Origin of the sequence: Amedibacillus dolichus DSM 3991 (assembly GCF_000154285.1) — a bacterium.
Lineage (GTDB): Bacteria > Bacillota_I > Bacilli_A > Erysipelotrichales > Erysipelotrichaceae > Amedibacillus > Amedibacillus dolichus.
Map to the genome: position 1 here is coordinate 1 of NZ_DS483478.1, position 115,343 is coordinate 115,343.

The 115,343-nt window shown below is 38.0% G+C and carries 120 protein-coding genes, 1 pseudogene, 2 riboswitches and 1 other annotated feature (1 of these 124 running past the window's edge); of the genes and pseudogenes, 63 read left to right on the top strand and 58 right to left on the bottom strand.

Annotated elements, in window-relative coordinates; all coding sequences use genetic code 11:
• Window positions 1-107 precede the first annotated feature (107 nt).
• Window positions 108-371 (top strand): annotated as a pseudogene (locus EUBDOL_RS09405) (transposase); the annotation flags it as partial.
• On the top strand, window positions 368-1,258 hold the full coding sequence (locus EUBDOL_RS09410) for an IS3 family transposase (protein ID WP_303395100.1): 891 nt from the start codon (window positions 368-370) through the stop codon (window positions 1,256-1,258). The pseudogene EUBDOL_RS09405 and the gene EUBDOL_RS09410, both read left to right, overlap by 4 nt.
• Here EUBDOL_RS09410 and EUBDOL_RS09415 read toward each other — a convergent pair.
• From EUBDOL_RS09415 to EUBDOL_RS09420, 3 genes are all read right to left on the bottom strand, one after another.
• A complete protein-coding gene (locus tag EUBDOL_RS09415) occupies window positions 1,250-1,771 on the bottom strand; it encodes a hypothetical protein (RefSeq protein WP_235713713.1) in 522 nt (173 codons plus the stop codon). The two genes, EUBDOL_RS09410 and EUBDOL_RS09415, sit on opposite strands and share 9 nt — an antisense overlap.
• On the bottom strand, window positions 1,713-1,901 hold the full coding sequence (locus EUBDOL_RS11495) for a hypothetical protein (protein ID WP_004800715.1): 189 nt from the start codon (window positions 1,899-1,901) through the stop codon (window positions 1,713-1,715). Before EUBDOL_RS11495 ends, EUBDOL_RS09415 begins: the two co-directional genes overlap by 59 nt.
• A gap of 441 nt (window positions 1,902-2,342) precedes the next feature.
• Complete coding sequence (locus EUBDOL_RS09420; protein ID WP_022420186.1) at window positions 2,343-2,873, bottom strand: hypothetical protein; 531 nt, start codon at window positions 2,871-2,873, stop codon at window positions 2,343-2,345.
• A gap of 162 nt (window positions 2,874-3,035) precedes the next feature.
• Here EUBDOL_RS09420 and EUBDOL_RS09425 point away from each other — a divergent pair, with 162 nt between their 5' ends.
• Window positions 3,036-3,605, top strand: coding sequence for a helix-turn-helix domain-containing protein (locus EUBDOL_RS09425; RefSeq protein ID WP_004799116.1), 570 nt, complete (start codon window positions 3,036-3,038; stop codon window positions 3,603-3,605).
• Entirely contained in the window at window positions 3,572-4,417 is an 846-nt protein-coding gene (locus EUBDOL_RS09430) for an IS3 family transposase (protein WP_235713720.1), read from the top strand. Before EUBDOL_RS09425 ends, EUBDOL_RS09430 begins: the two co-directional genes overlap by 34 nt.
• Window positions 4,418-4,483: 66 nt before the next feature.
• Here EUBDOL_RS09430 and EUBDOL_RS09435 read toward each other — a convergent pair whose 3' ends face one another.
• The 5 genes from EUBDOL_RS09435 to prfA all read right to left on the bottom strand — a co-directional run bounded on the left by EUBDOL_RS09435 (window position 4,484) and on the right by prfA (window position 10,004).
• Complete coding sequence (locus EUBDOL_RS09435) at window positions 4,484-5,242, bottom strand: SDR family NAD(P)-dependent oxidoreductase (protein ID WP_022419848.1); 759 nt, start codon at window positions 5,240-5,242, stop codon at window positions 4,484-4,486.
• An 83-nt stretch (window positions 5,243-5,325) separates the two neighbouring features.
• Entirely contained in the window at window positions 5,326-5,955 is a 630-nt protein-coding gene (locus EUBDOL_RS09440; RefSeq protein ID WP_040463795.1) for a cytidylate kinase-like family protein, read from the bottom strand.
• A 162-nt stretch (window positions 5,956-6,117) separates the two neighbouring features.
• Window positions 6,118-7,977 carry a tRNA uridine-5-carboxymethylaminomethyl(34) synthesis enzyme MnmG gene (gene mnmG / locus EUBDOL_RS09445; RefSeq protein ID WP_004800721.1) on the bottom strand — a complete coding sequence of 620 codons (1,860 nt, stop codon included), beginning with the start codon at window positions 7,975-7,977 and terminating at the stop codon, window positions 6,118-6,120.
• A 99-nt stretch (window positions 7,978-8,076) separates the two neighbouring features.
• Complete coding sequence (gene prmC, locus EUBDOL_RS09450; RefSeq protein ID WP_004800722.1) at window positions 8,077-8,931, bottom strand: peptide chain release factor N(5)-glutamine methyltransferase; 855 nt, start codon at window positions 8,929-8,931, stop codon at window positions 8,077-8,079.
• Window positions 8,931-10,004 carry a peptide chain release factor 1 gene (prfA, locus tag EUBDOL_RS09455; protein WP_004800723.1) on the bottom strand — a complete coding sequence of 358 codons (1,074 nt, stop codon included), beginning with the start codon at window positions 10,002-10,004 and terminating at the stop codon, window positions 8,931-8,933. Before prfA ends, prmC begins: the two co-directional genes overlap by 1 nt.
• A gap of 740 nt (window positions 10,005-10,744) precedes the next feature.
• Between prfA and fic the strand changes: the two genes are divergently transcribed.
• A complete protein-coding gene (fic, locus tag EUBDOL_RS09460) occupies window positions 10,745-11,350 on the top strand; it encodes a protein adenylyltransferase Fic (RefSeq protein WP_004800725.1) in 606 nt (201 codons plus the stop codon).
• A gap of 107 nt (window positions 11,351-11,457) precedes the next feature.
• Here the strand turns inward: fic and EUBDOL_RS09465 are convergent, their stop codons facing one another.
• The 6 genes from EUBDOL_RS09465 to EUBDOL_RS09490 form a co-directional block, all read right to left on the bottom strand.
• On the bottom strand, window positions 11,458-11,940 hold the full coding sequence (locus EUBDOL_RS09465; RefSeq protein WP_022419841.1) for a nucleoside-diphosphate kinase: 483 nt from the start codon (window positions 11,938-11,940) through the stop codon (window positions 11,458-11,460).
• A gap of 60 nt (window positions 11,941-12,000) precedes the next feature.
• On the bottom strand, window positions 12,001-12,576 hold the full coding sequence (locus EUBDOL_RS09470) for a thymidine kinase (protein ID WP_004800727.1): 576 nt from the start codon (window positions 12,574-12,576) through the stop codon (window positions 12,001-12,003).
• Window positions 12,577-12,644: 68 nt separating this feature from the next.
• A complete protein-coding gene (rpmE, locus tag EUBDOL_RS09475) occupies window positions 12,645-12,848 on the bottom strand; it encodes a 50S ribosomal protein L31 (RefSeq protein ID WP_004800728.1) in 204 nt (67 codons plus the stop codon).
• Window positions 12,849-13,049: 201 nt separating this feature from the next.
• Complete coding sequence (locus EUBDOL_RS09480) at window positions 13,050-14,564, bottom strand: ABC transporter permease (RefSeq protein ID WP_004800729.1); 1,515 nt, start codon at window positions 14,562-14,564, stop codon at window positions 13,050-13,052.
• Window positions 14,557-15,450 (bottom strand): ABC transporter ATP-binding protein, encoded by an 894-nt coding sequence (locus EUBDOL_RS09485; protein ID WP_004800730.1) that lies wholly within the window; start codon window positions 15,448-15,450, stop codon window positions 14,557-14,559. Before EUBDOL_RS09485 ends, EUBDOL_RS09480 begins: the two co-directional genes overlap by 8 nt.
• Window positions 15,443-15,817 (bottom strand): GntR family transcriptional regulator, encoded by a 375-nt coding sequence (locus EUBDOL_RS09490; RefSeq protein ID WP_004800731.1) that lies wholly within the window; start codon window positions 15,815-15,817, stop codon window positions 15,443-15,445. The genes EUBDOL_RS09485 and EUBDOL_RS09490 overlap by 8 nt, the downstream gene beginning before the upstream one ends.
• Window positions 15,818-16,047: 230 nt before the next feature.
• On the opposite strand from EUBDOL_RS09490, the gene EUBDOL_RS09495 reads away from it, so the two are divergent.
• Together EUBDOL_RS09495 and EUBDOL_RS09500 are read left to right on the top strand one after the other, a co-directional pair.
• Entirely contained in the window at window positions 16,048-16,338 is a 291-nt protein-coding gene (locus tag EUBDOL_RS09495) for a transposase (protein ID WP_004798671.1), read from the top strand.
• On the top strand, window positions 16,335-17,225 hold the full coding sequence (locus EUBDOL_RS09500; protein ID WP_303395100.1) for an IS3 family transposase: 891 nt from the start codon (window positions 16,335-16,337) through the stop codon (window positions 17,223-17,225). Before EUBDOL_RS09495 ends, EUBDOL_RS09500 begins: the two co-directional genes overlap by 4 nt.
• Before the next feature lie 176 nt (window positions 17,226-17,401).
• On the opposite strand, the gene EUBDOL_RS11635 is transcribed toward EUBDOL_RS09500, so the two are convergent.
• The 4 genes from EUBDOL_RS11635 to EUBDOL_RS09520 form a co-directional block, all read right to left on the bottom strand.
• Entirely contained in the window at window positions 17,402-18,493 is a 1,092-nt protein-coding gene (locus EUBDOL_RS11635; protein WP_004800732.1) for a hypothetical protein, read from the bottom strand.
• A 146-nt stretch (window positions 18,494-18,639) separates the two neighbouring features.
• Window positions 18,640-21,471 carry a glycoside hydrolase family 3 N-terminal domain-containing protein gene (locus EUBDOL_RS09510; protein ID WP_004800733.1) on the bottom strand — a complete coding sequence of 944 codons (2,832 nt, stop codon included), beginning with the start codon at window positions 21,469-21,471 and terminating at the stop codon, window positions 18,640-18,642.
• Between the two features lie 190 nt (window positions 21,472-21,661).
• Complete coding sequence (gene metG, locus EUBDOL_RS09515) at window positions 21,662-23,617, bottom strand: methionine--tRNA ligase (protein WP_004800734.1); 1,956 nt, start codon at window positions 23,615-23,617, stop codon at window positions 21,662-21,664.
• A gap of 36 nt (window positions 23,618-23,653) precedes the next feature.
• Window positions 23,654-23,856, bottom strand: a binding site (T-box leader).
• Between the two features lie 93 nt (window positions 23,857-23,949).
• Window positions 23,950-25,407: an RDD family protein gene (locus EUBDOL_RS09520; protein WP_004800735.1), complete on the bottom strand. Its 1,458-nt coding sequence runs from the start codon at window positions 25,405-25,407 to the stop codon at window positions 23,950-23,952.
• A gap of 302 nt (window positions 25,408-25,709) precedes the next feature.
• Between EUBDOL_RS09520 and EUBDOL_RS09525 the strand changes: the two genes are divergently transcribed.
• From EUBDOL_RS09525 to EUBDOL_RS09535, 3 genes are all read left to right on the top strand, one after another.
• Window positions 25,710-26,633, top strand: a complete 924-nt coding sequence (locus tag EUBDOL_RS09525; RefSeq protein WP_040463845.1) for a calcium/sodium antiporter — start codon at window positions 25,710-25,712, stop codon at window positions 26,631-26,633.
• 237 nt (window positions 26,634-26,870) lie between these two features.
• Window positions 26,871-27,869: a nucleoside hydrolase gene (locus EUBDOL_RS09530; protein WP_022419831.1), complete on the top strand. Its 999-nt coding sequence runs from the start codon at window positions 26,871-26,873 to the stop codon at window positions 27,867-27,869.
• The gene (locus EUBDOL_RS09535) at window positions 27,866-28,417 is read left to right on the top strand and encodes a hypothetical protein (protein WP_004800738.1); all 552 of its coding nucleotides are present in this window, start codon (window positions 27,866-27,868) and stop codon (window positions 28,415-28,417) included. Before EUBDOL_RS09530 ends, EUBDOL_RS09535 begins: the two co-directional genes overlap by 4 nt.
• Window positions 28,418-28,515: 98 nt before the next feature.
• Here EUBDOL_RS09535 and EUBDOL_RS09540 read toward each other — a convergent pair whose 3' ends face one another.
• Entirely contained in the window at window positions 28,516-29,172 is a 657-nt protein-coding gene (locus tag EUBDOL_RS09540) for an alpha/beta fold hydrolase (RefSeq protein ID WP_004800739.1), read from the bottom strand.
• Window positions 29,173-29,418: 246 nt separating this feature from the next.
• Between EUBDOL_RS09540 and EUBDOL_RS09545 the strand changes: the two genes are divergently transcribed.
• The 7 genes from EUBDOL_RS09545 to EUBDOL_RS11590 all read left to right on the top strand — a co-directional run bounded on the left by EUBDOL_RS09545 (window position 29,419) and on the right by EUBDOL_RS11590 (window position 34,621).
• On the top strand, window positions 29,419-30,231 hold the full coding sequence (locus tag EUBDOL_RS09545) for a MerR family transcriptional regulator (protein WP_004800740.1): 813 nt from the start codon (window positions 29,419-29,421) through the stop codon (window positions 30,229-30,231).
• Entirely contained in the window at window positions 30,216-31,031 is an 816-nt protein-coding gene (locus tag EUBDOL_RS09550) for an ABC transporter ATP-binding protein (RefSeq protein WP_004800741.1), read from the top strand. The genes EUBDOL_RS09545 and EUBDOL_RS09550 overlap by 16 nt, the downstream gene beginning before the upstream one ends.
• Window positions 31,028-31,744: an ABC transporter permease gene (locus tag EUBDOL_RS09555; protein ID WP_004800742.1), complete on the top strand. Its 717-nt coding sequence runs from the start codon at window positions 31,028-31,030 to the stop codon at window positions 31,742-31,744. Before EUBDOL_RS09550 ends, EUBDOL_RS09555 begins: the two co-directional genes overlap by 4 nt.
• Window positions 31,745-31,933: 189 nt before the next feature.
• Window positions 31,934-32,605, top strand: a complete 672-nt coding sequence (locus EUBDOL_RS09560; protein WP_040463797.1) for a VanZ family protein — start codon at window positions 31,934-31,936, stop codon at window positions 32,603-32,605.
• Window positions 32,606-32,967: 362 nt separating this feature from the next.
• Window positions 32,968-33,381 carry a helix-turn-helix domain-containing protein gene (locus EUBDOL_RS09565; RefSeq protein ID WP_040463798.1) on the top strand — a complete coding sequence of 138 codons (414 nt, stop codon included), beginning with the start codon at window positions 32,968-32,970 and terminating at the stop codon, window positions 33,379-33,381.
• A 309-nt stretch (window positions 33,382-33,690) separates the two neighbouring features.
• Window positions 33,691-34,275, top strand: a complete 585-nt coding sequence (locus tag EUBDOL_RS09570) for a helix-turn-helix domain-containing protein (RefSeq protein WP_004800745.1) — start codon at window positions 33,691-33,693, stop codon at window positions 34,273-34,275.
• 178 nt (window positions 34,276-34,453) lie between these two features.
• Window positions 34,454-34,621, top strand: a complete 168-nt coding sequence (locus tag EUBDOL_RS11590) for a hypothetical protein (RefSeq protein ID WP_004800746.1) — start codon at window positions 34,454-34,456, stop codon at window positions 34,619-34,621.
• Window positions 34,622-34,923: 302 nt separating this feature from the next.
• On the opposite strand, the gene tpiA is transcribed toward EUBDOL_RS11590, so the two are convergent.
• The 3 genes from tpiA to EUBDOL_RS09585 all read right to left on the bottom strand — a co-directional run bounded on the left by tpiA (window position 34,924) and on the right by EUBDOL_RS09585 (window position 38,516).
• Window positions 34,924-35,667, bottom strand: a complete 744-nt coding sequence (gene tpiA, locus EUBDOL_RS09575; protein ID WP_004800747.1) for a triose-phosphate isomerase — start codon at window positions 35,665-35,667, stop codon at window positions 34,924-34,926.
• Window positions 35,668-35,687: 20 nt separating this feature from the next.
• Window positions 35,688-36,866, bottom strand: coding sequence for a phosphoglycerate kinase (locus EUBDOL_RS09580; RefSeq protein WP_004800748.1), 1,179 nt, complete (start codon window positions 36,864-36,866; stop codon window positions 35,688-35,690).
• Window positions 36,867-37,004: 138 nt separating this feature from the next.
• Window positions 37,005-38,516, bottom strand: a complete 1,512-nt coding sequence (locus EUBDOL_RS09585; protein WP_004800749.1) for an IMP dehydrogenase — start codon at window positions 38,514-38,516, stop codon at window positions 37,005-37,007.
• Window positions 38,517-38,798: 282 nt separating this feature from the next.
• On the opposite strand from EUBDOL_RS09585, the gene EUBDOL_RS09590 reads away from it, so the two are divergent.
• Window positions 38,799-39,245, top strand: a complete 447-nt coding sequence (locus tag EUBDOL_RS09590; protein WP_022419808.1) for a LytTR family DNA-binding domain-containing protein — start codon at window positions 38,799-38,801, stop codon at window positions 39,243-39,245.
• Window positions 39,246-39,251: 6 nt separating this feature from the next.
• Window positions 39,252-39,953, top strand: coding sequence for a LiaF transmembrane domain-containing protein (locus EUBDOL_RS09595; RefSeq protein WP_004800751.1), 702 nt, complete (start codon window positions 39,252-39,254; stop codon window positions 39,951-39,953).
• A gap of 48 nt (window positions 39,954-40,001) precedes the next feature.
• Here the strand turns inward: EUBDOL_RS09595 and EUBDOL_RS09600 are convergent, their stop codons facing one another.
• From EUBDOL_RS09600 to rpsF, 17 genes are all read right to left on the bottom strand, one after another.
• Window positions 40,002-40,244: a hypothetical protein gene (locus EUBDOL_RS09600; RefSeq protein ID WP_004800752.1), complete on the bottom strand. Its 243-nt coding sequence runs from the start codon at window positions 40,242-40,244 to the stop codon at window positions 40,002-40,004.
• Between the two features lie 89 nt (window positions 40,245-40,333).
• Complete coding sequence (gene glgA / locus EUBDOL_RS09605) at window positions 40,334-41,773, bottom strand: glycogen synthase GlgA (RefSeq protein ID WP_004800753.1); 1,440 nt, start codon at window positions 41,771-41,773, stop codon at window positions 40,334-40,336.
• Entirely contained in the window at window positions 41,773-42,888 is a 1,116-nt protein-coding gene (gene glgD, locus EUBDOL_RS09610; protein ID WP_004800754.1) for a glucose-1-phosphate adenylyltransferase subunit GlgD, read from the bottom strand. Before glgD ends, glgA begins: the two co-directional genes overlap by 1 nt.
• Window positions 42,889-42,890: 2 nt before the next feature.
• Window positions 42,891-44,027: a glucose-1-phosphate adenylyltransferase gene (locus EUBDOL_RS09615; RefSeq protein ID WP_004800755.1), complete on the bottom strand. Its 1,137-nt coding sequence runs from the start codon at window positions 44,025-44,027 to the stop codon at window positions 42,891-42,893.
• Window positions 44,028-44,284: 257 nt separating this feature from the next.
• Entirely contained in the window at window positions 44,285-45,040 is a 756-nt protein-coding gene (locus EUBDOL_RS09620; RefSeq protein WP_004800756.1) for an ABC transporter ATP-binding protein, read from the bottom strand.
• Window positions 45,033-45,905 (bottom strand): ABC transporter permease, encoded by an 873-nt coding sequence (locus EUBDOL_RS09625; RefSeq protein ID WP_004800757.1) that lies wholly within the window; start codon window positions 45,903-45,905, stop codon window positions 45,033-45,035. The genes EUBDOL_RS09620 and EUBDOL_RS09625 overlap by 8 nt, the downstream gene beginning before the upstream one ends.
• A 12-nt stretch (window positions 45,906-45,917) precedes the next feature.
• Complete coding sequence (locus EUBDOL_RS09630) at window positions 45,918-46,892, bottom strand: ABC transporter substrate-binding protein (RefSeq protein WP_040463799.1); 975 nt, start codon at window positions 46,890-46,892, stop codon at window positions 45,918-45,920.
• Window positions 46,893-47,417: 525 nt separating this feature from the next.
• Window positions 47,418-48,461: an enhanced serine sensitivity protein SseB C-terminal domain-containing protein gene (locus EUBDOL_RS09635; RefSeq protein ID WP_004800759.1), complete on the bottom strand. Its 1,044-nt coding sequence runs from the start codon at window positions 48,459-48,461 to the stop codon at window positions 47,418-47,420.
• A 14-nt stretch (window positions 48,462-48,475) separates the two neighbouring features.
• Window positions 48,476-48,952 (bottom strand): 23S rRNA (pseudouridine(1915)-N(3))-methyltransferase RlmH, encoded by a 477-nt coding sequence (rlmH, locus tag EUBDOL_RS09640; protein ID WP_004800760.1) that lies wholly within the window; start codon window positions 48,950-48,952, stop codon window positions 48,476-48,478.
• Between the two features lie 282 nt (window positions 48,953-49,234).
• Window positions 49,235-49,984, bottom strand: a complete 750-nt coding sequence (locus tag EUBDOL_RS09645) for an MBL fold metallo-hydrolase (protein WP_004800762.1) — start codon at window positions 49,982-49,984, stop codon at window positions 49,235-49,237.
• Window positions 49,985-49,995: 11 nt separating this feature from the next.
• Window positions 49,996-51,345, bottom strand: a complete 1,350-nt coding sequence (dnaB, locus tag EUBDOL_RS09650; protein WP_004800763.1) for a replicative DNA helicase — start codon at window positions 51,343-51,345, stop codon at window positions 49,996-49,998.
• An 8-nt stretch (window positions 51,346-51,353) separates the two neighbouring features.
• Complete coding sequence (rplI, locus tag EUBDOL_RS09655) at window positions 51,354-51,800, bottom strand: 50S ribosomal protein L9 (protein ID WP_004800764.1); 447 nt, start codon at window positions 51,798-51,800, stop codon at window positions 51,354-51,356.
• A complete protein-coding gene (locus EUBDOL_RS09660; RefSeq protein ID WP_004800765.1) occupies window positions 51,778-53,766 on the bottom strand; it encodes a GGDEF domain-containing protein in 1,989 nt (662 codons plus the stop codon). The genes rplI and EUBDOL_RS09660 overlap by 23 nt, the downstream gene beginning before the upstream one ends.
• A gap of 17 nt (window positions 53,767-53,783) precedes the next feature.
• Window positions 53,784-54,665 (bottom strand): DUF2232 domain-containing protein, encoded by an 882-nt coding sequence (locus tag EUBDOL_RS09665; protein ID WP_004800766.1) that lies wholly within the window; start codon window positions 54,663-54,665, stop codon window positions 53,784-53,786.
• A gap of 134 nt (window positions 54,666-54,799) precedes the next feature.
• Window positions 54,800-55,030 (bottom strand): 30S ribosomal protein S18, encoded by a 231-nt coding sequence (gene rpsR / locus EUBDOL_RS09670; RefSeq protein WP_004800767.1) that lies wholly within the window; start codon window positions 55,028-55,030, stop codon window positions 54,800-54,802.
• A gap of 22 nt (window positions 55,031-55,052) precedes the next feature.
• Window positions 55,053-55,523, bottom strand: a complete 471-nt coding sequence (gene ssb / locus EUBDOL_RS09675; RefSeq protein ID WP_004800768.1) for a single-stranded DNA-binding protein — start codon at window positions 55,521-55,523, stop codon at window positions 55,053-55,055.
• Between the two features lie 18 nt (window positions 55,524-55,541).
• A complete protein-coding gene (gene rpsF / locus EUBDOL_RS09680) occupies window positions 55,542-55,835 on the bottom strand; it encodes a 30S ribosomal protein S6 (protein ID WP_004800769.1) in 294 nt (97 codons plus the stop codon).
• 328 nt (window positions 55,836-56,163) lie between these two features.
• On the opposite strand from rpsF, the gene EUBDOL_RS09685 reads away from it, so the two are divergent.
• The 3 genes from EUBDOL_RS09685 to mscL all read left to right on the top strand — a co-directional run bounded on the left by EUBDOL_RS09685 (window position 56,164) and on the right by mscL (window position 58,756).
• A complete protein-coding gene (locus EUBDOL_RS09685; RefSeq protein ID WP_004800770.1) occupies window positions 56,164-57,483 on the top strand; it encodes an MATE family efflux transporter in 1,320 nt (439 codons plus the stop codon).
• Between the two features lie 68 nt (window positions 57,484-57,551).
• Entirely contained in the window at window positions 57,552-58,214 is a 663-nt protein-coding gene (gene ispD, locus EUBDOL_RS09690; protein ID WP_004800771.1) for a 2-C-methyl-D-erythritol 4-phosphate cytidylyltransferase, read from the top strand.
• A 71-nt stretch (window positions 58,215-58,285) separates the two neighbouring features.
• Window positions 58,286-58,756, top strand: a complete 471-nt coding sequence (gene mscL, locus EUBDOL_RS09695) for a large conductance mechanosensitive channel protein MscL (protein WP_022419950.1) — start codon at window positions 58,286-58,288, stop codon at window positions 58,754-58,756.
• Between the two features lie 10 nt (window positions 58,757-58,766).
• Here the strand turns inward: mscL and EUBDOL_RS09700 are convergent, their stop codons facing one another.
• From EUBDOL_RS09700 to EUBDOL_RS09715, 4 genes are all read right to left on the bottom strand, one after another.
• A complete protein-coding gene (locus tag EUBDOL_RS09700) occupies window positions 58,767-60,728 on the bottom strand; it encodes an AAA family ATPase (protein ID WP_177254225.1) in 1,962 nt (653 codons plus the stop codon).
• 108 nt (window positions 60,729-60,836) lie between these two features.
• Entirely contained in the window at window positions 60,837-62,114 is a 1,278-nt protein-coding gene (locus EUBDOL_RS09705) for an L-cysteine desulfidase family protein (RefSeq protein ID WP_040463800.1), read from the bottom strand.
• A 73-nt stretch (window positions 62,115-62,187) separates the two neighbouring features.
• On the bottom strand, window positions 62,188-62,430 hold the full coding sequence (locus tag EUBDOL_RS09710; protein ID WP_004800775.1) for a hypothetical protein: 243 nt from the start codon (window positions 62,428-62,430) through the stop codon (window positions 62,188-62,190).
• A gap of 11 nt (window positions 62,431-62,441) precedes the next feature.
• On the bottom strand, window positions 62,442-63,683 hold the full coding sequence (locus EUBDOL_RS09715; protein ID WP_004800776.1) for a DNA polymerase Y family protein: 1,242 nt from the start codon (window positions 63,681-63,683) through the stop codon (window positions 62,442-62,444).
• A gap of 157 nt (window positions 63,684-63,840) precedes the next feature.
• On the opposite strand from EUBDOL_RS09715, the gene EUBDOL_RS09720 reads away from it, so the two are divergent.
• The 6 genes from EUBDOL_RS09720 (at window position 63,841) to EUBDOL_RS09745 (ending at window position 69,478) form a co-directional block, all read left to right on the top strand.
• Entirely contained in the window at window positions 63,841-64,425 is a 585-nt protein-coding gene (locus tag EUBDOL_RS09720; protein WP_004800777.1) for a LexA family protein, read from the top strand.
• 37 nt (window positions 64,426-64,462) lie between these two features.
• A complete protein-coding gene (locus tag EUBDOL_RS09725) occupies window positions 64,463-65,137 on the top strand; it encodes a response regulator transcription factor (protein ID WP_022419953.1) in 675 nt (224 codons plus the stop codon).
• Window positions 65,127-66,140 (top strand): sensor histidine kinase, encoded by a 1,014-nt coding sequence (locus EUBDOL_RS09730; RefSeq protein WP_004800779.1) that lies wholly within the window; start codon window positions 65,127-65,129, stop codon window positions 66,138-66,140. Before EUBDOL_RS09725 ends, EUBDOL_RS09730 begins: the two co-directional genes overlap by 11 nt.
• 290 nt (window positions 66,141-66,430) lie before the next feature.
• Window positions 66,431-66,640: a hypothetical protein gene (locus EUBDOL_RS09735; protein WP_040463802.1), complete on the top strand. Its 210-nt coding sequence runs from the start codon at window positions 66,431-66,433 to the stop codon at window positions 66,638-66,640.
• Window positions 66,637-67,404, top strand: coding sequence for an ABC transporter ATP-binding protein (locus EUBDOL_RS09740; RefSeq protein WP_004800782.1), 768 nt, complete (start codon window positions 66,637-66,639; stop codon window positions 67,402-67,404). Before EUBDOL_RS09735 ends, EUBDOL_RS09740 begins: the two co-directional genes overlap by 4 nt.
• A gap of 124 nt (window positions 67,405-67,528) precedes the next feature.
• On the top strand, window positions 67,529-69,478 hold the full coding sequence (locus EUBDOL_RS09745) for an ABC transporter permease (protein ID WP_235713714.1): 1,950 nt from the start codon (window positions 67,529-67,531) through the stop codon (window positions 69,476-69,478).
• 27 nt (window positions 69,479-69,505) lie between these two features.
• Here EUBDOL_RS09745 and EUBDOL_RS09750 read toward each other — a convergent pair whose 3' ends face one another.
• The 3 genes from EUBDOL_RS09750 to pta all read right to left on the bottom strand — a co-directional run bounded on the left by EUBDOL_RS09750 (window position 69,506) and on the right by pta (window position 72,655).
• Window positions 69,506-70,585 (bottom strand): tetratricopeptide repeat-containing glycosyltransferase family 2 protein, encoded by a 1,080-nt coding sequence (locus EUBDOL_RS09750; protein WP_040463804.1) that lies wholly within the window; start codon window positions 70,583-70,585, stop codon window positions 69,506-69,508.
• Window positions 70,586-70,599: 14 nt separating this feature from the next.
• Window positions 70,600-71,379 carry a collagen-like protein gene (locus tag EUBDOL_RS11830; RefSeq protein WP_004800785.1) on the bottom strand — a complete coding sequence of 260 codons (780 nt, stop codon included), beginning with the start codon at window positions 71,377-71,379 and terminating at the stop codon, window positions 70,600-70,602.
• 304 nt (window positions 71,380-71,683) lie between these two features.
• A complete protein-coding gene (gene pta / locus EUBDOL_RS09760) occupies window positions 71,684-72,655 on the bottom strand; it encodes a phosphate acetyltransferase (protein WP_022419960.1) in 972 nt (323 codons plus the stop codon).
• A gap of 143 nt (window positions 72,656-72,798) precedes the next feature.
• A riboswitch (THF riboswitch) is annotated at window positions 72,799-72,896 on the top strand.
• Between the two features lie 58 nt (window positions 72,897-72,954).
• On the opposite strand from pta, the gene EUBDOL_RS09765 reads away from it, so the two are divergent.
• Complete coding sequence (locus EUBDOL_RS09765; RefSeq protein ID WP_022419961.1) at window positions 72,955-73,506, top strand: folate family ECF transporter S component; 552 nt, start codon at window positions 72,955-72,957, stop codon at window positions 73,504-73,506.
• A gap of 26 nt (window positions 73,507-73,532) precedes the next feature.
• Here the strand turns inward: EUBDOL_RS09765 and EUBDOL_RS09770 are convergent, their stop codons facing one another.
• Entirely contained in the window at window positions 73,533-74,750 is a 1,218-nt protein-coding gene (locus tag EUBDOL_RS09770) for a bifunctional folylpolyglutamate synthase/dihydrofolate synthase (RefSeq protein ID WP_004800788.1), read from the bottom strand.
• Window positions 74,740-75,414, bottom strand: coding sequence for a uracil-DNA glycosylase (locus EUBDOL_RS09775; protein ID WP_004800789.1), 675 nt, complete (start codon window positions 75,412-75,414; stop codon window positions 74,740-74,742). Before EUBDOL_RS09775 ends, EUBDOL_RS09770 begins: the two co-directional genes overlap by 11 nt.
• A 281-nt stretch (window positions 75,415-75,695) precedes the next feature.
• Here EUBDOL_RS09775 and EUBDOL_RS09780 point away from each other — a divergent pair, with 281 nt between their 5' ends.
• From EUBDOL_RS09780 to EUBDOL_RS09800, 6 genes are all read left to right on the top strand, one after another.
• Window positions 75,696-76,079: a hypothetical protein gene (locus EUBDOL_RS09780; RefSeq protein ID WP_004800790.1), complete on the top strand. Its 384-nt coding sequence runs from the start codon at window positions 75,696-75,698 to the stop codon at window positions 76,077-76,079.
• A gap of 99 nt (window positions 76,080-76,178) precedes the next feature.
• Window positions 76,179-76,319: a hypothetical protein gene (locus EUBDOL_RS11500; RefSeq protein WP_022419965.1), complete on the top strand. Its 141-nt coding sequence runs from the start codon at window positions 76,179-76,181 to the stop codon at window positions 76,317-76,319.
• A 105-nt stretch (window positions 76,320-76,424) separates the two neighbouring features.
• Window positions 76,425-76,589, top strand: a riboswitch (Lysine riboswitch).
• A 63-nt stretch (window positions 76,590-76,652) separates the two neighbouring features.
• Window positions 76,653-77,939, top strand: a complete 1,287-nt coding sequence (lysA, locus tag EUBDOL_RS09785; protein WP_004800792.1) for a diaminopimelate decarboxylase — start codon at window positions 76,653-76,655, stop codon at window positions 77,937-77,939.
• A gap of 15 nt (window positions 77,940-77,954) precedes the next feature.
• On the top strand, window positions 77,955-78,833 hold the full coding sequence (gene dapA, locus EUBDOL_RS09790; RefSeq protein WP_004800793.1) for a 4-hydroxy-tetrahydrodipicolinate synthase: 879 nt from the start codon (window positions 77,955-77,957) through the stop codon (window positions 78,831-78,833).
• A complete protein-coding gene (dapB, locus tag EUBDOL_RS09795; RefSeq protein WP_004800794.1) occupies window positions 78,830-79,561 on the top strand; it encodes a 4-hydroxy-tetrahydrodipicolinate reductase in 732 nt (243 codons plus the stop codon). Before dapA ends, dapB begins: the two co-directional genes overlap by 4 nt.
• 36 nt (window positions 79,562-79,597) lie before the next feature.
• Complete coding sequence (locus EUBDOL_RS09800) at window positions 79,598-80,206, top strand: YigZ family protein (RefSeq protein WP_004800795.1); 609 nt, start codon at window positions 79,598-79,600, stop codon at window positions 80,204-80,206.
• Between the two features lie 18 nt (window positions 80,207-80,224).
• On the opposite strand, the gene EUBDOL_RS09805 is transcribed toward EUBDOL_RS09800, so the two are convergent.
• The 3 genes from EUBDOL_RS09805 to EUBDOL_RS09815 all read right to left on the bottom strand — a co-directional run bounded on the left by EUBDOL_RS09805 (window position 80,225) and on the right by EUBDOL_RS09815 (window position 83,785).
• Window positions 80,225-80,740 (bottom strand): NAD(+) diphosphatase, encoded by a 516-nt coding sequence (locus tag EUBDOL_RS09805; RefSeq protein ID WP_022419970.1) that lies wholly within the window; start codon window positions 80,738-80,740, stop codon window positions 80,225-80,227.
• Window positions 80,741-80,841: 101 nt separating this feature from the next.
• Window positions 80,842-82,749 (bottom strand): AAA family ATPase, encoded by a 1,908-nt coding sequence (locus EUBDOL_RS09810; protein ID WP_004800797.1) that lies wholly within the window; start codon window positions 82,747-82,749, stop codon window positions 80,842-80,844.
• A gap of 202 nt (window positions 82,750-82,951) precedes the next feature.
• Window positions 82,952-83,785, bottom strand: a complete 834-nt coding sequence (locus EUBDOL_RS09815; RefSeq protein WP_004800798.1) for a hypothetical protein — start codon at window positions 83,783-83,785, stop codon at window positions 82,952-82,954.
• A 273-nt stretch (window positions 83,786-84,058) separates the two neighbouring features.
• Between EUBDOL_RS09815 and EUBDOL_RS09820 the strand changes: the two genes are divergently transcribed.
• The 3 genes from EUBDOL_RS09820 to EUBDOL_RS09830 are packed head-to-tail and all read left to right on the top strand — an operon-like array spanning window position 84,059 to window position 86,166.
• Window positions 84,059-84,547, top strand: coding sequence for an Lrp/AsnC family transcriptional regulator (locus tag EUBDOL_RS09820; RefSeq protein ID WP_004800799.1), 489 nt, complete (start codon window positions 84,059-84,061; stop codon window positions 84,545-84,547).
• Window positions 84,547-85,713: an aminotransferase class I/II-fold pyridoxal phosphate-dependent enzyme gene (locus EUBDOL_RS09825; RefSeq protein ID WP_004800800.1), complete on the top strand. Its 1,167-nt coding sequence runs from the start codon at window positions 84,547-84,549 to the stop codon at window positions 85,711-85,713. Before EUBDOL_RS09820 ends, EUBDOL_RS09825 begins: the two co-directional genes overlap by 1 nt.
• A gap of 33 nt (window positions 85,714-85,746) precedes the next feature.
• Window positions 85,747-86,166: a PH domain-containing protein gene (locus EUBDOL_RS09830; RefSeq protein ID WP_004800801.1), complete on the top strand. Its 420-nt coding sequence runs from the start codon at window positions 85,747-85,749 to the stop codon at window positions 86,164-86,166.
• A 225-nt stretch (window positions 86,167-86,391) separates the two neighbouring features.
• Here the strand turns inward: EUBDOL_RS09830 and EUBDOL_RS09835 are convergent, their stop codons facing one another.
• Together EUBDOL_RS09835 and EUBDOL_RS09840 are read right to left on the bottom strand one after the other, a co-directional pair.
• Window positions 86,392-87,306, bottom strand: a complete 915-nt coding sequence (locus EUBDOL_RS09835; protein ID WP_106381530.1) for an IS3 family transposase — start codon at window positions 87,304-87,306, stop codon at window positions 86,392-86,394.
• Window positions 87,204-87,773 carry a helix-turn-helix domain-containing protein gene (locus EUBDOL_RS09840; RefSeq protein WP_004799116.1) on the bottom strand — a complete coding sequence of 190 codons (570 nt, stop codon included), beginning with the start codon at window positions 87,771-87,773 and terminating at the stop codon, window positions 87,204-87,206. Before EUBDOL_RS09840 ends, EUBDOL_RS09835 begins: the two co-directional genes overlap by 103 nt.
• A gap of 162 nt (window positions 87,774-87,935) precedes the next feature.
• Here EUBDOL_RS09840 and EUBDOL_RS09845 point away from each other — a divergent pair, with 162 nt between their 5' ends.
• From EUBDOL_RS09845 to EUBDOL_RS11775, 4 genes are all read left to right on the top strand, one after another.
• Window positions 87,936-88,466, top strand: a complete 531-nt coding sequence (locus EUBDOL_RS09845; RefSeq protein ID WP_022420186.1) for a hypothetical protein — start codon at window positions 87,936-87,938, stop codon at window positions 88,464-88,466.
• Window positions 88,467-88,705: 239 nt separating this feature from the next.
• Window positions 88,706-89,101 (top strand): hypothetical protein, encoded by a 396-nt coding sequence (locus EUBDOL_RS09850; protein ID WP_004798991.1) that lies wholly within the window; start codon window positions 88,706-88,708, stop codon window positions 89,099-89,101.
• Window positions 89,102-89,132: 31 nt separating this feature from the next.
• A complete protein-coding gene (locus EUBDOL_RS11770; protein ID WP_004800802.1) occupies window positions 89,133-89,303 on the top strand; it encodes a hypothetical protein in 171 nt (56 codons plus the stop codon).
• A gap of 50 nt (window positions 89,304-89,353) precedes the next feature.
• Entirely contained in the window at window positions 89,354-89,563 is a 210-nt protein-coding gene (locus tag EUBDOL_RS11775; RefSeq protein ID WP_235713715.1) for a hypothetical protein, read from the top strand.
• Here EUBDOL_RS11775 and EUBDOL_RS09860 read toward each other — a convergent pair.
• The gene (locus tag EUBDOL_RS09860) at window positions 89,555-90,445 is read right to left on the bottom strand and encodes an IS3 family transposase (RefSeq protein ID WP_303395100.1); all 891 of its coding nucleotides are present in this window, start codon (window positions 90,443-90,445) and stop codon (window positions 89,555-89,557) included. The genes EUBDOL_RS11775 and EUBDOL_RS09860 overlap by 9 nt on opposite strands.
• Window positions 90,442-90,732 (bottom strand): transposase, encoded by a 291-nt coding sequence (locus tag EUBDOL_RS09865; protein WP_004798671.1) that lies wholly within the window; start codon window positions 90,730-90,732, stop codon window positions 90,442-90,444. The genes EUBDOL_RS09860 and EUBDOL_RS09865 overlap by 4 nt, the downstream gene beginning before the upstream one ends.
• 253 nt (window positions 90,733-90,985) lie before the next feature.
• On the opposite strand from EUBDOL_RS09865, the gene EUBDOL_RS09870 reads away from it, so the two are divergent.
• The 4 genes from EUBDOL_RS09870 to EUBDOL_RS09885 all read left to right on the top strand — a co-directional run bounded on the left by EUBDOL_RS09870 (window position 90,986) and on the right by EUBDOL_RS09885 (window position 95,203).
• Window positions 90,986-92,008, top strand: a complete 1,023-nt coding sequence (locus tag EUBDOL_RS09870; protein WP_004800805.1) for a hypothetical protein — start codon at window positions 90,986-90,988, stop codon at window positions 92,006-92,008.
• A gap of 72 nt (window positions 92,009-92,080) precedes the next feature.
• Window positions 92,081-93,286, top strand: a complete 1,206-nt coding sequence (locus tag EUBDOL_RS09875) for an O-antigen ligase family protein (RefSeq protein ID WP_004800806.1) — start codon at window positions 92,081-92,083, stop codon at window positions 93,284-93,286.
• Window positions 93,283-93,711 carry an NUDIX hydrolase gene (locus EUBDOL_RS09880; RefSeq protein WP_004800807.1) on the top strand — a complete coding sequence of 143 codons (429 nt, stop codon included), beginning with the start codon at window positions 93,283-93,285 and terminating at the stop codon, window positions 93,709-93,711. The genes EUBDOL_RS09875 and EUBDOL_RS09880 overlap by 4 nt, the downstream gene beginning before the upstream one ends.
• Before the next feature lie 166 nt (window positions 93,712-93,877).
• Window positions 93,878-95,203, top strand: coding sequence for a YdcF family protein (locus EUBDOL_RS09885; RefSeq protein ID WP_004800808.1), 1,326 nt, complete (start codon window positions 93,878-93,880; stop codon window positions 95,201-95,203).
• Between the two features lie 79 nt (window positions 95,204-95,282).
• Here EUBDOL_RS09885 and EUBDOL_RS09890 read toward each other — a convergent pair whose 3' ends face one another.
• Window positions 95,283-95,645 carry a metal-dependent transcriptional regulator gene (locus EUBDOL_RS09890; RefSeq protein ID WP_022421036.1) on the bottom strand — a complete coding sequence of 121 codons (363 nt, stop codon included), beginning with the start codon at window positions 95,643-95,645 and terminating at the stop codon, window positions 95,283-95,285.
• A 44-nt stretch (window positions 95,646-95,689) separates the two neighbouring features.
• Entirely contained in the window at window positions 95,690-96,046 is a 357-nt protein-coding gene (locus EUBDOL_RS09895; RefSeq protein ID WP_218915111.1) for an arsenate reductase family protein, read from the bottom strand.
• Between the two features lie 96 nt (window positions 96,047-96,142).
• Here EUBDOL_RS09895 and EUBDOL_RS09900 point away from each other — a divergent pair, with 96 nt between their 5' ends.
• The 8 genes from EUBDOL_RS09900 (at window position 96,143) to EUBDOL_RS09935 (ending at window position 104,106) form a co-directional block, all read left to right on the top strand.
• Window positions 96,143-96,751 carry an L-threonylcarbamoyladenylate synthase gene (locus EUBDOL_RS09900; RefSeq protein WP_004800811.1) on the top strand — a complete coding sequence of 203 codons (609 nt, stop codon included), beginning with the start codon at window positions 96,143-96,145 and terminating at the stop codon, window positions 96,749-96,751.
• Between the two features lie 21 nt (window positions 96,752-96,772).
• Window positions 96,773-96,970 (top strand): DUF1146 domain-containing protein, encoded by a 198-nt coding sequence (locus EUBDOL_RS09905; RefSeq protein WP_004800812.1) that lies wholly within the window; start codon window positions 96,773-96,775, stop codon window positions 96,968-96,970.
• Between the two features lie 12 nt (window positions 96,971-96,982).
• On the top strand, window positions 96,983-98,638 hold the full coding sequence (locus EUBDOL_RS09910; RefSeq protein WP_004800813.1) for a cache domain-containing sensor histidine kinase: 1,656 nt from the start codon (window positions 96,983-96,985) through the stop codon (window positions 98,636-98,638).
• A gap of 5 nt (window positions 98,639-98,643) precedes the next feature.
• A complete protein-coding gene (locus EUBDOL_RS09915) occupies window positions 98,644-100,206 on the top strand; it encodes a response regulator transcription factor (RefSeq protein ID WP_004800814.1) in 1,563 nt (520 codons plus the stop codon).
• Between the two features lie 57 nt (window positions 100,207-100,263).
• Window positions 100,264-101,175 carry a stage II sporulation protein D gene (spoIID, locus tag EUBDOL_RS09920; protein ID WP_004800815.1) on the top strand — a complete coding sequence of 304 codons (912 nt, stop codon included), beginning with the start codon at window positions 100,264-100,266 and terminating at the stop codon, window positions 101,173-101,175.
• Window positions 101,176-101,236: 61 nt separating this feature from the next.
• Entirely contained in the window at window positions 101,237-101,848 is a 612-nt protein-coding gene (locus EUBDOL_RS09925) for a M23 family metallopeptidase (RefSeq protein ID WP_040463805.1), read from the top strand.
• Between the two features lie 151 nt (window positions 101,849-101,999).
• Entirely contained in the window at window positions 102,000-102,986 is a 987-nt protein-coding gene (gene mreB / locus EUBDOL_RS09930; protein ID WP_004800817.1) for a rod shape-determining protein, read from the top strand.
• 28 nt (window positions 102,987-103,014) lie between these two features.
• Entirely contained in the window at window positions 103,015-104,106 is a 1,092-nt protein-coding gene (locus EUBDOL_RS09935; protein ID WP_004800818.1) for an MraY family glycosyltransferase, read from the top strand.
• Between the two features lie 165 nt (window positions 104,107-104,271).
• On the opposite strand, the gene EUBDOL_RS11640 is transcribed toward EUBDOL_RS09935, so the two are convergent.
• Entirely contained in the window at window positions 104,272-104,775 is a 504-nt protein-coding gene (locus tag EUBDOL_RS11640; RefSeq protein WP_218915112.1) for a DUF4143 domain-containing protein, read from the bottom strand.
• A 453-nt stretch (window positions 104,776-105,228) separates the two neighbouring features.
• On the opposite strand from EUBDOL_RS11640, the gene EUBDOL_RS09945 reads away from it, so the two are divergent.
• From EUBDOL_RS09945 to dusB, 9 genes are all read left to right on the top strand, one after another.
• On the top strand, window positions 105,229-105,798 hold the full coding sequence (locus EUBDOL_RS09945) for a hypothetical protein (RefSeq protein ID WP_004800822.1): 570 nt from the start codon (window positions 105,229-105,231) through the stop codon (window positions 105,796-105,798).
• A gap of 73 nt (window positions 105,799-105,871) precedes the next feature.
• Entirely contained in the window at window positions 105,872-107,719 is a 1,848-nt protein-coding gene (locus EUBDOL_RS09950; RefSeq protein WP_004800823.1) for a SpoIIE family protein phosphatase, read from the top strand.
• Between the two features lie 54 nt (window positions 107,720-107,773).
• The gene (gene tilS, locus EUBDOL_RS09955) at window positions 107,774-108,994 is read left to right on the top strand and encodes a tRNA lysidine(34) synthetase TilS (protein ID WP_235713716.1); all 1,221 of its coding nucleotides are present in this window, start codon (window positions 107,774-107,776) and stop codon (window positions 108,992-108,994) included.
• A gap of 29 nt (window positions 108,995-109,023) precedes the next feature.
• Window positions 109,024-109,563, top strand: coding sequence for a hypoxanthine phosphoribosyltransferase (gene hpt / locus EUBDOL_RS09960; protein WP_004800825.1), 540 nt, complete (start codon window positions 109,024-109,026; stop codon window positions 109,561-109,563).
• A gap of 22 nt (window positions 109,564-109,585) precedes the next feature.
• A complete protein-coding gene (gene ftsH / locus EUBDOL_RS09965) occupies window positions 109,586-111,577 on the top strand; it encodes an ATP-dependent zinc metalloprotease FtsH (RefSeq protein WP_004800826.1) in 1,992 nt (663 codons plus the stop codon).
• A gap of 133 nt (window positions 111,578-111,710) precedes the next feature.
• On the top strand, window positions 111,711-112,964 hold the full coding sequence (locus tag EUBDOL_RS09970) for an MFS transporter (protein WP_177254227.1): 1,254 nt from the start codon (window positions 111,711-111,713) through the stop codon (window positions 112,962-112,964).
• A 35-nt stretch (window positions 112,965-112,999) separates the two neighbouring features.
• Entirely contained in the window at window positions 113,000-114,076 is a 1,077-nt protein-coding gene (locus EUBDOL_RS09975; RefSeq protein WP_004800828.1) for an ArsR/SmtB family transcription factor, read from the top strand.
• Between the two features lie 312 nt (window positions 114,077-114,388).
• Window positions 114,389-115,282 carry an Hsp33 family molecular chaperone HslO gene (gene hslO / locus EUBDOL_RS09980; protein WP_004800830.1) on the top strand — a complete coding sequence of 298 codons (894 nt, stop codon included), beginning with the start codon at window positions 114,389-114,391 and terminating at the stop codon, window positions 115,280-115,282.
• Window positions 115,269-115,343, top strand: partial view of a tRNA dihydrouridine synthase DusB gene (gene dusB / locus EUBDOL_RS09985; RefSeq protein WP_004800831.1) — the 5' end (the start) only. The gene runs 933 nt beyond the window's last position; only the first 75 of its 1,008 coding nucleotides appear in the window; it begins with the start codon at window positions 115,269-115,271; its stop codon lies beyond the right edge, outside the window. Before hslO ends, dusB begins: the two co-directional genes overlap by 14 nt.

Sequence of the window (115,343 nt, forward strand, 5' to 3'; positions counted from 1 at the left end):
TCCAAAATCGCATGTGGTGGATCGGAGTAAGCTCTTATGGATACTGTCTAATTATTAACACAGAAAGAAGAGGATTTAATTATGGCTAAACCTACTTTACAGATGAATTTAAACAAGGAGTTGTTCAGTATGTACTTGATCATCCTGATGAATCTAAACTTTCTATTGCTAAACGTTTTGACATTGCTGACAGTACTGTTCATAAATGGGTGAAAGATGCTGATAAAAATAATGGTACTATTGTTTCCAGAGGTTCTGGTAATTTCTCTAGTGATGAAGCTAAAGAAATTGCTCGTTTGCGTAAGGAGCTTAAAGATACACAGGATGCGCTTGATGTCTTAAAAAAGGCTATTGGCATACTGGGAAAATAACGAAACAGGAACTTTATTATCAAATCAAAATAAAAAAGCAGAATGATAATAATGCTTCGATTTCCGGTATGCTCGATAAACTTAATGTCAGTAAATCAGGATATTATGATTATGTTAACAGAAAACCTTCTAAACAAAAAGTTAGAAAACAAGAACTCAGTAAAAAAATAAAAGCAATTCATGAAGAATCACATGAAATTTATGGAGCACCGAAAATAACTGTAAAACTGAATCAGTCAGGAATAAAAGTCAGCGAAAAATATGTGGGCAATATTATGCGTGAGATGGGTATTAAAGCCCATTATATCAGACCATGCACAATAACCACTAAGGACAGTGATTTTTCATCAAAACTGAAGAATATTCTAAAACGTAATTTCAATCCTGAAAAGCCGAATTCAGCCTGGTGTACAGATATAACCTATATTTGGACACAGGAAGAAGGATTTGTGTATCTGACAAGTATAATGGATTTATACTCAAGAAAAATAATAGCCTGGAAACTAACAAAAACAATGGAAGTAGAGGAAGTATTAAAATGTCTGGAAGAAGCAAAAAGGAGGAGAAAAACAGATAATCCGGTAGTAATACACAGTGACAGAGGTGTTCAATTCACATCAAAAAAATACTATAATCTAACGGTAGGAATGATCGGCAGTTACTCTAAAAAAGGGAATCCATGGGATAATGCATGCATAGAATCATTTCATGCATTGATAAAAAGAGAATGGCTAAACAGAAAAAAGATAAATGACTATTCAGAAGCTTATCAGATGGTATTTGAATACATAGAAGGATTTTACAATACAGTAAGAATACATTCTCATTGTGATTACCAATCTCCAAACAAATATGAAAAAAACTACTACCAGAATAATTTAAACTAAAAATTGAAAATTCTTATATTTTAGTTGTCCGAAATCTTGACATAGTACCACACTTTTCTTTCCACGTCGTTCTCCGATAAGCATTCCTTCTGCCAATCCTGCTTTCTTACCTTCCTGCTCATAATACATACATATATGGCTCATTTCTTCTACCTCCTCTTCCATCGTTTCCGTTACCTTTATTCCAAATTGCTTCCTCAATATCTCCAACTTCTCCTCTGCACTATGCTCATTCTTAAACAATACATTCATCAAATTTTGAAAGCTTGTATCCTTTGCGTCATACTTCCCTTTCGGATACAACATGAAGATATGCATCATACCATAATTCTCTACCTTCTCCTCCCATCTATTTCCCAAGCATTCTTCTTTCATGCTGTAATGATTCGCTACTCCTTCTTTCCTATTTGCATATTCCTGCATCAGCCATATCGAATGTACCCTTTGTATCTTCTTATATTCTTTCTGGCGTACGATCAATCGACTGCAATAGTATTCCGCTCGCTTTAGCAACGGGTATCCGGGGTCGATCATTCATCTGTATTTCGATATTGATCATCTGTTGCTTATCACTCTTGGGAATATCCGCTACAAACAATATATCATAGCGTACCAAAGAGCCTAATACGCTTTCGTCCTCCAAGTTGAGATACTGATATACTCTTCTTTTTCATTCCCTAAGCATTTCATGATTTCTTTTAACGAAAGTGTTTTATACTCTGCAATATATTCCTTTAATAATCTTGCTAGGATTTGTTTATTGCTGAATATTCTTTTACAATAACGATCGTATGCTTTTTGTTTATCCTGAAGAAGAATCCCTGATGCTAAACTTCTTTACTTTTCATCACACACCTCCTCTTTTTTATGTATTTTTATATCTTACTTTATGTAAAGCTTAGCATACCCTTCTAGCATTCTCAATTCGATATATCATATATTTTTTCCTCCTTTCGTTTTAGAGCTACGCTTTGGTATCTCATAAGGTAATACGATTACAAGCACTAGAAAAACAAAAAAATTTACTAATTTTTCGAAAAACATAAAAAAAGCCAATGACACACTGACTTTTTCTTTGAACTGCTTAACTGTTATATGCAATACTAAGATATCCCTGTAAAACCTCTACGATTGTATACGCCATATTTTCCAAAACTTTCAATTTCATACCCCGTAATAGAACATCAAGCAGATAGCCGCCTTTTTTTACACCATAATCATTATCCATCATCAAGATAAAAACAGCAATCATCGAATGCTCCATGATATAAAACACATCTTCACTTTCATCTAGCTGCATGATAAGCCGACGTACATGGACACTTTCAAATTCTTCATAAAACTCCATTGGCAATATAAGCTTACCATGTGGATAATACAATATCCCTTCTTTTTGATAAAGGTGATACTTTCCTACAAAATCTTTGATTCGCTCACTTAATGGACAGCGCCAATCTTCAAATACATCTAATTCACCATTACCGTTTATATCCTTAAATGCATAGCCATCAATTTCTAAAATTCGGATTCCTTGATTCGCATCATAGCTTAATGTTTTTCCACCGTTGTTCTCAATACATTCCCCTTTCCCTTTATGCTTCAATATCCAGTGCATTGCATCAAGCCTCCTTCTATGCTTACAGTATAGCATGTCGCTTGTTTAGAATATGTCAAGCAATGGTGTGAAATTACGGAAATTGAAGCGGGTATTAAAAAACGCACTCATATTGATATGTACCCTCTTTACTGGACAAGCCAGTAAGGAGGGTATTTTTATATGCGTTATAGTTATGAGTTTAAATTGGAATGTGTACAATTCTATAAAGAAACAGGCACATATCCACCAACACCCGAGAAAGTCAAACAACATTCTTTTAGATATAAAATTAGAGAATGGACAAGAATGTATGATAAACACGGACCTAATATCTTGAAACATTCAAACGAAAATTATAAGTGGACACCTGATGCTAAGTTAGTTTTAATAAATCAATATTTAACAGGTAAATCCATGACGTCTGTTGCGATTGACGCGGGAATTGATAAAGGTTTATTGTACTCTTGGATTCGCAAATACGAAGAATTAGGATATAATGGTCTTGTAGAATCTAAGAAAGGTCGCAAATGCAAGAATCCTGATATGAACAAGAAAACAATAGTACAAAGAGATTTAAATGAAACTGAATTAGAAGAATTAATTAGATTAAGAGCTGAAAATGAATATATCAAAGCAGAAATTGAAGTATTAAAAAAATCGATCGCCTTGAGAAAGGAAAAGGAAGCTGCGCATCTCAAGGCGAAAAAGCAGCGATCATCAAAGAACTTAGAGAGCAAGGATACAAACTAAAATATCTATTGAAAGCTATGAGATTATCTAAATCAACATATTATTTTGAAGTATCGAAAGATGATAAAGTAGCTATAAGAAATGAAGAATTAACCAAGGAAATAGTAAAATTGTTTAATAAACATAAAGGACGATATGGTGTAAGACGCATTTATCACGCATTAAAAGCTAAAGGTATTCATGTTAACCATAAGCGTGTACAACGGATTATGCATATTAACGGATTACTGGGAAAATGTCCAAAAAAAAGATATCATTCATATAAAGGCAATGTAGGAAGAATTGCAGATAATATTATTGATAGAAACTTTACAGCGACAGCACCCTTTCAGAAGTGGACAACTGATGTTTCGCAGTTTAACTTTCCATGGGGCAAGTGTTATATTTCGCCAATCTTAGATATGTTTACTAACGAAATCATTTCTTATGATTTATCATTAAGTCCAAATTTTGAGCAGATAAAAAATATGCTTAATAAAGCATATGAAAAGTTTCCAACATTAAATGGATTAATCTTTCATTCGGATCAAGGATGGCAATATCAACATGCTCATTATATCAATTCATTAAAGGAACATGGAATAACTCAGTCTATGTCTCGTAAAGGAAACTGTTATGATAACTCTATAATGGAAACATTCTTTGGAAGATTGAAAAACGAAATTTATTATGGATATGAAAATAATTATAAATCATTTAAAGAATTTTCTAATGCAATGAAGGAATATATAGATTATTATAATAACGAAAGAATACAAGCAAAAACAAAATGGATGCCACCTGTTCAATACAGGCTAGCATCCATGAGTTAAACTTATAAAATTAAATTTTAACGTGTCCAGGATTATGGGTATACATCATATAGAATGCGTCAAGTATTATCCTACAAATCCGCCATCAACGGATAAAATAGCACCATTTACAAAAGAAGCCATATCACTTGCCAAATACATCATCGCATGAGCAATATCTTCCGGCTGTCCGATGCGCTGTAATGGAATTTGAGAAGCCATTGCCTGAATAATTCGTTCGTCAAGTTCTTTTACCATATCGGTTTCAATGATTCCCGGCGCTACCGCATTGACACGGATTCCGTCTTTTCCAAGCTCACGGGCTAATGATTTGGTTAAACCGTTAATCGCAAATTTACTTGTCGGATACGCACTACCGGAGCGTTGTGCATATAGCGATACCATAGAGCTGGTATTCACAATTGCACCTTTTCCCTTTTTCTTCATGATCGGTGCACACATACGAATCATACGGAATACCGCATCGACATTCAACTGCATAACCTTTGAGAAATGCTCATCATCGTATTCATAAATGGATTTCGCATCGGAGATTCCGGCATTGTTTATCAAAATATCCACACTGCCTAAGTCCTTCTCTACTTCCTCTAACAAGTGTTGCACTTCCTGTTCACTGTTGAGATCCGGATAATAGCCCTGCACAGGATAATTTGGATTTTCTTTTTTCAACAAGTCCAGCGCATGATCAACCGTTTCCTTGCGAGATCCAAGCATCGCAACCTTCGCACCACTGCGTAAAAATCCCTGCACAGCCGCAAATCCTATCCCTCTTGTACCACCGGTTATAATAACAACTTTATGCTTTAATGATGCAATCTTTTCCATGTAAATCATCTCCTTTTCTTTTAATTGGCTTTACTATACCATATCCCTAAAAGGCTTACTAGAATAATGCTCAAAGCACGGATTCATCGTCCGTGCTCTTCTTCCTTTTTCATCAATTCCATAATAATATCCACACAGCCCTCTAATCCAAAGGTACTTGAATTTAAGGATATATCGTAATTCTCTGCCTTTCCCCATGTACGATCGGTATAGTATTCATAGTAATTGGCACGTCGCTTATCAATCTTAAGAATAGATTTTTCCACATCGCGTAAATCTACCTCATACGATGTTTTCGCTCGCTCTACCTTATCCTTTTCATCGGCATGAATAAATACATTTATGACATCATCACGCTCCCGCAGCACATAGTCTGCACAACGTCCGACAATCACACAAGCACCTTGATTTGCTACCTGCTCGACCACATGTGCCTGTACCAAATACAAACGATCATTTAATGACAATTCCGTAATAGCGGATAACGGACCTCCTAAGGAATAGCCTAATGCACCGAAAAGATGAAATCCCTTACTGGTACGACTATCGTTATCCTCAAACAGCTCCTTATCAATACCGCTTTCCTTTGCTGCGATTTCAATCAGCTCTTTATCATAAAACGGAATCTTCAAGCGCTCCGCCAACATTTTTCCAATCATTCTTCCACCGCTGCCAAATTCCCTGCTTATTGTGATAATGGTCTTTTTCTTCATAAAAATGACCTCCTTGTCTATATGTATATTATACTCTAATTCTATGGGAAGCATAGTTGTAGTGTCCAAATAAGCAGATATTTGGAAAAATCGGTAAGTTTCTTGTGCTAATCATAAATCTAAAAAAGCACTCCGTTGTGGAATGCTTCTAGTTATATTCTTTTATGCTTTGCGCTTACGCTGTTCCAAATAGACTGCCAAAACCGCAATATCCGCCGGATTGACACCGGAAATACGAGAGGCTTGTCCCATTGTTAATGGCATGACCTTTGCCAGCTTTTGTCGAGCCTCTAAGGAAAGATTTGCGACCTCATCATAACAGATATCCGTAGGCAATACCACATTGTCCATATCTCGCAAATGCTTGGCATCACGCTTCGCCTTAAGAATATAGCCTTCGTATTTAATGTCGATCTCAAGCTGTCTGCTTACCTCTGCATCGACCTTTCTATCCAGATACGGCATCAGCATATACATTGTAACATTCGGTCGCTTTAACAACTCTCTTGCACTGACACCTTCTTTTAATTCATCATAGCCATTAGCCTTTAAAAACATATTGATTTCGGATTTTGGAGTAAAGCGTACCGTTTCCAAATATGCCTTGGTATCTTCAATATCTTTTAGCTTTTGTTTATAGCGGGCATAGCGTTCCTCACTGATTAAGCCAAGTTCATGTCCATATCTCATTAAACGCTGATCGGCATTATCATGTCGCAACAACAGACGATATTCGGCACGTGATGTTAATAAACGATAAGGCTCTTGGGTTCCCTTGGTTACCAAATCATCAATCAATACTCCGATATATGCCTCATCACGATGCAAGATCAAAGGTGCTTTATGATCCAGCTTCAAACAAGCATTGATTCCTGCCATCAATCCTTGTCCGGCTGCTTCCTCATAACCGCTTGTTCCATTGATTTGTCCGGCTGTATATAAATTTTCTACCAGCTTGTTTTCCAAAGTCGGCTTGCATTGCAAAGGATCGATTGCATCGTATTCAATCGCATACGCATATTTTTCAATCTCACAATGCTCTAAACCGGCTAAGCTATGCAGCATATCCTCTTGCACATCGTGTGGCATCGAGGTTGAAAAGCCTTGAATATAGGTAGTATCCAATTGTTCGCTTTCCGGTTCTAAAAAGATTTGATGACGCTCCTTATCCGCAAAGCGCACCAGCTTATCCTCAATACTTGGACAATAGCGTGGTCCTACCCCTTTTACCAAACCTGAATACATCGCACTCTTATCTAAATTATCACGAATGATCTGATGTGTTTTGGCATTGGTATAGGTTAAATAGCATAAAGCCTGTTTATCAAAGGGGCGAATGCTTTTGGTTTCGGTGGAAAATGCAAGAAATGCATCACTTCCCGGCTGTACCTCTGTTTTGGAAAAATCAATCGAGGAGGTTTTTACACGTGCCGGTGTTCCGGTTTTTAAACGAAAGGTCGTAATTCCCAAATCACGCAGACTTTGTGATAAAGCATTGGTCGTAGGCTCTTGATCCGGGCCACTTGGCGTCGAGGTATGTCCAACCAAAATACAGCTGCTCATATACGTACCGCTTGTTACAATGACTGCTTGGCTGTATTCTTCATGACCGTCCTTTTGTAAGACACCTTTCACCTTGCCGTTTTCTGCCAATACCTTTTCCACACACATTTCGCGCACTTCCAAGTTTTCACAAGACAATACCACATCTTGCATATATTTTTTATAAGCCAGCTTATCGGATTGCACACGCAAGCACTGCACTCCCGGTCCTTTGTTTGTATTCAGCATTTTAAACTGCAAAGCTGTTGCATCGGCAGCCTTTCCCATTTCACCGCCAAGTGCATCAATTTCACGTACCACGATTCCTTTCGCCGGACCTCCGACACTGGGATTGCATGGCATAGATGCGATCATATCAATATTCATAGAATACAATAAGGTTTTCTTTTTCATACGGGCACAGGCAAGTGCCGCTTCCACACCGGCATGTCCACCGCCAATTACGATTACATCTACCATAGACACCCTCCTTTTGCTATTGTTCTTATAACGTTAATAGGATACCACAAATCATGCAAAGAGGAAAGGTAAAATAAAAAGACCGCAAACAAGTGCGATCTAACAATTCAAATATATAAACAGCATGCGGTTTTTACCGCTCATATCCTTAATCACTTCAATTTTAGCATCTGGAAAATATTTTCGTGCTTCTGCACTTAACGCTTCCTTTTGGTTATATCCCATTTCAAAAGCCATCATCGCTTTATCCTTTAATACCTTTTTCGCATGTTCAAAGATAATGCGATAAAATTTCAAGCCATCTTCTCCACCAAATAAGGCAACATGCGGTTCATAGTTTACAACGCTGTCCTCCATAGCTTCATCACTTGGAATATATGGTGGATTGCTGATCAAAATATCCACCTTGATATTGCGCTCAATTAGCGGTTCTAGCATATCACCGCACAATACCTCTACCACCACATCGTTATCCTGCGCATTTTGCTTCGCAATCCTACATGCCTTTTCACTAATATCACTGGCAAGGATATGAATATTCGGTTCTTCCTTTTTCAAGGCGACTGCAATCGCACCGCTTCCCGTACCGACATCAACCGCCGTAACATTTAGGGTATCCTTAAAATACTCATCGTATGCTGCTAGGATATAGGCTACTAGCTCCTCCGTTTCCGGACGTGGTATCAAAACATCTTCATTGACCTTAAAACGATACCCATAAAACCATTCAAAGCCCAGTACATGACCAAGTGGTTCTCCCTCTACCAAGCGTTCCACTCCTGCCTCAAACTCATCAATCTGCGCCTGTGGCATTTCCTCATCATATTCCATATAAAGATTATGCGCTTCTTTGTTTGTCAGCTCCAACAAATATAGGAAAGCAGCTTGTTCTCCGCGATCAGCAGCTTCCATCTTTACCTGTGCCTTTTTCAAGACTTCACGATAACTTGCCATTATTGTTGCCCTGCCAATTTCGCTTGCTGATCTGCGCTGCAAAGTGCATCTAATAAATCCTGCATTCTGCCTTCCATGATGCGATCCAGCTGATTTACATTGTAGCCGATACGATGATCGGTTACACGATTTTGCGGATAGTTATACGTACGAATTTTCTCGGCACGATCCCCCGTACCGATCTTACTGCGGCGCTCTACTCCCTGTTCTTCCTCTAACTTACGCTGATGCTCCTCATACACACGAGAGCGAATGGTCATTAAGGCAGTTGCACGGTTTTCGTGCTGTGAACGTCCGTCCTGACATTTTACTACAATACCCGTAGGCTTATGTACGATACGAACCGCAGAGTCCGTTTTATTGATGTGCTGACCTCCGGCACCGGAAGCACGCATCGTTTCGATTTCCAAATCATTCATATCAATATCAAAATCCTCAGCTTCGATTTCCGGTGTTACCAAAACCGTTGCCGTTGATGTATGAATACGTCCTTGACTTTCTGTCTTCGGTACACGCTGTACACGATGACTTCCCGATTCAAACTTTAAGCGTCCGTACACGCCATCTCCCTTCACCATGAAGGATACCAATGAAAAGCCTCCGGCTTCACAATCGTCCATTTCGATAATCTCAATACGCCAGCCTTGACTTTCTGCATATTTACTATACATACGATACAAATCGCCGGCAAAAATATTTCCTTCATCACCACCGGCAGCCCCACGAATTTCCACGATGGCATTGTGTGAATCGTTAGGATCTTTCGGAATCAATAAAATTTCCAGTTTTCCTAAATATCCCTCGATTTTCGGCTCAAGTTCCTCAATTTCCATCTTTGCCATCTCTTTGATTTCTTTATCATCTTCCATTAAAAGCGCCTTAGCGTCCTCTAGTGCCTGCACACTGTTTTTATATTCGGTATAGGTTTCTACCACCTGTACCAAATCCGCCTGTTCACGTCCCAACTTTGCCAGCATTTTACTGTCGGAAACAATTTCCGGCGACATCATCATCTCATTGATTTCATGATACCGATTGACCATTCCTTCTAAACGCTCGATCATTACACTCATACGACTACCTCCAATATATAGAAAAGGCTTATCAAAAAGCCGAATTATCCGTATATACTATACCATTGAAGCGTGGAAATGAAAAGCACTTTAGCATAGAAAAGCATTTGTCCTTATACATATAATCATAGCATTAAATAGCAAGAATAAATAGACTTTTCTTTTTTCTTCCCTTCGTATATTCTGAAGATGAAAAGATGTAGGAGCAATGGTGATATATCATACGAATTGAAATTCAGAGATTTTATGAAGGAAGGCTGTCATTATGTATATATTATTGCTTCTGGAATTGTTTTTCTTCCATATAGGCATTATCATGATTTCTATGGGAGGAGCCGGTATGTTAGAGATTGGTTCATTATTTTGTTTATTTTCAACTATTTTAATTATCGTAGCATTATTTAAAATACTATCGAAAAGAAAACGGTAAATCTCTATTCATCAATCTCGTAAACTAATACAACAATAAATATACTATTTTCCATTCCTAAGATAATGTACAGCATACAATAATAGCTTTAAAAATCAGGAAGACTTTGAATAAAGACAGCATATACTGCCTGATTTTCATTTGTATAACGTCCTCCTTTATTTTTAAGCTACTGCAATCATACACTGGCATTAGCATTGAAAAAAGTGTATAGTATTTTAAAGAATATCCTTTGCTAGTCTTGTAAGAATAGGAAGAAGGAACTATATGAAAACGATGCATTGCTTTATAATAAGCAAGGAGGTGCAATATGACGCTTGAAAATAAACTGGGATTAACAAACTTTGCAGAGCTTGCCCGTGAGGAAGAAAAACTTAGTAAGAAAAAAGCACTTGCACTTTTTGAAAACGGAATACTTGATCAATTAGAAGCCGGAACATTTCCTGCTTTGAAAGAAATTCATAAATATCTTTTTGATGAAATCTATGATTTTGCAGGCGAAATCAGAAGTGTAAACATTGCAAAAGGAAATTTTCGTTTCGTTCCTTTCATGTATTTGTCAGCCGCACTTGAAAGTATTGAAAAAATGCCACAAACTACATTTGATGAAATTGTGGAAAAATATGTAGAAATGAATGTTGCACACCCTTTCAGAGAAGGAAACGGACGCAGCACTCGAATTTGGTTGGATCACATGTTTAAAAAAGAACTGCAAAAGGTCGTGGATTGGACTCAAATAAATAAAGAAGATTACTTGCTTGCGATGGAACGCAGTCCGATTAAGGACATTGAGATTAAGCATCTTCTTAAATCTGCTTTGATTGAAGATACCAATAATCGTGAAGTATATAAGAAAGGTATCAATCATAGCTATTACTATGAAGGCTATGCCACCTTTAAAACAAAGGAGCTATAAATAAAGAAGTATTATTTACAGGCATTCGTACTTTTTTCGTTACGAGTGCTTTTTTCATATTTTATAGAAAAAGGATACAAGTTCTATGTACCCTTTCTGACATCATTCTAGTTTAAATATTCCTGCCAAATCCGCAATTCTCTCTTTGCGCTTTCTTGACTATCGGAAGCGTGGATCAAATTATACACCAAGCGATTTTCCGGACCGGATTTATCATAGCCATCATTACTATATTTCCCGCGAATCGTATCCTTATCAGCTTCTTGTGGATTTGTTTTTCCGATATGCTTACGTGAATAGGCAATGATATCCTCCTCACCTTCATAAGAAACCTTCATCGGCATAATAAAGTGTGGGCCATCATAATAAAAGGTATTAAACAATTTTCCCGGGAAATTAAATTCCTTTTCCATACTATCAATTACATCTCGATAATGTTCAAGCAAAACCTTCATTTCTTCCATGGTAACTTCTACTTCCTTGCTTGCTTCAACATGCAATCCAAGTGCTTCTAATTCCTTTAGGATTGCTTCCTTTTTACCATCTTCAAAAGCATCGGGCTTTAACATCATATACGTATATTGCTTCATAAACATATCCTCCGTTTTTCTTATATTTATTGTATAGCATTTCCTATAAATAAAACAGCTTTATTTCACAACCTCATGACAATGACGACATCTTGCCTCATACGCTTCCTTTGCGCCAACCTGTATGATTTTATCGTTTACATTTGCCGGCTTGCCATCAATTAAGCGCTGAGAACGGGTTGCGGGAGCTCCGCATTTCATACAAACCGCTGTTAATTTTGTAACAAATTCTGCTGTTGCAAGCAGTGCCGGCATAACCTTAAACGGTTCTCCGCGAAAATCCATGTCTAAACCTGCCACGATCACACGCTTGCCTTGGTTAGCCAATTCGTTGCATATCTTCACAATTTCTTCATCAAAGAATTGTACCTCGTCAATCGCTACAACATCATAGTCCTCTTGCATATAGGCATAAATTTCCTCTGCCTTGGAAATCACAAAGCTTTTCACACGTTTTCCATTGTGGGAAACAATATACGCATCACTATATCGCTTATCAATCGCCGGTTTAAAAATCGCAATGCGTTTATGAGCATATTCTAAGGTCTTGATGCGTCGAATCAGTTCCTCGCTCTTTCCGGCAAACATACAGCCGGTAATGACTTCGATAAAGCCTTGATTATATTGTTGATACATATTTTCTCCTATCCTGCCGAAGCATTAGAAAAAGAGGACATTGCCCTCTTTCCTGTTGTTTGTTTATCTTACTTAAGTCCGTATTTTTTGTTGAATTTTTCAATACGTCCCTGTGCAGCAGCAAATCTCTGACGTCCCGTAAAGAATGGGTGGCAGTTTGAGCAAGTATCAACACGCAATTCTTTTGCAGTTGAACCTGTTTCAAATTCAGCGCCGCATGAAGTACATTTCACAGTAATGCGATGGTACTCTGGGTGAATTCCTTTTTTCATATAATTACTCTCCTTCCGCCTTGGATCTCCGTCGTATCCAAAGTAAGTGCTATACAATTATAACAATACTTTTTGCTTTACGCAAGAGGTTTTCGCAAGAAAAATATGCAATATGATGCTTGCGAAAAGATTCGATTTCTTACATATTTCTTTTGAAAGATATGCAATTAACTATATATCTTTACAGATTTGCATAACACATCATTGCGCAGACTTCATTGCCTCGTAATTTTGTTTCAATGCCGCCTCGTCATTGTTATAAACCTCTTTAATAGCACAACCATCTTCATCTATGATAGAACAATCCGTAAGCCTAACACTGCTACTCCAATGTGCAAGCTTTTTTAAATCACTGTAATCCAGCATAGTAGAATCCCAATACTCTCGCGTACTTTCTACAATATTTCTATCAAGTTGGTAATCAATCATCATCGAATATCGAATATCCGGATAATCAATAGAGTGAGTATCCTTTTTTTCCGCTTCTTCCAAATATCCATCAAGCCAATCTAAAAATTCTTCTATATTTTCCTCGGGAATCTTCATTTCAAATGAATTTCCACCACCATATGCTGAGTAATAAATATTCACAAAGCGGAAATCATCGGTATCTGGATATTCTTTTACCAAACCGAAACCATGGGTCGATTGGAAAATCAACACAAATGCCAAAGTAGCTGCCGTAATCCCCATAAATCCGCCAATATCGGTAATCTTTATTTTTAAACTTCTACGTGCAAACAAACGCATGATGATATAAAGTGCAAAAATAATCGTTCCCATGATAAACATACTTGCTGAAAACAGATTTGTATTAAACAACATCAGAATCAACGCAACCGATAAAACAGTTACCACAAATGGATACATTAAATAAGATGTGGTACGATGCTGTGCTTCTTCCTCCTTACGTAAAATAAATCCTCGCATAGAGATATAAAACGCAACGATACCAAGCAAGCACCAAACACCTGTTGTAATTAGATTAACAACACTTTCGAATACCATTTCAAATCTATCAAATATAAACCACGCTAATGAAACGGTAAGTGATACCGGAAAAGATAGAGCCGATAGTAACGTTTCTCCAGGCATAATTTCGTCTACAAACGATGTCGCGCTATTCGCAATCAACAAATCCGATGCCTGATAATCTATAAACAGTATAATTGCTAAATATAAAACAAACGGTAAAATCAGATATGCGCCGGACATCACCACAGCATCGGCGAAATTATTACACTTCACTGCTACCAACGTAAAGATCGTATAGGTTACAAAAAACGGTATCAACAGCAATATAAAATAAATAACGAAATTGAAAAGTCTTGAATAGGAAAAAGCACCTAGTAATAAAAATTCTATAACAAAATTCAAATATAAAGGAATAAGTCCGAACACAGCTCCTAACAAATACTGCACTACAAAGAATTTCTTACGTGTAATCGGCAATGATAAATACATATTACAACTTGTTTTCTTATATAAAAAGCGCCAAGTAAACATCGGCATGATACCGGCTACAAGAAAGGTGCTAATTAAGGAAAGTATAAAGACCGTAGCTTGCATACTTGAGGAATCAAACATCGAATAACTAAACAGATTGTTGATAAGAGGAAACGGCATGATTATAAACAGCCCTACACACATCAAAATCAACAAACGGCGATTGCTTTTAAAGAAATATTGAACATAGCTTTTGGTATTTCTATTCATAATCCTCACCATACCCCTTCTTCTTCATTTCATATAGGAACAATTCCTCTAAATTAACATCTAGCACTTCTCGCATCAATGGATTCATCGTATCCAAATAATTGTTAATCTTATCAATATTCCCTTTCACTACCATATTTACCACTCTGGATTGAATCTGAATGGAAAGAATATCTAAATCCGCAAAATCCTCGGCTTTCTTTTCTTCATGAAATGCCAACTGAATTTTATGAACATTGTCGGTTGCTTCATCAACATAACCGGCAGTCGTTACTTTACCGTCCTCCAAGATTCCAAACGTATCACAAATATCCTCTAATTCACGAAGATTGTGGCTGGATATGATAACGGTAATTTCTTTTTTCTCCACCAGCTCACCGATTGCACGCTTGAAGGTTAACCGCATTACCGGATCCAAACCATCAAAGGCTTCATCTAACAATAAATAGCGTGGAGAAATTGCCAAAGCCAAGGCGATAAAGGCTTGTCGCTTCATACCCTTAGAAAAGTTTTTCATAGGCTCTCGATCATTCAAATGGAACAGTCGAATATAGTGTTGATAAATTTCTTCGTCCATATTCGGATACCACGCCTGATAAAAGCTTTTCATATCCGAAATACTGGCATTATAGAAATAAAATGGCTCATCACTTAACAAAAGAATATCCTTTTTGATTTCCGGTTGATCATAGATTGCCTCTTTATCCACCATCGCACAACCACTATCCGGCTTACTTATTCCTGCAATAATCTTTAACAGTGTTGATTTCCCGGCACCATTGGGACCAATCAATCCGAATACACTTCCATCTTGAATATCCAAATTAAAATCCGAAAGCACTAATTTATTTTTAAATCGTTTGGTAACTGAACGTATCTTAAGCATGCTGTTCTCCCTCCCCATACACATGATCGATGCAGCTATGAAGCTCTTTACTTTCGATATGATATTGTTTCATCTCCGCAACGACTTCACTGAATTCCTGAAGCTTTACACTTTTAATTGTTTTCTTACTTCCATTATCCGCAATAAAGCAGCCTTTGCCTTTTTCGGTATAAATATATCCCTGTGCCTCCAGTTCCTGATAAGCCTTCGACACCGTATTGGGATTTACACCGATTTCACAGGCAAGCGAGCGAACACTTGGTAATTGATCATTTGCCGATAAAACACCAATGGATATAAACTCTAAAATTTGCTTTTTTAGCTGTTCAAAAATCGGTGTTCTGCTTTTGGCATCAATAACAAACATAGCATAGCCTCCTCACTGTATTAGTGTACTACTTACACTAATACAGTATAATGAATTGTACTTCTTGTCAAGCTTTCCGATAAAAAAAACAGAACAAAACTTAATTTTATATATAATTCCATAAACAAATTGATGCTAGAATAAAAACCGTATCAGTTAAATGTGAGAGTTAAAGCATCTTATGGTATACTGTCATAAATTATTAACACAGAAAGAAGAGGAATTTAATTATGGCTAAACCTACATTTACAGATGAATTTAAACAAGGAGTTGTTCAGTATGTACTTGATCATCCTGATGAATCTAAACTTTCTATTGCTAAACGTTTTGACATTGCTGACAGTACTGTTCATAAATGGGTGAAAGATGCTGATAAAAATAATGGTACTATTGTTTCCAGAGGTTCTGGTAATTTCTCTAGTGATGAAGCTAAAGAAATTGCTCGTTTGCGTAAGGAGCTTAAAGATACACAGGATGCGCTTGATGTCTTAAAAAAGGCTATTGGCATACTGGGAAAATAACGAAACAGGAACTTTATTATCAAATCAAAATAAAAAAGCAGAATGATAATAATGCTTCGATTTCCGGTATGCTCGATAAACTTAATGTCAGTAAATCAGGATATTATGATTATGTTAACAGAAAACCTTCTAAACAAAAAGTTAGAAAACAAGAACTCAGTAAAAAAATAAAAGCAATTCATGAAGAATCACATGAAATTTATGGAGCACCGAAAATAACTGTAAAACTGAATCAGTCAGGAATAAAAGTCAGCGAAAAATATGTGGGCAATATTATGCGTGAGATGGGTATTAAAGCCCATTATATCAGACCATGCACAATAACCACTAAGGACAGTGATTTTTCATCAAAACTGAAGAATATTCTAAAACGTAATTTCAATCCTGAAAAGCCGAATTCAGCCTGGTGTACAGATATAACCTATATTTGGACACAGGAAGAAGGATTTGTGTATCTGACAAGTATAATGGATTTATACTCAAGAAAAATAATAGCCTGGAAACTAACAAAAACAATGGAAGTAGAGGAAGTATTAAAATGTCTGGAAGAAGCAAAAAGGAGGAGAAAAACAGATAATCCGGTAGTAATACACAGTGACAGAGGTGTTCAATTCACATCAAAAAAATACTATAATCTAACGGTAGGAATGATCGGCAGTTACTCTAAAAAAGGGAATCCATGGGATAATGCATGCATAGAATCATTTCATGCATTGATAAAAAGAGAATGGCTAAACAGAAAAAAGATAAATGACTATTCAGAAGCTTATCAGATGGTATTTGAATACATAGAAGGATTTTACAATACAGTAAGAATACATTCTCATTGTGATTACCAATCTCCAAACAAATATGAAAAAAACTACTACCAGAATAATTTAAACTAAAAATTGAAAATTCTTATATTTTAGTTGTCCGAAATCTTGACATAGTACCAAATCGCTTTTCTTACGATAAGCAGGTATAAAAAAACTATCTCCTTTATGTGCTTACACACCGTAAGTATTGCACATAGGAAGATAGCAATATGTTGATTTCTTCTTTCCGTATTTTTATAAAATTCTTATCGCTTATCTTTATTTTCTTGTTTATGCTGCGTTTTCTCACTTTCTTCCAGCTTCATCTTTTGATAGGTGTATACTAGCTGTCCAACGAGAATAACAATCAAGATCACATCGTAAAACAGCCAAAATCCACCCATAAAATATGGAGTCAAAAAGCATAAAACAATAACGATTGGAATAAACCATAAAGTACGTTTGAATTTTCCACGATAATTCATATTCCAATAAATTATACTCTTATCCCTTTTCTGATTCTTCGACATATCTTCAGGCTTTTTCACTCTCTTATCATAAGCCTGCTTTATTTCCATTGTATCGTGCGTCAAAAGATACCACAGCTTTTCTTCTTCTGATTGATTGGAAAAAAGTGTGGAAAACTGCTCTTGAATTCCATCTTCCGTATAATCCTTCATTTCTTTGCCGATAATATTTTGCATAACCTTCATCATTTCAACAGCACCTAAGCCATCACAATAAAGACTAGAGGAACGCAGACGAAAGCTTTCTCCATTCAAATAAGTTATTTTTATGTTTGTGTTTTTCATACCGAAGGCATCATGCGCAAAGTATCCGTTATAAGTTAAATTTTTAGAAATTAAGGTTCCATCTATTACCGCCCAATGCTGACTAAGCAGGACTGTAACATATTTTTTTAACAAGCGATCTTGAAACTTAACCAACTCAAAAACTTCATTTTCGAGCAGTTCTTGTAGGTGTTGCTTAGAAAGTCGGCGATTAAGAAGCGGAATGCAATGATAAGGCGTGCGAAGATAGCGTACTACTTTGCGTACTGTTAAGATTGTTAAAGCAATAAAAAATGCGGTAATCCAAAAGAAGTCTGTGCGTCTTGTTAGATAACTGAGATAAATTCCACGCACTGATGCGTACAAGCAAAACAGCCATAATAAAGCAATAACAGCTTTTTTAAGTGGGTATAGTCGTATCCATTCTAGGTATTGCAACGTTTTTTGCGGGGTATTTTGTATTTGTGAGGATTGAAATGCCAGTCTTTTCGTTAGCCATCGGGCAAATAGATCCGGTAAATTCGCAAGGATAAAAATGACAGCAACAATAAGAATCGAACCAACCATATTCTTCACCTCTATATGTATTGTATCATGAATACAACATAGCCATCAATTCACGATGAGATAAAATCGGAGCAATATTCATAATAAATACTGCTCCGATAACAATAACCGCAAGTTCAAAAGCTTGCGAACCTTTACTTTCTTACTTATTTCCCTATTGCTTTTTTACGTAGATAAACGATACCACCAAAAGATAGAGTAAGTACACCAATCATAAACATTACTGAAGTAGAATCACCTGTATGTGGAGGTTCTGTTGGATCCTTTGGAGGAATTATTGTTTCTCCGCCCTTTTCATCTATAATTCCATAATAATCATAATCACCCAATGCAAATACAAAAGCATCTTCTTCTATTTTAGCATCTAATACTTTCGTATCCCCATTTTTATAGATTCCAACAACTTTATAGTTTCCCTCTTTCCAAGATGAATCCATGGAAATAGCAATCTGATATTCTCCTTGAGGTGTAAATCCATTTCCATCATAACTAAATTTCAATTCTTTTACCTGTTTAAGTTCCTGTGTATCTTTAAGCTTTACATCTACTTCTTTTTTAAATTCTTCTAATGTAGAAGATGCCCATGTCAATGTATCAAACTGCGTTCCGATTTCAAATACACCTGTTGCACTTGTTTTTCTATCTTTGCTATACAACGTCATTTTCTGCGGTAAATAGCCAACAGTAGTTTTACTTACATCATTCGTTGGAAGATAGCTTCTATCCTTGTAATCATATATACGAACTTCTTTGATTGGTGCATAAGCACCTTTATTAAATAATGGCTTAACGTCAAATTTCATAATCGGTTTTTCATTTGCTTTAAAGTCAAATACTAACACGTTGTCTTTAACTGTCAAGCTATCTTTTGAAGATAATTCGAAATGTTCATTATCCATTATCAATTCAATCCGATAATTATGTTTCGTTATTTGTTGCAAATCTTCGCCTTGGACTGTTAGAGTAAAAGGATCCTTATTTAATAAGCCCTTTGCGTTTACCTTAAATTCTCCAGCATTCTCTTGGTATTTCAATCCATGTCCAATTGGATATAAAATATCATTTACAACCATTTCATGATTTTCATTGATACTAGGAATATCTACTGGCAAAGTCCCTTGTGCTTGCTTACCAAAAATCACATTAACTGCTGCTGGTATATTAGCACCATAAACTTTACTAGGTAATGTTCCATTTGGATCATCTAAAGCGGTAGGATCCATACCTCTGCTACCATAAGCGGCAACAATTGCTTTTGCATCTTTGAAATTCGCTACATCGTAAGGTTTATGAATACTCATCAAGACATTATCAATTCCCTTTTCATTTGCATATTGTGTAATTTCAGTTGGAACACGTGTGATCCAATGATCCGGCTTTAAACTGGTTGCATCTCCCATTTCTGTAATCGTAATTACATAATCAGCCTTATCAATGTATGGTTTTAAAGAATCTAATGTCGTATTCTTATTATAATTTATTGCTTCGTATGTAACTTTATCTGATATTTTTCCATCTGCTATGGCTTGCCTCATACCTAATTTCAATCCAGGAACTTCATTTTCATAAGCGCCAATCAATAAGACATGCTCATTTGCTTTCGGATTGAAGGGTAATACTTCCTCATCATTTTTAATAACGGTAATTGCCTGTTCAGCAACATTACGTTCAATGCGGCGATGTTCTTCACACCCGACAATAGCTTCCGCATTGGCTATTTTTTCTTCAATTGTACGATTATCCTCATTCAAATCTAAGATTCCGCGTTTTTCTTTTAGTTCCAGAATACGTCGAACTGAAGCATCTAATTCTTTTTCATCAATTCTTCCATCTTCCACTGCCTGCACAGCATAATCAATAATACGATCCATGTCTTTAATAGAAGAAGGACAATTGATGACAGTTGGCTTTAAGGCAATATCAACTCCTGCTTGAAAAGCCATTACCACTGCTTCAGCATCACCAAAATATTGAACAATAGCCTGCATTGTCATTGAATCTGTTACGACTACGCCCTCAAAGCCCATATCCTTTCGTAAAATATCGGTTAAAAACACACGACTTAACGTTGCCGGTGCAGTAATAAGCTCCCCACTCTTTGTTTCTAATTTCTCAGCAATTTGCGGATAGGCAATGTGAGCCGTCATAATCATATCAATACCGGCATCAATAGCCGCTTGAAATGGTACTAATTCCAATTGTTTAATTTCTTCATAAGATTTATCAACTGTTGGCAATCCTGTGTGCGAATCTGTAGATGTATCTCCATGTCCAGGAAAATGCTTAGCAGTTGCCGCAACATTTTGATCTTGAATCCCTTTTACGATTTCAACACCAAGGTCAGCTACTAGATTTGGATCAGAAGATATAGAACGAATATTGATAACCGGATTTAATGGGTTACTATTTGTATCCAAATCAGGTCCGAAATTATTATTGATTCCTAAAGCAACTTCTTCTCTTCCAATAATTTTCCCATCTAAATAAGCTGCATTTTTATCCTTTGTCGCACCAATTGCCATATTTCCTGGCATTGCAGTTCCAGTATCTACACGAAAAACCGTTCCGCCCTCATTATCAATAGACACAAGTAAAGGTAAGCGATTGGCGTTATCATCACGTGGTTTAGTAGCAGCCTTTTGGAAATCATCAATCAAACGGACAATTTTATCTGTTTCATGTGTATTGTCCCCAAAAAGAATAATGCCACCAAAATCATGTGTTTCCATGATTTTTCTTAAATCATCATTCATCTCAGTTAAATCATGCGTTTTCGATTCTCCATCATTTTTCCATTGTCGAAAATCCGGCATAATTTTTTGTTCAATTTTCTGTTTGGTCGTCATTTTACTTAAAATTTCATCAACTCGAGAAGAAGATGTTTCAGTCGTTGCACCTACTTTCCAAACTGAGCTTGAAAACATACTACATACAAGCGCTCCGCTTAAAGCTATATGAGCAACTTTTTTTATGTTCATATTAGAACCCTCCTATCTTTGATATGCAATATTTTCAACCTCATTTTAACATTGTAAGCGCTTTTATGCAATGCTGGGATATCATTTCTTCTAAAAGAATATAAAAAATGAAGCAATTTTCAAATGAAATATTGCCTCATTAAATCTCAGTATAATTACACCTATATCACACTGAAAGTTTTTAATAAACTTAGCTTACCTTTGTACCATTCGGCAAATCCTTTGCAATGCTGACAATATCCAAATCTGTATCATTGCTAGCACATAGGATCATACCTTGGCTCTCTACTCCACGAAGCTTTACCGGTTTTAAATTTGATACAACAACAACCTTTTTACCGACAACTTCCTCCGGTTTAAAAGTAGAGGCAATACCGCTGACAATCTGGCGAACCTCATCACCCAAATCAATTTGCTCTACCAACAAGCGATCTGCTTTCGGGTGCTTTTCCGCTGAAAGAATCGTACCAACCTTCAATTCTACTTTTGTAAAATCTTCGATAGTAATTTCTTCTTTTCCTTTTTCCTTTGTAACTTCCTTTTGAGCGGCTTGCTTAGCTTCCTTCTGTTTATCTGCCTCTAAGGTTTCCATAAATTCCTTAGGGTCGATACGTTGGAATAAAATACTTGGTTTAGCTTCTACCGTATGACCGCATTCCAACTGTCCGAAGCTTTCAAGACTCGCCTTATCTCGACGACTTGTGCTTAGCTGATCTAAGATCTTTTCACTTGTTTCCGGCATAAAGCTTTCTAATAAGACAGCCGCATAACGAATGCTCTCCAATAGATTATATAAAACCGTTGCTAAGCGATCCTTCTTAGTCTCGTCCTTACCAAGCGTCCAAGGGGTTGTTTCATCAATATACTTATTGCAGCGCTTCAACAGCGTAAAGATTTCATCAATGGCTTCTCCAACACGCAGCTGATCCATCTTTTCATCAACATTATGTACTGTCGCAACTGCTAATTCAATAAGCTCTGCATCAAGTGGATCTCCCTCCATCGGATTGGAAATTACCCCATGGAAATATTTGTTCTGCATAGAAATGGTACGATTCACCAAGTTACCCAACACATTTGCCAAATCGGAATTCACACGCTCTACCATCAAATCCCAAGTAATCGTACCATCTTGAGCAAATGGCATTTCATGCAGTACAAAATAACGAACCGCATCAACACCGAAATAATGCACCAACTCATCTGCATAAATTGCATTGCCTTTAGATTTTGACATCTTGCCATCACCGACAAGCAGCCATGGGTGTCCGAATACCTGCTTTGGCAGTGGTTCTCCAAGTGCCATTAACATGATCGGCCAATAAATCGTATGGAACCGTAGGATATCCTTACCGATGATATGTACATCTGCCGGCCAATATTTCTTATAATTCTCACCATGATTGCCATCAACATCAAAGCCTAAGGAAGTAATATAGTTACTTAAAGCATCAATCCAAACATAAACTACATGATCCGGATCGAAATCAACCGGTATTCCCCATTTAAAAGAGGTTCTGGATACACAAAGATCTTGTAATCCCGGCTTCAAAAAATTATTGATCATTTCATTTTTGCGTGATTCCGGTTGAATAAATTCCGGGTGAGTTTCAATATGCTCAATCAAGCGTGGCGAATATTTCTGTAAATTAAAGAAATAAGCCTCCTCGGTTGCTTTTTTTACCGGCCGTCCGCAATCCGGACATTTCCCATCTACTAACTGACTTTCCGTCCAAAAAGATTCACACGGCGTACAATACATTCCCTCATACGTACTCTTATAAATATCCCCCTGCTCATACAGCTTCTTAAAGATTTTCTGTACCTGCTTTTCATGATAATCATCGGTTGTACGTACAAAATAATCATAGCTTGTGTTCATCATATCGAAGTTTTTACGTACGATACCGGCAATATTATCCACAAATTCCTTTGGAGTAATACCCGCCTCTTTTGCCTTTTCTTCGATTTTCTGTCCATGTTCATCAGTACCTGTTTGAAAAAATACATCATAGCCCTGCTGTCGCTTATAGCGTGCAATCGCATCGGTCAAAACGATTTCGTATGTATTTCCGATATGCGGACGTCCTGATGTATAAGCGATTGCTGTTGTAATGTAATACTTGCCTTTGCAGTTGTTGCACATAATATACAAACCTCCTCAAAATATAAAAAGCTTCCGCCAAAGGACGAAAGCTCGTGTTACCACCTTTATTCACATGCCAAGCATGCCTCAAATCGTTAACGCCGATCTACGTCTTTTTCTAACTATTCGAAAAAGCAGTTCCAGGTCCATCTTCCTTTCCCCTCTGTGATGAGCTTTCAGCAGCCGCTCACTCTCTTTGACATCAGAACGGAATATACTCTTCCTGTCTTTACCTTATGAACGTATCCTTATTATATAGAATTATCCAAGAGAACACAAGGAAAATCGTAAAAACGCTTGGATTCTTCTGCTCTATTATCACAAAGCTTGCGTTATTGATAGGCTTCGATAAAATCCTGAATGATTCGCTCGCCGTCCTTTGGACACTGTGTCATACCGATGCGTGCACTGCCTTGCTCATGGAAGAAGCCACTGCCACCGGTAATATAAAGCTTATGTGTCATTGCATACTTCATCAAGGCCTTCATTTCCTCTTGTGTATGCTTGGAATAAAAGACCTCAAGCCCTTGAATACCAAGCTTTACAAGTTCGTCTAAAAGCTGTGGTTCACTCATATACAAGCGTCCCGGATATGCCAACACACTGACTCCCCCGCTCATTTTTATAACCTCGAGTACGTCCTCCAGCAAAGGATATTTCACCTGTACATAACAAGGCTTGCCATAGCTGAAATAATCCTTTGCCAGCTTTCTTGCGGCTTCCTCCATGTGATCGTATTGTAAATATGGCTGTAAAAGTTCACAATCACTAAATTCACTGCGAGTTAATACATGCTTGGCAATCAACTCACCCGGCAATCTTTGAAAACGATTGTTTTGTAGCAAGCGGTCAATATCAATATGTCTGCCGATAAGCTTTTCAAATTTCTGTACACGTGCAATGCTTGCTCGCTTTTCATTCACTAAGCTTTCATTTTCAATCGTTGCGAACAACTCATTGGTATAATCAATAAAATATCCGAGTACACGTAAACGAATGCCTTGATATTCACAATTGATTTCAATGCCCGGAATATACTCAACATTATATAAAGCGCTCATACGTTTTGCCAAATGATTGGACTTCGCACAATCCAAATCGGTAATTGAAATGGTTTGCATATTATTTTTCGCCGCTAATTGAAACAGCTCCTCAACATTGTATTCCCCATTCGCACTGAAATCGGAGTGCAGATGCAAATCAATACGACTGCGATATTGCGGCTGTGGCTTGACACTACGCACACGCTTTTGCTTTGCTACACCTACCACACAGGTATGAAACAGCATGTCCGGCAGTGTACGCTGCTGTTTGGTCGTAAGCACCAAAATTCCATTGATTGCCCAATACAAAACAACACCGAAGATATTTAAGAAATACATCAATACCAAAAACGGAATCGCAAAACCAATGACCTCACGTCTTAGTAATGCGGCATTGGAACAATCATTCCCGTTTGATGTTATCACCTTATATCCGAAAATCCGCATTCCCAAGCTTTGCCCACCGGTTTGCTTATAAATATAAAAATTGGCACATAAAATGGATAAAATCAATAAAATGCCGATAGCGATATTAACAATGACCATACCGGATACACTAACGATACTTCCAAGCACCGCCATCATAATGATATTCCAAATCATGATTGGTGCTATCATAACGCATACATCAATCAAAAAGGAAAAGAAACGTGGTTTCCAATCGTTTTTCGTTAAAGCATAATAGCCCTTCTGTGCATAGATTGCTTCCGATGCAACAGATGGAGCGGATTGTTTTCTTTTTTTCATGGTATCACCCTTCAAGTATTCTAGCTTATTTCGTAATCAATGATATTATACTACACTTTCTGCGTTTGTATATGACTTTTATCGTGTTAAGGAAATGTTAAGTTTCTTTCTTTTTGCTAGGCAAACCTATAAAATTATGCTATACTCTTGATGAATTTAAAAGGGAGTAGCTCACGCAAGATGCGTGAAGTGTGATCGTCAATACGATTGTCAGACAATCCGGTTCACTTCGTAAGCAGCAAGACTTTTATTGTTATGGCACAATAAGAGTCTTTTCTTTTGTGTCAGGAAAGGACATGATTATGGATTTATTAGTAGCTGTGCTTTATATTGCACTCGGATTTTTCTTTTTGATGAAGGGAGCGGATTTCTTTGTGGACAGTGCCAGTGGTATTGCCGCTAAGCTTGGTGTTTCCAGCTTAATCATCGGACTTACCATCGTAGCCTTCGGTACCTCACTTCCGGAGCTTGCGGTAAGTGTTACGGCGGCCCTAGATGGCTCCAATGAAATTGCCGTTGGAAACGTTGTCGGCTCTAACATTTTTAACCTTCTTGTTGTTGCCGGTATGAGCGCTTGTATTTATCCTTTGGTTGTAAACAAAACCATTATGAAGCGTGATTGGCCTTTATCAGCTTTCGCTGCTTTGCTATTGGCTATATTCTTGATTGATGCACACATTTCACGTATGGAAGCCTTGGTACTGTTAGCTTGCTTTGCAGTTATGCTGTTTGTTCAAATCAAGCATTCTAAAAAAGAAAAGGAAGAAGTTAAAGAAGAACCTCGTTCCTATGGAAAGTTAATGGTTTATCTTATCGTCGGTGTTGCCGGTATCATCATCGGTGGTCAGTTAGCCGTTGATGGTGCTACAAACTTAGCACGCATTCTCGGTCTTAGTGAAACTTTGATCGGACTAACGGTTGTTGCTATCGGAACCTCACTGCCGGAGCTTGTAACCTCCATTGTAGCGGCAAAGAAAAATGAAAATGAAATTGCGATGGGAAATGTCATCGGCTCCAACCTTTTCAATATCTTCTTTATCCTCGGCATTTCTGCTTTCCTAAACCCAATCAGCGTAGCACAAACGGCCTTAATAGATACTACGATCCTTATCGTTATCAGTGTAGTGTTCTGGTTAATATGTCGTGTTTATCCGTTAAACAAGAAAACCGGATTGGCAATGGTACTAACGTATGTCGCTTATACCATTTACATTATCCTTCGATAGCTTCGCAAAGAATGGTTCCTATGCTTTTTTAATAGCTGCCCCTATCTGTAAATATATGATTTTTGATAATCCAACCAACTTAGTGCTTGTTTTTTGTTTCCTACTTATGTTATAAATAATAAGAACTGGTTTTACTAACCTCCCAGTATAATAATAGGTCATGACAAATTACACTAGCAACACCTTTTCGTCATACTTATTGGGATAAGTATGATTTTTTTATGGAGGAATAGCACTATGAACAATACAACCAAAAGAAAGGTCATCATTGACTGTGATCCCGGTATTGATGACAGCTTAGCCATCATGCTTGCACTTTCTTGCGAAGAAATCGAAGTCATCGGTATCACTATCGTCTGTGGCAATGCTCCGGTGGAAATGGGATTTGAAAATGCAAAAAAAGTATTAAAGCACATGAATCGCTTGGATATCCCCATTTATATCGGTGCCGATAAGCCCTTAAGCAAAACGTATATAAATGCCTTAGATACACACGGCGCTGATGGATTGGGAGAAAGCTTTTTGGATAATGTTGAGGGGTATCGTCAAGATGATGATGCTATTACCTTTTTATCCAAAGCATTACAAAAGGATATATGCTCAATCATTGCGATTGGACCATTAACCAATTTGGCCTTGCTTATCAAAACAAACGAGGAAGCTTTTAACCATATCGATCAGCTTGTTTCCATGGGAGGCAATTACCGTTCGCATGGCAACTGTTCTCCGGTTGCGGAATACAATTATTGGGAAGATCCCGATGCGGCGGCAATCGTTTATGAACAGATGCGAAAAATACATAAGCAGATTCACATGGTCGGCTTAGATGTAACACGAAAGATCGTCCTTACTCCTAATTTATTGGCTTATCTGGAAAGACTGGATTCTGTGCATGGTTCGTTTATCCGCAAAATCACGGATTTCTATTTCACATTTCATTGGGAATGGGAACATATCATCGGCTGTGTTATCAACGATCCCCTTGCTGTTGCTTATTTTCTTAAACCGGAATTATGCTCGGGTATAACAGCCTCCTTGGAGATTGCCACTGACGGTATCGCCAGAGGCCAAAGCATTGTCGATGCATACGATTTTTATAAGAAAGAAGCCAATGCCGTTGTTCTTAATCAGGTCGATGTTGAAGGATTTTTTACCCTCTTTTATTCTAAGCTTTTAAACAAAGCACCACAGGAATTGGATTTGTTGAAGCATCTCATAAGCGAGGAAACAGTATGAAAAAAGGAATCAGTACCCAACAGCTTGCTTTTTTAGCATTTGCAGCTGTCATAAATATTATCGGCGGATATATTGCATTGTTTTTGCATCTTCCCATTTATTTGGACAGCATCGGAACAATTCTGATTTCCGCTGTTCTCGGTCCTATATATGGCATGGTTCCAAGTCTTTTAAGCAATTTGGTTTTAGGAATGATGGGTGATGTCTATGCCTTTTATTATCTTCCTGTCGGTATGCTGCTTGGAGCATTGAATGGGTGGCTGTGGAATAAGCCTACATTAAAAAAAGGCGGCAGATTACTTTTGGCTTTGATCATCACCCTGCCAACCTCCTTACTAAGTGCCTGCATTACTGCCAAGCTATTCGGCGGCATTACCTCATCAGGATCAACCGTACTTGTGCAGCTGCTCGCAAAAACACCACTTGGATTAACGATGAGCTGTTTTCTTGTGCAATTGCTCACCGATTGTATCGACCGTTTTCTAAGCATTGCTTTGGTTCAAACAATCCTCAAAAAACTGCCACAGAAAATGCACAAGCTCTTTTAGTATTGCCCATTTGAATCTATTCTTTGTTCTTACATCGAAGCTTCTTCTTGAAGCTATTGTTCATAACCCCTTTGACAGCTTACTTTAGGCTGTCTTTTTTATATGCAAATCGTATCGCTTCGCTCCTTGGATCTTACCTCTTCATAGAAATCTTTTATTTCCTTACCTAATTCAATAGGAGCATCTACATTTACTTCATGCCCAACATCGGCAATTATGACAAGCTTGGCATGAGGGATTCGTGCTTGCAGCTGAATGGCGGCTTTCTTATTCGCTCGATCCTTTTCACCACATACAATGAGTATCGGACAAGTAAGCATGGCAAGAGAATCACAAAAATCAAGATCAATCATTGATTTGCATAGCTGAATAAAATCCTTTTTCTGAAATCCCATGCTCGTAAATGCAGCTCTCGGCATGAAATGAAAGAGTATATTTTGCAGTTTCAACAAGCCCTTTGGCATAGTATATTGTGTCGCAATCAGCACAAGAGAATGCACCTCATCTTTATGTTCGATAGCATATTGCATTGCTAAAATACCACCTAAGGATATTCCACATAAGTCCATCGGTTTGGGAAGCTTTGCACATTGTCTTTCCAATTCTTGATACAAAGATAAGTAACATGTCTGCTTATTCATAAGCCATGTGGATAGATCAGGACATAAAGCATCTGTATGATTATCAATGTTATCCAACACTTGCTTCCATACGGAAGAATCCTGCCCCAAGCCATGAAGGAACATAGCTTTCATTTCATCACTTCCTTTATTTCTGATAGCAAGTATTATCGCATTCTCTCCTTACACATTGCAAGCATCTCATGTATCGACATACTATAAAAAAATGTTTTATTTTTTAAAACACTTATACGCTTGTTGATGATATAAAACAAAGATTAAGTATTGTTATCCAATAAGACTTTCTTTTGAAGATTTGAAAAATAACGCTTGCTTATGACGTTACGTCATGAATTATAATAGAAGCAGGAGGAATTGCTTATGAATAAGAAAAAATCCATACCGCAAGGATTCATGACCATCGGAGAGCTTGCTAAAAAAATGGGAACAACCGTACGTACACTTCAATATTACGATAAAGAAGGCTTGCTTACACCAACCGGTGAAAGTGAGGGAGGACGTAGACTCTATACACATAAGGATATGATACAGCTTCATCAAATACAATCTTTAAAATCTTTGGGCTTTTCACTCAAAGATATAAAAAATAAACTGATTCCATTGGATACACCAAAAGATGTGGTCGCTGTGCTAAACGAACAATCCCTTGCGATTCAACAGAAGCTTCAACAATTACAGGAAGCCTTCACTGCCATTGAAGCTTTAAAACAGGAGGCAATCCAAATGCAGCAGGTGGATTTTAAAAAATATGCCGACATTATCGTTAATCTTCAAATGAACAATGAATATTATTGGTTAATCAAGCATTTCGATGATACAACCTTAGATCACATTCGCAACCGCTTTGACAAAGAAAGCGGAATGGACTTTATGCAGCGCTTTAATGAAATAAGCGATAAGGTCATAAAGCTAAAAGAAGCGCATGTTGCACCTGAGGATACACAAGCACAAGCATTGGCTCAGGAGTTTTGGGCTATGGTAATGGAATTTACTAATGGGGATATGAGCATGCTTTCCACATTGGTTAAATTTGATGATCTCAGTGATGATAACAATGCGTGGTTAGAAAAGCAAAAAACAGTAAATGCATATTTACAGCCGGCATTAGAGCTATACTTTCAAAAATCCGGCATGCATGCTTTTGAGGAGGAATCCCAATGTCCTACGCAATAGAAATCATTGATGTAAAGAAAAACTATGGAAAGCATGCGGTATTAAAGGGAATCAGTCTGCATGTTGCACATGGGGAAATCTTTGGTATCTTAGGTGTCAATGGTGCCGGTAAAACAACGCTGCTTGAATGTATCGAGGGCTTTCGCAGCTATTCTTCCGGTACGATTAAAATCTCAGGAACGATCGGTGTTCAATTACAAGCTTCCTCTCTGCCCCCTTATATAAAAGTAGGCGAAGCTATTTCATTATTCGCAAAAGCAAAGCACGTGAAAATCGATCCTTTCCTGTTAAATGACTTAGGAATACATGATTTACAAAAAAAGCTATATTCAAAATTATCTGCCGGACAAAAAAGACGTTTGCACTTGGCACTTGCTTTGCTCGATAAACCGGATATTTTATTTCTTGATGAACCGACAACCGAGCTTGATGTGGAAGGAAGAATAGCGCTGCATAATGAAATTCAAAGATTAAATAAGCAAGGAACAACCGTTATTCTTTCCAGTCATGATATGGCGGAGGTAGAAGCACTTTGCAATCGTATCGCTATCTTAAATAACGGAATCATCAGCTTTTTAGGTACTACCGATGAGCTGGCATCAAAGGTAGGAAAAAGCTATACAATAAAAATCATAAGCAAATTAGGCGAAGAAGAATATTCTGCTGTTTCGGTTGCGGATAGCTTATTACGTATTTTAGAGGAATATAAACAAAAACATATTCCTATTTATGATATCAAGGTGCATCGCGGCACATTGGAACAGCATTTTATCAATCTTTCAAAGGAGGCAGGAAAATGAAAACGATCCTCTATGGGGTAAGCGTACAATTTAAAATGGATCTTCGCAGCAACACACTGCTTGTAACCTGCTATGCCGTGCCCCTTCTCTTTTTTCTAATCATGGGTGGAATTTTTACCTCTTTAATGCCGGAAGCTAAACAAACATTAATACCGGCTATGAGCATCATGGGAATTTCTATGGGAGCTTTCATAGGTGTACCGCCTTCCATGGTGGAAATCTATGCGACGGATATAAAAAAGATGTATATGGCAAATAAAATCCCCTTATCCTTTGGTATTATTACTTTGGGAATCAGTGCCTTTATTCACTTGATGATCACAAGCATACTTATTTTTATATTTGCTCCGATTATGTTTCATGCGGCTATTCCTTCCAATATCCCTCATTATTTCATAACCCTTGCTTTGTTTATTATCGTATCACTTACTGTTGCATGTGTACTTGGTTTGGGAGTTAAAAGCCAAGCAAAGCTAACCATGTATAGTCAAGCTCTTTTCTTACCGTCTATTATGTTATCCGGTATCATGTTTTCCACAAAACTACTTCCAAACACACTTGAAACCATCGGTTTTCTCTTTCCTGCAACATGGGGCTATCGTTTACTTACCCAAAGCAATCCATCAATTTCTTCTTATTTTCCTTTATGCATCTTTTTCTTTGTGGCAATTTTTATAAGCATTGGATTATTGAAAAAAATAAAATCCGAATAGCTTAAATAATAAAAGCTTATTTTCATCAACTACGACTCGTATAAATACTTCTGTTTATACGGGGTTATTTGTATAGCGAACACCTAACGTCAATTACAAGCTGTTTCAAAACAATTCTTTTTTCTTCTTAAGCTTTTCGTAATGTTTCGACATATTTTTTCGGTTATAATAATAGCACGAGGTAATAACATGAAAAAATCTACTCAATTATGCTCTATGCTGCTTGCTGTTGTGGCAATAGTTCTCTTTCTACTTTTAGGATATCTGCTTATGCGACATGATATTTTCCTTCCCAAATCTACCATTCTATACCTGTTGCTGATTATTTTATTATGCAGTTATATTGCGCTTAGGCTTATTCATCAAACAAGCTATATATGGCATATTCTTTTTTTCCTTTATGCTGCCGGACTTTGTTACCTGCTTTTCTTTTCAAAAGAATTTGCAAGAGATCGCATAGACTATTTTGCTGTGGAAAGCTATTGGACAACTTTGGAAGATCAGTGGAGCTATGCAGTGAATTTAAAACCCTTTGCGACTATCGAAAGCTTGCTCGGTGTTTGGAATTCACCATGGTATGGCGACTACTCCTTTACGAATTTAATCGGTAATTTAGTAGCCTTTCTGCCATTTGCATGCTTTGTTCGTATGTTTTATCCGAATCTAAAAGCACGATCCTTTTTCGGATATATGAGCTTGCTTATTATTGCTGTTGAATGCTTACAGCTTTTAAGCTTTACCGGATCTATGGATATTGATGATTATCTTTTAAACATCAGCGGTGCAATGCTTGGATTTGCTGTATGCTCTATCCCGTTTATAAAAAACCTGCTTATGAAATTAAAGCATTTAGACAAATGAAAAAGCTTTATTCTTCGCTTGATTTTATGACGGAGCTTTTCTTCAACACCTAGCATCAGCCATATCGAACGATCGTATATCCCTCGTTTTTTATGTGTTTTTTAAGTTCTTACTTTATATAAAGCTTAGCATACCCTTCCAGCATTCTCCATTCGATATATCCTATATTTTTCCTCCTTTTGTTTTAGAGCTACTCTTTGGTATCTCATAAGGTAATACGACTACAAACCATAAAAAATGAAAATCTATAAAAATTGTTTTAACACAAAAGTGGTGTAATTATAATGTTAATATGTATTGCTTGAGGCAACGAGCATATTTATATAAACTATTATCATCAAATATTACAAGGAGGAATAGAAATGTTTTGCGAGAATTTAAAAACCATGCGAAAAGCAAAAGGATATACACAGGAAGAACTTGCAATAAAGCTGAATGTCGTAAGACAAACAGTAAGCAAATGGGAGAAAGGATTATCTGTTCCCGATGCGCATATTCTCTCTAAAATAGCGGATATATTGGATACAAAAGTAAGTATATTGCTCGGTAGTACAATCAGTGATGAAATTGATGAAAACGCAGTTGCAGAACAACTTGCAAAAATCAGTGAACAGTTGGCAATCAAGAATCGTCGTAATAGAAAAATTTGGAAAACTATCGGCATCATTTTATTGATAATGGTACTTTTTACTATCTTATTGGTAATATTTAATATGCCGGTATCTAAAAGTATTTCGACCGAGAATAGCACTAGCTTCATAGAAAAGAATAATTGAGAAAATGTTTAATGTATAAAAAGCGGTTAATCTTAGAGGTAATCGCTTTTTTAATCTAAATAGTGTTTCAATATTATTATAGTTTAATTATCTTATCAAGACTTATCCATATACTTAGAGATATAATGTTATGGAGTTTAAAATAAAATATAAAATGTCTTGTAACTTATATATGAAACTAGCTATAATTATTGGGAATGTTCTATTTCAAACCATGTAAACCTATTTTGATAAAGGAAAAGGTCAATGTCAAAGACTTTTGACAGACAAAATAGTTATATTTAAATATAATAAAGGAGAAGATTCAAGGTGGATATTGGATTACAAATCAAGAAATTTAGAGAACAACAAAAAATTTCTCAAGAGGAACTAGCTCTTAAAATATTTGTTTCAAGACAAACAATTTCTAACTGGGAAACGAATAAAAGTTGTCCAGATATTAAAAGTTTGATTACTTTATCTAATATCTTCAACGTATCTTTGGATAATTTTATAAAAGAAGATATAAAGGAGATGAGGGAGATTGTAGAAAAAGCAACAATTACAAAGTTTAATGTGATAAGTGTAGTTTTCCTAATTGAATTGATAGTTGTAGCTGTAAGTTCCTATCCTTTATTTAGTATTAAGGGAAATATAGGAATTGTTATCTGGTTATGCTTGTTCGCAATAACGCTTTATACAGCAAGTAAGATTGAAAAATTCAAAAAGAGCCATGATATTCAAACCTATAAAGAAATTTTGGCATCTATTGACGGAAAACAATTAACGCATGATGAAACACAACAAGAAATAGGAAAAAGAAATTATCAAAAAATCATATTTGCATTCATTGCAGGTGTAATCGCACTTATTATATGTTTTGTTGTAATTTTAATTTGTCAGCACTTAATTTAAAAGGGAGGAAAAATCATGGAATTTTGGCTTATTATGATTGTCTTTATAGTTATGGGTGGAAGTTGCTCATTAGCAGGTACTTGGTGGGATAGAAAAAATAAAAAAGATTAAAAAGAAGAAAAGAAATAATGGTAAATTCTATTTACTCTAAAATCAAATAAGGAGATGGATAAATAAAATGTTCAATTTAGTCTATCAATCAGTTGTTGTAGAATGTTCTACTGGTGTAGAAGATTTAGCAAAAGCTATTGAGAAAAAATCAGAGGAAATGCTGAACAAAGGATATAAATTAGTAACAATGTCTACGATCGGAACTGATAAAGCTATCTTAGTATTTAAGATTTAGGACACTGATAGATTCTAATAAAATTTAATATCTATACACATAAAGCAGTTAGTCTTAGGATTAACTGCTTTTTAAAAGGACGTCATTTAGGGTCTATTAAGCATTCTTTTGTAGCGATATCAATACCTATTCAATCATGATAAATTCGTGGTAAAATGAGCAATTTACTAAACTTCAAAACGCTTGAAAATATAATGTTTATGCGAATAATCGAAAATTAGATATAAAATTTATTGAAAATATAAAAAGCGGCATATTGCTTATTATACAATACACCACTTTTTAGCTTTACTTAATAATAATTACTTAACTTTATTGATGATGTCAATGAAGCTGTCTGCCTTTAAGCTTGCTCCACCAATCAATGCACCGTCAATATCCGGACAAGCCATGTATTCAACGATGTTTTCAGGTTTTACAGATCCTCCGTACTGAATACGTACGTTGTCTGCTGCTTCATCGCCATACATTACTCTTACCTGATCACGAACGATTGCACAACATTTCTGTGCATCTTCTTTTGTCGCAGATTTACCGGTTCCGATTGCCCAAATCGGTTCATAAGCAACAACCATGTTTGCTACACATTTAGGGCAAAGATCAGCTAAACTTCCGCTCAACTGTTCACGGATAACCTTTTCAGTTTCTCCGGCATCATACTGTGCTTCTGTTTCACCGATACAAAGAATCGGAGTAATTCCCGCATCAATCAAACGTTTAGCTTTCAAATTTACTGTTTCATCAGTATCCCCGAACATTTCACGACGTTCTGAATGACCGATAATGCAATATTTCAAACCGATTTCTTCAAGCATTGGCACGCTCACTTCACCAGTGAAAGCTCCGCTGTCTTTGAAATGGCAGTTTTCAGCTGCAATAATCAAGTTTTTTGCATTTTTGATAGATTCATTCAATGCCAAGAAAGAAGTTCCTACACCAAAGGTAGCTCCATCATGGCAAACAGGATCAACTGCTTTAATAAATTCAACTGCTTCCGCAATTGTTTTGTTCATTTTCCAGTTTCCGACAATAATTGGTTTTCTCATGTTCTTCTCCTATATATTATTTATTTTTCTGCAATAACTGCAATACCTGGTAATTCCTTACCTTCCATATATTCTAGTGAAGCACCTCCACCAGTTGAGATGTGAGAGAATTTTTCTGCAAAGCCTAACTGAATAGCTGCTGCCGCAGAATCTCCGCCACCGATTACCGTAGTAGCTCCAGGAAGTTCGGAAATAGCTGTACAAACTTCTAATGTACCATTTGCAAATGGTTTCATTTCGAATACACCCATAGGTCCGTTCCATACAACTGTTTTTGCACCTGCAAGTGCTTCTTTATACAATGCCACAGATTTTGGACCGATATCCAAGCCCATGTAGTCAGCAGGGATATTTTCATTATCCGCAACAACTGTTTTTGCATCTTCTGCAAATGCATCTGCACATACATGATCAACCGGTAAAACAAGTTTTCCTTCTGCTTTTGCAAGATATTCCTTTGCAAGTTCAAGCTTATCTTCTTCTACTAGTGATTTACCAACGTTATAACCCATAGCCTTCAAGAATGTATAAGCCATTCCTCCACCGATCAATACTTTATCGGCTTTCTTCAATAGGTTATCAACAACGGCGATCTTATCAGATACTTTTGCACCACCGATGATTGCAACAAACGGACGTTCCGGTGTATCCACCGCAGCACCCAACATTTTTACTTCTTTTTCTACCAAGAAGCCCAATGCATTTGGAAGAATCGAAGGGATACCGGCAGTAGAAGCATGAGCACGGTGAACACTACCGAATGCATCTTCTACAAATAGATCACCTAGGCTAGCCCAATATTTAGCAAGTTCTTCATCATTTTTGCTTTCACCTTTTTCGTAACGAGTGTTCTGCATAACAACGATTTCACCATCGTTCAATGCCGCAACAGCTTCTTCCAATTCTGCACCTCTTGTTACCGGTACAAATGTTACCTTTGTATCTACCAATTCACTCAAGCGATCTGCTACACAACGCAAATCGTTTTTTGCCTTGTCCTCTTCGGTCTTTACTTTTCCTAAGTGAGACATCAAAATAATTTTCGCATTGTTTTCAATCAGGTATTTGATGGTTGGCAATGCCTGAATGATACGGTTATCATTTGTAATTTTTCCATCTTTTCTTGGTACGTTGAAATCGCAGCGTACAATAACGCGTTTTCCGGCAACGTCCAAATCTTTAACAGTTCTTTTTGCCATTCGTAAAATCCTCCTTATATAGCATATCTATTATATCACTATCTTGAATAACGTAAAAGATTTTTGTGCATGTTTTCACAATGAAAAACAGCCTAATAAAGAAAAACGGAGCAAGTCATACATTGCTCCGCCACTTCTTTATTTTACTTTTGCATCGTAAGTATTATCTTTTACAACAACATCATGCGCTCCACCCTCTACGATACTTGTAGAAGATACCAGCGTAATCTTTGCTTTTTCCTGCAATTCAGGAATCGTTAAGGCTCCGCAGTTACACATCGTATGCTTTACCTTGCTTAAGGTAAGATCAACATTGTCCTTTAAGGCTCCGGCATAAGGAACATAGGAATCAACACCTTCGACAAAGGAAAGCTTTTGGTTTCCACCCATGTCATAGCGCTGCCAGTTGCGTGCTCTTGCACTTCCTTCTCCCCAATATTCCTTCATATAGGTACCATTTACCGTAACCTTCTTCGTTGGGGATTCTTCAAATCTTGAGAAATAGCGTCCCAACATAACAAAATCTGCTCCCATAGCAAGTGCTAAGGTAATGTGATAGTCATGTACAATACCGCCATCTGAACAAATAGGAATATAAATACCGGTTTCTTTATAATATTCATCACGTGCCTTCGCAACCTCAATCGTTGCTGTTGCCTGACCGCGTCCGATACCTTTCTGCTCACGAGTGATACAGATGGAACCACCGCCGATACCGATTTTAATAAAGTCTGCACCTGCCTCGGCTAAGAAACGGAAGCCTTCAGCATCTACAACATTTCCGGCACCGATCTTTACACTATCCCCATAGCGTTCACGAACCCAAGCCAATGTTCTAGCTTGCCATTCGCTAAAGCCTTCACTGGAATCAATACATAAAACATCGGCTCCTGCTTCTACAAGCGCAGGAATACGAGTTTCATAATCCCGTGTGTTTACACCGGCTCCAACCAAATAACGTTTTTTGGCATCAAGCACTTCGTTTGGATTTTCTTTATGAGAATCGTAATCCTTGCGGAATACGAAAGCAACCAAATTTTGCTGATCATCAATGATTGGCAGCTGATTTAGCTTATGCTCCCAAATAATATCATTTGCTTCTGATAAAGAACAGCCTTCTTTAGCGCAAATCAATTTATCAAACGGAGTCATGAAATCCTCAACTTTCGTATTTAGATCCATGCGTGTTACACGATAATCACGACTGGTAATGATTCCGACCAATTTGCCATTCGCCGTACCATCTTCCGTAACAGCCATAGTCGCATGTCCGTTTCTTTCCTTTAATGCCAAAACTTCTTGAAGAGTTGCATCAGGGCGAATATTGGAATCACTGTAAACAAAGCCTGCCTTCGTCGCCTTTACACGACGAACCATTGCCGCCTCATCTTCTACGGATTGTGAGCCGTAAATGAAGGAAATACCTCCTTCTCGAGCCAACGCACATGCCATGCGTTCACCGGAAACAGACTGCATGATTGCAGATACCATCGGAATATTCAATTCGATTGCGGATTTTTCACCTTTACGGAATTTTACCAAAGGTGTTTTTAACGAAACATTTGCCGGTGTACATTCGGCACTGGAATATCCCGGAACAAGCAGATATTCACTAAATGTACGTGAGGGTTCATCAAAGAAATAAGCCATAAGTTCAGATCTCCTTTTCCTATTGATTTTTAATAATTTTAATCAATATTTTAATAAATTATAATGAGAAAAGTCAGCTAAGTCAATACCTTTGAAAATTTGTTACAAAGATTTCCGCATCTTTTCCCATACAACTCTTTTTATTTATGATTTCTACTCCTGTTTTGTCCTGTTAAAATATTTTTATGACCACTTACCTATCGAAAATGCCCTCTTGCATAAAAAGAATTTACTTTCCTTATCTTCTATGGTTACATTATAGACATGGAAGGTGGTGATGCAATGAAGATTCGCTTAGAAATTGCCGATGATTTAAAGGAGCCGGAAATCATCATACGCAGTACGGAAATGAATGAAGCCACCGCTCAGTTGGTAAGCACGCTTTCCGATTATCTTCAAAAGGACGCCAGCATTCCACTCTATAAGGAAGCTACCGTATATTATCTTCCTTTAAAGGAAATTTTGTTTTTTGAAACCGAGGGTAAGGAAATTCAAGCTCACACCCTATCCAATGTCTTTCAAACCAAGCATAAGCTATATGAGCTTGAAAAACTATTGCCATGGTATTTTATGCGTATCTCAAAATCGGCTATCGTAAATACACAGGCAATCTACGCTATGACCTATTCTCTGCGTGCCTGTACGATTGCATTCAAGGATACACATAAGCAGGTATATGCTTCGCGTTACTATTACAAAGCGTTAAAAGAACGCTTAGAAAAGAGGTAAATAAGTATGAAAAAATCAAGAGTATTTTGGGGATTGCTGTTTATTGCCGGAGCAATTCTGATTTTGATAAGCCCTACCGGCATATTGGGAGATTTGAATATCCTTTCACTTTTTATCAGCTTTATCTTATTATATTGTCTTGGAAAAGGGATTGCCTATCGTAGTCCAAGTGGTATCATTTTCCCTATTGCCTTATTATGTATTCAATATGATGATTTCCTTGGTATTGATTTTATCGGTCCATGGACCATTTTGTTGGCAGCAGCGCTGCTGAGCATCGGTTTTTCCTTTCTATTCCCTAAAAAACGATATTGTCCTTATAAGTATAAAGACCAAGAAGAATATTATAAATATGAAAATAAACAGGAGTATGATGATTCCGATATGCGATTTCAAACCTCCTTTAAGGAGAGCATTCAATATATTAACTCTACACAGTTTGAATATGCCGATGTACAGTGCAGCTTCGGCAGCAGTAAGATCTTTCTTGACAATGCCACTTTAAAAAATGACTGTGCTTATATCAACATCGAAGGCTCTTTCTGTGGTATCGAATTGTTTGTACCGAAGGACTGGTGCGTTGAAAATCATGTTGAATTTGTTTTCGGTGGAAGTGAGGAAACGTACCATTGTGAAAATACAACAACCTCAAAGCTTATTTTACAGGGAAAAATTGTATTCGGTGGCTTAACCATCACGTATATTTAAAAGAAATCGCAGACGGCGATTTCTTTTTTTATGTATTGATTCCGCATTCTAATCCTGCCGATAGATAAGATAAAATGTAACAGCTACGACTTCGACAATGCCATAGGGAAATATCCATAGATACGCTGCCCATGGGTGAAGAGCACTTGTCGGAATATATCCTTCCTCCATTTGTATTTTTCCGCTTTGGAGATTCTCTATCTGCTTTTTATTTTTCCCAATATGACAAATCATCACAAAGGGCAAACAGAGGATAAAGGCAAGCAAGATTCCTTTCTTCACTTTTCTCATTTTCAATCTCCTATAAGTCAAAAGGCTGTAAGCTTCGGTTCACTCCCTTACTTAACAGCCTTTTTACTAACTTCCTTTTGTAATACTTATTATGGGTGCAGCTGTGCATAAAGCTGACAATATGTATTTGCACTCGCTTCCCAACTGACATCGGTATTCATCGCATTTCTTACCAACATCTTCCAATCCTGCGGACAATCGTAATAAACATGAATCGCATTCCATAAAACACCAATCAATTCATCGGAATTATAGTTCGCAAAGCTAAAGCCATTTCCACTCTTTTCAAATTCATTGTATGGATTGACCGTATCACGTAAACCACCGGTTTCACGCACAAGTGGAAGTGTACCATAACGCATGGAAATCAGCTGTGAAATACCACATGGTTCAAATAGACTTGGCATTAAAAACAAGTCGCTTGCCGCATAGATGCGATGTGCAAGAGAATCATTATAGCCCTTATAAAAGACGATTTTTCCTTTATTGCCGTTTTCCAACTGCGCCATTTCCTGCTCGATTCTTTCCTCACCACTACCAAGTACGCATAGCTGAATCGGCATCTGACAAAGCTCATGCAGTTTTTCCATCAATAGATAAAAGCCCTTCTGCCATGTCAAACGCGATACGACACCAACAAGCATAACATCGGGATTGACTTGCAAGCCCATTTCCTGCTGCAACGCCATCTTATTGGCAGCCTTCTGTTTTTTCACATTGACTTTATTGAAGTGATAAGGAATCTCCGGATCTGTCTTTGGATTCCATGATTCGATATCAATACCATTGGTAATACCCCATAGGTCATAACGGCGCATTTCCAATACCATTTCCATGTGTTCCCCATATTGTGGAGTCAAAATTTCCTGTGAATAGGAAGGTGAAACAGTCGTTACCTTATCGGCATACAAGATACCGGATTTCATAAAGCTGATACCGCCATCATAGCGAACATTTCCATTATCGAAAATACGATAATCCAAGCCTAAACAGCTATCTAACATTTCCGCACCGAAATTTCCCTGATAGGCTAAATTGTGAATCGTATAAACATGCTTGATATTGCGATAGCGTTCATCAAAGCTATGTCCTTCCTTACACATAACCGGAATCATACCGGTATGCCAATCATGACTGTGCATGATTTCCGGAAAATAATTTAATTGGTTCAACATTTCGATAACAGCTTTTTGGAAATATGCAAAACGTTCACCATCGTCCATATAGCCATATAGATTATCACGCTCAAAATATCCCTTATGCTCAACAAAGTAGAACTTCACATCACCTTGCATCTGCGACCAAATATTCACCGGCACCTCATGATAAGAAATAGAAACCGTATATTGTGCCTCTAATTGAAAGCCATCATGAAACTTTCGTGCAATCGGTGCATACAGCGGCATCACCACACGCACCTCATGTCCTTTTTTTACTAATTCCTTTGGCAATGAGCCAATAACATCAGCCAAGCCTCCGCTTTTGATATATGGGAGTCCTTCCGATGCAACCATCAATATTCTAGCCATTAGATTTTATCATTCCTTTTCACATACAGTGGGTGTTCCTCACTGCCAATCAATTCTTTCTTACGCACAATGCGTGCCTTTTTATCTACTACAACATTTTCAATATGCACATCTTCCCCAATATACGCTGCCGGAAGAATGACACTGTTTTTTACTACGGCACCCTTTTTAATAACCGCACCGCGTCCGATCACGCTGTTTTCCAAATTTCCTTCAATCAGACAGCCATTGGATACCAAGGAGTTTTTCACATTGACATCTGCCGCATATTGTGTCGGACAGCTGTCATTGGTTCTGGTGTAAATCGGCCAATCATCATTGAACACTTCCATTGCCTTGTGATAATTCAATAAATCTATATTGGCACGATAATAGCTGTTAAAATCATTGACACAAGCCACAAAGCCACGATGTGCATACCCACGAATATCCAGTTCTGAGCATTGATCATTGATAATATCACGGAACCAATACAAAGAAGATGTATTCGCAGCCTTGCGTACTAAGGAAATAAACAATTCCTTTGACAAGATATATGTTTCCAAGGAAATGGTTCTCACTTTAGCATTTCCACGGTTTTTTCCAATGGATAAGACACCCTTTTGTTTATTCAATTCCAAGGTATCACAGTTAATGAAATCGGTTTTGGCATTATCCACATTTTGATACAAAATCGTTACATCTGCCTGACTTTCGATATGCGCATCTAACAATACCGAAAAATCCTGACGATACACCATATTGCATGGTGTTAAGATAACATACGGCATATTGGTTGCTTCGATGGCTTCCATATTATACATAAAAGAATTGATATCATTGCTGTAAAAATCATTTTCATTCATATTCTTAGCCGGAAGAACATGCAGCTTTCCACGCTTGGAGTTAATGTTATAGTGGCGACCGGTTCCCAAGTGCTCTAGTAAGCTGCGTGGGTTTTCTCGTACCATAACCTTAATTTGATTTACTCCCGAATTGCTTAAGTTTGACAATGCAAAGTCAATCATACGATATCTTCCCAAAAAGGAGAAAGCAGCTACGGGGCGATAATCCTGAAGTCCCTTAACATGCACATTCATTCCTTCATACGTTACAATACCAAATGCGTTACACATAATTACTCTCCCCTCACTCTCTTGCTGACAAGCTCGATGCTTTCACTGTTTGGATCACCAACTACGGCACCGGCATCAATTTTAACACCCTCGGCAATAATCGCACGATGTACCACCGCACCCTCGCCGATTTCTACGTCCGGCATCAAAACCGCATCATTAACTACCGCATGCGTATGTACCTTTACATTGGTAAAGAGCACAGAGTGATTGATTTCCCCGTTGATCTTACAGCCTTGGTTAATATAGGCATTGTTTACCTTTCCATCTGGTCCGATAAAGTGAGGAACGGTTGCGACATCTTCGGTATAAATCTTCCAATCCGGATCATTCAAATCCAATTCATTGTTTTTATTCAATAGATCCATGTTGGCTTCCCACAAGGAATCAACAGTTCCGACATCTTTCCAATAGCCTTCAAACTTATAAGCATATAAGTTTTTTCCTTCCTCTAGGAAAGCCGGAATAATATCCTTACCGAAGTCATGACTGCTGTTTGGATCGTCCATATCACTAATCAGTTTTTTACGCAGCTGCTTCCAATTAAAGATATAAATACCCATAGAAGCCAAATTGCTCTTTGGCTGTTCCGGCTTTTCTTCAAACTCTACGATACGCCCATCTTCATCGGTATTCATAATACCAAAGCGGCTGGCTTCCTTCATCGGCACCGGCAATACGGCAATCGTTGCATCTGCCCCACGCTGCTTATGGTAGGAAAGCATCTTTGCATAATCCATCTTATAGATGTGATCTCCGGAAAGGATCAATATATAATCCGGATCGTGAGAATCCACAAAGTCGATATTTTGCGTAATCGCATCGGCTGTACCACGATATACATCAAACTTTGTACCGTCCTTTTCACGTGGTGGAAGTACATAGACACCACTATCTCTTGTATCAAGTCCCCAACGCTGTCCGGCTGCGGCATACGAATTCAGCAAAACGGATTCATACTGCGTTAAAACACCGACGACGTTGATGTTTGAATTTGCACAGTTGCTTAATGGAAAATCAATAATACGATATTTGCCACCGAAATAAACGGCAGGCTTTGCGATTTTTTTCGTTAACGCGTATAATCTGGTTCCGCGCCCACCGGCCAAAATCATAGCCAGCATATTGTTGTTTCTCATGACGAACCCCCCCTTAGGTTTCTATACTATAAGTATAGAATTTTTTGGTGCAAATTTCCACCTTTTGCAGCATAAAGATAAATATTTTGTATGCGTTTTCAGATGCTTTGATATTTTCATATCCAAAAAATGAAAGACATGCGAAAAGTCAAGAGATTTTTTTGCAAATATCTGTGTTTTTTTGCAAAAGCAGCTTAACCTCGCATGTCTATGATATGCACATACCTTTCAAAATATGCCATTTCTTATTCCTGTTTTTAAACAAAATCATACATCGCCAACAAATCCTCAACACTTGTTTGTTTGCGTTCTTCTTTTTCTAATACCTTTACGATTTTCCCCTCATTCAAAATTATCGTCTTATTTCCATACAACAGAGCTTGAGAAATATTATGTGTGATCATCAAGGTCGTAATTTGGTGCTGCTTAATAATTTCTTCACTGATTTCCATGATCGAAGCAGCATTTTTGGGATCAAGTGCTGCGGTATGCTCATCTAAAAGCAAGAGCTTCGGTGTTACAATGGTAGCCATCAACAAGGTCAGTGCCTGTCGCTGTCCACCGGATAACAAACCTACCTTCGTTTTTAAACGCTCCTCTAAGCCTAAATGCAGCGCTGATAGCTTTTCTATAAAAAAGCGGCGATCCTCCTTTTTGATTGCCCGATGAAAACCGGCACGTTTCCCACGACTATATGCCAAACCGAGATTTTCTTCGATCGTCATATTCGGTGCAGTTCCCTTTAAAGGATCTTGAAATAAGCGACCGATTGCCCTTGCTCGCTTATGCTCCGGCAAATGCGTAATATCCTCACCATCTAACAGAATTTTTCCCGATGTAACGGGAATAGCCCCGCTGATAACATTCAACAACGTACTTTTTCCTGCCCCATTCGTTCCCAGCACACAAATAAAATCTCCATCTTCTATACACAGCGATACATGGTCCAACGCCATTTTCTCATCAGCCGTACCGCTATGAAAACAAACGCTCACATCAATAAACTCAAGCATGCTGCTTCCTCCTTTTCCATTGCAACTGCGACAAAGAAATCGCTCCTGCCACAAGCACTGCCGATAAAAGCTTAATATCACTTGACGCAATTCCAAGCTGAAGTGCAAAGGTCATAATCAGCTGATAGATGATTGCACCTAGCAAAACGGAACAAAGCTGCCAACCGATGCCACGCTTATGCAAAAACGCTTCTCCAACCAAAATACTTGCCAATCCGATTACCATCATACCGATTCCCCCACTAACATCGGCAAATCCTTGATTTTGCGCAAACAAAGCACCACCTAAGCCGACAAGACCATTGGCAAGTCCTAACCCTAAGATTTTCATCGCATCGGAATTGATTGAACTGGCACGTACCATTGCTTCATTATCTCCGGTAGCACGCAAACTCAAACCAAGCTGTGTTTGTAGAAACAAATATAACAGCACGCTAACCAACACCACTAGTCCTAAGGCTAACATAAGTGCACCATTTGATGCAAATATGTGCTGTAATGGAGTTATCACCGTATCCTTACCAAACAAGGAAACATTGGGCATACCATTCATGATTTTAAGATTTATTGAATACAAAGCGGTCATGGTTAGAATACCGGCTAATACGGAAGGAATCTTACAGTGCGTTTGTAACACTCCACTTACCACTCCCGCAAGCATACCTACCACAAAACCTAAAAGCATACCAAGCAATGGATAGCCCATTACCGTAAGCACTGCCGACACCGCACAACCACTTGTAAAACTTCCATCAACGGTTAGATCCGGAATATTTAAGACCTTAAACGAAAGAAATATTCCTAATGCCATGATGGCATAAATAAACCCTAGTAATATCGTATTTTGTAATACACTCACAGCCATACGCTCATCTCCTTATTGCATTCGCACAAGGCGTTTACTTTGTGCGATTTCCTTTGGCAATTCAATGCCCAGCTCCTTCATCGTTGTTTCATTTACATAGATATTCAAATTGTCCTTAAACACCTTAACCGGTAGCTCACTTGGCTTTTTCCCCTTTAAAATCTGATCTACCATATTGGCAGTTTCCTCACCGAGCTTGGTATAATCGATTCCAACACTTGCAAAACCACCATCACTAACCATGGAATCCGCACCGGTATAAACCGGTACCTTATGTTTATTAGCTGTCGCAACTAATGCAGATATTGAGCTTGCGACCGTATTATCATTCGGTGCAAAAATCGCATCACATTCACTTACCAATACATTTGCGGCGGCTTGCAGTTCACTGATGTTTGTTCCGCTTGCCTCACGAAGCTCAATGCCTCGCTCCTTGCAATAAGCCTTTGCTTTTTTCAGATTGCTGATGGAATTAGCCTCTGCCGTATTGTAAAGAAAGCCTAGGGTTTTTAAATCCGGATCAATCATCAATGCCAAATCCAAAATCTGATCCACCTGTACCTCATCACTTGTTCCGGTAATGTTATGATTCGGCTTTTCTAAATTGTCCATGAGCTTTGCCTCTAATGGATCGCTAACTGCCGAAAACACAACCGGAATACGTTCGCTGTATTTTGCCGCTGCCATGGCAGTTGGTGTCGCAATGGCTACAATCACATCACTTCCGTTCCCCTCAAAAGTAGACATGATCGTATCCAAATTGCTGATTTGATTGCCCGCATCTTTATAAACCAACGTAATATTTTCTCCATCTCGATAGCCCAATGCTTCCATTTGTTTTGTAAAACTATCGCGAATCAAATTCAAAGATTTATGCTCGACAATCTGTGCAACCGATACGACCGGAAGCTCCTCCTTGCTGCTGCACCCAACCAAAACACTACAAGCACACATCAATGTTATAATCCCTTTATATACTCTTTTCATCTCTTTTTCCTCCTCATTTTTTCTTGTTGCTATATATGACACCATCGGCTATCTGTATCTTTCACATAAACCACCTCCCTATATAAAAAACGCATCGCCCTATTGTCATCGACTACAGGACAGATGCGTTACATCTGCGGTACCACCTGAATTGATGCTTTCTAATGAAAAAGCACCCACTTATTCGAAATGCTAACACATTTCTAGCTCTGTAACGTGAGCAAACGTCTTGGATACTAGCTTACGCGTTCCCCTCGCCCTTGAAAGTCCATTTGTAAAACTGCATTTCTATCGCACTTCCACCTCTGTGCAACTCTCTGTAAGCGCATGAATTACGTTATCTCTTTCGCATTGGTTTCTTCTAATTTACACCTTTTCTGTAACTATGTCAATATGAAATGAAAAATTATTCAATATTTGAAATACCTTTCATTTCAATCTATTCTATGCTTTATTTATGAATTTGTATAGGTAAAAAACAAGCCGTCTTTCGCAAAACTGCTTGTTCTCTTAATCTGCTATTATTTAATGATTTGCCTTCAACAAACGTAAGCCGGCATAAAACTCATTTGCTTTATGTCCTTCAATCAAGATACCACAGCGCATACCGTTTCCGCCTGCTTGTACATTTTGTACTCGCATATCCTGTACTTCGATTGCTTGAATGGTTACCTTAAAGGCAGGTCGTCCCTGTGCGGTAATTACATCTACCTCATCACCTACCGCAAAGCCCTCTTGAATGACATAGCAGGCAAGCACGCAACCCTTACCGTCCTTAAGATCGAAAATATCCTCGATAATGGCAGCACTTGGATTTTTAATGATTGGCTTTTGATACCCTTTTACACAATAGAATGGCTGTGCATCATCTAAAATACCTTCCCCAACGCTATCCATCGGTATCATATCCAAGTAGAGATCGTGTAAATGAGGAACTGCACAATCGGCAATCTGTTTAAAAATCGTTTCTCTTTCACCTTCAAAATCAACGACGATCAAATAGCTTTGACGATTTCCTCGCTTCATTTCACGTAAATAAGCGGCACGTATTCCGGCTTCTTTTTCCATATACTGTGTTAATGCTGTAAGCAGTTCTTGTGATACGTCCTTTGCATCATCAATTTCAATTCCCTGCGGCTCACTTGCTTCGGCATCAAAGGCTTGTTTCTGCTTTATTAAATCCGCAACAATTTCTTTAAAAAACGGCAGATTCTCTCCGAAAGGATTGATGATAAAGCCATCAATTCCGCTTTTTTCATCAACGATCAGCTTTGCATAGTCATCAAAGGATAAAACTGCGGTTTTAATATCCCCGCCTTTTTTCCAACGATGTACCTGCGACCAATCGGTAAATGCCATCAGAAATTTCTTTCCGTCTTTGGACTTCATCAGCGACAGCTGCATTTCTTCATCGCCCTGTGCATTCTTTTTAAATATAACCGGTGCTAAATATTTTGCCCTTACTGCCTCATTCAACATGTGATTCACAGTTTGCTCATCGTGCTGTGCGCGCATGATATGGATTGCTTCAATCAATCCCGGATTGATTACACTTTCTTGATTGCTCATATTGTTCTTATCTCCTATTTATGATATGGATTATGATTACGAATCATGTATGCCCGATACACCTGTTCCAACAAAATCACTCGTGTCATTTGGTGCGTAAAGGTCATTTCCGATAACTTTAATCGTGCATTACAGCGGCGATATACATTTTCTCCCGGACCAAGTGAACCGGCAATAACAAATGTAAGATTGCTGGTGGAATAGATTTGTAATTGCTCCAACTTTTTCGCAAAGGCTTCACTGCTCATCATTTCACCCCAAAGATCCAACAAAATAACATATTCGTTATCCTTGATCTTGGCTAAGATTCTTTCCCCTTCCTTTTCCTTTACCATCGCATTGTTTGCATCACTGTTTGACATCGGTGCGCTCTCATCTGCGACTTCTACGATTTCCAGCTTGGTAAATGGACGAAGGCGTTTCGTATATTCTTCAACCAACATACTTAATGCCTTTTCTTTTAACTTTCCAACTGCAATAATTCGAATCATGATCTCACCTTTTTCTACATCAAGTATAGCATATCTGCTTGCACAACAAAACCTTAAAATCAAACGTCCCCTTATTTTTAAAGACGCAAAAGCAACTAGGCAATTTCAAACAGAAAAGCAATGAATCTATCATTTTTCACAAGCCAAACAGTGATTGTCCAATGCCGATATTTCTTAATATAAAAAAACAATAAAAAAACAAATGATGTATTCGGTTTTTATACCCTCTTCATCATATGCTTTTTTTCTTTATAGCTTCTCAAATATACGTTTCCTTTTATGTTACAGATCCTTTTTTCCACCTTGATAAATTTCAAATTGTCCGGCAGGAAATAAGCGCAGCTGTTCATGCAGAAGCTTACGCTTACGTAAATGCTCAGTTAGTGTTTCTAAGGCTTTTTCACGTGTATTGCCTTCTCTTGAAATATGTGCCAACACGATTTCCTTTGTTTTTTCTCCCATCGCATCACCAACCAATCCGGCACAGTCCTCATTGCATAAATGTCCGCTGTCGCCGATAATGCGTTGCTTCAAGTAAATCGGGCGATTGGTTTGCATAAGCATTTCAATATCATGATTGCTCTCTAAAATATAATAATCGGCATTTTGAATCCACTGTCTCACTTCTTCCTTCACATAACCGGTATCTGTGATATAGACTAATTTTTCATCATCACCTTCCAATAAAAAGCCGACAGTTCCTTCACAATCGTGGCTCATCGGAAGAACAGTGATGTGAATATCCTTAATATCAAATTCCTCAAAGGGAGCAATCGTATGCAAATAGGAGGTTGGAATAGCGCTTGTTGCATAGGTTGGAATTTGTTCAAACATTTTCATTTGCGCAATATGATCACTGTGCGTGTGCGTAATCAAGATCGCATCACTGCTTTGATAATCATAGGCAATCTGTTCAAAAGCGCCTAATAAATATTTCTTGGTTGTTCCACAGTCAATTACAATACTAGTGTCCTTATGCTGAATGACACAGCAATTCCCCTGTGAACCGCTTGCTAATAACGAAAATCTCATAGCTGCTCCTTTTAATAATCGCTATGGGCGATATTGTAGAAGGCGGATATATTTTTTTGGAAAGCCAACTGAATACGTCCGGTTGCTCCATTACGATGCTTGGCAATATCCACATCGGTCGTATTTGTGGTTTCCGCATCTTCCTGACTGTTTTCGTCCTTATTGTAATATTCATCACGATATAAGAACATAACAATATCCGCGTCCTGCTCAATAGCTCCGGATTCACGCAAATCGGATAGCATCGGATGCTTATCCGGACGGGTTTCTACGGAACGAGAAAGCTGCGATAATGCAATGACGGGACATTCCATCTCTCTGGCAAGTCCCTTTAGGGAACGGGAGATTTCACTGATTTCCTGCTGACGATTATCTCCGCTGCTTCGCCCGCTTCCACTGATAAGCTGCAAGTAGTCGATTACTACCAAGTCTAAGCCATGCTCCGAGCGTAGCTTACGACATTTAGAAAAAACCTCACTGATTTTCACATTAGAACTATCATCTACAAACAGCTTGGTTGCCATTAGCTCATTGGCTGCCTCATTCAGTTTATTAAATTCATCATCACGAATATTACCGCTTCTCAGTTTACTGGATTCTACGGCTGATTTCGCACTTAAAATACGCTTCATCAAAGCTTCCGCTGGCATTTCCAGTGAGAAGATCGCAATGGCTCCGGAATTATAAAAACTGGCATTTAAAGCTAAATTCAACGCAAAAGCGGTTTTTCCCATTGCCGGACGGGCAGCTAAGATAATCAGATCGCCTCGTTGAAAACCATTGGTTACACGATCCAAATCCGTATAACCGGTTTTTACTCCGGTAATATGTCCTTCCATAGAACGCAGCTTCATAAGTTCCTGCATAACATTGGATACAACATCACGACTGGATTTAAAATCCGTTGCTCGCCGACTTCTTGTAACATTTAAAATTTCACGTTCGGCCTTGTCCATTACTTCATCTAAATCACTTGCCGTATCAAAACCGTCCTCGGCAATCAGCTCAGCCGTTTCAATCAATCGGCGCAGATGTGCACGACTTTTAATAATCTCGATATAATACGAGCTGTTGGCACTGGATATAGCAGTATCACTTAGCTTGATGATATAATCCGCACCACCCACCAAATTCAACTGTTCAAGATCCTGCAAGCGTGAAACAAGAGTCGTAACATCAATCGGTTTTCCGGCATCGCTGATATCCTGCATAGCCGTATAAATCCGCTTATGAATATCCAAGTAAAAATCCTTAGCCTCTAAGCCCTGATCATAGGCAATCGCAGCGACACTTGGATAAATCATCATAGCGCCAAGCAAGGATTGCTCGGCTTCATTGCTGTGGGGTAATTCTCTGCTCATAAAGCCCCCTATCCATTCACATGGACACGAATGACACCGATTACCTTATTGCGATATAAATCTACCTTTACATTACTGTAACCTAAAGAGGCAATCGTTCCATTATCCAATACCTTGCGCTTATCAATTTTAATCTCATATTTTTCACGTAGCTGTTCAACGATCTGTTTCGTTGAAACACCACCGAATACACGTCCGCCTTCACCGGTCTTTACATGAAATTCCAAGGTAATTTTTTCTAAGCGTTTCGCTAACTCCTGTGCTTGCGCTTCCAATTCCTTTTCACGCAACTCATGCTGTAAATTTTCCTCATCTAAAATCTCCATACTTTTTTTGGTTGCTAAAACAGCCAATTTCTTATGCAAAAGGAAGTTGCGGCCATAGCCATCGGCAACCTCAACGATTTCTCCTTTTTTTCCTACCTTTTTAACATCACTTAGCAATATTACTTTCACTGTTCGTATCCTCCTTATTTTCCTCTAAATATTCCGTAATCGTAGCCTTTAGTTCCTCTAAAACAGCAGCTACGCTTGTATCACTGCGCTGTAAGGCTGCGGCACTGAAATGCCCACCACCATTCATACGCTCCATAATAAGCTGCACATTGATAACACCCTTGCTGCGAGCGGAAATTGCGATTGTTCTATCATCAATCTTCGCAAGCACAAAGCTGGCCTCTACACCCTTGATCGTCAATAGTAAGTCCGCTGCCTGCGACATCAAGGTGCGATTGCACTTTATGGCTTCGTCCACTGCCGCAATTACCACACCATCTTGATATGGCTTCGCAAAATTTAAGATAGCGGTTTTCGCTTCAAAGTCATCAAAATCCTCCTTCAGCATATTTTCGGCTGCGATCGGATCGACTCCAAGGCTCTTTAAACGAGCCGCCACTTCAAAGGTACGACTTCCGGTGCGCATCTTAAAGCGATTGGTGTCCACCAAAATACCAACATACATCAAAGTTGCTTCTTCTTCACTGATATCGACACGTTTATTTTGATATGGCAAGAATTCCGTTACCAGCTCACAGGTAGAGCTTGCGCTTGGTTCTACATAAACAAGCAAGGAATTGTTAATAATGTTTTCACTTCTGCGATGGTGATCGATAATAATGATTCGCTGGGCCGCCGCCAAAGTTTTCGGCGCACCGGATTGTTGTGGGCTGTGATGATCCACTACAAATAATAAATCATTTTCTCCAATCATCGTGCTTGCTTCCTCATCGCTGATAAAATTATGGCGCAAAGACAGCTTATCCCCATAGCCATAGAAAGCTTCCATAAGCTGTGGCTCGATTCCACCGCTTTTGGAAATAATATAGGTCTTTTTTCCTTGTGCTTGTGAAAGACGTGATACCGCCAAAGCACTTCCCATACAGTCAAAGTCCATATTGGCATGTCCGCTGATGAAAATGCGTTCGGTTTCCATCATCGCCTCACGAATCGCTTGAGACATGACACGCACACGTACCTTACTGCGTTTTTCACGTGCCTCGCTTCCTCCGCCATAGTATTTTACGTCCTGTCCATACCGCTTGACCGCAACCTGATCTCCTCCGCGACTTTGTGCTAGCTCCATTAAGTCGTTGATCATCGTATCAAGCTGCTGAAAATCATCGGTTCCTCGAGCAAAAGACATACTCAAAGTAATATTTACATCAATTTCCTCTGCATTTTTACGCACGATATTCAAAAGATCGAAGCGATCCTTTTGTACCTGTTCATAAATGGATTCATTCATAAACACCAAATAGCGATCACTGCGCAGACGGCGAATAAACATGCCATAACGTCCTGCCCAATCAATAAGGGGCTGGCGAAGCTTCGTGTTGATCGTTGCCATACGGCTTTCATCTTCGTATTGCTGATACTCCATATAGTTATCTAGCTGTAAAAGTCCTGCAACAATACCATCTTGTTCATATTGCTTACGCAATAGTGCATATTCCGTAATATCCTTCACATAGAGAACCTTGGCGTTTTCTTTACGGATAATTTCATAAATATAGCCATCGCTTTGTGCCGTAATGGTTTCAACTTCACCATTTAACAAAGCAGCGATATCGGCAATCCAAGAGGTTACTTTATTCCCGACAATATCAATTCTATGTTCTAAAAAATCATTGATCCAAGTAACCATATATTCATCATCGTACGTGATGATTCCGATTTCTCCAAATACCAAGGCATCTTTGGCATCATGACCTAAGATACGTGAAATATCCACATATCGTTGTTTCTTATCGCGTTCATATTTTGTAATGATCCATGTGAAAATCAATAAATTGAAAACGACCAAAACAACCATCGGTAAAATCCATACACCATCAAGATCGGCAACATACAAGGCAAGCAATGCCACAAGCTCAGCGGCTACGATAATTGCGACCTGTATTTTAAAGTTTTCAAATTTATCCATGAAAACACCTCATTTCATTATTTTTTATTACTTAGCATGCCATACATTCCGATTCCCAGCGGCAACAGTTGTGCAAACGGAATCAAAATAGAAGCAAGTATGATAAGCAGGATAAAGTGCTTGCGATGCTGAGCAGCCCACAGCATACATAAAAATACCCCATAGCCGATTGCCAATAAAGCAGCGCATAGGCTTATAGCAAATAGCAGCGATTGAAGCTCTTGGTTTAATTTTAGCACATTTCCAAGGAAAAATAGTATCCAAATGCCAAGAATCATATATCCACAGGATCTGGAAAGGCGCATTTGTACTAACGGCTTCATCGGATTGGTTGGAATGGATAGGCGCTTTAGCAGCAGCATAGATAATAGATGAATACAAATGGTTTGTAGAATACTTAAGCATGCGGCGCTGATAACAGCGACACTCATGACGAGATGATCTAGTACAACAGCTTCTTGCGAGATATGAAATAGGGATAATAGATTTTTTACCAATAGCACATCTTCATTTGGATCATAGCCGAAAAATGCTGCAAATACAATGGTTGTTAATAGGTAGGATAGAAAGGTTAAAATTCCCGTCAGCAACAACAAATAACCATTCTTCCAATGCTGTTTGACTCCTACACCGTAAACAACACCGGTTACCAAACAAATAAACAGATAGAAAATGGTGGTTGGAGCTGCAAGCATAAAACCTAACAGCAGCATACATACTGAAACAAGTATGCCGTATTTTAATCCATAGCGAGCGGTATAGATTAGAATAGGAAAGGTTAAGACCCAATACATAAACAATTCAATCGCATTTGCTAACTGCCTGTTTACAAACAACAGCACACCTACAATCGCACACATCATTGCTCCTTCGGTGATGCGTCTTGTATCTTGCTTCATGAATGCACTTCCTTTCTCATAGTAGGTCTATTATACTACGCCTATCGGAATTTATAAACCAAAAGAGTCCTTCTGCCAAAGTAAATCCGTGGTAAAAGAAAAGTCCTCCGACATTGCCGAAAGACCTGTTTTTCTTATTCGCTTACGTAAGGCAATAAAGCCATCTGACGTGCACGCTTAATTGCAGTAGCAAGCATACGCTGATATTTAGCGCGTGTACCTGTTACACGTCTTGGAATGATTTTTCCGTTAGCGGAAATAAATCTTTTCAATAGCTCTACGTCCTTGTAGTCGATTGTTTCAATTTTATTCTTCGTAAAGTAACATACTTTTTTACGTCCCATACGCTGTTTTTTGAATGCCATCGTAAAATCTCCTTTCTACCGATTAGAATGGTAAATCATCGCTGGCGATATCTAAAGTATCGCTGCTTGCGAAATCACTGGAATAAGATGGTGTGGTATCTGCAACCGGTTCATAAGACGGCTCATAGCTGTTTTGAGGAACATAAGCATTTGTGCTAACATTTGCATTCGCACTACCCTTCGGTTCCAAAAATTGAACACTGTCCGCAACTACTTCGGTTACATATACACGCTTACCGCTTTGATCATCATAGCTTCTTGTCTGAATACGTCCTTCTACACCGACAAGGCTTCCCTTATGTGTATATTGAGCAACGATATCCGCTGTACGATTCCAAGCTACGGTATTGATAAAATCAGCAGTTGGCTGACCCTCCGTTTTGATACGGCGATCACAAGCTACGGTAAAAGAAACAACGCTTGCTCCTGATGCTGTCTTACGAAGCACCGGATCCTTTGTCATTCTTCCTACTAATACAACGCGATTTATCATAACTCTTACCTCTCCAGATTATTTTTCTGCTTCTGTTTTAACAACCATATAACGCACAACATTTGGGTTGATACGAGCCAAACGTTCGAATTCGTGGATTCCTTCGTTATTAGCTGTAACGTTGATTACAACATAATGACCCTTGTTCATGTGCTTAATTTCATACGCGAACTCTTTTACGCCCCAATCATCAACATTGTCGATGGTTCCTTCGTGATCTGTGATGATCTTGTGAAGAGAATCCATAACTTTCTGACTAGCAGCTTCGTCTAAAGAAGCGTTCACGATGTACATGATTTCATATTTTTTCATTCGTACACCTCCTCATGGTCTATGGCCCTATCGTTTGATAGAGCGGGGAGTAGAGATTTCTACTCGTTTATAGATTATAACACCTTCAAAATCAGCTGTAAACTATTTTCTTATAGCTTTTTCATATTTTCTTATAGCTTTTTCATATTTCGATTTTCTAAAGCAAAAGTTAAGCCCCGTTTCAAAATACAAAAGAAATTAAACGCCATACAAAATGATTTCAACAATACTCTATTCCCTTTATTTAGATGTATAATATTTAAAGATAAACAATAAGAAAGTAAGTGATCATTTGAAAACAATAGGAAGAAAGCAAAATCGTGGACTTATGACAGAGGGAGTTATTTGGAAGGAGCTCTTGCTTTTTAGCATTCCGCTTTTATTAGGTAATTTATTTCAACAGCTTTATAATGCCGTAGATTCCATGGTTGTCGGGCAAAACCTCGGTGCACAAGCACTTGCCGCAGTCGGTTCAAGTGGACCTGTCATCAATTTGTTAATTAGTTTTTTTCAAGGAATTTCCGTAGGTGCGGGAGTTATCATTTCAAGATATTTCGGTGCTCGCAATAACAATGCAATGAGCGATGCCATTCATACCTCTTTAGGCTTTACTTTTCTTGCAGGTACAGCATTAACATTTATAGGAATTGCTTTTTCTCCTTTAATTTTAACATGGATTGGCACTCCCGCCGATGTTATGGATAATTCTATTTTATATCTGCGCATTTATTTTGCCGGTATCTTATCGGTTATGCTTTACAATATGTGTAGTGGTATCTTACGTGCAGTTGGCGACTCTAAAAATCCTTTATATTTTTTAATTCTTTCATCACTAACCAACGTGGTTTTGGACATCGTTTTCATCGTTTATTTACACATAGGTATAGCCGGTGCGGCATGGGCAACGCTTCTCTCACAAACATTAAGTGCGATTCTGACCTTATTGTTACTTTGTAAAAGCAAACAAGAATATCGAGTGGAGATTAGAAAAATCCATTGTAAAAAAGATGTTTTATTCGAAATTATCCGTCTAGGTTTACCTAGTGGTATTCAAAATGCAATCGTTTCTTTTTCCAATGTAATCGTTCAAAGCAATATCAATGCATTCGGTTCACTCGCTATGGCAGGTTGTGGTGCTTACACAAAAATTGATGGTTTTGCAATTCTTCCAGTGATGAGCTTTTCCATGGCATTTACTACCTTTATCAGTCAAAATATGGGTGCTCAAAAGCTTGAGCGTGTTAAAAAAGGTGCAAAAACCGGTATCTTTATGAGTGTTACCACAACGATATGTATCAGTATGCTGTTATTTCTATTTGGGCCACAGCTTTTATCCATTTTCAGCAATGATACAAAGGTCATTGAATATGGTTTATATATGCTCCATGTACTTGTTCCCGGCTATATTTTTCTTGCACTATCGCACGCTCTGGCTGGCATCGTTCGAGGTGCCGGTATTACCACTGTTCCGATGATTGTTATGGTATGCTGCTGGTGTGGTTTACGTATGGTATGGATTCTTGGAAGTGTGCCTATCTTCCATGATATTGGTGTTGTTTTCTTAGGGTGGCCAATCACTTGGATCGCAAGTGCCATTTGGCTATATATTTACTACAAAAAAGGAAACTGGATTTATTCATATAGCTAAATAACTAAGTAAAAGAAAATGCCTCACTTCATTGTTTACATTTCTCTAATATATGCTATGATTTTGATATGAAATATAGTGTAATTATTGTTGCAGCTGGAAAAGGCACACGTACCGGTTTAACTTATAACAAGGTTTTTTATAAAATCAATAATGAACCGATCATCTGTAAAACATTACGCCCTTTTTTAACAGATGAGGACTGTGAGCGTATTGTTATTTCCATTGCCCCAACAGAACAAAAAGATTTTGAAAGCCTCATTACAAGTCCAAAGGTTGTATATACCTTCGGAGGTGCAACAAGACAGGAAAGTGCATATCTTGGACTTGCAAAAGTTGAAAGTGATTACGTGATGATTCACGATGGTGTTCGTCCCTTTGTTAAAAAGGAACAAATCGAGCAATTAAAATATGCACTTCAACAAGACGATGCTGCATTATTGATGGTTCCGCTAATTGATACAATCAAAGAGGTTACTGATGGTTATGCCATTCATACTCCTAAGCGTGAGAACTATTTTGCCGCTCAAACTCCACAAGCATTTAAAACATCACTCATTCGTTATTGTCATGAAGAAGCAAGAAAGCACCCGGAAATCATTGCCAGTGATGATGCCATGCTTTGCGAAGTATTTTCCGATGCTCGTATCAAAGTCATTGAGGGCAGCTATGACAATATCAAAATCACTACCAAAAAAGATATTCAACAATTTGAAGATTCCAAAGAATAGCTGTTTCGCATAGAATCGGCTATTCTTTTTTAAACATGCTACAATATAGAGGATATAGAAAGGAGATCTATATGAAAAAATTTATAAATGAATTTAAAATATTTATTATGCGTGGCAATGTTCTTGATATGGCTGTCGGTGTTATCATCGGTGGAGCATTTCAAAAAATTGTTACTTCGTTGGTAAACGATATTATTATGCCTATCATCAGTGTCATTACCGGTGGAATCAACTTTACCGATTGGTTTATCGCTTTAGACGGCGAACATTACGCTACCTTAGCAATGGCACAAGCCGCAGGTGCTTCTACTTTAAATTACGGAACTTTCCTAACAGAAGTTCTTAATTTCCTGATTATGGCATTTATTATTTTTATTCTTGTCAAAACCATGAATAAGCTTGCTTCCAAAGTACATAAAGAAGCAGAAGTGGAAAAGGAACCCACCACAAAAACATGTCCTTTCTGCAAAACCGAGATTGCATTAGAAGCTACACGCTGCCCGCACTGTACCTCACAACTCAAAGACAACACAAACGCTTAGATACCTGTATTTAAGTGTTTTTTTCATTTATATGTGCTTCACCAAAGTTATCAATCCATTTAGATTTTAATAGTTGAATCGCCTCGTCTATGGTTTTCGTACGTTTTACGCTCTCTTTAAGAATCGTATCTTGTAACGGTATATTCCATTTTCGCACGATTTCTTTTACAATCTGTATTTTATCCTCCACTTGCAAATCAGCAAACAAAAATATTTCATCTATCACTTCTAAAAACGCTTCTCCCAAACACTTTTTTAATCCAATATACGGATCTTGTGGTTGAAAATGTAAGATGTTTTCTTGAGTAATATCAAAATCTCCTTGTAAAATAACAATACTATGGCGTAAATCTACTTTTTGATTTCCATGCCAAATATAACCTTTTTGAAATGCTTGCTGAAAAAACAGTAAAGTTGCCTCATTAGCTAAATGCAAATTGCTGATTTGCACCAAAGAATATGGTTTTCTTCTAAGCTTTACAAGTGCATGCTCCAATGTCCCTTCCATTCCAATCGCATTGATTTCCACGCGCTCCTCACAATGAAAATAACAACGATTAAACACATCAATCACGTACTCTTTCCCTACATGAGCATTTCCTAAAAACAACCATACTCCTAAAGGTTTATCCGTTAAAACTCCTTGTTCTATCCATGCCAACTGCTTTAAAAGTTTAGCAACAACTGTCGATTGTCCAATTACACGCTTCTGTAATTCTTCTTTAACATAGTGAAAACGATTATAGGATACAAGCGGAATATCCGTTAGCTGCTCTATAACCTTTTGAATCATTATTTTATCAACGTTTGTCTGTTGTTGCTTCTTTGTTTCTACACAAGCAAGATCTAACACATCAATTGCTTTATCCGGAAATTTACGTTGTGGTATATAGCAGTTACAATAATGAACAATACATCTTAACGCTTCTTCACAAACGCTGACATGATGAAAGCTTTCATACTCTTTCTGTTTTGCTTCTAACATTGTGTAAACTTGCTCAAGAGAAGGCTCTTGAATATGAATGATCTGAAAGCGGCGTTCTAAGGCTCTATCTTTCTCAATATATTTTTCATATTCTTCCAATGTGGTTGCACCAATACAACGAATACTGCCTCGTGCCAAATAAGGTTTTAAGACACTTGCCACATCAATAGATCCTTCACTTTTCCCTGCACCGATCATTTGATGAATTTCATCAATGAATAAAATTACTTCCGGATATTTTTGCAATAAACGGATAATCTTTTGTAGCTTTTCTTCAAAATCTCCTCGATATTTGGTACCTGCCACCAATGCATTTAGGTTTAATTCATAAATTTGTGTATCTTCCAATCCCTTTATTTTCTTATAACGAATATCTCGTGCCAATTGTTCGACAAGTGCAGTTTTCCCCACTCCCGCTTCGCCGACAAGCAACGGATTCGCCTTATCCTTGCGTAATAAAACGGATACCATGAAATCCAGTTCTTCCTTTCTTCCAACAATATCCGCATATCCTTCTGTTCGATTTAGATTTCGTAATTCACTATATTTATCCAATTCGCTTATCAATCCGTTTTCTAACTGTAAAAGCAAAACTTCCTCATCTAAATCATATCTATGCAATATTTCATTTGCTACACAGCTTCCACTCTTCAACAACGCAATCGACACTACCTCTACACTAAGCTGTCTTTGATTTCGTTCTTCCGCTAGCTTTTCAGCTGCTCCCATCATATTTTCCACAATTTGTGTCATTTGAATCTCACCAATACTTTGATCCTTCAATCCAAACAAAATCATCAAATCTTCTTTTAATTGAAAATAATACATTCCTTGGGATGAAAGAATCCTAGACAGTGGTGTGTGTATATCCTTCATGAGCGCCAACAAGATATGTTCACTGCCGATATAATTATTCCCCATATCGCGTGCTTCTTGTTTGGCACATTCTAAAAGCGCCTTTACCTGTTGATCCATGCGATACTCCATAAAATCACCGTCCTTGCTCATTGACAGTATATGATGAACACCTGCCACATTTGTTAATATATCCTTTTCCCCTTGGATACTATGCAAGATGCAAGACGGTAAATATCTTTAACAATTCTTAATCATCATACGAATAATCTCTTTATCCGTTTCTTTCATTCCCTCTCTTGCTAATTTTGAAATATTTTGAATGGTATTTTCTACACCTTTTACAATCAAACCATCGCCATCGCGAAACTGCTGATGAGCAAGATACATACAGTATCCCATAATACCTGCATCTACGGCAGCTTGGATTTTAGCAGCACAACTAGCCTTAGCGCCATCACAGACCATACCGGAAACAATCCCCAATGCATTCACAATGGTATGTGCTACCGTTTCATAATCCTGTGTTTCCATGTAAGCAATCCCTGCACCACAGCCAACACCGGCACTAACCGCACCGCAGAAAGCACTTAATCGACCAATGCCACTTTTTTGATGAATCGTAACTAAATCACTAACCAACAATCCACGATATAGCAATTCTTGATCCAAATTTGATTCTTTCGCAAAAACTACTACCGGAACACTTGCCGTAATCCCTTGATTCCCGCTGCCCGATACAATAATTACCGGTAATTCACAGCCATTCATACGTGCATCACTAGCTGCAGCGGCATAGGCTCGACATTTCACCTTAACATCATCAGGATACATACTTAATAACACCTTACCGATATTTGCGCCATAGCTGTTCGCAATCCCCTCTTCGGCGATTGCCATATTATACTGAATCTGTCGATCCAAACACTCTTTTACATCGCTAATATCCACAATGTTGGCAAATTCTACAATATCCTTTACATTTAAGCAACTTTTATCACAAACATCTTCTTTTACATCTTTGATTTTCTTATCTAATAAAATCTGATGATCCTTTTCGACATAAACGATATTCGTATGATAATTTACAATACGCACACGTGCATACGAATCATCGGCATATACTGTAATAAACAAATCAAAAATAAATGGGCTTTTTGCCAATTCTACTTGAATCTCATGTTCCTCAATATACGCATGAAGCTTCTTTTTATCTTCAACATTTACTTCTGCTAAAACCTCTAGCTTATGATCTGCCTTTCCACACACGATACCTGCCGCTACTGCCGCTTGAATACCCTTCATCTGCTCTGTATTCGGCACGATAACACTTTTTACATTTTTCAAAACGTTACCGCTAACCTCAATAACCACGCGTTGTGGTTCACAGCCTAAAACCTCTCTTGCATAGCTTGCAATATATGCAATCGCAATCGGCTCCGTACACCCCATTGCCGGAACTAGCTCTTCCTTTAAGATTTGTATATATTGATTGTATTGCTCATCGTATTTTTTCATTTTAACCATTCCATTTCTTTTTGTTTTTATTATAATACATATCAAAAACAAACCCTAGTCTTTTTACACACTTTTAAGGCTTTGTACTTTCCACAAACCACCGCATTCGTTCATAATAAAGATTCCGAATATTTCCGGCTATCCGACATTGATATAAAACACCGCAGCCTCCCACCTGAGAAACACTATTACGGATTTCCAAAATACGATCAATCGAATATTCTTTTCCATCGTCCCAAACAATGGAAATCGGTGTAATTCTTCCCTCTTTGTCTACCCTTTGAACTACCGATATATAACGTTTATACAGTCTCATACACATAACCTCTAAAAGAACGACTCAGGGTGAATCACATGATCCCGCTGTGGCTGAAAATCACTAAGACCTTGATCTATGAGCATACAACACCGTTGAATTTTCTTAAATCCATATTTTTTCCGGATATCATCTACAACTTGCTCTAAACGCTGTTGCTTTTGATAATTTTTCTCATCAACAAATAAATTCAACTGACGATAACATTCCATATATTGAATCCCACTAATTGAAACAGCAACACTACGCAACGGTATATGAAAATCATAATTTTCTTTCAACAACAATAAAATATGCTCCATAATCTCACTCGCTAAATTTGTTGCTTTATCAATTTTACATTGCCTGGTTATACTTTCCAAGTATTTATTCCGCAAGCTGATAGAAATAACATTTCCTTGCAGCCCCTGTTCACGAAGTCTTGAAGCAACCGATTCCGCTAACACATAAAAAACAATTTTCGCCTCTTCAAACGTGCACAAATCTCTAGGCGTTGTAATACCATTTCCAATCGACTTTACCTCTTCTTTTTGATTGTGAAAAGCAACTTCCGAAATATCCTGCCCATTCGCAAACCACCAAACAAGCTCTCCCATTTTACCAAAGTGTTCTTTCAGCCAAACACGGGGAAGCTGTGCCAATTCACCAATCGTAACAATTGAATATTGTCTTAGCTTTTTAGCTGTTGCCTTACCAACATAAAATAAATGTTCAATCGGCAACGGCCACAGCATATCACGAAAATTGGTTCGTGTAATTTCTACAAGTCCCATATTTTTTTTCATATCGCTTCCCATCTTTGCAAACACCTTGTTATAACTAATGCCGATAGATACACTCAATCCAAGCTCATCTTTTACTCGTTTTTGTATCTCAGTCGCAATCTCATATCCACTACCAAACAGCTTTGTGGATTCACTGACATCAATCCATGCTTCATCAAGACCAAATGACTCCACTTTATCGCTATATGCTTGATAAATTTCCTTTACTTTTTCACTATAATACACATATTCCTCATAATTAGGAGGAATGATACATAGCTGAGGACATTTCACAAACGCTTCGCGCAACGATTCTCCAGTTTTTACACCACATTCTTTGGCCTTGTCATTTTTCGCAAGAATAATACCATGTCGGCTTCTTTCACTTCCTCCAACTGCCATACATACCTCACGAAGCTGGGGAAACTTCATTTCTTCAATTTGCGCATAACAATGATTGATATCGCTATGCAGAATCACTCGTTCCATATTCCTCACCTCGCAATTTATTATATACCTTTTGTTCCAAAAATCAATATATTTTGGAACATTTCTATATTTTGTAAAAAAACCATATATTTATCGTTCCATTCTTGACATATCATTATTCTATGGTAAACTAAACTTAAGAAATCAGGTGATATTCATGAAGCTAAGCGAACTCATTGCTTATTATCGCAAGCTCAACAATCTAAGCTTAGAAGCTATCGGCGATTATGTCGGTGTTGCAAAATCAACTGTCAAGCGGTGGGAATCCGGGGAATCGAAAAATATTCCGGAGGCAAAGTTGGAAAAGCTTTCCGAACTATTTGAAATTGATGTTCCCACTTTTTTGAACGGACAGGTCAAGCCGATTCTTGGCTATGTCAAGGCAGGCTATGACATGTTTGCAAGCGAAAATCTTTTAGGCTATGAAGAAGTAACAAAAAAGGAAGCCGCACAAGGAGATTACTATTTAAAGGTACAAGGAGATTCCATGAACGGTTCTCGTATCCATGACGGTGATTTGGTCTATGTGAAAACTTGTTCAGATGTAGAAAACGGTGATATTGCCGTTGTAATTATCGACCAAAGTGAAGTTACAATAAAGAAAATACTTAAACAAGAACATGCCTTAGTCTTAATGGCTACCAACCCTGCTTACGAGCCGCGTTTTTTTGATGAAAATGATATTCGTAATAAACGCGTACAAATTATTGGGAAGGTTTTACATTCGAAAATTCAATTTTAAGCGTCCACTCATTTAAAATTGCTAGGAAGGTGAATATATGTATCACATTATGATTATTGAGGATAACGAAAAAATACGTAAAGAGCTTTGTGATTTTTTAAGTAAAAACGGTTATCAGACCTCTGGACCTGATGATTTTGAGCATATCTTGAAAATCATTCAAAATTCAAAGGTAGACTTATTATTATTGGATCTAAATCTACCTGTTGTCGATGGGCATTACATTTGCAGCGAAATTCGCAAAAAAAGCAATCTCCCTATCATTGTAGTAACCAGTCGTGATTCTGAAATGGACGAATTGATCAGTATGAATTTAGGAGCTGATGACTTCGTTACCAAGCCTTATAACCTTCAAATTCTTTTGGCACGGATTGCTCGTGTACTACAACGAAGTTATGAACATGAAAACAGCAATATTTTAAAAATTCACGACATTGCTTTGGACATATCGAAAAGCACCTTATCTTATAAAGGTAAAAGTTGCGATTTAACCAAAAACGAATTGCGGATCATGCACTGCCTTTTTATCAATAAGAACAAAATTGTTTCACGCAATGAGCTAATGCAGCATATGTGGGATTGTGATTTATTCGTTGATGACAATACCTTAACAGTAAATATCAATCGTTTACGCAAAAAACTAGAGCTTCTGCAATTAGACGACCTGATTGTTACAAAGCGCGGATTGGGATATATTATTTATGAAGATTAGTGAATTTCTGCGTGAAAAAATTTATCTTTTTGTTTTCACTTTCTTATGCAGTCTTATTATCTTCTTCTTTTTATTTGCTATTCGAGTTACACCTAGTATTATCGTTATTATCGAGTTTCTTGTTTGGAGCATCGTTATCGTTGTACTTTGCGTGGAGTATGGTCGTCGATATTCCTTTTATAAAGTATTAGATGAAACACTGGCAGGTTTGGAACACAAATATTTAATTACCGAAATCATTGAAGAACCGCAATTTGCAGATGGAAAAATGCTGTTTGAAACTTTGCGCGATGTGGATAAATCTATGGCAGATCACGTACATATATATCGCAACATTCAAAACGATTATAAATCTTATATTGAAATGTGGGTACACGAGGTTAAAACACCTCTTGCTGCCGCTAAATTGATTCTCGATAACAACCCAACAACAGTCAGCGAATCCTTATGTGAAGAAATCGAAAAAATCGAGTCTTTTGTTGAACAAGCACTATTTTATGCTCGCAGTTCCAATCCGGAAAAAGACTATATCATTAAAAAAATCCCCTTACAGGAATCTGTCAATCGTGTTATTCGAAAGCATTCAAAATCTTTCATTTATAAAAGAATGCGTATCGAAATAAAGGATATTGATACTTTTGTGTATTCCGATACCAAATGGTTAGAGTTTATTCTTGACCAAATTATAGGCAACGCTCTAAAATATATGCCTCAGGAAAACGGGCTATTGCAAATTTTTTGCGAACAGGTCGAGAATGCTGCATATCTGCACATCAAAGATAATGGCATCGGTATTGCTTCACATGAGCTCCCTCGCATCTTTGATAAAGGGTTTACCGGAAGCAATGGCCGTACGAATGAAAAAGCTACCGGTATTGGACTATATCTATGTAAAACACTTTGCGATAAGCTATATCTAAATATCCAAGCTTCTTCAATACAAAGAGAAGGTACGACAATCACAATCACTTTCCCAATCAGCAAGCTTATGCTACTTAAATAACAACTGTATGAAAATAGCTTTTGTCTATTCGAAACGTACCATGCGCCTACTTCCCAAGAAGGTACGTTTTTTCATTATGGCTACTTAGATAACTTGACATTTTGTTGATGTTCCTTACTTTATCGTTTATCATCAAATTCTTTGTATTCTTTTTTTATATAGTTGCAGAACGCTGCTTCATTTTATCCTTTTTTCTTATCTTACAAGTTTGTAATAGTATTGTAATATACTTCCATGGCAAGAAATCTTGCTCTTCCTTACAATATAGGTGTACATTGGAGGTGTCTGATATGAAACAACTGTGGAAATACCGATTTGAATTTTGTATTGCCTTATCCGGAGTTTTGTTATTGGGAAGTATTTTATTTCCTACAACCATGCCGGAAGAACTTTATGTTTTATTGCTTATTTTATTCTTGGTATCCATTGTGTTACTGAAATTAAATGGCATCAACAATTATTTAAAAAAGAAAATTCAAAAAGGAGGAAGAATTTTATGAAACCGATTTTAGAAGTCGAAAATCTTGAAAAATATTATGGGAACCGTGGAAACATTACAAAAGCGGTTGATAACATCAATTTTTGTGTAAATGAAGGAGAGTTTGTCGGTATTATGGGCCCAAGTGGTTCAGGAAAAACCACCTTATTAAATTGTATTTCTACTATTGATACAGTTACCAGCGGTCATATTCGTATCAATGATAAGGATATTACCACCCTCAAAAAAGACAACTTAAGTAAGTTTCGTCGTAATGAGCTAGGCTTCATTTTCCAAGACTTCAACCTGCTTGATACTTTAACCGCCTATGAAAATATTGCACTTGCTTTAACAATCCAAAAGGTAAAGACGGCGGAGATTGAAAAACGTGTACACGATGCAGCACGAAAATTAGATATCATGGATACTTTAGAAAAATATCCTTATCAGCTTTCTGGCGGACAAAAACAGAGAATCGCTGCGGCTCGCGCACTCATCACCAATCCAAGCCTTATTTTAGCCGATGAACCTACCGGTGCTTTGGATTCTAAATCAAGTCGTATGCTACTTGATTCTATGGAACGTATGAATCAAGAATATAATGCTACCATTATGATGGTTACTCATGATGCCTTTACCGCTTCTTATGCACAACGTATTTTATTTATTAAAGACGGAAAAATCTTTAATGAGATTATTCGCGGAAACGATTCTCGTAAGGAATTTTTCAACAAAATCCTAGAGGTTGTTACACTGCTTGGAGGTGACACAAGCAATGTACTTTAAGTTAGCCTTAAAAAATGTTAAGAAGAGTTTTAAAGATTTCTTAATCTACTTTTTAACCTTAGCCTTCGCTGTCTGTTTATTCTATATATTCAACTCTTTTCAATCTCAACAGGCTGTACTGGAAATGAATGCTTCACAAGCAGAAATTGTAGATCTGTTATCCACCTTTATGTCTTTGCTATCCGTTTTTGTAACAGTCGTTTTAGCTTTTCTTATCTTGTATGCCAACAACTTCCTTATTCGCAGACGAAAAAGAGAGCTTGGTATCTATACCTTATTAGGTATGCCAAAAGGTAAAATATCAAAAATTCTTGTCTACGAAACCTTAATCATCGGCATCATCTCATTGATAACCGGTATGCTTTTCGGCATTCTCTTATCTCAGGCACTTACTGCCGTTACCGCTTCGATGTTCGAGGTTCCACTAAATTATCACTTTGTTTTCTCTCCATGGGCAACCTTGATTACCTTTCTTTCTTTTGGCGGTATCTTCCTATTAACCATGGTTTTCAACACCTTTGTTTTAAATCACTATAAACTAATCGACCTTATCAATGCAGATCGTAAAAATGATGAATTTAAAATCAAAAAGGTATGGATTTCCGCTTTAATCTTTATGCTATCTGTCATCATTTTAGGCTGTACCTACTATTACGCAATCGACAAGGGACTATTAGCTTTTAACAATCTACCTATGATTATCGCAGCCGGTTGCCTTGGAACCGTATTATTCTTCTTATCACTAGCCGGATTTTTACTAACTGTTGTAAAATCAAATAAAAAGCTCTACTTTCATGGCTTAAACAGCTTTATCTTACGTCAGCTTCATTCCAACATCAACTCTAACTTTTTGTCCATGAGTGTTGTCTGTATCATGCTGTTGTTAAGTATCGGTGCTCTATCAACCGGTATGAGCTTAAATAATACAATCAATAAAACTATTCGTGTTTCCACTCCTTACGATGCCACGATATCTTTACGTGAACACTATGAACTTGTAGATAAAGAAGCTTCCGATGAAGATCGTAAATTTGCAGTTCATTTAAACGAAGAATCTCAAAAAATGATGGCAAACACAAAAAAACTTTATGAAAGTCTCAACCAAAAATATGCCGATAAGCTTCAAGGCTCTAACATTGTTTCTACTTATCTATCCGATTTCACTTACGAAGATTTAAAAAAGCTGCATATCTTAAACAAAGACAATAGCGCTATGCTGCCTAACGAATACGATATGCCACTGATGCTAATACCTCTTTCCGTCTTTAATCAAGAATTAAAGGTACGTGATTTTGATCCTATTGAATTGAAAAATGACGAGATTTATATCCATAACGATTCTGGTGTACTCGCCGATTTCACATATGATATCCTTGAGGATAAACCGACAATGGAAATTTTTAATAAATCTTTCCATGTTATTAACGATGATTTCGAAATCATGCCAATCGGCACAACATCTGCTGTCGGTTCTATGGGAATCTGTATCGTCATGCCGGATTCACAAATCCCGAAAAATGCTACTGTATATGAAACCTATTGGAATTTTGATGTTATAAAAGATACAGATGCCGAACGCATCAGACAAGAATCAACCAATACTCTTAGCAACTCAAATTCTAAATACGAGTGTGGTTATATGTATTCTTCAGACACCAAAGAAGATGTTTACGTCAACAGCAAGGGCTTATCTGTTGTATTCACCTACATCGGCATATACCTCGGAATTGTATTCTTAATGGCTAGTGCAGTTATTTTAGCACTTCAACAACTATCACAAGCCAACGATAATAAGAAACGCTATACAATCCTTGAAAAAATCGGTACCGAAAAGAAAATGATCAATCGTTCGATTTTCGTTCAAATCGCTATTTATTTCTTCTTACCGTTACTGCTTGCTATCGTTCACAGCATTGTCGGTATTCAAGTCGTTAATAATATTGTCATGGTATTTGGCAGAGCAAGTATTCTTACTTCCTCTTTAATTACCGCTGGTATTATTATTCTCATTTATGGCGCTTACTTCCTAATTACCTATATTGGATATAAAAACATCTGTAAGACCACTCGCTAAAGAAAACAAGATGTTGAGTCATAATGCTCAATCATCTTGTTTTTTATATCGAAAGCATTGTGCATTCCTTTGTACCTCTGCACTATCCGGCTTATAGTTTGCTGCCCTCTTATGATAAATAAATGCTTTGTCCTTATCCCCCAATTGCCACCAACAAACACATAGCTGCAAGCATGGTAAATAGCCATAGCAATCCACTTCAATAAATGCTCCGCTAGTAGCATCAATCCTTCTTGATAATGCTGTTTCATACCAAAAAATCGCTTGATGATATTGTTTACGATCAAGAAAATGCTTACCGATATCACAACAAATTTCCGCACGTGGCTCATCATATATAAAACTACGTAAAAAGCAACGCAGTGCATACTTCTCATTTCCCAAGAAATAAGCACAATATCCTAAAATCTGACATGCGCTAATACAATTTTCTTTCCACCCTTGTCCATCATTCAAAAATTGTTCTAATAGATCAGCAGAGCGTTGATAAAATTGATGATTGTATAACTCACGAGCATAATAAAATTGTTCTCTTGGTGTTAGCACTACCCCCTTATCCAGCTGCTTTTCAAAGATACGCAAATTACGCAATGGATCGTTAACCACTAGCTTTTGATGCCGAATCGCAATATCCAAATATTCAAGCTTTCCTTGCAAAGCAATCGTTTCATGCACTGCTCCTACCCACTGATGCGAAGAATCATTTTTTATGATACGCTCACGATAATACGAAAATACTACTGCTCCCTGTTCATCAAATTCCGTATCATATTTGCATAAGAATATATCAACACTGTGATTTCCTTGCTGCTTCAACCTTTTCAGCTTGGCAATATCTTCATCAAGAATCACATCATCAGCATCTAACCACATCACATACTCACAGCTTGCTTTTGAAAAAGCCTCATTACGAGCTGCCGCAAAATCATCTATCCACGGATAATCGAATACCTGTTTCGTAAAGGAATAAGCGATTTCCTTCGTTCGATCACTGCTACCGGTATCCACGATAATGATTTCGTCAGCAAATTGTTTCACACACGCTAAACAACGCTCCAATACAGCCTCTTCATCTTTCACGATCATACAAACACTAATCGTAAGCATGCTTTACCTCAAGATTAAAAACTCATTTGATAAACATTGAGATAAGCATTCACGCTTTGTCCACCACAGCATAGCTCTATACAACCGCAGCCATCTGCCACTAAAGAAATGCAGTCATGCTCTGCCAATTCCAACACGATGCTGCCACTCGTATATATACCCCCAACGATTGCCATACGTGATTGCTCAAGCACTTGCTCATGGTTAATCTCAATTGCCAAAGCTCCCCTTCCATTCACATTACCGGAAACAAAGGCACCATATTGAATGACATACAAGCCGGTTTCTTCAACCATAAGTGTACGAAAATCATCAGATATCTTTATCCCGCTAAGCATATTCCCCATATCAAAGGTAACCGCTTCACCGGCCGAAATTTCTTTGCATGCAAAGCTTTGTAATGTTGCCGCAGCAAAACGAACACTTCGCACATCTTCTCCTGCTTCACCGCAAGGTCCCGTAGCTCCCCTTGGACCTGTGCAGCCCATTGGACCGGTAGCACCGGTTGCACCACGAGGTCCGGTTGCTCCCGTAGGCCCCTGCTTCCCCATTTCTCCCTGTGCCCCCGTATTTCCTTGGGCACCTCTTGGCCCCTGCAAACCTTCCTTTCCCTGCACTCCCTGAATCCCTCTAGGACCTTGCGGTCCACGTGGTCCACTGACAACACAACATCTCTTCAAACAAGCTTCGCAAGGCTCCTCATCACAACAAAGCGCTTCCTCTGCCATACAATCCTCTTGCTCATCAAATTCCGCAAATGGATAATCCTCATCATATTCATTTCTTTGAAACATTTTATTTTCTCCTTTCCCAACACTGCTCTCTATTCACTCCCACTATATGCAGGCTAGGCAAATGTGTGCATCATCGGAAAAATAAAATTTCCATCAAAAACATAATTTCCCATAATTTTGCTGTTATATTAACAACACTTTTGGGTACAATGAAACTAGGCAGAGAAAACTGCCTAACGCATGATCAGAAATATTCCCCCTTATTTCTATCATTGCGTTTCTCCCTTTCAATTATAATATAGAAGTAAAAGAAAAATCACTGAACCCAAGCAGTGATTTTTCTTTTATATAGTATTCTGTGAAATTAAATATCCATGAATTTCTGTGCAGCTGTTACGATTGCCATCTTATAAACCTCTTCTGCGTTACAGCCACGTGATAAGTCATTGATCGGAGCATTTAACCCTTGAAGAACCGGACCGATCGCTTCATATCCACCTAAACGAGATGCAATCTTATAACCGATATTACCGGAATTGATATCCGGGAAAATAAAGGTATTTACATTACCGGCAACGGTTGAACCAGGTGCTTTTAAGCTGGCAACCTCAGGTGCAACACAGCAGTCGAACTGCATTTCTCCATCAACTGCAAAATCAAGTGGCATACGCTTCAAACGTACAGCAGCCTCTTGAACCTTGGAAACACTTGGTCCTTTCGCAGATCCTAACGTTGAGTAAGACAATAAACCGACTCTTGGCTCAATACCGAATTGACGAACGGTATGTGCTGTCTGTAACGTAATTTCAACCAAATCATCTGCACTAGGATCAATATTGATGGAGCAATCGCCCATAACAAGATACTGATCTTCCTTTTGAAGAATAAAGCAGCTGGAAACCAATGAGCTTCCCGGACGTGTTTTAATCAACTGAAGTGCCGGACGTACCGTATCGGCAGTTGAATAAGTAGCTCCTCCCAAAAGACCATCGGCACAACCTAACTGCACATACATCGTACCGAAGAAATTACGGTGCAAGCAAGCCTCTCTTGCCTGTGCTTCGTCCAATTTACCCTTACGAAGTTCTACCACACGTGTTACCATCAGCTCCATGTGCTGATATTCCTTTGGATCCAACAATTCAATGCCGTCCAAATCAAATCCGTTTTTCTTTGCGGATTCCAACAATTCCTCTTTCTCTCCTAATAAAATAGGAACTAAGATATTTTCTTTGTGTAAACGAACAGCGGCTTCCTGAATACGTGCATCGTTTCCCTCAGTAAATACGATACGTACTCCCTTGCCTTTAATTTGTTCAATAAGCTTATTGATCATGAAAAAAATCCTCACTTTCTCTTCGGCTTTATTATACACTTTTATATGCTAAAAAAAAAGAGATTTTCACAAACGAAAAATTTCACAAAGTTTTTCCATCAGTACTTGTCAGATCTTGAAAAAATGTCTATAATTCCTACATAAGCAGAGTAGGATAGGAAGCGTTAAGTATCTTCTGAACGGGGAGTTGTCAGAAGGGCGAAAAGATTTTCTTGCGATTTCTTATCCGCATCCCGCTGTTGCATAATCGAGTGAACCTTCTTTTCCTTTATGCAATATGGAAAAAGGAGGTTTTTTATATGAATGCTTTGCGAGAAATAAAACAGCTTCCCGAAACACTGAAAACAAGTGCGAAGGAGCTAAAAAATGTCAAATCGTTGTGTGGAACAGCGATGCTGACAGCATTGAATGTGGTTGCCGGTATGTTTTCCATTCCCTTAACACCAACCTTAAAAATCGGTTTTTCCAGCGTCTTTGCCGGTCTTTCCGGTATGGTATATGGTCCCTTATTAACAGGTTTCGCCGGTATCATCGCCGACAACTTAAAGTATATCCTACGTCCCGATGGACCATACTTCCCTTTTTTTGGCATCAATGAATTTTTAACCGGTATGATTTACGGTGCTTTCTTCTACAAGAAAAAAATCACCTTACCAAGAGTCATTGCAGCACGTGCCTGCATCACCGTTTTAATCAATCTAATTTTAACTTCGCTTTGGTTAAATATTATGTATCAAAGTCCTTTATTCACCATGGTACGCTTAGTTAAAAATATCGTTTTATTCCCTGTCGATGTTGCTGTATTGTATTTCTTATTAAAAGCAGGAGAAAAAATCCTGCCAAAACAATAAACACGGTCATGCCGTGTTTATTATTTTTATCCAGCTTTAAAATAAGCTCTGACCTCACTAATAAAATATAAAGATCCGGTAATCACAACCGCTCGCTTCATCGCACAAGCTTGTTGAATGGCAGTCTTGCTATCCTCTATATAACAGACATCATACTGCTGTGCCAAGCGATCCATATCATAAGCACGTTCATGATGAAGCTTTGTTACGATCATCGTATCGGTAATACCCATCAGCTTTTCTAACATAACCGTAAAATTCTTGTCCTTTAAGACCGAAAATACAATGACCGGATTGTGAATATTATCAAGCGAATCACACAATGCCTCAATGCCCTCTACATTATGTGCGCCATCTAAGATGACAAGCGGTTCCTTTTGGACTATTTCAAAACGTCCTTTCCATTGCGTAGCAGCAAGTGCCTGACGTAAAATTTCCTCGCTAATATGCAGCCTTCCATGCAACAAAGAAACGGCTTCTATTGCCAAAGCGGCATTTTCACATTGATAGTCTGCCGCTGTCGCAAGCTTGATTTGCTTATGATCTCCATAATCAAACAAGATATGTAAATTTTCGCAACGACGATTCTCAATCGGCTTAAGTACATGCACCTCACTATGCTTTTCTTTAGCAATTTCCGCAAACACGCTGCAACATTCCGCTTTTTTCTCAGCTGTTACAAGAGGAATGCCCTCCTTGATGATCCCCGCTTTTTCCTTGGCAATCGCTGTATAGCTATCTCCTAATAGTTCACTATGATCCATACCGATATTGGTAATTACACTTAATAACGGTTGTAGCACATTGGTTGCATCTAAGCGTCCTCCAAGTCCAACCTCGAACACACAATAGTCTACCTTCTGTTGTTTAAAGTACACCGAAGCGATACACATATCAATTTCAAACATAGATAGATCCCATTCTATCCAAGAAGCATAATAATCATTGGCAATCTTTAAAAAATCGGCTTCTGAAATTTCGATATCATTGATGCGAATACGATCACGATGCGTAATCAAATAAGGCGACGTAAAGCTACCCACACGATAACCGGCCGCTTGTAAAATAGCACGTACATAATTGGTTGTGCTTCCTTTTCCATTGGTTCCGCCTACATGAATCGCACATAAGTCCAAATGTGGATTTCCGATACTTTCCATATACGCTTGAAAATGAGAAAGACCATAGCCTCGATTTTTTCGTCCTTCGATTTCCGCAATCAGTTCATCAACATTATGATACATCTTCCATGATCCTCCAATCAATCGGTGTTCTTCCCATTTCCTTTAAATATTCATTCGTTTTTGAAAACGGACGGCTTCCGAAAAAGCCTTGATATGCAGATAAGGGAGATGGGTGTGGAGAGGTAATGATACGATGCTGTGGATTGGTAATCAGCTTGGTTTTTTGAATTGCCCAATTTCCCCATAGGATAAAAACAATCCCCTGCGACTGTGCATTTAAAACCTCGATCACTCGATCACTAAACTGTTCCCAGCCCTTTTTGCGATGGCTTCCTGCCTTTCCCTTTTCCACACTCATAACGGCATTCATCATAAAAACACCCTGCTTTGCCCAATCCATCAGATAGCCATGCGATGGAGCATAAATATCCAAATCACTTTTCAATTCCTTATAAATATTACGCAGGCTCGGTGGAATCTTTACCCCCTTTTGTACGGAAAAACAAAGTCCATGCGCTTGATTGGGTTCGTGGTATGGATCTTGCCCGAGAATTACCACCTTTACCTGCTGTAAGGGGCATACCTCAAAGCAAGTAAACAGTTTTTCTTTCGGTGGAAATACCGTTGTTGCGGCATAAGCATGATTTAAAAAAGCCATCAGTTCTTGATAGTATGGCTTGGTTTCTTCTTCACGAAATAAGTCCTTCCAATCTTTTATTTCCATGCTTCTTATTGTATCACAAAATCTTACGTTTTCATTACGGTTTTGTTAGAAATCGTACGGATAAAAAAAGACATGCTATAATGATGACGAAAGCTGCGATACCAAAAAAACAAAAGTAAATGATCATGTAGAAGCAAACAGAAACAGCACAAAAATAAAACGATCGGCGACAAAAATCATACAACAAGGTTAGTAATAAACGATATCCTTGAGCATCTGAAAAAGTGAAACAAACAAATGACAATTCGATAAATACTGAAAGTAAAACGGAGGGATTATAAATGATACATAACTTAATGTATATAGAGCTGAAAACCGGCTATTGTGATGATGGTCCGGCATGGATCGGCTATGTAAAAACTTCAAAAACTAAGAACACTATCTATTTTAATAATCATGCATTTCAAAAAAGCATTGGAAATTATTCAAATTATATAGATATTGAAAACGGCGATGAATATTGGATTTCCGGATTAAAGAAAAAAGAAAGCAATCGCCATTGGGCAGGTCATGGAAAGATTATGATCGATCAAAGAGCCGTTAAGGAATATCTTACACTGATTAACGAACAAGAATTACCTTTGCATTTGTTTGAAATCGTCAAAATCGAGGATACATTTCCGATTGAAAGAGTACATAAGTTATTGAATGAAAAAAGAGCATAAATTCAATCTTGTGTCAAACTTTGTAAATAATAATTTCCATACATAAGGATAGGGAATACTGTTAAGCAAGAACATACTAGGATAATGAGGGATACGATAATGGAAAAAGATATGAAAAAAGAACATGAAGCAGAAATCAATGCGATAAGCAATGTAATATTTTCTTTTCATACGGTGCTTTTACTGGCATTCACTTTAGGCACGCTTTTAGTATTGCTTTACTACTTCGGACTGCTTTAGCATCTCACAAGATGCTTTTTTGTAATAATTTTTATTGATGTAAACATAGTAATTATTTTTCATCACGCTATTGTATTTAAGCATAGAAAATGATATGATACGACTATATTAGATAGAGGTGCGGATACGACAAGCACTTGCGAGCCGGCAGGCAATGAACAAGTGTATAAGCAAATCCGCCGAACTGTAGTTTCAGGCATGATGCTATGGTGGGTTCATGGAGAAGATCCATGAAACTGTCTGCGATATTGTAGATGTGCTATCTTACTTACCAAGCGCTGTATGGTCAGTAAGTCTTAGCACTTACTGCTTTTTTTATAGGAGATTGTTGTGATGAATAAAAATATGTTGGAAATCGGTGGTGTTTCTGTAGAACAGCTAGCCAAAAGCTGTCAAACACCCTTATACATTTACGATGAAGAAAAAATCAGTACAAAGTTGGCGCAATTCCACGATCTATTTCAAAGCGATGCTTTGGAAACAGAGGTACTCTATGCCTCCAAGGCATTTACCTGCAAAGCCTTATTGGAATTGGTAAAGCAGCATGGCTTATCCTTAGATGTGGTAAGCGGTGGCGAACTGTATGTTGCCAAACAAGCAGACTTTCCGATGGAGCGCGTATATTTCCATGGAAATAATAAATCCTATGAGGAACTGCAAATGGCACTTTCGTATGGTATAGGAACGATTGTAGTAGATAATGCTATGGAATGCGAGCTTTTGGTACAAGTTGCTAAACAAAGCGGACACAGTGTAAAAGCTTTGTTACGTGTCAATCCGGGAGTCGAAGCACATACGCATAAATATATCGTAACTGCCCATCTTGATTCAAAATTCGGAACCTCGATAACCCATAAGGAAGAAATTGCCCACATGGTTCAAACTTTATCCGCTATTCCTAACATTCACTTTGAAGGCTTCCACTCCCATATCGGAAGTCAGATCTTTGATGCCAATGCCTATGTTGCGGAAATTCAAACCCTGATGAAATTTGTTTATGAACTGCAAGAGGAATATCAAATTCAAACGAAGGCATTAAATCTCGGTGGCGGCTTTGCGGCTTACTACACTGCTGAGGATAAACCGATTCCATTATCTGAGGTATGTAGCACCATTCTCGATACCTGCTCTATGGAAAAAGAACGCTATCAGCTGCCACTATGTAAAGTTATGATCGAGCCGGGAAGAAGTATTGTCGCAGAAGCAGGAAGCACCTTATATCGAGTTGGCTTTACCAAACAAACCGCAAATAAAAAGTATGTCTTTGTTGATGGTGGTATGAGCGATAACATTCGCCCTGCCTTATATCAAGCAGCCTATGCCTGTGATCTTGCCAATCGCATGAATGAAGAAAAATGCGAAAAGGTTACAATTGCGGGAAAATGCTGTGAATCCGGAGATATTCTTATTGAAGATGTCATGTTACCGCATGCGCAAAGAAATGATCTGTTGATTTTGTACACAACCGGAGCTTATGGTTACAGCATGGCATCGAATTACAATCGTTTAGGACGACCGGCCGTAGTATTTGTTAAAAACGGCAAAGCCAGAATCGTTGTAAAACGCGAAAGCTATGAGGATATGTGCATGATGGAATGCGATGAACTTGTGCATATCTAGTTGGGAGGGAAATGTATGTTTGATGTAAAAGGAAGTATTGTAGCACTTATCACTCCATTTCATGAAGATGGCAGTGTAAATTTTGAAAAGCTAAAGGAACTTTGTGAATGGCATATTCAAAATGCGACCGATGCGCTGTTAATTTTAGGAACAACCGGAGAATCCAGCACTATGACACACGAAGAGGACGATGCGGTTGTAAAATGTGTACTTTCCTGTGTGCAGGGACGTGTTCCCGTCATTGTCGGAAGCGGCTCAAATTGTACACAAACGATGATTGAAAAAAGCGTAAAATATGCTAACATGGGGGCAGATGCCTTATTGGTTATTTCTCCTTATTATAATAAAACGAATACGCAAGGCATGATTCAACATTTTACAGCTGTTGCCGATGCTGTGAATAAACCCTTGATTTTATACAATGTACCGGGAAGAACCGGCTGTTCGATCAGCGAGGAAGCAATTCGCATCTTAAGCAAGCACCCCAATATTGTTGGCATTAAGGAAGCCAGCGGAAACATCTCCTATGCCGCAAACATCGCACGTTATCTAAGTGATGACTTTGTAATGTATAGCGGAAATGACGATATGATCGTACCAATGCTTTCTCTAGGTGCCAGCGGAGTCATCAGCGTACTGGCAAATGTTGTACCGAAACAAACGCATGATATGGTCATGGACTACTTACAAGGAAACACCAAAAAAGCTTGTGCAGCACAGCTTTACTATCTTGATTTGATTCATGCGTTATTCTGTGAAGTCAATCCGATTCCGGTTAAAGAAGCCTTAAATATCATGGGAAAAGAAGTAGGAGGCTATCGCCTTCCTCTCTATGAAATGAGTGATGAACATAAGGCACTTCTTAAACAGTGTATGCAGGAGGTTGGCCTATGAAGCAAATTATGATCGTAGGCTTCGGTAATATGGGACAACGTATTGCACAGGCAATCGAAGAAAGCAGCGATATGGAGATTGCCTATATCGTCAAGGAAAACAATCAGCCCGATATGGAAAAGCTTCCTGATAGAATTGATGCCGTTATCGACTTCTCACACCCCAATCACTTCGCTTGGCTGTTTGACTTTATCAAGGAAAAGCGATGTGCTTATGTTTGCGGAACGACCGGACATAATGAGCAGCAAAAGCAGCGTATTGAAGAATTAAGCCATTTTGTTCCCATCGTATTTCAAGCAAACTTTTCCCTCGGTGTAGCGGTGATGAAGGAAGTGCTTGCGATGATTACACCGATGCTGGAAGATGAATTTGATATGGAAATCGTGGAAAAACATCATAATCAAAAGCAAGATGCGCCTAGTGGAACTGCCAAAATGCTGTTGGAGGTTATGAATCCGAATAAGCAATACAAGGAAGTATATGGCCGAGAGGGCTTTGTCGGAAAACGACAAAAAGAAATCGGTGTTCATGCACTGCGTGGCGGCAGTGTTGCCGGTGAACATAGTGCCTACTATTTCGGTGATGATGAAATCCTTGAAATCAAGCATACTGCCAACAGTCGCAAGATTTTCGTAAACGGTGCATTGCATGCGGTTCGCTTTGCGATGAAGCAGACGACACCGAAAGCTTATACCATGAAGGATATTCTGTTTACAAAGGGTGCTTAGCCGCACCTTTTCTGCTATAATAAGCATGGTGATTTTATGGCACGTTTAAAAGAAGATTTACAAACCGAATTAGAAATTAAAAAAAGCCGCTTTCTTTGTTACCTCCACGCATCAACCAACGAAGAAGATGCTAAGGACTTTATTCAACAAATAAAAAAAGCACACCCCAATGCCACGCATCATTGTTATGCTTTTGTCATTGGCGAACAAAACGAAATCCAACGCTCCAACGATGATGGAGAACCTTCCGGTACTGCCGGTGTACCGATGCTTGATGTCTTAAATAAAGCCGGTATGCAGGATATTGTTGCGGTCGTTGTACGCTACTTCGGCGGCATCAAACTAGGTGCGGGGGGGTTGATTCGTGCCTATGGGAAAAGTGTTTCCAATGCTTTATCCTTTGCCAAGAAAACCACACGTATGACAATGCATAAATATCAGCTTACTTTTTCCTATGATCTCATCGGCAAGTTGGATCATTATTTCCGTACACACAGCATTGAGGTCATTAACAAGGAATACAATGAACAGGTAACTTATGAGTATTTATGCAAGACTGCGATTGATATGGATATTTCGGAAATGAGCAATGGTATGTTCCTTCCTGTTTTTATAGAAGATGTTTATGTTGATGTAGATATTTAAAAAAAATCCAAGGATCTCTTATGCAAAGAAATCTTTGGATTTTATTTTATATTCCTGTAAGAAGTTATTTAAAAAGCGTTGTGCTAAGGAATCGGGTTTTACCTGTGTAATTGCTTCCTCAAAACTAAACCACTGTGCCTTATCAACCTCCCAATCACTTACCTGACTTAGATCCTCGCTGTCGATTACAACAGCAAAATTCCAAATCAAAGTATTGGTCTTAGGAAAATATTCACTGCGCATAAAGCGTTGTTTTAGGATACTTCTTCCGATTTCCTCTTTCATTTCACGCTTTAAAGCTTCCTCAGCACTTTCCTTTTGATTGATATAGCCGGCTACCAATATATTATCTTTTTTTCCATATTGCTGGATCATTAAAATCTTATCCTCATTTGGATTTAACACAACCATAGACACCGCACTATGATAGATAGGGAAACGATATTGACGACATTGCTCACAATACGCTACTTCTCCCTCATGCTCCAAATCCTTCATTATCAACGGACTGCCGCACGCATAACAAAATTTCATAGTATCACTTCCCGCGTATTATTATACCACGTTAGCTGCTAGTTACTTGTTTGAAAGGGAAAAGATTTCAATAATACGTCTAGCGTATTTGCTTATGATTCTTAAAAGCTACGATAATCGCTTTTCGATAACCTTATCGTTTCTTTCGATGAAACACTATCTGCCATAACCTCTACCTTCTTACCACTGAAAGCAACACCATAGCGATAAATCATCTCAACTCCTTCCGCAAACATTTCCACATCGTAACGTCCGTCAATGATTTGTTGGAGTGCTTTTTGCGAAAGCTTCTTTAGACTTTCTTCTGTTCCATGCTTTTCGGCTTTTAACTTAATTAAGATACCCGGCAGCTTTTTATTCTTAGGCTTTAACTGAATATCATATCTGCCATTTCCCGATTCCCTATTTGACGATACAAAGAAACCACTGAGCAATGCACAAAGACCTAGCATAAATCCATGATAAAAATTTTCTCCTACGCTATCATAATAGCTTACCGACTGCATTAGCAAGCCTTGAATCAAATCCTTAAGCTTTGCATGATTGCCGGAAAAAATCGTCTCTTGAATCGCTACCGCTATGGACGGTGAGATGATTTGATTAAGCTGCTGCAATATTTCCTTATGATATACAAAAGCGATTTCTTTGTTAGGAAGTGCTACCTCACACATATAATCGCCGTTAAAGGAAGGTGTTGTTTTTAATACCTTTAAATATCCGGCAACAAGCAGAAAGCTATAAATGGTAGATGGATTGCTTTTTATTTGCGGATAAATAACTCCTGTATCAATATACGTAGTAAAGGACTTTCCATTTACTAACGAGGTTAAACGATCATATATTTCATTATCCGCTTGGGCAATGATTTCACTAATAATATCATTGCTTCCGGTAGATTGCCAAAAAGCACGTGGTTCGCATTCATTATGAAAATAGTTAATTACTGACCATGGATTAAAGATTTCCGTCTTACCGAAGCGATATCCGTCATACCATGCACAAAGCTCATCGTATTTGTTCGCAACACCATAATATTCTGCCATCTCTTTTACTTCATCGCAGGTAAACCCAAAATAACTGCTGTATTTATTATCCAATACAGAATGGATCGTTAAGTTATTCAAGCCACTGAAAATACTTTCCTTTGCTACATGTAAAATTCCGGTTAGAAAGCCATAGGACACATGTCTATTATCCTTTAAGCCACCGGAAAACAGATTACGCATAAATAAAATGATTTTATCATAATAATGCTTCATATAGTCTTGCTGTATCGGAATATCATATTCATCAATAATGATAATCGGCGCAATATCATAATGCTTGTGAAGCATTCGTGAAAGATCAAGTAAGGCGTTAGAAAGCTCAATTTCATTTGCTTGTCCGGATAATAGTCGTTCATAAGCCTTCTTATCAATTTCATCACACTTATCACTGTTGCGCAACTCACTGTGTCGAATGGCTTCTTTCGCAAAAATATTACGAATAGCCTCAAAGCTCATCTCCCATGAATCAAACTTAATATCCTTAAAGGTAATAAAAATGACCGGATATTTTCCTTGATATTCCCGATACCTTTCCCCACATGACCATATTTTCTTATCTTTAAAGTAAATAGAGGTATCCTCTTCACTTCTTTCAAAAAAGGTACGTAGCATATCCATATTTAATGTTTTTCCAAAACGACGCGGACGTGTAAACAAGGACACCTGTGGACGTTCATCAATAAAATCCTTGATCATCATGGTCTTATCAATATAATAATATTGAGAAGATGCCAAACGATAATCGGATATCCCGATTGGTAATGGTAGTCGTTCCGCTTGCTTCTTATACGCACCTGATTTAATACGTTGATCTAACGGTTTTTTAGCAGTTGCAGGAATTTGCCAGCTGCGTCCTTGCTTCTTAGCACCCGTTATCTTTCCTTCCCTACATAATCCAACAACCCGTCTTTCCGTTAAATTCCAAAGCCTTGCTGCTTCCTTTACCGTCATGGTATCACTCATCTTTCAACACCTCCGCTCTTATAATTTTATTATGGCATCGAAACGGAAAATGTCAATATTATTCGGAAATATATCGTATATATCTTGATATATTTCCGAAATTTATGAATATTATTTAACTTATTTCTGCTTTCTGTTTAAAAAACGGATATCCATCAAAGGCTTATCCGTTTTTTTCGCTAACACTCACCATTATCTCATGCTATCTCCATGCATTCTGACGAATTATTTTCCACAATTGTGTAAATGATACAAAGCTGATATTATCCGCTTTTTCCTTTGCAACCTGTCTTTGTCTCTTTACATTGCCGCCATGTATAACATTTAGATTGTTTTTGTCCATCATATACTGTACGTACGAAAATTTCTTCATCAAAAACCATTTCACGATCAGCTGATTGATACATAATGCTTTATCCTCAGCCTGTGCAAGAAGCTCACCCATCTGCTCACTTTGTTCATCGGCAATACGTTTTGCTTCCTCATACATTTCATCATAGCTTTCAAACATCAGCATATCTAACCTTCTTTGCAGTGATCCTGCTTTTTTATGCTCCATAAAAAATGCCCTTGTACTTTCAATCAGTGTCTCTAAATGTTCTTCATTCGCCGCAAATGCAATCATTTCATTACGTGTTCCCTCATATTCATTATCCGGCTCGCTCATAACAAAATACAATGCTTTCGCAATAATATATTGTGCTCGATCGCCAAGTGTTACAATGATTGCACGCTGCTCATCGTCGCTCTTTCCATAGATGATATACGGACAGCGAATCATACCATCAGGCAACTTAAAGGAATCCTTATAATGAATAATCTGATTCGCAATTGCTTCCTTATTGATATTTAAGCCTAAACCTACGATGACCTTAAGACTAGGATCTATTGCGGACAAAGCTGAAAGTACATCATGCGCTTCATCATCACGATCTAGGTTTGCCACATAATCCTCTAAATAGCCATTGAAATCACAGACTCCCTCTTGCTGCTTACGGCAATCTTTCTTCTGACATAAAATATCATAAATAGCCATCTCGCTCCTCCTCTCTTATTGAACTGCATGTTTCGAATAATACGGTGTATGATAACGTCCCTAATCTTAGTGTATGTGGCATTCGATAAGATTATGTGAGTGAAGCTAGTGTTTGTTACAATTTAATCATACATGAAATTCTAAGAATTACAAGGCAATTCCCCTTTTTCCATTGCTTGATTTGTGAAATCACACCACTTGTCGTCAATATATATTTACCAAACCCTAAGAATAGTTTAAAATGAATATAACTATAAAAGAAAAGGTGATTGTATGAATAAAGAAATGCTATTATCATTATTGGAAACAAACGCTCGCTATTCAACAAAGGATCTAGCCGATGTATTGTTGGAAGATGAAGAAAGTGTTATCCATACGATGAGTGAATTGGAACGTAAGAAAATTATTTGCGGTTATCACACCATTATCAACTGGGATAAGACAAACAAGGACAAGGTCATGGCGCTTATTGAGGTGGAGGTTACTCCGGAGCGAGATTACGGCTATGATCGAATTGCCCGCAATATTTATCGCTTCCCTGAGGTAGATACCATGTATCTCATGAGTGGCAAAGCGGAATTTATCGTTATTATATACGGACGAACGATGCAGGAAATTTCCAACTTTGTCGGTGCAAAGCTGGCAACAACGCAAAATGTTACCTCTACCTCAACCTTCTTTGTGTTGAAGGAATACAAGGTAAACGGTGTGGTATTAGATGAAGAAGAAAAGAAATATGACAGATTGGTAGTGACTCCCTAATGTATGAACAGTATTTAAGTGATAAAGTAAAACAAATCAAACCGAGCGGTATTCGTAAATATTTTGATATGGCAAGTGAAATGGAGGGCGTTATTTCCCTTGGTGTCGGTGAACCGGATTTTACTACGCCTTGGCATATTTGCGAAGCTGCAATTTATTCAATTGAAGAAGGACGAACACATTATACAGCCAATCAAGGTTTATTGGAGCTGCGTGAGGCTATTTGTGATTATCAGTATCGTCGTTTTCATTTAACCTATGATCCCATAAAAAATGTCATTGTTACGGTTGGAGGCAGTGAAGCCATTGATATTGCGATGCGGGCAATCGTTAATCCGGGCGATGAGGTTATTTTAATGGAGCCTTCTTATGTTGCTTATACACCAAGTGTTGAGCTTCAAGGAGGGATTCCGGTATATATCAAACTATCTCATGAAGACGAATTTAAGCTGACTGCCGAGAAGCTAGAGGCTGCGATTAGTGATAAAACCAAGGCTATTTTACTGAACTTTCCAAGCAATCCTACCGGTGGTGTCATGAGTAAAGAGGACTATGAAAAGCTAGTTCCGATCATCAAAAAACACAATCTTATCGTGTTAAGTGATGAGATTTATGCCGAGCTTACCTATGATACCGACTTTTGTTCCCTAGCAAGCTTCGATGAAATCAAGGATCAGGTTATCATTATCAGCGGCTTTTCCAAGGCGTATGCCATGACCGGCTGGCGTTTAGGCTATACTTTAGCAAACGAAACCTTTACACAAGCAATGAACAAAATTCATCAATACATTATCATGTCCGCTCCGACAGCTGCTCAATACGGAGCAATCGAAGCTATGCGGCATGGCGATGTGCATGTGCAGGAAATGAAGGAAAGCTATCAAGCCAGACGCAATTTCATTACTCGTGGTTTTAATCGCTTAGGACTTCCTACGCATTTGCCACAAGGCGCTTTCTACATCTTCCCCGATATTCGCTCTACCGGTTTAACAAGCGATGAATTTTGTGAACAGCTTTTATTAGATCAAAAGGTGGCTTGTGTTCCCGGAACTGCCTTTGGTGATGCCGGTGAGGGCTTCATTCGTATCTCTTATGCTTACAGCATTGAGCATATTAAGGAAGCCTTAGAACGCATTGAGAAGTTTCTTACAAAGCTTAGAAAATAATTATGGATATCTTCATTCTTTAGGAGGTTGAATATGAAACGCTATGACGGTAAGAACGCATGGTGGTTCTTGTTGATTATCATTTTGTATAATCTTATCCCTATCATTACCTTATTCTTATTCAAAGATTTTAGTAATGGGTTTATTTTAACGATTTCTTACATCTTTTATTATTCCTTTGACTTCCTGCTTATTCCAATATGTGTTAGAAACTATATCGAGCTATACGATGATCATTTCCTATTTTATTATGGATTCAGCAAAAAAGAAGTACGCTTAGCACAAATAAGGAAAATGGAAAAGACACATAGCATTGCAGCATCGAGTGCCAATTCTCTTGATCGCATCTATATTGAAACCTATGGTGATGAATTGATGATAGCATTAAAAAACAATGATGAATTTATAGAAGATGTAAAACATCGGATTGAACAATTACGAGAAAACACATAAAAATCGCTTCTTAGAGCGATTTTTATATATTTGTGAGTGCTAGTCATCGTTTTCAAGCAGCCAATCACGTGCATTCATTTTACATATTCCACCAAAATCCTGTTTTGGATCATCGTCCATAGTAAGAAGATATTTAGGATAATTATCCTTGATAGAATATAAAGAACGTAGTTCTCGTGATGTATACCCATAATCCTGGACACGTTAAAATTTAATTTTATAAGTTTAACTCATGGATGCTAGCCTGTATTGAACAGGTGGCATCCATTTTGTTTTTGCTTGTATTCTTTCGTTATTATAATAATCTATATATTCCTTCATTGCATTAGAAAATTCTTTAAATGATTTATAATTATTTTCATATCCATAATAAATTTCGTTTTTCAATCTTCCAAAGAATGTTTCCATTATAGAGTTATCATAACAGTTTCCTTTACGAGACATAGACTGAGTTATTCCATGTTCCTTTAATGAATTGATATAATGAGCATGTTGATATTGCCATCCTTGATCCGAATGAAAGATTAATCCATTTAATGTTGGAAACTTTTCATATGCTTTATTAAGCATATTTTTTATCTGCTCAAAATTTGGACTTAATGATAAATCATAAGAAATGATTTCGTTAGTAAACATATCTAAGATTGGCGAAATATAACACTTGCCCCATGGAAAGTTAAACTGCGAAACATCAGTTGTCCACTTCTGAAAGGGTGCTGTCGCTGTAAAGTTTCTATCAATAATATTATCTGCAATTCTTCCTACATTGCCTTTATATGAATGATATCTTTTTTTTGGACATTTTCCCAGTAATCCGTTAATATGCATAATCCGTTGTACACGCTTATGGTTAACATGAATACCTTTAGCTTTTAATGCGTGATAAATGCGTCTTACACCATATCGTCCTTTATGTTTATTAAACAATTTTACTATTTCCTTGGTTAATTCTTCATTTCTTATAGCTACTTTATCATCTTTCGATACTTCAAAATAATATGTTGATTTAGATAATCTCATAGCTTTCAATAGATATTTTAGTTTGTATCCTTGCTCTCTAAGTTCTTTGATGATCGCTGCTTTTTCGCCTTGAGATGCGCAGCTTCCTTTTCCTTTCTCAAGGCGATCGATTTTTTTAATACTTCAATTTCTGCTTTGATATATTCATTTTCAGCTCTTAATCTAATTAATTCTTCTAATTCAGTTTCATTTAAATCTCTTTGTACTATTGTTTTCTTGTTCATATCAGGATTCTTGCATTTGCGACCTTTCTTAGATTCTACAAGACCATTATATCCTAATTCTTCGTATTTGCGAATCCAAGAGTACAATAAACCTTTATCAATTCCCGCGTCAATCGCAACAGACGTCATGGATTTACCTGTTAAATATTGATTTATTAAAACTAACTTAGCATCAGGTGTCCACTTATAATTTTCGTTTGAATGTTTCAAGATATTAGGTCCGTGTTTATCATACATTCTTGTCCATTCTCTAATTTTATATCTAAAAGAATGTTGTTTGACTTTCTCGGGTGTTGGTGGATATGTGCCTGTTTCTTTATAGAATTGTACACATTCCAATTTAAACTCATAACTATAACGCATATAAAAATACCCTCCTTACTGGCTTGTCCAGTAAAGAGGGTACATATCAATATGAGTGCGTTTTTTAATACCCGCTTCAATTTCCGTAATTTCACACCATTGCTTGACATATTCTAAACAAGCGACATGCTATACTGTAAGCATAGAAGGAGGCTTGATGCAATGCACTGGATATTGAAGCATAAAGGGAAAGGGGAATGTATTGAGAACAACGGTGGAAAAACATTAAGCTATGATGCGAATCAAGGAATCCGAATTTTAGAAATTGATGGCTATGCATTTAAGGATATAAACGGTAATGGTGAATTAGATGTATTTGAAGATTGGCGCTGTCCATTAAGTGAGCGAATCAAAGATTTTGTAGGAAAGTATCACCTTTATCAAAAAGAAGGGATATTGTATTATCCACATGGTAAGCTTATATTGCCAATGGAGTTTTATGAAGAATTTGAAAGTGTCCATGTACGTCGGCTTATCATGCAGCTAGATGAAAGTGAAGATGTGTTTTATATCATGGAGCATTCGATGATTGCTGTTTTTATCTTGATGATGGATAATGATTATGGTGTAAAAAAAGGCGGCTATCTGCTTGATGTTCTATTACGGGGTATGAAATTGAAAGTTTTGGAAAATATGGCGTATACAATCGTAGAGGTTTTACAGGGATATCTTAGTATTGCATATAACAGTTAAGCAGTTCAAAGAAAAAGTCAGTGTGTCATTGGCTTTTTTTATGTTTTTCGAAAAATTAGTAAATTTTTTTGTTTTTCTAGTGCTTGTAATCGTATTACCTTATGAGATACCAAAGCGTAGCTCTAAAACGAAAGGAGGAAAAAATATATGATATATCGAATTGAGAATGCTAGAAGGGTATGCTAAGCTTTACATAAAGTAAGATATTAAAAAATACATAAAAAATGAGGAGGTGTGTGATGAAAAGTAAAGAAGTTTTAGCATCAGTGATTCATCATCAGGATAAACAAAAAGCATACGATCGTTATTGTAAAAGAATATTCAGCAATAAACAAATCCTAGCAAGATTATTAAAGGAATATATTGCAGAGTATAAAACACTTTCGTTAAAAGAAATCATGAAATGCTTAGGGAATGAAAAAGAAGAGTATATCAGTAATCTCAACTTGGAGGACGAAAGCGTATTAGGCTCTTTGGTACGCTATGATATATTGTTTGTAGCGGATATTCCCAAGAGTGATAAGCAACAGATGATCAATATCGAAATACAGATGAATGATCGACCCCGGATACCCGTTGCTAAAGCGAGCGGAATACTATTGCAGTCGATTGATCGTACGCCAGAAAGAATATAAGAAGATACAAAGGGTACATTCGATATGGCTGATGCAGGAATATGCAAATAGGAAAGAAGGAGTAGCGAATCATTACAGCATGAAAGAAGAATGCTTGGGAAATAGATGGGAGGAGAAGGTAGAGAATTATGGTATGATGCATATCTTCATGTTGTATCCGAAAGGGAAGTATGACGCAAAGGATACAAGCTTTCAAAATTGATGAATGTATTGTTTAAGAATGAGCATAGTGCAGAGGAGAAGTTGGAGATATTGAGGAAGCAATTTGGAATAAAGGTAACGGAAACGATGGAAGAGGAGGTAGAAGAAATGAGCCATATATGTATGTATTATGAGCAGGAAGGTAAGAAAGCAGGATTGGCAGAAGGAATGCTTATCGGAGAACGACGTGGAAAGAAAAGTGTGGTACTATGTCAAGATTTCGGACAACTAAAATATAAGAATTTTCAATTTTTAGTTTAAATTATTCTGGTAGTAGTTTTTTTCATATTTGTTTGGAGATTGGTAATCACAATGAGAATGTATTCTTACTGTATTGTAAAATCCTTCTATGTATTCAAATACCATCTGATAAGCTTCTGAATAGTCATTTATCTTTTTTCTGTTTAGCCATTCTCTTTTTATCAATGCATGAAATGATTCTATGCATGCATTATCCCATGGATTCCCTTTTTTAGAGTAACTGCCGATCATTCCTACCGTTAGATTATAGTATTTTTTTGATGTGAATTGAACACCTCTGTCACTGTGTATTACTACCGGATTATCTGTTTTTCTCCTCCTTTTTGCTTCTTCCAGACATTTTAATACTTCCTCTACTTCCATTGTTTTTGTTAGTTTCCAGGCTATTATTTTTCTTGAGTATAAATCCATTATACTTGTCAGATACACAAATCCTTCTTCCTGTGTCCAAATATAGGTTATATCTGTACACCAGGCTGAATTCGGCTTTTCAGGATTGAAATTACGTTTTAGAATATTCTTCAGTTTTGATGAAAAATCACTGTCCTTAGTGGTTATTGTGCATGGTCTGATATAATGGGCTTTAATACCCATCTCACGCATAATATTGCCCACATATTTTTCGCTGACTTTTATTCCTGACTGATTCAGTTTTACAGTTATTTTCGGTGCTCCATAAATTTCATGTGATTCTTCATGAATTGCTTTTATTTTTTTACTGAGTTCTTGTTTTCTAACTTTTTGTTTAGAAGGTTTTCTGTTAACATAATCATAATATCCTGATTTACTGACATTAAGTTTATCGAGCATACCGGAAATCGAAGCATTATTATCATTCTGCTTTTTTATTTTGATTTGATAATAAAGTTCCTGTTTCGTTATTTTCCCAGTATGCCAATAGCCTTTTTTAAGACATCAAGCGCATCCTGTGTATCTTTAAGCTCCTTACGCAAACGAGCAATTTCTTTAGCTTCATCACTAGAGAAATTACCAGAACCTCTGGAAACAATAGTACCATTATTTTTATCAGCATCTTTCACCCATTTATGAACAGTACTGTCAGCAATGTCAAAACGTTTAGCAATAGAAAGTTTAGATTCATCAGGATGATCAAGTACATACTGAACAACTCCTTGTTTAAATTCATCTGTAAATGTAGGTTTAGCCATAATTAAATTCCTCTTCTTTCTGTGTTAATAATTTATGACAGTATACCATAAGATGCTTTAACTCTCACATTTAACTGATACGGTTTTTATTCTAGCATCAAGCTATAAAAGTTTTATCGTATGCGTATCATCAAAACATGCATAAAAAATATCATTTGTTTATAAAATTAAGTGAAATTTAAGAAATGCTATCAACAGATTGCTAAGAAGAATGATATAATGATTAAGAACTTAAAAGACATGGAGGATATTTATGTTGAAAGATGAACGCGATGATTTGATGCAAGATGATGAAAGCTTAGATGATATGATTCATCAGTACAATGAAGAAAGTGAATTGCGCCGAAAAATAAATGAGATGAAAAAGCAGAAGGAAGCTTCAATTCCTAAAGAAGATGATGAAGAAACCGGTTTTTATATTCCACCAAAGGAAACAAAGGATTTCACAGAAAACGAAGAACCTTTGGACGAAGATAAGACATTGGTTATCATGGACTCTCAAGCAAAGGCAAGTTTTTGTACACAACCGGAAGATACACTTCAAGATGCTTTAGAAGAAAATGTTGAAGTGGAGGAAGAAACAAAACACGCCAAAGCAAAGAAAGCTAAGAAACGAAGTGCTGCCGAAGAAGAGGAAAGAGCAAAGAAATTGAACAAGATTATCACAATTGTTATCATTTCTATCTTGTCAATTGTGTTGATAGCCGGTGTTGGCTATGGTATTTATTCTGTTTTCTTTAATAACGATGATGAGGACATTGAAGAGGTTGTTCCTGAAGATAAAGAAGATCATAAGGACAAGGATACCAATCAACAAAACAGCACGCCACAAGAGGATATTACTGACAACAGTGCGGAAATTTCACGTTTAGAAAAACAATATCAGGTATATGAGGATCAAATTAAAAGCATTGAAAATCAAATCAATGAAAAAGTAGGGGAAATTCAAAATCTTGAGCAAGCGGAAAAAAATTCACAGGCACGTAAAACTGCAATGGACGATGCGCAAAGAAAAATGGACGATGCGAAACTATTGATGGATTCTATTAGCGATAAGGAATCTGCGGAGTATAAAACCGCTACTCAACGATACGATAATGCCAAGTATCAGTACGAATTGGCAAAACAGGAATTTGACAGCAATGGCGGATTGGTTGATAATACGAAGAAAATCAACGATTTACAGGCAAGTATATCGCAACTAAACGCAAAGATACCGGATATTCAATTAGAAATGTCTAAGATTGAAACGGATTTATATAACCTAAAGAAATAGCTGACTGCCAAGGTCAGCTTTTCTGCATCTGTGAATGTGCTATAATAATTCTGTTGGAATGGAGGAATTAAAGTGGGAAACTTAAATGTGAAGCTACACCATTTGTTAGATCAATTTAGTACAGATGAAAAACGTATTCTTTTGGTAGGAGCTTCTTTGTATATCCATTATGCTTTGGCGGCAGTTGTGGTTTTGTGGATAATCATAGCTATGCTACGTGAAAAAAGGTTGTTGACTATCATTAAACAAGTACCTCGTTCACGTTTTGCTTTGGTATTCTGTATCATCACGACAATTGTGGCAGCTCTCTATGAAAATTGGATAGGGGTTGCTTGCGGTATCGGACTGCTTCTTGTTTTTCTGTATATTTTTTATTATCGTACGGTAATTACAAAACCTTGTTTCGAGCTGCTGTTAGATATTTGCATAGTTTGTTCAATGTTTTTTGTCGTTTGGGGCTGTATCGAATATTATTTGATATGTCAGCGTTTAGATCATAGCGTCTTTGAGCTGTTTATTGCGAATAGTCCTAAAAACCGCGTGCATGTCGGCAGTTTTAATGCCAATTATTACGCTATGATCATCGAATTTACTGTCTTACTATGTTTTTATAAAGCTTTGCAATGGAAGTCTGTGAAGCATACTCTATGGTATGGCTTTGCGGTAATTGCTAATTTGTTTATGCTTGTGTTTACCGGTTGTCGTACAGCATGGGTACCGTTTGTAGTAAGTGTACCGTTATTGATCTTGTTTTGCGGAATGTATAAGCTCTTTGCTCTTTCTCTTGTCAGCATCGGAGGTGTTGGTGGATTTGTCTTGATGAATCCGGAGCTGATGAAACGTGCCGCGTATATAACAAAGGATTTTGCCAAACGTGAACGTATATGGACAACAGCTATTCAAGGAATAAAGGCACACCCATTGTTTGGAGAAGGGCCAATGACCTATTTACAAATTTATCCACTCTATAACGGACACCCGACAAACCATTCACATAGTATCTATTTAGATCCTATTCTTAGTCATGGCATCATTCCGGTATTGATTGTTGCTGTATATTTTTTCAGTAATTTAAAAGAAGCTGTCAAACTCTTTACACAAAAAATAGATGTTCCTTTATTTGGGTTAATAGTTGGTTTTCTTGTAACCGTACTCTTGCATGGAATGCTGGATTACACAGTGTATTGGATACAGACAGGAATTTTATTTTTGATGGTTATGTCTGCTTCAAGTATGTATTTTCAAGATGGATATAATAAAGGGAAAAGAAAGATATGACAAGTGTTCGTTTTTATGAAGAAGTTGCCGATGAATTATTAAAATTTGCGGTTATTATTGCCAAACATAAGGGAAAATGGGTGTTTTGTAAGCATCGTGAACGTGATACCTATGAGCTTTGTGGTGGGCATAGAGAAGAAGGAGAAGCTATTATCGACACTGCTAAGCGAGAGTTGTATGAGGAAAGCGGTGCTTTAACATTTGATATGCACGCAATCTGTGTTTATTCGGTACAAAAAGATGATGCTTCAAATGGAGAGGAAAGCTTTGGAATGCTTTACTATGCCGATGTTAAAAGCTTTGAGCCACAGCTGCATTATGAAATCGAAAAAACAATACTTACAAAGAATCTGATTGAACATTGGACATATCCGGATATTCAGCCTGCATTGATAGCGGAAGCAATCAGACGAGGTGTTTGTTAGGGTATCAAAATTAAGCGCGTTATGGATAGAAATCCATGCGCTTTTTTTATTCTAATTCATAAATGTTATCTATCGTTCAAAAAAATGTAACCGCTTTCTATTTACAGTTATTTTTTAAAGGACTATAATATTTTTAGAAGAACTGGTAATAAAAGGAGGGGTAAGCATGAAGAAAATCTGCAAGATAATTATTAGTTTATCGCTAGTTCTAAGTATGTCCTTCTTTGGTGGAGGCACTCGTATTTTGGCAGATGAGCCACAAGATGTAGATACTTTGATCGGAAGTCTTATCGGTTATTATCGAGATGGTGCCGAAACTGATGTGCTAAGGACATTGGATACTTTAAAAGAGGTTTCATCAGAGGATTATGAAACATGGAAAGCAATTATGGATTATTGGGATTATACGGAAAAGGAAATGGTTGAAAATATCGGTGTAGCACCCGATGGACTTCCAAACGATAATTCCCATGCGTTTATTGTGTTGGGATTTGCTTTAAATTCAGATGGAACGATGAAGCCGGAGCTGATCGGTCGCTTAGAAACAGCTTTAGCAAGTGCGCAAAAATATCCAAATTCTTATGTGCTTGTTACCGGCGGAGTTGAAAAGAATGGTTGGACAGAAGGTCAAAGAATGCATGATTGGCTTGTAGAACATGGAGTGGCAGAAGAAAGAATCCTAGTGGAAACGGAAGCTGCGGATACGGCTGGAAATGCACAAAATAGCTTTAAAATTCTTTATAATATGCCAAATATTAAAACCATATCAATGATTACCAGTCAATATCACTTGAAACGTGGCACAATTCTTTACTATGCACAATCATTGTTATCCGCAAAAGAGCTTGGCAAAACACCGATTGAATTATTGGGATATGGAAATGCCGGTTATAAAGTAGATGGAAAAGATGGAGAAACAATGTTCCAAAAAGCCAATAGTCTTAAGGATATAGCCAATGTGAAAATTCCGACAAAGTTGGTAAAATCGAAATTAGATTCTATCGAAATCAGTGGAAAACAAACGTATGTACTTGGCGAGGAATTGGATATTAAAGTAACTGCTCATTATGACACTGGATATGCAAGAGATGTAACAGACAAGGCAACGATTGTCGGCTTTGATAGTCAAAGAGAAGGCAAACAGGAAATTGCTGTTGTTTATACGGAAACGGTGCATGAATCTACATCAAGCTCTTATGATATTACAAAGAGCAATAAGCTGACGGTTGAGGTGAAAAAAGAGGATAGCGGTTCAGGAGGTACAGAAACACCTGAAAATCCGGATACAGAGAAACCTGAAACACCGGAAGGAAATGGTGGACAGGATACAAATGGCAATGCTTCCAATGGAGCGAACACTTCACAAAATGGCACAAACAACAATCATGTATCTACCGGAGATACTACCCATGTGATGCTTTATGCAGCATTGCTTGTTGTTTCATGTATAGGAATCTATGCGCTTTATAGAAAAAATAAACATGTAAAATAATACTTAATGAAAAAGACAGATGTCTAGGATCGGCATTTCGAATGGTTCGATCATAAAAAGACTCTGTCTTTTTGATGTGTTATTTTTTGAAATTTGCGATTTTTTGAAAGGTATCTTCACTGATTACATGCTCGATATGACAGGCTTCTTCATCTGCTACTTCGGCATCAACACCTAAGACATTGCATAGAAAGCTTGATATGGTCTTGTGGCGATGATAGATTTTATCTGCTAATTGCTTACCGCTGTCGGTAAAATGAATATCGCCATAGCTTTCTTGTAAAAGCAAGCCTTTTTCCTTTAATATCTTCATTGCTTTGTTTACACTTGGCTTAGAAACAGCCATTTCATTCGCAACATCAACACTGCGAATCTTGCCATGACGTTCTTCTAAGATAAGCATCGTTTCTAAGTAATCTTCCAATGATTCTCCTAAATCCATGATTTCACCCCAAACTCTAGCTGTATGATACCATAACCTCTCAATTATTGACAAAGGCTTTGATAATCTTCTTCTTTAAAACCGACAAGTACCGTATTTTCATGAATCAGTAAAGGACGTTTAACAAGCATACCATTGCTTGCTAATAGCTGAAGCTGTTCCTCTTCACTCATATCCTTTAGTTTGTCCTTCAACTGCATTTCCTTGTAAAGCTTACCGGAGGTATTAAAAAATTTCTTTAAAGGAAGCTGACTTTGTTTATGCCATAAGGCTAATTCCTTGTAGCTTGGATTATTTTCTACAATGTGTCGTGCTTCAAAAGCAATATGATGATCCGTTAAATATTTCTTTGCCTTCTTGCATGTGGAGCAAGGAGGATATTCGATAAATAGCATAAGCAAACCTCTCTTTCTTTCATAATGATAATATGATTTTGATGTTTTTGCAAACACATTGCCTTTGGTATGGTAAAATAGAAAGAAGAAAGTTGGTGTAGAATGGAAACGATACGTTATCATAAAGAGGATATACAAGCCGTTGTAAAGCAGCTTAAGCAAAAAAAAGTAATAGCTTTTCCCACCGATACGGTCTATGGCTTGGGAGTGATTTACGATGAGGAAGCACTAGCTGCATTGAAATACAGCAAAGGACGTCCGGAGAATAAGCCGATACCGACCATGGTAGGAAGTTTAGCGCAAATGGAGGAAATTGCGGTTTTGAATGAAGAAGCCAAAAAGCTGGCAGCTGCATTTATGCCGGGGGCTTTTACGATGATTTTAAAGAAGAAGGACAGTGTTGCGGATTTTGTAACAAATGGAATGGAAACGATTGGTATTCGTATGCCTCAAGATGATTTTGTTTTAGAGCTGCTTCGTCAGGTGGGCTCACCGATGCTGGTAACTAGTGCAAATTTATCCGGAGAAGCAACCGGACTAGTCGATGTGCAGGTGCTCTCTCAGCTAGATGGACGAATTGATGGGATCGTACTTGGAGAAGCCGGAGGTAAGGTGGCAAGCACCATTGTGGATATGACAAGCGGAAAGTTGAAAATTTTGCGTGAAGGTCCGATTTCCAAGGCAATGCTGGAAGCGGCATTAAAGAAATAAGGTAAGTAAAGGGAGGATTTTATGGGAAGCTATTTGGTTCGCTTATGTGTATATGTCATAAGCTTTATGCTAAGCTTTTGGGCACTTTCGGCAGTACGTTTTGAACAGCTTTGTGATGTTCGAAAGCCGGGTAAGGTACAGCTGTTGTTGTTGCTGATGGCATTGGCTTTAGGCTATTTGGTAGGACAGTTTTTATTTTCCATTACGTATTATATGTAGGAGCCTGCTTTTATGATTTCCAAGTTTTATAAATTTTTACGAAAGAAGGGCATGAAATCACGCATCGTTTTTGCCTTTATTGTAGTACCGCTTGTTTTGATTGCGGTTATTTTCTTGCTGTATTATGTCATCAGTGCCAATATTTTGTATGACAAAAGTGAACAGAGTGCAAAGGCCTTTGTTGATATGACGGAAGAAAATATTTATTTGAATACAACAAAGCTTGAGGAACAGCTGGCAACAATCATGCAGCAAAGCAATTTTTCCGCAATGCTTGCATACCCAGATGAGGACACCTATAAGCAGGCTTTTGAAGCCTATATGAGTGAAAACTCTTATTTACGTCTGCGAAAGGATTTTCAACTGTTTGATGCAGATGCGCATTTGATTTTTAAAGAGGGAGCACACATTTATCCATTGGACACTATTCTGGAAAGGAAAGATGAACAAGAAGAAAACAGTTGGGTATATGTGGAGGAATTGAAGGAAATCGTATTGATTCAAAATGTTCGTAAGAATCAACAGCTTATCGGCTATGCAGTATGTGGATTTCCTCTTGATGCCTTAAGTCCTTCGTTTACACGCATGGATCGTGAGGGAAGCATGCTGGTCATTGCCGATGAACAAGGGGAGTATTTATTTGGTACAAAGCATCTTCCTTCCGATATCAAATTTGATTTTTCACAAAAATCATTTTCTTTGCGTGAAGATAATTATTATGTAACAAGCAAAAAGGTGAGGGGAATGGATTGGCAGATCGTAAGCTTGATCAGCGAAGAAAATCTGTATCAGGAGCTGCACAACTTCCGCAATATGATTTTATTGTATGGAATTTTACTAACAATCGTATTGGAAATCATTGCTTTCTTTATTTATCACAGCATTTATGATCCGATGAATAATATTTTGACCACGATGCGCTCGATTGATGAAGAACGCAGTTTGGTACAGCGTGTAGTCGATGACGGCAATGATGAGGTGCATCAGGTAGCAGTTAATTTTAATGAGCTGTTGGATCGCATTGAGGAGCTGGTGAAAACGGTGGAATCGGAACAGGAACAAAAGCGTGAAACTCAATTTCAGCTCTTACAAGCCCAGATCAATCCACACTTTTTATTCAATACGCTAAATACGCTGCACTTTTTGGCTTTGATGAACGATGACAAGCCGGTAGGAGAAGGCATTAGTGCATTGGCAAAGCTGCTGCGTAATACGATAACCGATCAAAAGGACGAGGTAAGCGTAGCGGAGGAAATCGAAAACCTAAAAAATTACATCATTATTCAAAAACTGCGTTATGGCGATCTGTTTGAAACCGTCTATAATATTGATGAGGAAGTAAAGGATTGCAAAATCTTGAAATTTTTGTTGCAGCCAATCGTAGAAAACAGTATTTTACATGCATTTGAGGAGGATCGCGAGCATCAGCTATTGACGATTCGGGCGCAGAAGTATCATCATTATTTAAAGATTTCGATTGGTGATAATGGAAAAGGTTTCAAACCAAAGGAACGTAAGAATAGCAATCGTAACTTAAGCGGAATCGGCATTGATAACATATCCGAACGTATTCGTTTGATGTATGGAGAAAAATATTCCATGCAGATTCAAAGCTCGATTGGCTTTGGTACGATCGTAACGCTGCTGCTTCCATTTACAAAGGAGTGATATTCATGTATAAAGTAATGATTGTAGATGATGAACGACTGATACGTATGACATTGAAAACGATGATTGATTGGCATGCATTGGACTGTGAGGTTGTGGCAAGCGCAAAAGATGGGGAAGAAGCAATGAAGCTTTTTAAGCTTCATCAGCCGGAAATTGTGATTACCGATTTAAAGATGCCGGGAATGGACGGAGTAGAGCTGATTGAACAAATCAAAGCCGATAAGCCGGATACAGCAGTCATTGCGTTAAGCAACTACTCTGATTTTGAATATGTACGTACGGCAATGAAGGCAGGAGCATTCGATTATTTGTTGAAGGTAACATTGGAAAAGGAGGATTTGATCTCCATTATTACGCAGGCAAAGCAATGCTGTATCGCCAATAGTACATCGAATGATGAGGCAATGCACACCGCTATTCAGGCGCTTCAACAAAATTTGGTTTTGATGAAAAACGAGCATTTGGTTAATCAGGCACAGTATGAGCGTATCTTTGCATTGCCTTATTTTGTTGGATATGAGGCGCATTATCAGTTGGCTTATTTTCGTATTGATAATATTGATTTCCTATATCTTGATAAGATCAAGGATCATCATCGCTTGCAAGCTCATCTGCATGATTTGATAAAGGAGTGTATTCCGGTAAGCATGGAGCATACTTTATTGTTTATCAGCAATCATTCCGGTATGATTTTATTTAACAGTGGAGAAAAACTACGAGTTGTGAATATTTGTAACAGTATCATTCGCAATATCGCACAATATATGGATATTGCGGTAAGTATTACGGTATCTGATGCCTTGCATAGCTTTGAAGATTTCATTCCGGCTTATGAAAGGCTATTGGAGGCGCATGAGCAGCGGTTTTATGAAGGAGAAGGTGTGCTGATTCAAAGTGAGGGCTATCAGCCATTTCATGAGTTGAGCTTAGATGATTTGCATGTGCATTTGGATATTTTGGAGGCTCAAAAAGCAAGGGATTTCGCAAGTATTGCTCAACTGCAACAGGAAGCCTTAAGCTATATGCGAGAGCACTGGATCGATCCGAAAACGGTAAAGGATTATTTCGTTTTTATCTTTAATAATATGGAGGGAAATGAGATTTCCAAAGGGAAGAAGATTGCTATTCCATTCGATAAGCTAAATGAACAAATCCGCATGGCAGAAACCATAGAAAAGCTAGATGAGGTATTGGACGAATCTTTTACGGTCATTGACAGCTGGCTGAAAAGCGAGGAAACCAATAAGTATCGTAAGGAAGTAGTCGATGTAATGGAATATGTAGAGGCACATTTGGATCAACGTCTGACATTGTGTATGATCGCGCAGCATTTTGAAATGAGTGAAAGTACCTTAAGCCGTATGTTTAAAAACGAAACCGGAAAGAATATGAATTATTATATCAATGAAAAGAAGATGCAAAAGGCAATGGAGATTTTGGTGAATGATGCCGCAATGATCAAAGATGTCGCAGCTGCGGTAGGAATGGACGATCAGCTGTATTTCAATAAAGTGTTTAAGAAGTATTATCATGTTTCACCGAGCGAGGTTCGTAAAAAGCGTTAAGGCTTATATGTATATTGGTAAATTGGCTTTCATATAATGGGATAAGGGCGTGATTGAATGAAGGTGTATATCAAGGCGGTGGTTATAGCGCTTATCGTGGTGGGCGTGTTTCTGCTGTTGGTACATAACAATACGTATGAGGTCTTATGGGAGGATATTAAGGAAGGTATTTTTCAAACACAAAAGAAGGAGCCTGTTGTGCATCTGACAAGACAAGATGGTACGAAGCAAGAGCTGGCATTGGAAGCCTATTTAGAGGGTGTTGTCGGTTCGGAAATGCCGGCTTCCTATGAAATGGAAGCGTTGAAGGCACAATGTGTAGCGGCGCGAACCTTTGTAACCCAACGGGATTTTCAGGTTGATGATACGGTGTCCTCACAGGTATATCATGATGAGGCGCAGCAACGACAAATTTGGGGCGATGATTACGATTATTATCATAAACGGATTCAAAGTGCGATCGAACAGACACGAGGAGAGATCATGACCTATGAGGGAGAGCCGATTTCAGCGGTATTCTTTTCAACATCATGTGGGAAAACAGCCAATGCACATGAGTATTGGAACAAGGAAACGCCATATTTAAGAAGTGTGGACAGTCATTGGGACAAGGAAAGTGATGGATTTGAGCAGCAAGTAGTTTTTACAGCACAGGAATTTGCGAATAAACTAGGCTTTGTTCATTCGATTACCCAACTTTCCGCTCCTGCTTACTATGAAAGCGGCTATGTGAAAAGCATTACGATCGATGGTATTACCTTTAGCGGACGTGAGATCCGTGAAAAGCTAGGACTTCGCTCCTCTTGTTTTACGATTGCGAGGGAAAATAATCAATATACAGTAACAACCAAGGGATATGGACATGGTATTGGTATGTCGCAAAAGGGAGCGCAGGCAATGGCGTTGGAAGGAAAGAGCTATAAGGAAATATTGAAGCATTACTATCAAGGTATCAAGATTGAAAAATAGATGTATATAGATGTATAAAGCGGCTTGGATAAGGGCATAATCATCACGAGAGGTGATGATTATGTATAGCTATACGAATAAGCGAAAGCTATCGAAAAAAAAGGTTTTTCTTTCACTGACCTGTCTTTTTGTCGCAGGTGTTGCATACTTCACATACGATTATATGAATAAGCAAAAACCAGCTGCACCGGTGTTTAAGGAGGAACTTCCCGTCTTGGCGCTTCCGGATAGTGCAAAGAAGATCGGGCTTCCCTTTACGGTACAAGCAACAACCGCACTTGATTTTTTTGACGGTAAGCAGGGAGATATTGAAAGCATGACCTTGTTTGAGGGTGTATATCGTGGAAATCAAGGTATGGATTACACCTTCGGGGAGGAAGCCTTTGAGGTAGTATCCTGTTATGATGGAAAGGTCAGTGAGGTAAAAGACGATCCGATCTTCGGCCAAAGCGTCAGTGTTGCCTATGATGATGTGGTATTTACCTATCAAAGTCTTTCCGAAGTGTTGGTAAAAAACGGTGATGAAATAAAAAGCGGTGAAGTGATCGGTAAGGCAGGTAAGAATATTTACAATAAGGAGCTGGGAAATCATCTGCACATCGTTGTTACAAAAGGCGGTCAAATAAGAGATCCGGAAAGTGTGTATGGCAAAACGATAGAGGAACTGAAATAGTACCGTAAGCAGGTACTATTTTATGTATTTTAAGGGGCAAAAGGCTTCCTTTGCGCAATCCTTACGTTGTCGTAAGAAAGCCATATTTTAGGTTTTTAATTTTTAAAAGTATGTTATAATGTTGTATGCTTGAAGAACGGAGGAAATATAAATGTTTTCAAAAGAAGTTGGAATTGACTTAGGAACAGCGAACCTCTTGATGTATGTAAAAGGGGAAGGCGTTGTAATCGACGAACCTAGTGTTGTTGCCATAGATGCAGAAACAAAGAAGTGCTTAGCGGCTGGACAGGACGCAAAAGATATGCTTGGAAGAACGCCGGGCAGAGTGCTTGCGATTCGACCTTTGAAGGATGGTGTTATTGCGGATTTTGAGGTAACGGAGATCATGTTGAACTTTTTCTTTAAAAAGCTTGCGATTAAAGGAATGTTTAAACGTCCTACGATCTTGATTTGCTGCCCAAGCAATATTACCAGTGTAGAGCGTAATGCGATTCGTGATGCGGCATATCGTGCCGGTGCGAAAAAAGTATATATCGAAGAAGAACCAAAAGTTGCGGCTGTCGGTGCCGGTTTGGATATCGGTAAGCCAAGTGGCTGTATGGTGCTTGATATCGGTGGTGGAACAACCGATGTTGCGGTCATTTCATTGGGTGAAATCGTATCCAGCACATCTTTGAAGGTAGCGGGTGATACTTTCGATCGCGATATTATTAAATTTGTCAAAGAAGAAAAGAAACTGCTGATTGGAGATCGTACGGCAGAAGATGTGAAAAAGCAGATCGGTACGGCTTGGAAGGGCAGTGCAAGTGATACGATTGAGGTTAGCGGTCGTGATTTGGTAACCGGACTTCCTACAACGATTACCTTGAATTCACGTGAGATTCAATCAAGCATGGCAGAAAGTTTACAGGACGTTGTTCGTGCTTGTAAGACCGTGTTGGAACAAACACCTCCGGAATTGGCAAGCGACATCGTAACACGCGGTATCGTACTGACCGGTGGAGGTGCATTGCTTCGTGGTATTGATGAGCTATTGCGCAATGAGCTGCATATTCCGGTATATGTTGCGGAAAATGCTTTGCGTTGTGTTGCCGAGGGAACCGGTATTTTATTAGAAAACTTGCATTTAGTACAGTAGAACAAAGGTAGTAAGCGGGGTGATCATCGTGGAATGGCTGGTGTATATTTTGGTTCCAATGGCTCTTTCAGTGGTGATTACGCCGCTTTTAAAACGCATTGCCTGTCATTTGGGCATTTATGCGAAAACCAATCAGCGTACGATTCATAGCGGAAAGATTGCCCGTATCGGCGGAGTTGCAATCTATGTTTCGTTCATCATTTGCATGGCGGTATTTATGAAAGCCGATGCGACCATGAACGGTATTTTGATTGGTGGTACGATTATGTTTATCGGTGGATTGATTGATGATATGGTTGAACTTCCACCTTATGGAAAGCTGCTGTTTCAAATCGTAGCTGCCCTTGTTGTGATGTGGGTTGGCGGTATTTCCTTGGATACGATTCGATTGCCTTTTGATATTACGATCAATTTCAGTCTTGTTTCCATCATGGTAACACTGCTTTGGATCATCGGTATTACGAATGCTATCAATTTGGTTGATGGATTAGATGGCTTAGCGGGCGGTATCAGTGCCATTATCTTGATGGTTATTGCCTGTATTTCGGTTGTAGAGGGACGCTTGGATATTCAAACCATGTCGCTGCTTTTGGTAGGTGCTATTCTAGGCTTTCTGTTTTATAACGTGCACCCTGCCAGCATTTTTATGGGAGATTGCGGTGCGTTATTTTTGGGCTTTATCATCTCGGTTATTTCGCTTTTGGGATTCAAGGGCTCTACGGTTATGACCTTGGCTTTACCGATCTTATTATTGGCAGTGCCGATTGTCGATACGATTGGAGCGATTTTACGTCGTAAGCTTTCCGGACATAAGTTTTCCGATGCGGATAAAATGCACCTTCATCATTTGTTGATGCAGCGTTTCGGACATCGCAATACGGTGATTTTGTTGTATATCGCAACGGCAATGTTTGGCTTTACCGCTTATGCTTATATCATTAACAAAGCAACCGGATTGGTAGTTTTGTTTGTGATTGGTTTGATTATGGAGCTGTTTATTGAATTTAGTGGTATGATATCGAAACAATATCACCCCATTCTATCATTAGCAAATCGTATGTATCGTAAAAGCAAGCAGCTCTATTATATGTTTTCTAAGACCAATAAAAAAACAAAATAAACACATAGCTGTACTTCAACTGGAGGTTACAGCTTTTTTTGAGCTATTTTTACAAGAAGTGGTGGTAACAGTTAAATAACTAAAAAATAAAAAGACAGGATTTTGGCAATCCTGTTCTCACAGCTTTAGTCTTTTAAGGCAGTGATAGGCACTACAAATATGCCATCATCTCTTTGATATGCAGCATTCGATAGTCCATAAATAATGCACAGGCGAGTGAGGAATCGCAGAAATGTCTTTTTTCGGCTTGTTTAACTCTGATTGATGAACGAATTTTGCTTGCTTTTGGTTATCAATGATGAATAAACGTGAGAATATATTTAGATATTCTGCAAGGGTATTTACATCAATATCTTTGTCATCATTATCCTCTATATCATTTTTTAAGGTTTTGTTTGTAACTGTTGTATTTTCGTTTCTTGCTAGTGAGCGTAACAACAATCGCATCTTATGAATATCTCTTTTTACGCCATCGGTTCTATAAACATCATCGTTTAATACTACCTCGATATATTCTTTAGGTAACAAGGCAGCTTGTTTCATAGGCAATTCAATGCTTGCGAGCCAACCACCGTGAATGACCAATTCGATGATTTTTTTAAGCTGATAGAACCGGTCATCTTGCAAGGATATATCGCCAGAGGAATCATTTGACTCGTATAATGACATGGTTTGCATGCGCAATCTAGCAATCTAGGAGTAAAGCCTTCTAATATTAAAGATGGTTCCATTTCTGCTGATTTTCTATTTTGGAAGTTTTTGCTTGGTTCTTCAAGATATATCTCACTATTGCAATGGTAGGAAGATGTCCAAGTTTTACCACACGATTTAGGACCTTTGATACAAATTGCGCTAAAGGTAGATAGGTATGTACGTATCCATTTTTTTGTTGATGATTCTGTATTTTCAACCCGAATGATTTTTAAAAATTTATACATTTATTTTATGCTGTATACCAAAAAGATATTTTGAATATGGACTGTTAGTGAATTTATAAGGGCTAGAAAGAAGAGGTAAAGCATTCAAATAAATTTGAATTTTCATGAAAATTATCACGTATTTGTTTATTTTTCACGTTTATGTATAAAAAGTAGCGTAAGTATATAAGTAGAGGTGGTATGTATGGAAATAAAAAAATTATATGAGCTTTTGGCACAGGATAATGCGCAGGGTGTTTTGGGGGATAAAATCTATTGGAATGAGCTTTGGGATCATTATGTAGAAGAAAAGAGTGCGGATTATAAAAGCTTAGATGTTAAGGAAGGCATTTCACGTTTTATCTCGGATCAAAATTTGCGTATGCGAAGGAATGCGACGAATTGTGCGCAATTGGGAGTGGATATTCGTGTGGGAGATATTTGTTATATTGATTTTGGAGAAGCCTATGTATCGGAAATCGGTTATCAACACTTTGGTATCATATTGGCATTCTTTCATAATAAAGCATTTGTAGTGCCGATGAGTGGCAATCATACAGCTTATGTGCAGGCTTACAGCAAGGATAATCCGAATGGAAAGCGTCATTTGATGCGTTTGGGAAAGGTGGAGGGCATGAATAAGGAAAGCGTATTGTTTATCAATGATGCGAAGTTTATCAATACAGCTAGAATTATTGATGTTAAAGCACATTTATCCCGTCAAAGTGAGCTTTTTAAGGAAATCAAGCAGCGTGTGATCAAATGCTTGGAATGAATTTCAAGGTGCATGACAAAAACTGACAGAATATATAGGAAATCTCCTCTACAATACGGTAGAGGTGGTTGGAATGGAAAGAACCATAGCATACAGAGAACAAAGAGAGGCAGTGCTGAAGCTAAGTGATGTCTATTGCATCGTATTAGCCCTTTTCGCAATAGGAATACCTACGGCTTTTCGTCCGGCTTTTCTCTTTGTTTATATAGCAGCTTTGGCATTAAGAAATACAAGGGAATGCGTACTGACAATTTTAACCTTGATGGTTTGTTTCCTATTACATAGTATGCGCTTGGCATATATTTATGCCTTAGGCTTCTTGCTTTATTTTACGATATTACAAGCTGCAAGACTCCTACAGGCCAATATTTATCGCTTGCTTCCCTATATAAGCAGTGCACTTGTTGCCATATACAGTTTTATGGAATTTGCTTTGAGAAAGGAAGTAATCGTACTTCCACTTGTGACCTTTCTGCTTGTGAAAGAAATGCTGCACGATACGCGTTGGATCAATCATGATGAATTCTTTTATAAACGTATGAAGGAATTGTTGATTTTGGGTGGTATGTTTGCTTTGGTGGGAATACTTCCAAACTATGCTGTGTTATGGTATATGCTTGGGATTGCTTTGATATGTGGTTTGACATCAATGGAGATCGCAATTGGATTTTTGGTGGTATGTGCAATCTTTTTATCGTCATCTTTTACTTTGCCCTTGGCACTTATGGGCTTATGTGTGATGTATCAGCAACGAAAGCAGTTCTTATTCCTATGTGTGTTAGGCGGCTTTTATTTTATACCGATGCGTTGGGAGATGTATGTCGGTGTGTTGGTGCTTGCAGGAATACTGTTGTTAAAGCAGCCGGTGTATGTAGATCAAAAGGAGCCAATAGCTTTGCCGCAGAATCAGCAGTTAAAGCGCAATATTGTAAACTATGCCGGTATTTTTCAGCTGTTGGCGGATTACTATGCCTCTATCAGTGATGTGGAAAGTGAATTGCTGTTTAATATGGCACAGGCTTTGGAATATCAAGCGGATATGCTGGTAAATGAGCAGGATATGGATCGGAAAAAGCAGATGATGAAGGAGGTTTTGGAGGAATATCGCTATCGGGTACATCATATTCATTTGGAAGAGGAAATGAAAGGAATTATACAAATGGAGCTGGAACTTGGCAATATGCAAAAAAAAGAGCTGAAGCTTACGGTTCTTCCGCTATTGGAAAACTTAACCCATCAGAAGCTGCAAATTGAAACAGTTTTACGTCATCGTTGGCTGCCGAAAACCTATCGTATCCTTGTTACAAATAAAGCTGTACTGCCGATTGAAACTGTTTGCGACAGCCTTGGCAATGCGTATACGGAAAATGGTGATAGTCATAGTGTGTTTCGTTTCCAACAAAGTTTGGTATGTATGATTTCCGATGGTATGGGGAATGGGGAGCGAGCATTGCAGAGCAGTCGCTTGGTTACCGGTATGTTTCAACGCATGGTTACCGGTGGAATGTCGCAAAACAATGCTATTCGTTGTATCAATAAGCTAGTGCAAAGCGATACCTTTGCGACGCTTGATGTTTTATGTTTTCACGAAAGTGAACAAAAGCTGTATATTTCCAAATCAGCAGCTTGTCCGACATATTTGCTTCGACAGGGGAAATTGCAGGAGATCAACGGCAGTGCGCTTCCCATAGGGATTGTAACGCAGATGCAGCCGGATTGTTTCTGTATGGAATATTTGCCGGAAGATGAGTTTTTAATGGTAAGTGATGGCATTTCGCATAGAGAAATCGAAGCTTGGCTTGTGAAACGCAGTGGTAAAACACTTGATGAACAGGCAAAGGAGCTGCGCGAAATCTTGCATCAAAACAAGCGCTTTGATGATTCGACATTCATTTTCATAAAAGTAGGGAAAATAACATAATCTCACATAAAAGACAGGTTGAAATAGCCTGTCTTGTTTTGTATAATACCTCTTATGAACATGGAAACATTGGATTTGCATAAGGTATATATTATCGGTGTCAGCGGAGGACCGGATTCGATGGCACTTTTAGACATGTGTCGAAGACATGGCGTATCCATGGTAGTAGCACATGTGAATTATCAAAAGCGAGAAAGTGCAGCTCGTGATATGCAAATTGTGCAGGATTATTGCAAGCAGTATGGTATAGCCTGTGAGGTATATATGCAAAATAAGCAGTGTACCTATAATTTTCAAGCCTTTGCACGTGATGTACGTTATGCGTTTTATCGTAGTCTTTGTGAGATTTATCATGCACAGGGGGTACTTTTGGCACATCAGATGGACGATCATATCGAAACCTATCTGATGCAGAAGGAAACCAAGCGTTTAGGTTCGTATTACGGTATTCGCAAAAAGGGAATCGTGCTTGGTGTAAAGGTGTATCGACCATTGCTTACGAAAAGCAAAAAACAGTTAGAGGAGTATTGTGCGCAACATGGTGTAGAATATGGCATTGATGAATCGAATCTATCTGATGATTATGCTAGAAATCGAATGCGCCATCACGTTGTGGATAAAATGACAACAAAAGAAAAGCAAGCCTTATGCGATACGATTGAACAGGAAAATAAAGCGTGGCAAGCCTTGTGTTTGAAATGTCAGAGCTTTCTATCCACTTGGAATGGAAGCATTGCCTCCTTGCAAGATCTAGAGGAAGAAATGCTGATGCAGGTGCTGGCACAATTTATTTTTGAGCAGTGTGCGATGCATGTATCACGTAAGGAGCTAGTTACTTTAAAGGAGTTAATTTGCCACCATGCAAATCAGTGGACAAGAGATATCGGAAGCAGCTATCTTATATATAGCGAATACGGTAAGCTATGTTGTGATGTAAAGGAAGATGTTTCTTATAGCTATACCTTGCAGACACTAGAGGAGCTGCATACACCATATTTTCATATCGGAAAAGAAGGCAAAGGAAGCGAGGCGCTTACGCTTTATGAAGCGGATTTTCCGATAACGATTCGCTCTTATCGCCAAGGAGATCGTATTGCGATGCGCTTTGGAAGTAAGCGGGTAAGTCGTTGGTTTATAGATCGTAAAATACCACAGGCTGTGCGTAGACGCTATCCGATTGTGGAAAATGCGCAGGGAAAGGTGATTTTAGTGCCTAATTTAGGGTGTGATATTACACATTTCTCTAACAATCCTACCTGTTTTGTGGTAAAATAAAACTATATGTCTTATTAGGAGGACGAAGCATGCAGAATGTAATCGAAAGAGTTTTAGTTACAAGAGAAGAAATTGAAAAACGATGCGATGAACTGGGAAAGGAAATCAGTGAAGCATATAAGCAGGATAAGGAAGCACCGCTGTTGGTTGCTTTATTAAAAGGAAGTGTGCCTTTTTTAAGTGAGTTGATCAAGCATATTGATTTGGATATTCAATTTGATTTTATGAATGTATCCAGCTATCAGGGTACACAGTCTGTCGGTGATGTGAAAATCCTAAAGGATTTGGATATTTCCATTAAGGATCGCCGTATTCTTTTGGTAGAGGATATCGTTGATACCGGAAGAACCTTGAAAAAAGTAACGCAGCTGTTAATGAATAAAGGGGCTGCCGATGTTAAGGTTGTCGCATTATTGGATAAGCCGGAGCGTAGAGTGGTGGATATTGAAGCGGATTATATCGGCTTTACGATTCCCGATGAATTTGTTGTCGGCTTTGGGCTTGATTACAATGAGCATTATCGCTGCTTCCCATACGTTGGGGTATTGAAAAAAGAAGTATATAAATAATTCTCGTTAAGGAGGAAATCTTATGAACAATAAAAAAGTGGTTAGCTTTCTGCCTTATATTGCGGTGATTGGTATTTTATTGTTACTGATATCATCACGTTTTACAAGCAATGCCAAAAGCTTTACGTACAATGAGTTTTTGAATAAGGCGGATAAAATTGAATTTAAGAGTGCGGAAATGTCCATGGGAACGACCGTTATCGACATCAGCGGTACGTATATGGAAAAGGGTAAGGAAGTCGGCTTCATGGTCAGTGTTCCAAATACCGAAAGCAATGTGGAAACATTGACAAAAACCTTTCAGAAGAATAAAAAGATGAAGCTGGTGGTCAATGACCCGAATCGTGAAAACTTTTTGATGAGCTTTCTGATGAATATTTTACCGTTTATCTTTATTGCCGGTATTGCCTTTTTCATGTTTAGCAAAATGAATGCCGGCGGTAATAACAAGGCATTTGAATTCAGTAAGTCCAAAGCACGTATGGAGGGCAATATCAAGGTGCGCTTCAAGGACGTTGCGGGCTGTGATGAAGAAAAAGAAGAAGTCAAAGAAATCATTGATTACTTGAAGGATCCAAAGCGTTTTACGGATATGGGAGCGCGGATTCCGAAGGGCATGTTGATGGTAGGTCCTCCGGGTACCGGTAAAACCTTATTGGCGAAGGCTGTTGCGGGTGAGGCAGATGTTCCTTTCTTCTCTATCAGCGGTTCGGATTTTGTGGAAATGTTTGTCGGTACGGGTGCCAGTCGTGTGCGTGATATGTTTAAAAAGGCTGCTCAAGCTGCTCCATGTATCGTGTTTATTGATGAAATTGATGCAGTTGGTCGTCAGCGTGGTGCCGGTATGGGCGGTGGAAACGATGAGCGTGAACAGACCTTGAACCAGTTGCTTGTGGAAATGGACGGTATGGGCGAGAATAAGGGTATCGTTATTATTGCCGCTACCAACCGTCCTGATGTTCTTGATCCTGCTTTGTTGCGTAGTGGACGCTTTGATCGTCAGATTACCGTAAATTTACCGGATAAGCGCGGACGTTATGAAATTTTGAAGGTTCATGCAAGAAACAAAAAATTGGCTGCCGATGTCAATTTGGAAAATTTAGCGAAGCGAACTCCCGGCTTTTCCGGTGCGGATTTGGAAAATGTCTTGAACGAAGGTGCGATTTTAGCTGTTCGTGGAAAACGTAAGATCATTACATTAGACGATTTAGATGAAGCAATTGACCGTGTTATGATGGGACCGGCAAAAAAATCCAAGAAATATTCCGACAAGGAAAAACGTTTGGTGGCTTATCATGAAGCAGGGCATGCGGTAATCGGTTTGAAATTGGAAAGTGCCGATAATGTCGAAAAAGTTACGATCATTCCACGTGGGGAAGCCGGAGGCTATAATATGATGATTCCGGGTGAGGAAAAAATGTTCCCTACAAAAGCGGATTTCATGGGACAGATTACCGGTTTAATGGGTGGTCGTGTTGCGGAAGAAGTTATATTTGATGAGATTTCTGCAGGGGCCAGCAATGATATTCAAAAGGCAACGAAGATTGCGAAAGCAATGGTACGCAGTTGGGGTATGTCAAGCCTTGGACCGATTCAATACGATGATGGTACAGGCAATGTGTTCTTAGGTAGAGATTATAGCAGCGGATCAAATTATTCCGGTGAAATTGCATACGAAATTGATAAGGAAATTCGTAAGATCATCAATGAATGCCATGAACAGGCAAAACAGATCATTCTTGAAAATAAGGATTTATTAACATTGATTGCGGATACATTGGTAGAAGAAGAAACAATTACCAGTGAACAGATTATGAATCTGATGAATTATGGAACTTTGGACAATCCAAATGAAGAAAAAAAGCAAACGATTGAAAAGCTGGAAGCTGATGCAACTGATGTTTTTGAAACAGAACGTGTGGAGGAACAAACAGCTGCCAACGAATTGGCAGAGAGTGAGCTTGATGAGGCTTTAAAGGAATTGACCAAAGATGATTTCCATGATGAGAATTAAAGGGTACGAGGAATCGTGCCTTTTTTTTGGATTTCCCATTTTTGATGATTATCTAATATTTATTCTATAAATATTGAAATAATGTTTGACATACATCTAATATATGTTTATAATAGCGTTGAGGTTGATGGATATGAAACAATTATTAGATAAGTATAAAACATTGAGTGATCAAAGGCAATATCATAAAATTATTGCCGCTAATATCGTGAATCGCTTTGGTGATGCGATCGATCAGATAGCTTTTACATGGTTGGTGTATGAGCTAACGCATAGTGCACTATGGAGCACCTTGGTTTTCGGTGTGAATATGTTGCCTACTGTATTGATTCAGCCCTTTGCCGGAGCTATCGTAGAGCGTATGCGAAAACAAAATGTTATGGTAGTCTGCGATATTATTCGTGGGATCCTTGTTGCCGGCATTGCTTTCGGTTATGTGTTTGGTATTTTACAGCCATGGATACTCTTGGCAGTAACCTTTTTAAACTCATTGGTTGAAGCAATGCGTGTACCGGCGGGTATTGCGATTGTTCCAAGATTGTTGGATAAGCAATGCTTCGATACCGGAGTATCTTTAAATTCCTCATGTTCAAGAGCGATGGAGTTGATTGGAACAGGCGCTGCCGGATTTATTATTGCGCTGATCGGTGTCCATGGTGCAATTCTATTAGATGCGCTAACCTTCTTCATGAGTGCAGGTATCATTGCATTGATTCGCTACCAAGAAGAAACAAAGCATGCGCAGCTAAATGTTCATTCTTATTTTGTAACCTTAAAGGAAGGCTTCCACTATATTATGAAAAGTGATACCTTGCTTGTGATTTGCGTAATCGGTGCTTTCCTTAACTTCTTTACAACACCTTTGAACTCCGTATTACCATCATATATCCATGAGGTGTTAAGAAGCGGAAGCGAAATGCTATCGGTATTGTCAATTGCCATATCCTTAGGCTCTATTCTAGGCAGCTTTCTTTATCCGCTTATCGCCGAAAAAATTTCAAAGCGGTGGCTGCTTATCGGTATATTTATGTTTGAAGCTGTTTTCTATATCTTGATCATTGTTCTTCCTTATGCATTAACAAGTCTGCTGCTATCTCAATTTCTTATTCTTGTTTTGTTCTTTATTATAGGCTTTTTGAGTGCTGCCTGCAGCACGTATCTATCGGTATATCTTACAAGTCATGTTGATGTAGATTACATGGCAAGAATTTCCGCTACCTTTAATGCCTGCTTATGCTGCTGTATTCCGATTGCAAGTACTATTATTTCTTTGTTATTAAATATAACAAACTTTGTGGTAATCATACTAGGAACCGGTTTTCTGTCTTTGTTTGTAGCACTTTGTATGCTATCTTTACGAAGTATTCGTGTATTAGATGAAAAGTAATGGTATAATAAAGTCATAACAAAAAGGGTGATGACATGGGAGTATTTTATCATAGAGAGTATCATGTAATTTTAGAGGCACATGGGATTTTAACGCGTTATTATATGCGTGAAGACCTTGATAAGCTAAAAAATAATTTGCAAAAGAAATCAGGTTATACACAGTATTCGGAATATGTTTTAACAACGGTAAAACGCATGTATGAAGAAGTTGTCAAAGGTTTTGAATTTCCGCAAGGAATGGAAATGTATTTCCAATATATTGATTCTAATAATAGCGGAGGTAATTTGGCAAATGCCATGCTTATGGATAGTTGGTTAACAGAGGGAATAGAAGAGGCGGATTTAGCAGCTTATTTGAAACAGCGATTTCATGAGGATAAGACGTTGTTTATTGCCTGCGTTATTGATGAATTTGATGTAAATAAAAAACTTGATGATAAAGAATTTATGGCTATTCTGGAAGCAATGGATATTGAAGAAGGAATGAAATGGAATATTTGGCGCATTTATCAAAATTTTGATGAGCATGTAGATCGCGTAGTAGCTGTTGTATTAAAGTTGATACCTAAAATTCGTGAAGTGTATGCTAACTATGAGCATGCCTTTGATGAATTTCATGAGTATTGGGAAACGGCTTGCCAGGATGGCAGCTTTTATGAAAAGTTAAAGAAGAGTGTAAAAATTTCGGGAAATTTAGAACAAGATGAAATTGTATTTCATCCGAATTATGTTTTATGTAATTCTATTCAATTTACAACAAATGATCGTACGATGAAGCGATTGTATCTTTATCTAGGTGTATTATTTCGCGAGGATAGCTTTGTCAATGATGCAAAGCTGAGTCGTTCGGAAATGCTGATACGCTTCAAGTTGTTATCTGATGCCAGTAAGTATGAAATTTTACAGCTATTGAAAAACGAACGTAAGTATGGCTTGGAACTGGCAGAGCACTTACATTTATCGGCCGCTACGATTTCACATCACATGAATGCCTTGAGCACTTGTGGCTTGTTGAATATGGAAAAAGATGCCAATCGTGTGTATTATCGTTTGAATAAGGTGCAGATTGAATGTATGATCGATCAGCTGCGCAAGGATTTATTGGAGTAGCTATATGTGTAAAAAGATAAGTGCTTCTATAAGTCTTATCTATATTACAGCGTATGGGGAATGGAAGACTATCGGTATTTTCTTGCTATATTGAAATATTTATGAAGATTATGATTAGATTGTTGATATCATTGAGTGCTTATATGGAAGTGGCTTTGCTTGAGAAAATTATTAAAAGCTTAATGATATCATGTTCAATCATCTCTACTTATCGCAATTTAAAAATATGTGAAACACAGGTACAATAGAGTACAGGTGTTTCTTTTTTTATTCGATTTGTGATATACTGTAAGACGCTTGGAGAGTGATATTATGAAAGATTATTTAATAAAGGCATTGACTTGTGAGGAGCGAGTACGTGTATATATATGCAGTTCTACGGCATTGGTTGAAGAAGCAAGACAGCGCTTTGATATGTATCCGACATCAGCAGCGGCTCTTGGTCGTGTATTAAGCGTTGGTAGTATGATGGGAAGCATGTTGAAAAGTGAAAAGGAGCAATTAACCATTCGTATCAATGGACATGGTCCGATTGGGACCATTCTTGTAGATGCGTACCACGATGGACACGTTCGTGGCTTTGTCAGTGATCCTCATATCATGTTGCAATATAACGATACCGGAAAATTAGCGGTTGGTATGGCTGTGGGAAATCAAGGAACCTTAGAGGTTATTAAGGATTTGCACATGAAAGAAAACTGGGGCGGAACGGTTGCTTTGCAAAGCGGAGAAATCGGTGATGATTTTGCATATTATTTTACAGCAAGTGAACAAACACCATCTGCTGTTTCCGTTGGTGTGCTGGTGGATACCGATAATTCCATTAAAGCAGCAGGAGGCTTGATTATTCAAATGATGCCAGATGCGAAGGAAGAGGATATTGTTAAAATCGAACAGATCGTTGCGAATATGAAGCATATTTCCAGCTATATTTTAGAAAAAGAAAGCTTGGAGGCAATTTTAGAGGAGCTGTTCGGTGATGATTTACAGATTTTAAGCAAACAGGATATTTGCTTTAAGTGTGATTGTGATAAGGCAAAGATGAAACGTGCTTTAACGACACTTAGCAAAGAGGAGCGTATGGCAATGATCGAAGAAGATCATGGCTGTGAGATTACCTGCAATTTCTGTAATGAGCGTTATCAATTCAGCGAGGAAGAACTACGTGATTTAGAAAGGTTCATTGATACCTATGCCAAAGCATAGTTGGAAGATTGGCGATATTGTCATTGATAATCAAGTAGTTATTGCGCCAATGGCAGGTATC

Excerpts from the sequence above, each read along its gene's own strand:
- EUBDOL_RS09420 (WP_022420186.1), bottom strand. The coding sequence starts at position 2,873 with ATGCACTGGATATTGAAGCATAAAGGGAAAGGGGAATGTATTGAGAAC.
- EUBDOL_RS09425 (WP_004799116.1), top strand. The coding sequence starts at position 3,036 with ATGCGTTATAGTTATGAGTTTAAATTGGAATGTGTACAATTCTATAAA.
- EUBDOL_RS09435 (WP_022419848.1), bottom strand. The coding sequence starts at position 5,242 with ATGGAAAAGATTGCATCATTAAAGCATAAAGTTGTTATTATAACCGGT.
- EUBDOL_RS09440 (WP_040463795.1), bottom strand. The coding sequence starts at position 5,955 with ATGAAGAAAAAGACCATTATCACAATAAGCAGGGAATTTGGCAGCGGT.
- mnmG (WP_004800721.1), bottom strand. The coding sequence starts at position 7,977 with ATGGTAGATGTAATCGTAATTGGCGGTGGACATGCCGGTGTGGAAGCG.
- prmC (WP_004800722.1), bottom strand. The coding sequence starts at position 8,931 with ATGGCAAGTTATCGTGAAGTCTTGAAAAAGGCACAGGTAAAGATGGAA.
- prfA (WP_004800723.1), bottom strand. The coding sequence starts at position 10,004 with ATGAGTGTAATGATCGAGCGTTTAGAAGGAATGGTCAATCGGTATCAT.
- fic (WP_004800725.1), top strand. The coding sequence starts at position 10,745 with ATGACGCTTGAAAATAAACTGGGATTAACAAACTTTGCAGAGCTTGCC.
- EUBDOL_RS09465 (WP_022419841.1), bottom strand. The coding sequence starts at position 11,940 with ATGAAGCAATATACGTATATGATGTTAAAGCCCGATGCTTTTGAAGAT.
- EUBDOL_RS09470 (WP_004800727.1), bottom strand. The coding sequence starts at position 12,576 with ATGTATCAACAATATAATCAAGGCTTTATCGAAGTCATTACCGGCTGT.
- rpmE (WP_004800728.1), bottom strand. The coding sequence starts at position 12,848 with ATGAAAAAAGGAATTCACCCAGAGTACCATCGCATTACTGTGAAATGT.
- EUBDOL_RS09480 (WP_004800729.1), bottom strand. The coding sequence starts at position 14,564 with ATGAATAGAAATACCAAAAGCTATGTTCAATATTTCTTTAAAAGCAAT.
- EUBDOL_RS09485 (WP_004800730.1), bottom strand. The coding sequence starts at position 15,450 with ATGCTTAAGATACGTTCAGTTACCAAACGATTTAAAAATAAATTAGTG.
- EUBDOL_RS09490 (WP_004800731.1), bottom strand. The coding sequence starts at position 15,817 with ATGTTTGTTATTGATGCCAAAAGCAGAACACCGATTTTTGAACAGCTA.
- EUBDOL_RS09495 (WP_004798671.1), top strand. The coding sequence starts at position 16,048 with ATGGCTAAACCTACATTTACAGATGAATTTAAACAAGGAGTTGTTCAG.
- EUBDOL_RS11635 (WP_004800732.1), bottom strand. The coding sequence starts at position 18,493 with ATGGTTGGTTCGATTCTTATTGTTGCTGTCATTTTTATCCTTGCGAAT.
- EUBDOL_RS09510 (WP_004800733.1), bottom strand. The coding sequence starts at position 21,471 with ATGAACATAAAAAAAGTTGCTCATATAGCTTTAAGCGGAGCGCTTGTA.
- metG (WP_004800734.1), bottom strand. The coding sequence starts at position 23,617 with ATGTGCAACAACTGCAAAGGCAAGTATTACATTACAACAGCAATCGCT.
- EUBDOL_RS09520 (WP_004800735.1), bottom strand. The coding sequence starts at position 25,407 with ATGAAAAAAAGAAAACAATCCGCTCCATCTGTTGCATCGGAAGCAATC.
- EUBDOL_RS09525 (WP_040463845.1), top strand. The coding sequence starts at position 25,710 with ATGGATTTATTAGTAGCTGTGCTTTATATTGCACTCGGATTTTTCTTT.
- EUBDOL_RS09530 (WP_022419831.1), top strand. The coding sequence starts at position 26,871 with ATGAACAATACAACCAAAAGAAAGGTCATCATTGACTGTGATCCCGGT.
- EUBDOL_RS09535 (WP_004800738.1), top strand. The coding sequence starts at position 27,866 with ATGAAAAAAGGAATCAGTACCCAACAGCTTGCTTTTTTAGCATTTGCA.
- EUBDOL_RS09540 (WP_004800739.1), bottom strand. The coding sequence starts at position 29,172 with ATGAAAGCTATGTTCCTTCATGGCTTGGGGCAGGATTCTTCCGTATGG.
- EUBDOL_RS09545 (WP_004800740.1), top strand. The coding sequence starts at position 29,419 with ATGAATAAGAAAAAATCCATACCGCAAGGATTCATGACCATCGGAGAG.
- EUBDOL_RS09550 (WP_004800741.1), top strand. The coding sequence starts at position 30,216 with ATGTCCTACGCAATAGAAATCATTGATGTAAAGAAAAACTATGGAAAG.
- EUBDOL_RS09555 (WP_004800742.1), top strand. The coding sequence starts at position 31,028 with ATGAAAACGATCCTCTATGGGGTAAGCGTACAATTTAAAATGGATCTT.
- EUBDOL_RS09560 (WP_040463797.1), top strand. The coding sequence starts at position 31,934 with ATGAAAAAATCTACTCAATTATGCTCTATGCTGCTTGCTGTTGTGGCA.
- EUBDOL_RS09565 (WP_040463798.1), top strand. The coding sequence starts at position 32,968 with ATGTTTTGCGAGAATTTAAAAACCATGCGAAAAGCAAAAGGATATACA.
- EUBDOL_RS11590 (WP_004800746.1), top strand. The coding sequence starts at position 34,454 with ATGTTCAATTTAGTCTATCAATCAGTTGTTGTAGAATGTTCTACTGGT.
- tpiA (WP_004800747.1), bottom strand. The coding sequence starts at position 35,667 with ATGAGAAAACCAATTATTGTCGGAAACTGGAAAATGAACAAAACAATT.
- EUBDOL_RS09580 (WP_004800748.1), bottom strand. The coding sequence starts at position 36,866 with ATGGCAAAAAGAACTGTTAAAGATTTGGACGTTGCCGGAAAACGCGTT.
- EUBDOL_RS09585 (WP_004800749.1), bottom strand. The coding sequence starts at position 38,516 with ATGGCTTATTTCTTTGATGAACCCTCACGTACATTTAGTGAATATCTG.
- EUBDOL_RS09590 (WP_022419808.1), top strand. The coding sequence starts at position 38,799 with ATGAAGATTCGCTTAGAAATTGCCGATGATTTAAAGGAGCCGGAAATC.
- EUBDOL_RS09595 (WP_004800751.1), top strand. The coding sequence starts at position 39,252 with ATGAAAAAATCAAGAGTATTTTGGGGATTGCTGTTTATTGCCGGAGCA.
- EUBDOL_RS09600 (WP_004800752.1), bottom strand. The coding sequence starts at position 40,244 with ATGAGAAAAGTGAAGAAAGGAATCTTGCTTGCCTTTATCCTCTGTTTG.
- glgA (WP_004800753.1), bottom strand. The coding sequence starts at position 41,773 with ATGGCTAGAATATTGATGGTTGCATCGGAAGGACTCCCATATATCAAA.
- glgD (WP_004800754.1), bottom strand. The coding sequence starts at position 42,888 with ATGTGTAACGCATTTGGTATTGTAACGTATGAAGGAATGAATGTGCAT.
- EUBDOL_RS09615 (WP_004800755.1), bottom strand. The coding sequence starts at position 44,027 with ATGAGAAACAACAATATGCTGGCTATGATTTTGGCCGGTGGGCGCGGA.
- EUBDOL_RS09620 (WP_004800756.1), bottom strand. The coding sequence starts at position 45,040 with ATGCTTGAGTTTATTGATGTGAGCGTTTGTTTTCATAGCGGTACGGCT.
- EUBDOL_RS09625 (WP_004800757.1), bottom strand. The coding sequence starts at position 45,905 with ATGGCTGTGAGTGTATTACAAAATACGATATTACTAGGGTTTATTTAT.
- EUBDOL_RS09630 (WP_040463799.1), bottom strand. The coding sequence starts at position 46,892 with ATGAAAAGAGTATATAAAGGGATTATAACATTGATGTGTGCTTGTAGT.
- EUBDOL_RS09635 (WP_004800759.1), bottom strand. The coding sequence starts at position 48,461 with ATGAGCAATCAAGAAAGTGTAATCAATCCGGGATTGATTGAAGCAATC.
- rlmH (WP_004800760.1), bottom strand. The coding sequence starts at position 48,952 with ATGATTCGAATTATTGCAGTTGGAAAGTTAAAAGAAAAGGCATTAAGT.
- EUBDOL_RS09645 (WP_004800762.1), bottom strand. The coding sequence starts at position 49,984 with ATGAGATTTTCGTTATTAGCAAGCGGTTCACAGGGGAATTGCTGTGTC.
- dnaB (WP_004800763.1), bottom strand. The coding sequence starts at position 51,345 with ATGAGCAGAGAATTACCCCACAGCAATGAAGCCGAGCAATCCTTGCTT.
- EUBDOL_RS09660 (WP_004800765.1), bottom strand. The coding sequence starts at position 53,766 with ATGGATAAATTTGAAAACTTTAAAATACAGGTCGCAATTATCGTAGCC.
- EUBDOL_RS09665 (WP_004800766.1), bottom strand. The coding sequence starts at position 54,665 with ATGAAGCAAGATACAAGACGCATCACCGAAGGAGCAATGATGTGTGCG.
- rpsR (WP_004800767.1), bottom strand. The coding sequence starts at position 55,030 with ATGGCATTCAAAAAACAGCGTATGGGACGTAAAAAAGTATGTTACTTT.
- ssb (WP_004800768.1), bottom strand. The coding sequence starts at position 55,523 with ATGATAAATCGCGTTGTATTAGTAGGAAGAATGACAAAGGATCCGGTG.
- rpsF (WP_004800769.1), bottom strand. The coding sequence starts at position 55,835 with ATGAAAAAATATGAAATCATGTACATCGTGAACGCTTCTTTAGACGAA.
- EUBDOL_RS09685 (WP_004800770.1), top strand. The coding sequence starts at position 56,164 with ATGACAGAGGGAGTTATTTGGAAGGAGCTCTTGCTTTTTAGCATTCCG.
- ispD (WP_004800771.1), top strand. The coding sequence starts at position 57,552 with ATGAAATATAGTGTAATTATTGTTGCAGCTGGAAAAGGCACACGTACC.
- mscL (WP_022419950.1), top strand. The coding sequence starts at position 58,286 with ATGAAAAAATTTATAAATGAATTTAAAATATTTATTATGCGTGGCAAT.
- EUBDOL_RS09700 (WP_177254225.1), bottom strand. The coding sequence starts at position 60,728 with ATGGAGTATCGCATGGATCAACAGGTAAAGGCGCTTTTAGAATGTGCC.
- EUBDOL_RS09705 (WP_040463800.1), bottom strand. The coding sequence starts at position 62,114 with ATGAAAAAATACGATGAGCAATACAATCAATATATACAAATCTTAAAG.
- EUBDOL_RS09710 (WP_004800775.1), bottom strand. The coding sequence starts at position 62,430 with ATGAGACTGTATAAACGTTATATATCGGTAGTTCAAAGGGTAGACAAA.
- EUBDOL_RS09715 (WP_004800776.1), bottom strand. The coding sequence starts at position 63,683 with ATGGAACGAGTGATTCTGCATAGCGATATCAATCATTGTTATGCGCAA.
- EUBDOL_RS09720 (WP_004800777.1), top strand. The coding sequence starts at position 63,841 with ATGAAGCTAAGCGAACTCATTGCTTATTATCGCAAGCTCAACAATCTA.
- EUBDOL_RS09725 (WP_022419953.1), top strand. The coding sequence starts at position 64,463 with ATGTATCACATTATGATTATTGAGGATAACGAAAAAATACGTAAAGAG.
- EUBDOL_RS09730 (WP_004800779.1), top strand. The coding sequence starts at position 65,127 with ATGAAGATTAGTGAATTTCTGCGTGAAAAAATTTATCTTTTTGTTTTC.
- EUBDOL_RS09735 (WP_040463802.1), top strand. The coding sequence starts at position 66,431 with ATGAAACAACTGTGGAAATACCGATTTGAATTTTGTATTGCCTTATCC.
- EUBDOL_RS09740 (WP_004800782.1), top strand. The coding sequence starts at position 66,637 with ATGAAACCGATTTTAGAAGTCGAAAATCTTGAAAAATATTATGGGAAC.
- EUBDOL_RS09745 (WP_235713714.1), top strand. The coding sequence starts at position 67,529 with ATGAATGCTTCACAAGCAGAAATTGTAGATCTGTTATCCACCTTTATG.
- EUBDOL_RS09750 (WP_040463804.1), bottom strand. The coding sequence starts at position 70,585 with ATGCTTACGATTAGTGTTTGTATGATCGTGAAAGATGAAGAGGCTGTA.
- EUBDOL_RS11830 (WP_004800785.1), bottom strand. The coding sequence starts at position 71,379 with ATGTTTCAAAGAAATGAATATGATGAGGATTATCCATTTGCGGAATTT.
- pta (WP_022419960.1), bottom strand. The coding sequence starts at position 72,655 with ATGATCAATAAGCTTATTGAACAAATTAAAGGCAAGGGAGTACGTATC.
- EUBDOL_RS09765 (WP_022419961.1), top strand. The coding sequence starts at position 72,955 with ATGAATGCTTTGCGAGAAATAAAACAGCTTCCCGAAACACTGAAAACA.
- EUBDOL_RS09770 (WP_004800788.1), bottom strand. The coding sequence starts at position 74,750 with ATGTATCATAATGTTGATGAACTGATTGCGGAAATCGAAGGACGAAAA.
- EUBDOL_RS09775 (WP_004800789.1), bottom strand. The coding sequence starts at position 75,414 with ATGGAAATAAAAGATTGGAAGGACTTATTTCGTGAAGAAGAAACCAAG.
- EUBDOL_RS09780 (WP_004800790.1), top strand. The coding sequence starts at position 75,696 with ATGATACATAACTTAATGTATATAGAGCTGAAAACCGGCTATTGTGAT.
- EUBDOL_RS11500 (WP_022419965.1), top strand. The coding sequence starts at position 76,179 with ATGGAAAAAGATATGAAAAAAGAACATGAAGCAGAAATCAATGCGATA.
- lysA (WP_004800792.1), top strand. The coding sequence starts at position 76,653 with ATGAATAAAAATATGTTGGAAATCGGTGGTGTTTCTGTAGAACAGCTA.
- dapA (WP_004800793.1), top strand. The coding sequence starts at position 77,955 with ATGTTTGATGTAAAAGGAAGTATTGTAGCACTTATCACTCCATTTCAT.
- dapB (WP_004800794.1), top strand. The coding sequence starts at position 78,830 with ATGAAGCAAATTATGATCGTAGGCTTCGGTAATATGGGACAACGTATT.
- EUBDOL_RS09800 (WP_004800795.1), top strand. The coding sequence starts at position 79,598 with ATGGCACGTTTAAAAGAAGATTTACAAACCGAATTAGAAATTAAAAAA.
- EUBDOL_RS09805 (WP_022419970.1), bottom strand. The coding sequence starts at position 80,740 with ATGAAATTTTGTTATGCGTGCGGCAGTCCGTTGATAATGAAGGATTTG.
- EUBDOL_RS09810 (WP_004800797.1), bottom strand. The coding sequence starts at position 82,749 with ATGAGTGATACCATGACGGTAAAGGAAGCAGCAAGGCTTTGGAATTTA.
- EUBDOL_RS09815 (WP_004800798.1), bottom strand. The coding sequence starts at position 83,785 with ATGGCTATTTATGATATTTTATGTCAGAAGAAAGATTGCCGTAAGCAG.
- EUBDOL_RS09820 (WP_004800799.1), top strand. The coding sequence starts at position 84,059 with ATGAATAAAGAAATGCTATTATCATTATTGGAAACAAACGCTCGCTAT.
- EUBDOL_RS09825 (WP_004800800.1), top strand. The coding sequence starts at position 84,547 with ATGTATGAACAGTATTTAAGTGATAAAGTAAAACAAATCAAACCGAGC.
- EUBDOL_RS09830 (WP_004800801.1), top strand. The coding sequence starts at position 85,747 with ATGAAACGCTATGACGGTAAGAACGCATGGTGGTTCTTGTTGATTATC.
- EUBDOL_RS09840 (WP_004799116.1), bottom strand. The coding sequence starts at position 87,773 with ATGCGTTATAGTTATGAGTTTAAATTGGAATGTGTACAATTCTATAAA.
- EUBDOL_RS09845 (WP_022420186.1), top strand. The coding sequence starts at position 87,936 with ATGCACTGGATATTGAAGCATAAAGGGAAAGGGGAATGTATTGAGAAC.
- EUBDOL_RS09850 (WP_004798991.1), top strand. The coding sequence starts at position 88,706 with ATGAAAAGTAAAGAAGTTTTAGCATCAGTGATTCATCATCAGGATAAA.
- EUBDOL_RS11770 (WP_004800802.1), top strand. The coding sequence starts at position 89,133 with ATGCAGGAATATGCAAATAGGAAAGAAGGAGTAGCGAATCATTACAGC.
- EUBDOL_RS09865 (WP_004798671.1), bottom strand. The coding sequence starts at position 90,732 with ATGGCTAAACCTACATTTACAGATGAATTTAAACAAGGAGTTGTTCAG.
- EUBDOL_RS09870 (WP_004800805.1), top strand. The coding sequence starts at position 90,986 with ATGTTGAAAGATGAACGCGATGATTTGATGCAAGATGATGAAAGCTTA.
- EUBDOL_RS09880 (WP_004800807.1), top strand. The coding sequence starts at position 93,283 with ATGACAAGTGTTCGTTTTTATGAAGAAGTTGCCGATGAATTATTAAAA.
- EUBDOL_RS09885 (WP_004800808.1), top strand. The coding sequence starts at position 93,878 with ATGAAGAAAATCTGCAAGATAATTATTAGTTTATCGCTAGTTCTAAGT.
- EUBDOL_RS09890 (WP_022421036.1), bottom strand. The coding sequence starts at position 95,645 with ATGGATTTAGGAGAATCATTGGAAGATTACTTAGAAACGATGCTTATC.
- EUBDOL_RS09900 (WP_004800811.1), top strand. The coding sequence starts at position 96,143 with ATGGAAACGATACGTTATCATAAAGAGGATATACAAGCCGTTGTAAAG.
- EUBDOL_RS09905 (WP_004800812.1), top strand. The coding sequence starts at position 96,773 with ATGGGAAGCTATTTGGTTCGCTTATGTGTATATGTCATAAGCTTTATG.
- EUBDOL_RS09910 (WP_004800813.1), top strand. The coding sequence starts at position 96,983 with ATGATTTCCAAGTTTTATAAATTTTTACGAAAGAAGGGCATGAAATCA.
- EUBDOL_RS09915 (WP_004800814.1), top strand. The coding sequence starts at position 98,644 with ATGTATAAAGTAATGATTGTAGATGATGAACGACTGATACGTATGACA.
- spoIID (WP_004800815.1), top strand. The coding sequence starts at position 100,264 with ATGAAGGTGTATATCAAGGCGGTGGTTATAGCGCTTATCGTGGTGGGC.
- EUBDOL_RS09925 (WP_040463805.1), top strand. The coding sequence starts at position 101,237 with ATGTATAGCTATACGAATAAGCGAAAGCTATCGAAAAAAAAGGTTTTT.
- mreB (WP_004800817.1), top strand. The coding sequence starts at position 102,000 with ATGTTTTCAAAAGAAGTTGGAATTGACTTAGGAACAGCGAACCTCTTG.
- EUBDOL_RS11640 (WP_218915112.1), bottom strand. The coding sequence starts at position 104,775 with ATGTCATTATACGAGTCAAATGATTCCTCTGGCGATATATCCTTGCAA.
- EUBDOL_RS09945 (WP_004800822.1), top strand. The coding sequence starts at position 105,229 with ATGGAAATAAAAAAATTATATGAGCTTTTGGCACAGGATAATGCGCAG.
- EUBDOL_RS09950 (WP_004800823.1), top strand. The coding sequence starts at position 105,872 with ATGGAAAGAACCATAGCATACAGAGAACAAAGAGAGGCAGTGCTGAAG.
- tilS (WP_235713716.1), top strand. The coding sequence starts at position 107,774 with ATGAACATGGAAACATTGGATTTGCATAAGGTATATATTATCGGTGTC.
- hpt (WP_004800825.1), top strand. The coding sequence starts at position 109,024 with ATGCAGAATGTAATCGAAAGAGTTTTAGTTACAAGAGAAGAAATTGAA.
- ftsH (WP_004800826.1), top strand. The coding sequence starts at position 109,586 with ATGAACAATAAAAAAGTGGTTAGCTTTCTGCCTTATATTGCGGTGATT.
- EUBDOL_RS09970 (WP_177254227.1), top strand. The coding sequence starts at position 111,711 with ATGAAACAATTATTAGATAAGTATAAAACATTGAGTGATCAAAGGCAA.
- EUBDOL_RS09975 (WP_004800828.1), top strand. The coding sequence starts at position 113,000 with ATGGGAGTATTTTATCATAGAGAGTATCATGTAATTTTAGAGGCACAT.
- hslO (WP_004800830.1), top strand. The coding sequence starts at position 114,389 with ATGAAAGATTATTTAATAAAGGCATTGACTTGTGAGGAGCGAGTACGT.